Raw genomic sequence first — 115,343 nt, forward strand, 5'->3', positions numbered from 1 at the left:
GAAAAAGTTTAGATCAATATAGAAGAAAAGAAACTATTTACCAATTATTTTTTGAAGGAGATCAATTGTGGCTAGAACAAAAATACAATCTTTTATACCAATTTATTTTTCAAGATCATTTAGTTTCACAAGTACAAAAAACAAAGGATAAAGAAAATTATACTTTAACGATTACACGGAGAAAATCAGCTATTAGAGATTATTTGCAGTCAGGAGGAGTTGGAGCTACCTTAAACCTTGAAAAAAAACAAGATTTCATCACCCTTCTAAATAAAAATTATAAAGATTGTACAAATGTCATTACAGATTCGGTATTAATAATTCAGGCTGTGATCAATAGAATTGGAGGTATCCAAAACAGTGAGATAATTTTTGGTAAATCAGAGCCTCTGTATCAGTATTTGATGAAAACATATCACTATTTTGAGGCCAGTCAACCTGTTCAAGAAAAGATTCGCAAAAATTTTCCAAACAGAAATGTAAAATGGCTTTTTAAACCTAGAGTTAGTAATACGCAAAGGACAAGTTTGATTGATATTTATCTTCGCCTCAATCCAGATAAAACTTTCACACTTTCGGCAGAAGGTAATTACAGACGTTTAAAAATTAAAGATTATCAGGAGGCTCCTTATGATCCAATATTTTATTAAAATAGATGCTATTTCAGCAAAAAGATCTTAAATATTTTAGGCGATACAGCGTATGATGGCTATTTAACAGAATATGAAAGAATATTAAATGGCACCTATAACTATGTTGCTGTTGTACATGTAAAAATTATAGCACCCATATCCACATCACTTTTGCGGATGATAAAAATAACGATTTTAGAGATGCTGAAAAGGTCTACTTAAAGAAGAAAAGAAAGCCTTATATTATTTATATCTTCAACAAGAAGTTTATAACCAATTTAAAGAAATGGATGATTTGCAGGGCAAAGTTTGGTATGCATGCTATAGTTCTAATCTTTTGGATGAGCGTTTTCTTTGCTACATAAAAGGTGGACAACCGGCAGGTGCAAAAACGGTATATGGTGGTTGTCTTGATAAAACATTACCCTTTGATAGTGAAGATATGTATATAAACTCTGACCTTTATTTTGCTAGAGCTTCTAAAAATTGGGATAATGCCGCAGCTGAAAGCTTTTTTAAAACGCTGAAAACTGAAATGGTCTACCATAGAAAACTTCTAGATCAGCAGTCTGCAAAACTGCGTAGTTGAGCGTTATGTTTTTCGTGTGCTAGCGGGCGAATCCAATTCTAACAACTAATCTGCTAAGCTAATAGCTACTAGCAATTGCGGATATTCATCACTTTCTTCATGACCATGATCAATACTAGTGAGTGATATAGTGTTATTAAACACTTCAAATTTTAATATGAAATTGTCTTTTTTGTTGTAAAGTAATCCATGCTCTTTCCCTTCAGCATCTTCATAGTAACCGACTAATAGCGTCCTTTCTAAATTAATGTTGTTTGATATGATTAAATTTTTCAAATCATGCCATTCATTATTTAGTAATGCGGTTAGTTCTTCTATTTCTAATTTATAATTTTGGAATTCTTCTGTGGTCATTTCCATGGTTAATAAAGGTTTATAGGATCTTAATGTTCTGTTTAAAATGAAATTGCTGTTTATAAATTCCTATCAAAAGCCTTGTTTAATTTATGTTTTATTTTCCGTTATACTGCTTTTGAAAATCAAGTCTGGAAACGACTGTTTGAAATCAATCTTTTGTAAGGCTAACTTTTTCATAGTTCAAAATTATCTATTTTTTTATGTGAAAACTTCAGCGTATAATTTATCTCTCCTACTTTTTTTGTTGCAATTCGTGCCTGATTAAGGTCAAGTCGATAATCTTTGAGACAGGTTTTGATACTGCTAACCGCTTTTTCACTGTCTACAACCTTGCAAAAAATATTTAATTTCTTTTGACCCATATCAAAACCATCCACATCGCCTACTCCATTCCAGCCTAGATGGTCTTTTAGATATTCTTGCACCTTGTCTTTTAGCCATAAATCTCTTTTATTTCCTAATTCACTCTTTAAAGGAAACTGAACAACAACCCAATGATGATTGCCTTCATCGATTTGATAATAGCCATTACTTTCACAGTCTTTACAGAAATTCTGTACAAAATCGTCATTTGCATTTTTCGTTTCAATCGGTATCTCTTCTACTTTTCCTTTATAACCAACTTTTCCATAGTGAACAATGGCTACTTTTCTCTTTTCGTCAAACCAAGTTTCTTTGTAAAGTAGTTGTTCTTTATCGTCAGCTTTATAATATTTTATCATGGTAAGTTCACTTTGTTTATTGTGTACTGGCGTCATTGTTACCAGCATAACCAATTAATTTTCGGTAGTTTTCATTACCTTATTCATTTTTTATTGGTTATTATAATTAAGACAACAGCTTCATATGCTAAAATCCTTAATGAACGATAACCGTAGACAAACATTGCTCCAACTTACATGCCTAAATTATGCTGGCATCTGTCTTTATCACTAACACTATCGAAAATTCAATAAAGTTTCTTTTGTACTCTTAAGAAACTCATCCATGTTAAAGCAGTATCGTTTATATACTTTTTGTTCACGACAAAGATAAGATAGCTCACCTTCTCCATTATTTAACCCAATGTAATACGTAGGTGTGGGAGTTCCTCTTAAATGAAATTTGAAGTCAGAAAAATACTTATCCAAATCCTCATGATAGGACAACATTTCGTCTTGACTGAAGAAAAACGATCGCTCGTAACCTAGATCTCGCAATTCAGCAATAGATTTATCTTCATCATTCAAGACATTTAAACTTTTTACACCTAATAAATCCTTAGTCTCATCAAACCACTCTACAACTTCAGTAATATCCCACTGCCAGTCAAGAATATACTCTGATATATTATCCAATTCATAACAGAGTTGTATGATCCCCCAAACTTCATTGACCGCCAGCTCATCTTCATAAGGACTTTCTTTCCTTTCAAGATGAAAATACAATTTACCACATTTCATTTCTATACTTATTTTTCATCAATATTTTTGCATTCTAAATTAGTCAACTTTTCCAAAATTCCAGCTTCTGGACTGTCTTCATAATTTTACTATTTTGTCGATCAGAGACTGCTATGTGCGATCTTCAATTGCTCCACTTACACAGTTTGTTTTACACTCCCACTCTTCGAATTAATAATATACTTCCAATATCCAATTTCGCTTGTCCAGTAATCCCGGTTATTAATAAAATCTTCATACTTTATTTCGGATTTGATCATATCACAAAACAAAAAAGTAAAATCCGAATATATCTTTTTGTCTTTAAGGATTTCAATATTAAAAACGAAGGGATCTGTCCATTGTTCAGTTGAATCTATGATGCCCCAAATCATTACTCCTTCAAATGTTAATATATCATTTTTTGTTGTAACGCGAGTTATGAGACTGTCATCGATCCACTTCTTTTCATCCCAATCAATATGATATTGTTTTAAGAGTGACTCAAGTAATGCCGCTAATAGAAATGACGTGTCTCCTAATTTCTTATTTTGATACATTAACAATGTATCAAAATGTTCACTTTTTTCAAGGTACATAATTAGCTCTTCAAGTAACATTTCGAGAATTTCTTTTACTGATTTCATATAGTATTGCCCTAAGAATTTTTCTATTGATTTTATTAGATCCTGTTTCGCTCCTTGTCTTTGACCTTGCCGCATATCTGCTCCCATTTTAGAAGTTACTTCAATTCGCTTTTTAAGTCTTTGATTTAGCTCTTTTAATGTTAGTTCAGCGGAGATCTAAGCGATATTAAACGGATCATCATAACTAAGCAACAATTTAAATTTGGATTGACCATATATGCGATTTCTCTTTATCTCTTGTATCCCATATTTCAACTAAGTTATTATCAAGCCATTTCCATTCTAAACAATATGCAATCTCTCCGAGTGCAGGTTCTACAGACAAAAACAGTTCTTTTTTAATAAATTCACTTTTGCTATATAACATACTATAGATATTGCAAAAGTCAATATCCCATTCGCAGAAAAAACCTACCTTATACTGTTTATTTGGAGAGCTTTTTAATTTATTATTTTTGACATAAAATTCATACCTATATTTATCTTTCACACACTCATCATATGCGTCTTGAATTATTTTTAAATCAATATTTTCGTAATTAGCAATTTTAAACATGCCCATCTTTACAAGTTCTAAAATTTTGATTTTCTTTTCGATACGAGTACCAATCGTTGCATATTCATCTATATTAAAATCAACATTAACAAAAGCAAATCCTGCATAATTTTTATAGCCATCATCTGAGGAAGGGGTTGCTATAATATTACACTTAAGTACACCATTCATATTTGCAATGTCCAACTTTGAACAGAACAATTCATTAATGCACCAAGAATTTCCATTGAATTCTCGACCTTTCAAACTAAAGGGCTTATTTATGAGGCTTATTTCTTTAAATTTCATATCGATTATATTTGACCTCCCTCCAAAAAAAGTGGCCATTTTAAAAGTATAGAATTCGGGCCAGAATTACTAATTTTAAATAGGAGTACTCAAAATGAAAAAATCGAAGAAAGTTATGCTTCGATGAGCTCGCTTCGGTCGGTTACCGAAGCACAGATCCGCTTTGCTCTCAAGCAGTCCGTAACCGGGCACCGGATGGAGGAAGTCTGTCGCAAACCGGGTATCAACGGATCAACATACTATGTTCATAATCTGCACATTGTCAACCTAGACTATGGTCATTGGATACAGCAAGAAAAGCCAGATGAAACCTACCCAATCAATTTTAAAATGCCTTGAAAAACAAAATGCCTAATAAAGAGAGTGTCCTCAAAGCCGAACAGATTAGAGACAGTGGTTGGAAAAAAATTTTCAGTCCAAACAATCTATTTGGCTTGTTAATTACACGAAAAAGTCTAATCTTCATTCATTAAATTAAATTGGAGCTGTTGATGGACCACTGTGCTTAGGCTGGATTGACGGGACAACAAAGCGAAAATTATATAGATTTGCTATTAACAAACCTTTTATATGCTAAACAAAAACCCAAAATAGATACGCCGATCCTGAAAAAATTTGCTTAAAGAATAGAAATCCATATTTGTATTTAGTAGTAATTCAGACAACTTCACTAGAAAAATACTGAAATACTTTTGTTGAAAAATGACAAGTTTTCTTTATATTTAAAAAATACAAACTGATAAATTGACCAGATGAAATATTCATTTTTTAGCATTAACAAATGTATAGTATACTTCATATTACTTTTCTTTGCTATCCCTACAAAAGCACAGGAAACTATTGTTACCTACATAAAAAAAATGGTGGATACTCGGCAAATAAAGATTCTGCTGATTACACAAATATACTCCGCCTTATTCCTAATGAAGCTAAAGTACATGAATTGAATGAATACTATCCTAACGGAAATCTAAAGCGACATGGTTGGGTCAAAACAACTGATCCAAAACGGTTATACTTTGAGGGTCCCCTAGATACATACTATGATAATGGCTCAAGTTAGCTCTTTTTTAATGAGCTAAACACCGCCATTTTTTATCCTTATTCATAATCGTTCAGGACGCGACTGATTAACCATTATAAATTTTTTAAAGAAATGAAAATAGTTTCATTAAAAAACCTAAATCTAGAAAGTAAATATCAATTATCAAGGGAACAGTTGAAAAATGTTTTAGGACGGTATTCTAAGAATACTACTGCACCTTGCAATGATGGTTATAATCACTGGTCTATGCAGTGAAAATATATATGATGAAAACGGATTTTTTAGGGATTCAGCGTTAAGTTTTTTTGTTTTAAGATAATGTTTCACTGACGAGATATTAAATGAGATTTTTATATTTTTTTTTACTATTCTTTAATATAGATTGTTTCGCACAAGACAGCGTCCAAGTATATCTTCATTTGGATCGAGGAGCTTATTTTCCAGGAGATACAATTCGCTATAAGGCATATTTACTGAAAGACGGAGTATTGGATCAACGTATCAAAAATTTGTATATGGATTGGTTCGGTGCAGATGGTCAAGTCATTGAAAATAGCGTGCATCTGATGGAGTATGGGATGGTTTCAGGACAATATGCTATTCCTACTTCTTATAAACAGTTATGGATTAATACATCAATATTTACAAATGTAAATAACAAAGAAGATGAAAGTCATTATATAAAAAATATCCCTGTACTGTATGATAATACAAGGCCTGATTCAGTAGGTGCTCTCCAAGTTGAGCATACTAAGAATATAGCTAATGAGTTAACTATATCTGTCGTCAAACCTAAAATTATAACAGATAAAAGGAACATTGCAGAGAAACGTTTAAATCAATTTCGTATCGAGGGTTTGGATGAACCCGCTTTTTTAACAGTATCTGTTTCAGATGTGTATTTTCCTCCAACAGAGTTTGAACTTGGAAATAAGGGTAAATCTAAAGTCTATATTCCTACTGATTTTCAAGATAGTTTATTGACAATAAATGGGAAATTATCTAGTGTTAATATGGATTGGGGAAAATTTATGGAGAAGTACGAAAAAGCTATACAAAAATCCATTAAAAAGTCTAAAAGTCCTTTTATTACATATAATTTTTCATTTGGATATAAGCCTTTTGCTGACTCCAAATATATTTATTCAGCAATTCCTTTTGATCGCGATGGATTTTTTCATATCAAAGGTTTGAGTTTTACCGATACGTTGGAATTTCGAGCAACACACGTGTATGAAAAGATGAAGTATGATCGATTTGATATTGAATATAATTTTTTTCCATTTCAAAAGCGAAATTATATCAGAAAATCTATGCCATCATATCCTTATACCAACAAAGAATGGTTATACGATCCATTATATGTTTTGGATACAAATAGGAGAAGAGTCGGATTGCGCGAAATAGTTATATCAAGACAAAAAAAGGATGGTAGATTAAAAGAATTAGACGAAAAATATCCAAAAGATTGGTTTAAAAATAATAAAAGTATCTTGGATATTGATGCTTTTAAAGAACAAGAATATTTTTCAGATATTAATGATCTTGGAACTCTAATTCGAAAAGTAGCAACTAGGGAAGGTATTAAATTACGTTATCATGGATATTATGAATTATTAAATAATAAACACGCTGAAATTTCCCCATATGGATTTAGACCTATTGAAACACCTCCTATAAATGAGGTAATCTACATCAAGGTTTACGATAAATATCCTTATAACCCTATACGAAATGGGCAAGGTGCATTTATGTTTTATACGACAGGTATCGATCGTCGCAATGTAAATATTGGACGAAAAGTCAAGTACACAAAAGTAGGTGGATATAAAGTAGAAATACCCTACTGGAAAAAAGAATATAAATCTAATGATGATATATATCTGTCTAGTTATGATGATCGAATAAGTTTATTCTGGGATTCAAATGTGAATTTGAATGCGAATCAAAATTACTACTTTGAGTTTTACAATAATAGTCGACAGGGTGACTATATTATCACTGTGCAAGGATTTACATTAAGTGGTAAGCCTGTTTTTGCACAAGAAATGTTTTAATTGGTGATCTATGGGTAGACTTATCTGTTTCATTAGACAAATAAACATATAAAAGTTTTATACTTTTTCTTATTGATGATGCTTCAACGGATCACTATCATACTTAAGATAGATTAAACACTAAAATTCACTTAAAGAAAAATATAACTCGTCGATTTGCAATGAAGAACATTTTAGACAATTTAATTTCAAACCATTATGAAGACAAAGATATTATTTGCATGGTTGATGCCGATGATATTCTCATTAATCCTTATTCAAAAAACTAAATCAATTATCTCGTGAACAATCGAAAATGTATTAGGCGGTTATACTGGAGGGAGCGATGGTGAGCCTACGACTACTGCTTATATTGGAAAGGTAGGAATGCCCTGTAAAGTAGATTTAATTTGTAAGTCCACACTGTGTTTATTAGTTTAGAGCTGTACTATAATAAACAAAAATGAAAAAAACATTTTTATTCGCGCTTCTTTCATCCTTTGGGCTAAGTTTAACTTATGGCCAATATTCGACCAATCAATATAGTATTACAGACAAAGTGCCGAAAGTAATTTATAAAGATCTTAAAGATAGAAATTTCCCTAAAGTAGAGCTTTTAGGCAAGCAGTATTCCAGTGAAAGCGCCCTAACGTTAAAAGAAGATAGTATAAAGACAGTAGAAATAAGTAAGGAGAAACAAGCTATAATAATAGGATTAACTGCTGATTATAAACCAGAATTTATAACTTTATCTGATCTTAGGAAAAATTTTACGAATGTGCAATCTGATCGGGTTATTTTTCAGATCGAGGATAAGATAATTCAGGACGATCCCAACACAGTTTTTGTCGATATCATTAATATTATGACAATCACTGTGTCTCCTATTAAATTTGTCGGTAACTTGGACGATCTTTATATGGTAAGCCTAAAGGTGCGTAATGAGAAAAATATTAAAGATATGGATACGATACGTATTCGCTGATATGTATCCTAAACCCTATAATTTCTTCTAGTTCACTCTGTTTCTTTTTATGAGAACGGCGCTTTATAATCATAATCAATATATAATATTTTTAGTGACCATTTTTTTGAAAACTATAACTAAATCGTCAAATCAAACTTTCAATCTGTAATATTACCCGAACTTACTACACCCAAAACTAATGAATTCCAATCAGATTTGTCGAATAATATGCTAAAGCAAACTCTCAGCTAAAACACAATTAAAAAGGCAAGTAAACAGAAACTTAGAATGTTTTCCTTCGAACTACCTATCTCAACTAACTGTAGATGAACACAATATCTTAAAGAACCCAATTGACACCTTATGATTTCAATAACTCAATAAACTTTTATTAAAAAAAAAGCCACATCTCTCGACGTGGCTTTGACTAAACATATGAAATTTACTTAACTTACTTATACGTGTTGATGGATTGGGATACTTTCCAGTTGCCACCATCATTGACCAAGGTGATTAAATCGGTCTTGGTAAACCCTTCAAATTGTTGTGTTACTTTTGCTACCATATAGTCACCTGATTGTTCAACAATGGTAGTACTGGTTTTACAGTTCAACTGCTCGCCTTTTTGTTTTTTCAAGAAGGAAATTACTTCTGACCTGCTGTTGATCTTAGCTTCTGCTGCCTGTACTTTTTGATTAAAATCTGATGTAAACAATTGCTCTACTCCTGCCGATTGACCTGCTGTCATAACCGCAATGTAATGATCAATGGCGAGATCTGCTGTAGATAGATTGACCACTGCTTTTTTGGAGTTGTCTCCTACTGGTTTGCCTTCTGCCATCGTAAATGTTGATACTGCGATCAAGGCTGCTGCTGCGAATGTTTTTGCTAAAGTTTTCATAATGTCTTTATGTTATATTGTTAGCTTTTTGTTCTTAGTTATTGATTCAAAAGTAGGGTGTAATTCGTTCCTTCCCTATGGCAATTAGACTAAACCAACTAAAAACTCGGTGAATGGTGGAAATGGCTAGGTGAAGTGGTTGAATCCTTTTTTAATTTTAGTAAGTATTGAGATTAGAAAGAGAATCTATTGAAACCAAACTCTTTTGAAACATTCAGTCATATTGAAAAATGAAATTCAAATCGTAATTAGTAAATTCGTTTAAGGTTAGAGCATATTAATGCCTAGTCATTAAAGTTGAAAGACCTAAAGCAATATGATAAATGATCTCAAAATATTAGATGAATCTCCAGAATATACGTTAGGCCATGTTGATGAGGAAATAATTTTAGTCAATAAAGGGGAAAAAATAGCTAAATGCATTGGCGATATGTATGGAAATCCATATTGTGGATTGATCGTAAACAAAGTATGTATAATCGGAGGTCAATATCTTTTAATCTGGGATAATCAGAAAATAACTAAATTGGACACGGTAGGTTATATAGTCCAAATGCGCATTATGAATGATGATCTGATCGAATTTTTAATTGATCCATGGTCCAAGGAGGCATCAGTCTGGCAATTGAACTTAAAAGATAGGATACCCTGTAAAATAAGCGATTTTGAAAATCTTAAAAACATGCCATATACAGAAGAATATACTTGGTGAAAGCGTAGATTAAAAAAATAATAAACTTTATAAATGGAAAAGTTCTATTTTATAATCAAGCAATATTAAATTAAAGAATGCATTCAGCTACTAAAAACAATTATGTGTTAACAATATTAAAAGAATATAAGCAATTTTTAAGAACCAATTTCAAACAGCTTAGGCTTGGAACACCTTTGTTCTATAGGTGGGATTTCGGACTTCGCTTTGACTTACAAACTGAGGAAACCGGTACAAACGAATACTTTCAGGAGGTAACAAAACGTGCTTCAACAATTTTTCATTCTGTATTTGACAGTTCTGATAAAGTATTTTTAGTTTATATGGACTATAAATATAAACGACAGAAAATAAGATTATTAAACTTTACATTTAAGCAAATCGAGAATCTGCAGCAGACTGAGATTAGTTATACAAAAGAGAAACAGCTCTATGAACCAAGTGACAAATTTGACGTTAGAAACATAGCTATTGTTAAACTGACTGCCGACCGAATACATCATCAAAATATACTAACAGCAATTGGAAATACCGATTTTCCTCCAAGAAAACCTAGGCTAGACAACAGCTCAATTTTCGCAAACAAAGAAATTTATTTTATCAACATTGACAAAAAACTAATCTTTCATATGTATGACGACAGAGGCCTTGACCTGATATCAGCTGATAAAGAATCATTAAGGTCTATCTATGAAAAATATAATGACTGGATTCTTGATAATGACAGAGAAAAGATTCAAAAACTGTTTGAATAAATGGAATCTCCATAATTACTTTATCAATGCTGGAAAGGTCTGCTTGAAGAAGAAAAGAAAACCTTTTATTATTTATATATTTAACAAGAAGATTATAACCAATTTAAAGAAATGGATGATTTACAGGATAAAGTTTGGTATGCGTGCTATGGTTCTAACCTTTTGGAAGAGCGTTTTCTTTGCTACATAAAAGGTGGACAACCGGCAGGTGCAAAAACGGTATATGGCGGATGTCTGAATAAAACAATACCTTCTGAAAGTGAAGACATGTATATTAACTCTGAGCTTTATTTTGCTAGAGCTTCTAAGAATTGGGATAATGGTGGTGTTGCTTTTATCAGAACGACTTTTAGTCCTACTGTATCAACAATGGGAAGGATCTATCTGATAACAAAGGGTCAATTGATTGATATAGCTAAACAGGAAACGAACACGGTAGCTGGTCTTGAAATGGATTTTAATAAGGCTATACAGAATGGTTCTTATATATTTAAAGAAAGGTCTTGGTATGGTAATCTATTATATATAGGACAACAGAACAATTATCCAATATTCACCTTAACAGATGAAAGTGATAACCAAATGGAAACTAAACCTAGTGCTGACTATCTAAAGACTATATGCCTAGGTATAAAACAAACGCACGGATTTGATGATCTTACAATCTTAGATTACTTGAAAAATAAATGCGGTATAATAGGAAACTACACCGATGAGGAATTGATGCAAATCATAACTGCACAATAGAGCAAAACAAAAACTTACTTATCGACTATGAAATACACCATAACATGCATTCTTCTACTTATTACGACTCTCATATTTGGACAACAAATAACGTATTCAAATTGGACAAAAGAAGCAAAAACTGAAATTCGTCTTCTACCTAAATATGGAAATGCTGTAAAGACTAAAGAGCAAAAAACAATTGATCAGGAACTTATAAAGGCGTATTTAGAAGAAACTGGAACGAATCGTAAAGCTTCTGATCTTTTGGTTAAACTGGGCTTTGATTACTTATATAAGCAGGACTTAAAAACAGCCATGTATAGGTTTAATCAGGCCTGGCTTCTCGACCCGACAAATGCAGATGTATTTTGGGGATTCGGTGCTATTTATTTTTCATTCGAGGATTTTGAAAGTGCAATGCAGCAGTACGACGAAGGTTTGAAATTAAATGCTAACAGTTCTAACATTCTGACCGACAAGGCAACAGTTTATATGACAAGATTTATGGAAAATCATGGTGATAAAGATTTCAATCTGGCTATAAATAACTTTAAAAAATCTTATTCTATTGATCCCAAAAACCAAAATACCATTTTTAAAATGTCAGTATGCTACTTTGTAAAAAAGGACTGTGAGAATGCTTGGAAGTATTACAATGAATGTAAAAAACTTGGTGGTAAACCAATAACAAAGGAATATACAGAGGCTTTAACACAAGGCTGTAAAAAATAAACGCCTGCTGATCATATCATATAAGTATAGAACCTATAACAATTATTATTAAAACAAATATTTAAAGTTTTTTAATAAAAACACTTTGTTGCTTAACCTTATCCGTAACTCTTCTTCGTTAATATTAAAGCCATCATTAGGGGCATACAATTCTTCTGGATTATATTCGTCAATATCAAGAAAAATTGAATCCATAATACTGTTGACTTCATCATCGAAAGATGAGGTCAACCAATAGTTATCTTCTCTTCTAGTTTGAAGAAAATACTCCAAAAAACATGAAACTGTAATTTCATTAGATAAAAACACATCAATAAGATAAATATATTTTTGTAAATTTATTTTATCTAATAATTTTATATAATTTACCATAAAAATCCTTTTGTTAATATCCCTTGAATTTGCACAGAACTTAAGCGGCTTCGCTAATAAAATGCCCTGAAGGAGATGCCATAACATTCAATCCGGTTTTTAGATTTAAATAAAATGTTACAGGACTATTTGCATTCCATTTTCATAATGATAATGATCTTGACTTGCACATGTAAATTGTTGGATAAAATTTGGCTTCATTTGAGCTTCTTTTTTCACGTCGAAAAAACTATTAAATAATGCCCAGTCGTATACTCCTTCATCAACTGGATATTCTGTTAATACTCCTGATAATTTATGTCTATTTATCCATATTTCTGCCTTTTCAATTGAAGTAAAAACGCCACTTGAAAACCTTCCTCCTTCACCATGAAAAACCCAAATTGTATTTAACGTATTATTCATTTTTTTATTGATTATTATAATTAAACAACAGCTTCATATGCTAAAATCTTTACCAAACGATAGCCGTTGACAAACATTGCTCCAACTTGTATACCCAAATTATGCTGGCATCTGATTCAATGCCAAAAGTAAATAATGTTTTATTATTACTGTTTTCAAAATTATAACTGGAAAGCGAGAATTCTAGTGAATTTTCTTCAAAATGAAATCGTCGGTATCGTCTTTATTATAAATTACGATTACCTTTTCTCCTATTTCAAAATATGAAGGGTAAGTTTCAACAGAATATCTGCGTCTGACGTTCTCTTTATCCAAAGTTTGATATCTGACTACTGGATGGTAAACACTGATTCTACTCCAGCGATCAAAATCTAAATCGACAATAATTCCTTCTGTTCTTAGTCCAATCTTTTCTAACCTACGTTTCTGCTGTGTCCTCGAAACCAGTACATATACTATTACAGTACTGATAAACAGAACGAAGACTACAGTGGTAAAATCATTCATTTCCATTTAATTTTTGTTAATTACTTTATTAAACCTATTGTTGAAATAATTTGTATTAGCTTCTTTATACTGATTAGTTGCTTCTACGATTTTTTAAAGGTTCGCTTTTACATTTAAATAAAAGTTTCCCGATTTACTTCCAAATTTTATTTCATTTTAGGATTTTACTCTACCATTCACATCATGTAGTAATTGGAGGTGCGCGATGATAGTAACACCAACAGAAATAAGTACAAGGTTTTTTTTCATAATTTAGTCCAGATTTTCTTAAAACGATATAGATATTCTAGAAATCATCACAGCCTCGTATTTAATAGTGTAGAACTGTAAGTTCTCAATTTATTTTACTTGACAACCTTCTTTGTAAAATTCGTTTTAAATCATTTACATCATTTAAACCAGTATAAGAATTTGTCAAAACTAAACGATCCTTTAAATGTGCAGGTAAATCATTCAGTGACTTATCATCATCTATAATGACAATTTCTTTATAGTCTAAATTATTGTATTGAATCCATCCTAAAATCTCCTCTTTTCGAGTATATCGATGATTTGAAAAATATACTTTATCATTTAAAATGGAAAGATTTTTGATCTCCAATCCTCTCCTTTTAAAAATGACTTTCCATTCTTGAATACTATATTTAAAACGATGTGATGTGGAAAGAATGACTTTATCCTTTGTTTTATAGATAACAGACTTTAGAATCTGAATAGCTTGCGGATTAAACTTATAAAAACCATCATCTTCCAATTTCACTTTTTGATGTGGATTAGCATGAACCAATACTCCGTCAATATCTAAGAAAAAAATCATTGTATCGTCTTTTATATTTTTTTGAAAGGTTTGGGTCTGGAAAAGATAGATTCTCCCTCCTCTGTTACCAATATGGTTATTGATTCCTACTATCTATGGATATTCGAAACCGAATACTATTCTGAAAACTGTATCATTTTTCAAGAAAACTTGAATAAAATACAAAGGAAGTCCAGTTTCTTTTATTAAAAAATTATTTGGATCTTCAATAGTATAGGAAATAACTTTAATTTCTCCTTCTGTGCTCTCTTTGTACCCGTTTCCTTTCAAAGCAATCAATTGATTAAAACTTATTCCCAATTTCAAACCCGATTCGGTTACAAAATCTTTAATTTGCGTTTTGATTCCAATAGTATCAAATGATGTTTCATCTTGTAAGTACCCTAACTCAAAAAGACTAAAATAATTAGCTATATCACCCTCATATTGGCTTGCAATGAGATATTGTGTATTTTCTTCATTTAGAAATATTACTGACGGATGGGCTCTAATATATTCTTTTATATGAACCTCTTTTCTTGTTAAATTATGTAGTGAGGTTTCATCTAACAGTCTTAAGCCATTGACGATTAAGTCTGGTTTTACACTAACTGTATCTTTTTTCAAATCAATTTTTGTTCTGCTATTTATTTTTGATTCAATGCTCCCATTACAGTTAGATAAAATGAGAGAAATCCCAATTAAAAAACTATTTACTAATATCTGGTTCTTTCTTTCCATTTTTTCTATTATTATTTATATTGACTGTATCACAGGTAATCCAATCCATAGGAAGCAGGTCAGAGTTCTTTTTTATTCTTCTACCCTTTTAGTAAGGTATTCCAGATTTTCGGTTATCTTATCGATGTCCCAATCCCACCATTTCAAAGTTAAAAGTTCCTGTATCTTCTCCTTGGAGAATCTCATTTTAATGAGTTTTATAGGATTGCCCCCTACAATCGAATAGGGTTCTACATCGCGCGTAACGATAGAATTTGCGGCTATAATAGCACCGTCACCTATTTTTATACCCGGTAAAACTGTTACATTGGTTCCAATCCAAACATCATTTCCGATGACGGTATCACCCTTATAAGGTAGCTCTGTCAATTTTGGCTCCACTTTCTGCCATGCACCACCAAATATATTAAATGGATAAGCTGTAATACCATCCATCTTATGATTTGCTCCATTCATTATAAACTGAACACCGGAAGCTATCATACAGAACTTCCCAATTATCAATCGATCTCCCAAAAAATCAAAGTGATATTTGACATTCTTCTCAAAATTACCAACATCTTCAAAATCGTCATAATAGGTATAATCTCCCACAATGATGTTTGGATTGGTAATTATGTTTTTCAGAAAACAGAGTCTGTTATAATTTTTAATTGGATATATATTATTCTTATCTGGTATTTTCATGTATGTATGATTACTTCGCAAGACTGTAAGCCGTTTGTCGATTAATGGATATAACCTTTGTTATCCTAGCGCAAAGGCGGATTATGAATTGAAAAGAGATATCTTATAAAGATAACGATATTCTCCGGATGCCACTATCCTTTTATATGAAAATAAGCTTTTAGAAACTTAAGACGCATGGATGTTGACAAGAAACAGCAATCTTTCGACTTCGATTGTGTTTGATATTATCAAACTGCGGATAGTTTTCACTTCATAAATATATACTAGAAATGTCTAACAAAGGCACAAAAAAAACCGCTTGGTCACCCAAACGGTTCTATATATTTTAGAACGATGTTCTATTTCAGTTTTTCGATCTCTTCTTTGGAAAGACCTAAAACATCACATATATCTTCTTCGTCGATACCTTTACTTAGCATTTTGCGCGCTGAAGCGAGTTTCTCTGCATAAGCTTTGGCCTCAGCATGTTTCTGACCTTCCTTTTGGCCTTCTTTTTTTGCGTATGCCGACGTGTTGATATAATCTCGCTTACGATCTATGCTGGATATGTATGACATCTGTTCCTCAGGCGTTAGTTTTACCAATTCTCCTATTTCAAACTTAGCAAAAATTCAAATAATAATAGAATTTTTGAGTTATCTCATCCACCTTTAAAAACAAACTCTTGGATGAAACATACGAGAGAATATTCTTTTATCCAAATAGTTAGGGAGTTTTTCAATCTCATCTAAGTGCTTCATAAAATACATCCACTGATCCATAATTGTAGGTAACTCGGTCTTAGATTTATTAAAATTAGGCAATAAGAGTAGCCTGTAGCTCAACTTTGGATACAGTACTTCCTGATCTAACTCATCTATAATTTTACCATTGTAATAGTGTTTTTCTCAATTTGAAATATCTAGACGGAAACCTAATACTGCAACAAAATAAATGGGCGGTAACTCATAATCATTACCTTCCTTACCTTTTTTAGCTAAACGACTAATGGTACGAGAGGTGTAGCTAACTGCTCGATCAAAAAAGAAATCTTGATTCTGTAACTTCAACTCTACCAGAAAGACTTCTCCTCCAGAACCAACACAATGAAGTTTAATTTATTATAAGGTATTCCTGATCTCATCAAAGTGGAAATACAATAAACTAAAAACATCAGCTTTATTAAGGTTTAACAGTTGGACCGTCCACTATAAGCTGACCGTTAGGTAAAATTTTCAGTTCATCTAAGAATACTAAGCGCTGACTGCCTGTTTTGGTCGTGCGGGCATGATATACACACCATACTTTACCTTCTTTATCTTTCAAAAGACTGTTGTGCCCCGTTCCTGAAACAATACCTCCATTGGATATATTTTTTTGTAATATAGGGTTTGTTGCAGACTTTTCGAATGGGCCTAGTGGATTGGAGGCTGTTGCATAGCCAACAGCATAATTTTCTCCTCCGAAATGATTTGCGGAGTACATCATATAATAGAGATTGTTATGCTTAAAGAGATAGGATCCTTCTGTCCATCTTCTATTCACTTCACCTGAAGTCACAGACCTACTCTCCCACTCAGATTGTTTATCATCCCTTGATACAGGAGGCCGTAATAATAATGTTGGCTCTCCAATTACATGTGAAAAATCTGAAGCTAGCTCTACTCCATATATCCAGCTTTCTTCTATTTCATCAAACATCCCCTGTTGCTTTGCCCAAGCTGCAATCTCAGACTGAACTGGATTTTTATAACAGCATCGTGAATAGTAAAGATACAAACGCCCATCTTCAGCAAAGTACACGTTACCGTCAATAATGGGATATCCGGGGTCAAATAACGGACGACCTGTCAAATCTATAAATGGGCCTGTAGGCTTGGTTGAGGTTGCGATACCAATGCGATAATTTTCTAATTCATCATTCGGATTTTCTTTCCAATGTGCACTATAAAACATATAGTATTTTCCTCCACGCTTATATACTTCCGGGGCCCAAAAATCTTTCGTCCCCCAGCTTTTATCTTGCTGAGCGGTATACACTGTACCCCTATTCTCCCATTGTTTCAAATCCTTAGAAGAATACGCTACAAAACCATTCTCTACTCCACCAGTACCATACATATAATAGGCATCTGTTTCTTGATCGTAAAGTACAAATGGATCACCAAAAGCAACATCAAGTGGATTATTTGATTGGGCTTTTGAGGTGGAGAATAACAAAAGCCAGCAACCAATCAATAAGGATAAACATAAATTTTTAGTCATCATATTTCAATTAATTTTTAAATACATTGCCCCACCTCCGCCGAATGAACCAGATCGCCCGGTAGTATTATAAGCATCAATGGATTCCCATTATCATCTCCCCACTTGTCTTCAGTTCTATGGAAATAGCCAGTTTGTTTATTTCTTATAACTGTAGAATCTACCAAAATGAGTTCAAATACCAGGTTTATGTTTTTTCGTTTTTGATACACCTGCTCGTTTATAATACATCTAGACACAAATATTCCACAGGATTATGCCGTTGATAATAATCCAATAGAATAAATTAAAAACTTAAAGCGCTGTTTTCATTTCACATCCGTTTACAATTTGGCCTTTCACATCTACCTCAGGCTCTGTAATTTCTCTTTTTTATTTATAAATTTTATTTTTTTTGTTTATAATTGTATTGAAGCCCAATTACAAATCTATATCACGTAAAAATGTAAATTAAAGTTTACATAACATTGCCCATTTTATTCAAAATTATTCCAATTTGTATCATGCATGAGCAAAATGCTCAACAGATTCATCGGTATTTGAATTTATGGCTAATTCTTCATAAGATTTGAATTCAAAAAAATGAAAATTATGACAAGCATTCCTTATCGTTTAATAACGATTATCAGTTTATTTTTTATACTGTCTTTATATTGTAATGCAAATGATAATAAGTCTGTTAAAATTATCGAAAACGAGCTACCTATTGCAGACCCTTACGTATTATTCCATAATGGCAAATACTATGCATATGGCACCCGCATAAATGGATTTGAAGTTTATATTTCCGATGATCTAAAGCATTGGAGGCGTCATGAAAATTTAGCACTTTCCCCTCAAGACTCTTGGGGAACACGATGGTTCTGGGCACCAGAAGTATATTATGTAACCGCTCACAAAAAGTTTTACATGTTCTATTCTGTTGATGAACATATTTGTGTTGCTTCTTCCTCAAGTCCAGAAGGACCTTTTATTCAAGAAGAAAAAAAACCTATTATTCCAAATGAAAAAGGAATTGACACTTCTCTTTTTATCGACGAGGACGGGACTCCATATCTATTTTATGTCCGATTTACGGATGGAAATGTCATTTGGATGGCCGAGATGAATAATGATTTACAAAGTATAAAAGCAGAAACGCTCACAAAATGCATAAGTACAAGTGAACCATGGGAGAAGAAACAAGCTACAGTCGTAGAAGGGCCGTCAATCTTAAAACGAGGCAACACGTACTATCTCATTTACTCTGCCAATCATTTTGAAAGCCAGGATTACGCCGTAGGCTATGCAACAGCCAGTTCACCCAAAGGTCCTTGGAAGAAATATAGTGGCAACCCCATCCTAAGAAGAGATCATCCCTCAGCATCGGGATTGCTGGGTACAGGTCATGGAGCTCCATTTATAAGTGCAGATGGCGGATATAAATATATATACCATGCTCATGCCAGCTCCACAAGTGTCGCTCCAAGGACATCATACATTAATGATTTAGCAATTTCATCTGATGGCGTATTAAGCATTGTTGGACAACCTATTAGACCGCTAATTATTAAATAAATTACGTCAATATAATTGCCAGCGTTGCAAAGAAAAATGTTCAAAAGTCTGCTCTAAAATAGACTTCCATAGCAGATCATCAACATTGCTGGAAGATTTACTCTTAATAAACGACTTATAATAAAGCTACTATAGTAAAAATATAATTATATACAAATTTGGACTTTAAAAATGATCCTACAAGCGTATTTTGACACCTCTCATTTATTTTAGACTCCTGACATAAGGCTGTCACTTCTCCCTTATAGATTTGCGTCATTAATTAATATTTAAAAGATATAGGAATGACAAACGTAATCAATACTGGATCTAATGCAATCGAATTTCCAGAACCTAAAATGATCTCTGTTAATGGAGTAGTTCTGGAAGTATTTGAAGCAGGTCAGCAAAATTCTGAGAAACCTATCGTTCTCTGCCACGGATTTCCAGAGCATGCATTTTCATGGCGTTATCAGATACCGGCTCTTGTCGCAGCTGGCTGCCATGTAATTGTCCCAAATCAACGTGGCTATGGTAATTCTTCAAGTCCGACCGAAGTGACGGATTATGATATTGAACATTTGACTGGTGACCTTATTGCCCTGCTCGACCATTATGGATATAAGGATGCTACATTTGTGGGTCATGACTGGGGTTCAAATGTGGTTTGGAATCTAGCACTATTGCATCCTGATCGGGTAAATAAAATCATCAACTTGGCTTTGCCTTATCAAGATCGTGGTGAAAAACCATGGATTGAGTTGATGGAAGCAATATTTGGAGCAGACTTCTATTTTGTTCATTTCAACAGACAACCTGGAGTAGCAGATGCGATTATGAATGAAAACACTGCTCAGTTCCTTCGTAACATATTCCGCAAAAACTCAGCTCCCACACCTCTTGAACCAGGAATGCTGATGATTAATCTTGCAAGGGCGGAAAAACCGCTTGGCGAACCCTTGATGAGCGACAATGAAATCGCGGTGTTCGTTTCTGCCTTTGAATCTTCAGGATTTACAGGAGGTATAAATTGGTATAGAAACATGGATAGAAACTGGCACTTAATGGCGGACGTAACGCCAATCATTCATCAGCCGACTCTTATGATATATGGTGAGCAGGACACGATTCCAAAGTCTGAAAACCTAAAAAATATTGTTTCTAATCTGGATGTTGTTAGTCTGGATTGTGGTCATTGGATACAGCAAGAAAAGCCAGAGGAAACTACGCAATCAATTATAAAATGGTTAGAGCAACACAATGATTAACAAGAGTGTAGAAACATATTGTCCTCAACGTCGAACACACTGGAGACTATACACATAGCTGAGGATAATAACAAACAAAGCCACATCGCTCGATGTGGCTTTTACTAAACATATGTATGCTAACTTTAATTATACGAGTTGATGGATTGGGATACTTTCCAAGTTGCCACCATCATTGATCAATGTTATTAATAAACATTCTAATTTTTTCTCCTGTAAATCTATTCGTACTTATTTTATCAAAAACATAAACAGGTTTTTTCTTTACGAATAAATTTTTAATACCTTCTGGTGTGCAAACACAAGTGAATCCAATAATATAATGTTGTATACTATCCCCATAAATTCTATCTGCAAAAAATATTGCTAATTTATCAGAAAGGTCAATAATCAAACCCGATTTAGCCTGTGACCTATTATCTGTAGTTAAACTGATACTAAACTTCATATTTTAAAATTATCTAAAATCTTCGATTTATCAGCTCGTTTTTTAGTTGCATTTACGCGAGTGCTGGAGCATTTATAAATGAACTTATCCATAAGTGTATGTTTGAAATTCTGAGAATATCTCACTTTTTTCTATTTTACATCTACCTGCTCTAAATACACACAAATTATCACTATCTACTCATAATAAAATGGATTAAATCCATTCGCTATATGAAATCGTGGCGGATAGATAATTTCTTTGTTCATCTCACATGCAGGAAGAAATTCCATAAGAATAAACTGATTAGGGAATATTAATAAAGTCTCTTTACTGTATACATTAGCTTTTATTGATATAATCTCTACTTTTCGAAAACCAATACCCAATTTCCTTTTTATCATATTAAATTTATATGGATTATTGTTAATGCTATCCTTTTTAATCAATTCTCCATCTATTACAACCTCTACATCAATACTTTGCCCATCAGCAGTTGGAGAGGCCATTCCCAAATATATCGTTGTATCATACTTCATCTCAAAAACGAAAAAAGAGATCGAAACAAGAATAATTAGAGAAATTATAATTTTTTTTTTCATTGTCGAGATTTTAATGATTTCTAAAAACTTGATAAACTTATAGGTTTATTAAATACGTTCAAGATTTATTGAAGTAATGTCAGAATCACCCTAAACTTGAATTACTTGCTTTTGAATTACTATATTTTCATAACTGGCATAATCACTTTTATATGTTAATGATAAACGCTTTAAAGAAATGGGAAATTTAAAGGAGCTAAATCTGTAATATTACCCGAACGTACTATACCCAAAACTAATCAATTCCAATCAGATTTGTCGAATATATGCTAAAGCAATCTCTCAGTTCAAAGTACAATTAAAAAGGCAAGTAAGCAGAAACTTAAAACATTTTCCTTCGGACTTCATATTTGAACTAACTAGAGATGAACACAATATCTTAAGACCTACTTGCTTAAATGGGAATAATATGGGAATCATTCTATATTTAACTTATTTTGTTAATATCAGCATACTCCTTCCATTCACGGTGGGAATAAACAGTTTCTATAGTTCCGATTTTGGAAAATACCAATTCAAAATAACCATCGTTTAACACTGTTTCTATGATTTTATGAATACTTTGATAAGATAAATCTTCTACAATAAGCATATCTGCTGACCAAAAGTATACCTTACTAATGTTGATCATAAGCTTTCTAATATTTTTTAATGTAAACAACGTGCCAAAATAAACATCACCGTTACTTAAAACAATATTTATATCAAGATTATCATCATAAATATCTGTTACTTGATACGGAGCAGGAAAAATAATCTTAAATGGCATGTTTTTATTTTTTTATAAAACTGATCAATAACGTCAGATAGTGGGAAAATCCGTAGCTATTTTACCGGAAGATACTAATTAAATTTACTCTCATGTAAAAATTATTTTATTTTTCTTTTTAACAAGAAGGTTATAACCAATTAAAAAAATCAGGAATATGAACCATTCGGAGCTTTTTAATAATAGCAAATCTAAAGGACGGAAATGATGAAAATTAAATATTTAAAGTGGTAGTGGTTCGGTTTAACGAAATTCGAATATAGATAGGGATTAGCGAATCTTTTATTATATTAGTTTCGTTAAACATAATATGAGCTGTAATTTTAGATAATACCACAGCGAAACAAGAATGATAAATTTTGAAAACATCAAAACTAATTCAACTGAGTTCCCAGATGCTTGGAGTTTCTTGTGGTCGCCAGAAGAAGCCAGTAATATACCGCAGGAACACAAAGACCAAATCTTCTTTCTGAATAGCGGAGCAAGCGAGTTTGTAGAAAACTATATCAACAGCTCGAAAATGATTACAGGCCCATTATGGAAACCATTTAATGAAAAATACTTTAAAACAATTGAAGAATTTGAAGTAACAGAAAACTGTGAACACGAAATTAAAAAATGGCTTTATTCGAAACCTATTCCCTTCAACAAGTTTGTATTTATTCACAGCGATAGAAGTGGACAATCTGTAACACTGACTTGGAAGATGGTAATTAAATATTGGAAAGGACTTTTTTTTGCCGACGACTTAATAATATTTGACGAAACACTAAATTGGGGACTTTTTTATTTTCACGAAGACAGAATTTACTTTGGTTCAGACAAAATCTACGACAAAGAACTTGAATATGAAAAAACTAGAAAACGTAACGAATTGAAACATAAATTTCTCAATAAAGATAATCTTAAATTTAACAATGTGGATAAGAAGAAATGTATAAGAGATTTTAAACAGAAATACAACACAGATAGAATTGAATAAAACTACCGGCTAACATCAGTTTGGCAAAATGGTGGGTTTAGTGCGAAATTAAAGTTCAATTTTTATGCTTTGATTTCCGCCACTTCGGCAAGCTGAAAAACGTTATGTGCTATTTTAAAACGACACCCTAAAACAAATGAAACTATTTGAAAAAATATTCAAGTCCAGCAAGACAGTACCAGCCGATTTGACAATGATAACAAGAACAGAAGTTATTGAAGGATTTTCTATTCCAGGAATTATACACAATATGCAATATCATTTTACTGACTTGCAAGTGTATAGTGATGGACTAATTTCTTGTTGGGAAATGGTTGATTTATCTTTGTTCAAAGACAAGTTAAATGAAGGTTGGGTCGTCACTTCTATTCCTGACGGAGAAGCAATTTCTATTTTCAGTTTAGGTCATTGGAATATTGAACAAGGTGAGTGGAAACATACAAAAGAAACCCTGTATAATTATGTTTATTCACTAGTAAAACAACTTAATCCGAAACTTGAAAATTTACATAATTATCACGGCGATAGTTCCAAAATGGTAGGTAAAGTAAAGGTTGCAAAACATATTTTACCTACACCACAACCTTATTATTTTGACGAGCCAAAATCCTTCTTTTCTAAAAGGATTAATGGCGAAAAATTTCATTTCTTTTACAGAAATGAAGATAATAAAACTTATTTGGCAGAATTATCTATCTACAGGAGTGGCAACATCGAGATAACGAATTTACCAAAAAAGAAAATCTACAAATTTGAAGATTTAGATAAGCTGATTGAAAATGACACACTAACAACAGATTTGAACATTGGAGAAATCGTTACAGTTTTGAATTTAGGTTCTTTTAAGGTTGTTTCGGGAAGTGGGGTTGACATTAAATCAAAAATGAAAGAGTTGACTGACAAGTTCAATGAACTGAACGGCAGAGAAAATAGTATTAATAAATGTGCAAGAATATTTGACGAATACAAACAAAATCCAACAAAAAAATTACGAGATGAATTAAAATATGCCTATGAAGCAGTTCCAGAACATCAAAGAATTTTCGTTGGAACAATGGACAAGAAGGACTATGAAGTTCGCCAAGTAATTTATGGTGACATTGTTAAAAAGGAATGGGAAGACGATTACGGTTATGAATATCCGTATGACGATATGCCCAAACCAAGTGATGAATAACAATCAAAACAGCAGATAACAAGGTATTGTGAACTAGTAGTTTGTAGGCACATAGTATTTGATCTTTAGACTTCCCTTTTTTGCTAGATAAGCCTGAAACTGAACTGCAACTTTTGGATTGTACCAATCAACTTTCAGTTCCTTTTTAATATCTCCGCCAGCGATTGAGATTCCATGTACTTTTACTGAGTCGTCTGTATGCCCCTCAATTTCAAGAATCAAAGTGCTAGCATCACTTACATTGGTTTCTGCATTAAGCATGGTATCACGACTCGTGGCGGAAACTTCCCATTCGCCACGATTTTTAGTATTACATGAGATAAAACCTAATGCTACAAAACCTGTTAACGCGAGTAAAAAGATGAATTTCTTACAAAACATATAAGGAAAGATATAATGATTAATGAACTTAAAATTTCCTAACTCTTTCAAAAATCTTATTATAATACCTAAAATTAATAATTGATACCTATCCTGTTGTTAAATAATTATTTTTGATAATGGTATCTTTACTGGTAAAGATGCAATGTCTTTACGACCTTTAATCACAATATTACCGTTCTCAATCGCAATGGATTTATACATCTCAAGGAAAATTTCCACTCCTTTCTCCGTTTTATCTAACACCTGTTCAAAAATTAAGTTTTCAGAACTTTGTAACGTGAATTTTGAAGCCATTCCATCCTTTTGAAATAAAATCCAAATAGAAGCTCTCACTTCTTTTCCATCTATTGGGATGAAGACATCAATCACTCTAAAATCAGGATTCAATTCTAATTCTAATCCTTTTTTGTAAGCATAATTGACAGCTTCTATTAATTTTGGATTTTTATTATTCTTAGCTACTTCAATCAAATATTTATGCGCTTTTTCCCACACAAAATTATACCGTTCCTCATAACTAAAACTTTCAAATAAATGAAAATCAAATACCCCGTAGTATCTTAAATGTCCATTGTAACAATAGGGAGCTTCTTTAAGAAGAATTGGATAAAGTTTAAAAGTATTTTCTGTAAAAAAATCTATATTAATAAATTTAATTTTTTTTCCGTCATACTTTTCGTTTAGAAGTCTGTTTAATAAAAACCCTAAACCAAAAAAATCATCTGTAAGTTTGTTAAGTTGTTCATCTCCATCTTTAAACCAAAATAATGTTCTACCAATCTTCATATGTACTAAAATTTTATAGGCGATTTAACAGGTAAGCCTGTGTTAAAATAATATCATTTAAACCTGTATAAGAATTTGTCAAGATTAAACGATTTTTTAGATATGTAGGTAAATCATTCAGTGACTTATCATCATTTATAATGACAACATCTTTATAGTCTAAATTATTCGATTGTATCCATTCTAAAATTTCCTCTTTACGAGTATGTCGATGATTTGATAAATATTTTTTATCATCTAAAATGGATAGATTTCGAATCTCCAATCCTCTCCTTTCAAAAATGACTTTCCATTCTTGAATATTATATTTAAAACGATGTGATGTGGAAAGAATGACTTTGTCCTTTGTTTTGTAAATGATAGATTTTAGAATCTGAATAGCTTGTGGATTAAACTTATAAAAGCCATCATCTTCCAATTCCACTATTTGATGTGGATTAGCATGAACCAATACTCCTTCTATATCTAAGAAAAAAATCATTGCACCGTCTTTTATATTTTTTTTGAAAGGTTTGGGTTTGGAAAATATAAGCTATCATTTATTAAAAATAGCGATTTCTTTCTTTACATACTCCTAAAAAAATACATTATGAGTGGGTGAAATTAAAAGAAGAAACTTCCAATATCTTTAGTTTACCAAGTTTCTTATAAATTATCTAAAAAATTTTTGGATACCTTTTCTTCTTTTTATGACTAAAAGAAAAGTTTATCCTAAAAAACAGATATTATTAGAGTATCAAAATGCAGAAAACTACCTTTCATTCATTGAAGAAGGAATGATTTGGAATTGGAGAAATGTTTTATTGGAAGAGTTTATTGCTTTTGTCAGCAAGAGACTTTCGTTACGAAACAAGATGATGTAATAACTCTTCACAGTCTCCTAAAAATCAATATGACTATTCCTTACAAACATTGTCGAAAACCCATACATACCTTATTTACTAATGGTTACAGCAATGAAGATTATTTCTCGATATGTGAGATAAAGCTATAGATGTGAATTTTAAAATATTTTCAATAAAATATAAGTATACTTTTATACTTTGTTAAATAAATATTAGTACATTTATATACTTTAAATATAGATATGAAATACGATATGGTAAAAAATGTTTTAAAACTTCTAGAACAATTTGAGCTAGAGAACGCTTTACACATAAAGTACCAATCTAATATTGAAGACTTTAAGAATTGGATTGCTCTTAACTGTAGGCATGCCAATAAGCAAATTGACCCCTATTGGGAAGGAAAAGAAAATGGACGTAGTGCAGCTAGTGTAATTAATACGTTGATTGTACATTTAAGTAGGTACGCTAAGAGTTATTCGAAATCCGCCATATTTGGATCCTAATTTTCTACTCAAGAAGATTTTATCTATCTCATTATCTTGAAAGATTTTGGAGAAATGATCAAAATGGATTTAATAAAAAGAAATGTACATGATAAACCTGCAGGCATGCAAATAATAAACCGATTGATTACAAAAGGTTGGGTAGATCAAACAAATTCTGACGTTGATAAAAGAAGTAAATTTTTAAAAATAAATGATAAAGGCTTAACGGTTTTAGAACGGCAAATGGAAAAGATAAGACAAGCTAGCGAGATGGTGACAGGTAATTTAACGGATAACGAAAAAATGGAATTAATAAGGTTACTGAATAAGCTCAATGAATTTCATATGCCGATCTACGATAGAAATATTGAATCTGAATATTTATTGACTGAAGTTTTAAAAGAAAAAAAATAATGGGGAAAAAGATAGCTGTTATCGGTTCTGGCTTTTCGGGTCTGTCTGCTGCTGCCTATTTGGCAAAAGCAGGAAATGAAGTTCATGTTTTTGAAAAACATGACCAACCCGGAGGAAGGGCTAGGCAATTTAAAACGGAAGAAGGGTATGTTTTTGATATGGGACCGAGTTGGTATTGGATGCCTGATATTATCGATAATTTTTTTACTGATTTCGGATCTAAAACTTCTGATTTTTTTGAGTTAATTTCATTGAATCCACAGTTCGAAATGATCTTCGCCGATGATAAAATTGCTGTACCTGAAAATTTAGATGAATTAAAAATCTTGTTTGAAAAAATCGAAGAAGGTGCCGGATCGCAATTAGAAAAATTTATGAAATCTGCCAAATTTAAATATGAGGTGGGTATGCAGGATTTTGTTAATAAGCCTTGCCACAACTGGGCAGAATTCATCTCTCCTAAAATAGCCCGAAGCGCCTTAAAATTAGATCTGCTATCAAATTTCAGAAACTACGTCGCCAAATATTTTAAGAACGAAAAGCTAAGGACTTTGATGGAATTTCCGGTCATATTTCTGGGTGCTTCACCAAAAAATATTCCTGCTTTATATAGTTTGATGAATTATGGCGGGTATGCTCTTGGGACACATTATCCAGTAGGTGGTTTTTATCAATTGGTATTAGCGATGAAGCATGTTGCGGAAAAACAAGGTGCAATTTTTCATTTCAGTAAAATTGTTGAAAGTATAAATACTGAAAATGGAAGCGTTATTTCTCTAACTGTCAATGGAAATAAACTAGATTTTGATACGGTAGTTGCTTCTTCAGATTATCATCATACGGAGACGCTCCTCAATAAAGTGGATCGAAATTATTCTGAAGAGTACTGGAAAAATAGAGTATTTGCTCCTTCGAGCTTAATCTATTATTTGGGCATTAACCAAACTCTTCCTAATCTTAGGCATCATACGCTTTTCTTTGAGCATGACCTGGACGAACATATTGATTGTATATATGAAGATAAAAAATGGCCGGAGAAACCGCTATTCTATGTGTGCTGTCCATCCAAAACCGACCAAGGTGTAGCACCTGAAGGTAAAGAGAATGTATTTCTGCTGATGCCTTTAGCTACTGGAATTAATGATGAAGAAGCTGTAAGAGAAAAGTATTTGGTAGCCATGCTTAAAAGACTGGAAAATCATCTGGGCATTAGTGATCTCATGACAATGATTGAATATAAAAGAAGTTATTGTGTGCAAGATTTTATTTCAGACTATAATGCCTATGATGGCAATGCGTATGGACTGGCAAATACATTGGGTCAAACTGCTGTTTTAAAACCTAAAATAAGAAACAAAAAAATTAAAAATTTATTCTATACCGGTCAATTAACGGTTCCCGGTCCTGGAGTACCTCCATCTATCATTTCTGGTAAAATTGTATCTAATGAAATTATTAACGCTAAAAAATAATCTATATGAAACAACTATTCGACGAACTTTCTTTCGCAGTAAGTAAAATCACGACGCAAAAATATAGTACAAGTTTCTCGCTAGGCATTTTAGCGCTCAGTCCTTCCATTCGCAATGCGATTTATGCCATATATGGATATGTTCGGTTAGCAGATGAAATTGTAGATAGTTTTCATGGATACGATAAAGAGAAACTTTTGAATAGATTAAAAGAAGAAACAGAAAATGCACTGGAGGAAGGAATTTCACTCAACCCGATTTTACAATCTTTTCAACACGTCGTCCATCAATATTCAATTGATAGAAAACTAATTGGCCAATTTTTACATAGTATGGAAATGGATCTTCACAAAATAGATTATAACTCTGATCGCTATAAAGAATATATTTTTGGCTCAGCAGAAGTAGTCGGCTTAATGTGTCTGCAGGTTTTTACAAATGGTAATAGAGAGCACTATGAAAAATTGAAACCTTATGCGATGAAATTGGGCTCAGCCTTTCAGAAAATTAATTTTTTAAGGGATTTAAAAGATGATTATCATATTTTAGGTCGTACTTATTTTCCAAACATTGATATGGAGGTGTTTGATAATCATGTAAAAAGTAGGATTGAAAATGAAATTGAAGAAGAATTTAATGAAGCATTATTGGGAATAAAAAAACTTCCGAATTCCGCTATGTTTGGTGTTTATCTGGCTTATAAATATTATCTGTCTTTATTTAAAAAAATCAAAAGAAAATCATCCGAAGACATATTGAATAGCAGGGTGCGAATTGCTAATTCTGAAAAAGCATATGTAGCATTTAAAAGCTATGTGAGGTATAAAACTGCTTATTTGTGATTGAAACTATTTCCCTATTCCTGCTTTCACCTTGTTTTCTGAAATGCCTCAAGTCTCCCCTTTTGACAATATTATAATAGGAAACAGAAAAAAGATTAGTGGAGAGATTTTGAAAAAAACATAAATAAGCTTAAAACAACTAGAAGATGAGACATCAATTATATAGAGAACAACAATTAAATTGCGATATTAAAACTGCTTGGCACTTTTTTTCTTCTCCGGTTAACCTGTCGAAAATAACTCCAGAAGATATGCGATTTAAGATAATATCTAAAGATGATCATCAAGATATTTTTGAAGGGATGATAATTGATTATACTGTTTCGCCCATGTTCAAAATTCCGTTAAAATGGAGAACAAGAATCAGTCAAGTTGAGTTTAATAGGAGTTTTACTGATTATCAAGAAACAGGTCCGTATAAATATTGGAGCCATTTTCATGAATTTATCCCAAATAGCAACGGGGTACTGATAAAAGATACTGTAGATTATGAATTGCCGTTTGGTATATTGGGTAATATCGCTCATCGGATATTTGTAAAAAAGAAACTAGCTGATATTTTTGATTTCCGATATGCTGTACTCGAAAAAATGTTTAACACCCTAAAATAATAGCATGAACTTTTTAATAACAATGATCGTTTTTGTACTGATGGAGGGCGCCACCTGGATTATCCATAAATACATTATGCATGGCTTTTTATGGGGCTTACATAAGGACCATCACGATCACAGCAATGATGGTCCGCTCGAAAAAAATGATTACTTCTTTGTGATATTCGCGATACCCACGATAATTTTAATGTACTTTGGTTCCCTCAAAGAGTTTAATTATCTATTTTATATTGGATTGGGTATCATGCTGTACGGTATGGCCTATTTTTTTATTCATGATATATTTATCCATCAGCGGATTAAATTCATGACCAAAACTCATAATGCTTATTTTCTAGCGCTCCGTAGAGCGCACAAACAACATCATAAGCATACTACGAAACACGATGGTGAATGTTTTGGTTTTTTATATGTGCCCTTCAAATATTTTCAAATGTATTTTAATCCGGATAAAAAATGATAACATATACGTATTCTTTGATTTTATTTTTTACAGTCATCATTTGTCTGATCGCTTCTTTTGATAAACGAATTCTTTTCATCCGACATTTTGGAGCATTTTTTAAAGCTGCTATAGTGGTTGCTATTCCCTTCATTGCTTGGGATGTCTGGTTTACCTCAAAAGGTGTTTGGTGGTTCAATACCGATTACACGCTTGGAATTGTCGTTGCCGGTTTACCTATCGAAGAGTGGTTATTCTTTATTTGTATTCCGTTTTCTTGTGCCTTTACATATTTCTGTTTTGATAAATTTTTCAAATTAGACAGACTTTCAGGTTTTAATAATATAATTGTTTTTGTCAGCATTATTGTTTGTTCGGTGACCGCTTTGCGGCATCATGATAAGATCTATACTTTAGTGACCGCAATAGCGACAATCATAACCTTAATTTATCTCCATTTTATTGCCCGAGAAGATTGGATTAGCAAAGCATCCTTAGTATTCAGTGTTTTGATGCTTGGCTTTCTTCCGGTCAATGGTGTGCTGACTGGCTTTGGATTAGAATCTCCTATTGTAAATTACAACCCCGATGATTTTTTGGGTATACGCATACTAACAATACCGATCGAAGATGCTGTGTACGGATATACTCAGTTTCTATTGGTCATTTATTTTTTTACAAAATTTAAAAAAAATGAAAACGCATACTAAAACTTTAATCTTTATTTTTTCTCTATTAATTGTACTCTTTAATTCCTGTGCTTCAATTCCAAAAAACACAAAGGCAGTTGCAAATTTTGATGTCAATAAATATTTAGGAACTTGGTACGAAATAGCACGTTTTGATTTTCGTTTTGAAAAAGATCTAGACAACGTTTCGGCTCAGTACAGCTTAAACGAAAAAGGAGATGTAAAGGTATTAAACAGTGGATATAATTTTAGAAAGAATGAATGGAAAAAAGCCGAGGGGTTGGCAAAATTTAGAGGAGAAAAAGATATCGCAGCATTAAAAGTTAGTTTTTTTGGCCCTTTTTACTCGGGATATAATGTTGTTTCAATGGATGATGATTATAAATATGCATTGGTGGCAGGTAAAAACTTAAATTATCTATGGATTTTATCAAGAACAAAAGAGATTCCCGAAGCGGTTAAAACGAAGTTCCTAAATACTGCGACAGAAATTGGTTATGACACGTCTAAATTAGTGTGGGTAAAGCATGACAGAACGGATAGTCCATTTATCCCGAAAAACTAAATTTTCAGTTTTTTGGTTCCATAGGGATCTACCATTAGAGGATCATTTGGAGTGATAAAAATCACCTTCTTTCAGCACAAGCAATACAAAATCTCAATTTTAATAGAAATAACTAAATATCATTCAAAATGAAAAAAATAACTCTTATAGTTTTAGTCTTCATCGGTATAGTGCAAGTGAGTCTAGCTCAAGAAACTAAGTTTCAACTTTCAAGTCATATTTTAGACATCACGACCGGTAAACCTGCTACCAACGTTAAAATTACACTGTCGAAAATGAACAAGAATCAAAGTTGGACTATGGTAGAGGAAAAAAATACTGATAGTAATGGTAGAATAAAAGATTTTTTAAAACAGGACGGAAAAGATAATACAGGCATTTATAAGTTAACATTTCATACCAATTCCTACTTCAAATCTCTTGGAAATAAATCGTTCTACCCGTTTATAGAAGTTGTTTTTGAACTTGTTGACAATGAACATTACCATGTACCTATTACCCTATCTCCTTTTGGTTATTCGACATATAGGGGAAATTAACATCTTTTTCATACAATGTATACCTTACTATTACGCTATTGATATTTAGAGCCTATTAAATTTAAATAGGCTCTAAATATTTTAAAATAAATCAACATGTATTGATCTTTTTGTTTTATTGTTGGATAATAACAAACAAAGCCACATCTCTCGATGTGGCCTTTACTAAACATATGAATTAACCTTACTTATACGAGTTAATGGATTGAGATACTTTCCAGTTGCCACCATCATTGACCAAGGTGATTAAATCGATCTTGGTAAACCCTTCAAATTGTTGGGTCACTTTTGCAATCCTATAGTCACTGGATTGCTCAACAATGGTAGTACTTGTTTTACAGTTCAACAGCTCTCGTTTTTGCTTTTTCAAGAAGGAAATTACTTCTGAACGGCTGTTTGTCTTATCTTCTGATGCCTGTATCTTCTGTTTAAAATCGGATGTAAACAACTGCTCTACTCCTGCCGACTGTCCCTCTGTCATAACCGCAACGTAATGATCAATCGCTAGATCTGCTGTAGATAGATTCACTACCACTTTTTTAGAGTTGTCTCCTACTGGTTTTCCTGCTGCTATCGTAAATGTTGATACTGCAATCAAGGCTGCTGCTGCGAATGTTTTTGCTAAAGTTTTCATAATATCTTTATGTTATATTGTTAGTTTATTGTTCTTAATTGTTGATTCAAAAGTAGGGTGTAAATCGTTCCTACCCTATGGCAATTAGACTAAACCAACTAAAAACTCGGTGAATGGAGGAAATGCTTAGGTGAAGTGGTTGAGTCTGAAATGGGGTCATTCTACTGTCGCTCACTTGTCAGTGACAAAGCCACAGATGGCTCCTACTACTAGTAAAAATATCTCCCAAATATTATTATTCCTTTTCTATTTAAAATAAGTTGTATGACGATTCATATCTAAATCGACAACATAATCTGGACATAATTCATTAAAAAATAAGTGGTTGTTTTCTTAAAAATATTTATCTTTAATCGCCATACGAAGTTCAAAAAAGAAAACAGCAGAAGACTTCCTTATATTATTAAACAATTTAAGTATTCCTAAAAAGGAAACAAAATAATGACGCCAGAACTTAAAGAATTAGAAAGACAGATAATCAAAAAACATAAGTTTGGATTTACACCCAAATATGAATCAGGTTTTCAAACATGTCTTTCGGAAAAAGCATTTTTTGCTATTACGAATCAAGTCTTCGAAAAACTTGAATGGGATATCATTTACATTGATGAACATGCTGTCGAAGCCAAACGAAAAGTAAAAAGTTTAGGAATAACACAATACACAGAATCTATAATTATCTCCTATAACTACGGGAGTATAACGGTCAAAAGCGAATCTCTAGGAAGCGAAATGTGGGATAATGGCCGAAATTCAAAAAGGGTGCATTTATTTATGCTCGTATTTCAAGATATTGAAAAAAATTATAATCGAGAAGATTTAAAACAATTAGAAAAAGAACAAGAATCTATAGAAAACTGGGACAACTACATTATCCCAAAAGAACTACCTAAGCCTAAGAATGTAAAAAAGCCAACTATTATATTTGTATTTGTAATCGGTATTTTAATTTCTATCATTTTGGCCTTCCTATTGGCTAAGATTTCAATAACAGGTAGATACATAATTTTTTTATTTGAATTCTTAGTTGGTCTTGCTTTAGCATTTTCAATAAAACAAGGTATTAAACTTGGAAATTACACGAATTTAACTAAATTAAAATATATACTTATTTTGTGCACATTGATTATTTTTGTAGGTACTCAAATTTTTGAGTATTATATCATTCTAATCGAGAACAATTTTGAAAAAATAGGTTTTTTTGAATTTATGAAAATAAGACTTCAACAAGGACTAACCATAAAAGACTTAAATATTGGAAGCATCGGACTTATCATAAGTTGGATAATTCAACTATTTTTAACGTTCATATTTGGATTCTTATTTTTGACAAGATTCTTAATCAATTATCTCATTAAGCGAGTACCACAAGAAGTGACAGAATTTGCATATTATCTCATTATCAAAGGAAAAGATGAACATGAAGTGAGAAAAGAATTAACATATTTAGGATGGTCAGATGAAATAAGTCAAAATGAAGTTTTTGAGGCAATTGATGGAATCCAAGGTAACAACGAATTGAATAGAACAAGGTAAAAATAATAGCAATAATCTAATAATGAGTGTAAAAAGAAAAGTTTTAGAAGCTAAAACTGACAAAGAATTAGAGTATTATCTTCAAGAGGACAATAAATTTGTACCTCAAGCAAGTCAATTTGCATACGAAATTCTGAAATCACGTGGTCGGATTTTTACTCCTGAAGATACGGAAAGAATTACATTGATGATTGAAAAGAAGTCTGAAGAAGATAAAATTATCATTCATGAAAATCACAAAAAAGCGGCAAACTTAATTTACATATCAGCGACACTGGGGATTGTAAATATGATATTATTTCCTGACTTACCTTTTTCATTCTTCTCCATTTTTGTTGCAATTATTATTTTGGGGTTCATGTTTGGAATTGGTTATATGATTAGCAAAGGAAGTAATGGTGCAAAATATATTTTATTAGTATGTATGATTTTGGGAATTATATACATACCCTTCATGCTTTTAACTATAACCCGAACTCCAGTTGTAGGAATTATTAATATAGTACAGACAGTATTACAGGTTTGGGCAATAGTTCTATTATATCAAATACCAAAATATAAATTGGAATAAAGTGGCGATTTTGCCTTTATTGTCATCACTTCCAACCCTAATAAACCAATATCAATATATTCTTGAATAACATGAGTGTACAGTAAAAATAGAAAGGTCTCCTGCACCAATGTGGGACCTTATATAAATTATGTGGCGATATTGATTCCACCCCAGTTTTGTTGTTGACATTTGACTGATGATTTGCGCATAGAAATATCGAGAAACAAAAATTAAAAACTTCTGTCGCTATTGTAGTCAAAATCCACAAATATATGTGCTCAAGTGTCTTTAAAGGCAATCTGACAATCGAATCTGATGCCGTCGATAAACATCAGATTCCTTTTATCATACTTAGCTAGAAAGAATATCTACGCGATTAAATATTGAAGCTGTAATCCTGTAAAATCATAACGAAATTAAAAAAAATGGATAAAAACCGTCCTTCGCTCATCAAGAGAATATCAAAAATATTCTTGAAATCAATCATCGGAATTGTACTGATAATCGCTATTTTACTCTTTGCGACATTTGTGATTCATCAAATCAATTTAAACAGCGAAGCGGATAAAATTGAAGATTATGGTCAAAAAATAAAAATTTTTGACGGTACAATAAATACGACAATAGATGGACAAGGTGCAGACACGATTGTATTACTCACCGGATTTGGAACGGCAAGCCCAAGATTGGATTTTGAACCATTAATCAGAGAATTAGACAAAAAATATACAGTGATCACGATTGAACCTTTTGGTTATGGATTGAGCAGTGAAACAAATCGTGAACGCAATTTGAATAATATGGCGGAAGAAATCCACGAAGTGGTGAAGCAATTAAATCTAAATCGTTTTATACTAATGGGGCATTCAATTGCTGGGCTTTATAGCTTAGCATACATCAATAAATATCCAGGTAGAGCAACCGCTTTTGTAGGTATTGATACGAGCGTGCCAACACAACCTTGGCCGGGTTATAATTCGGCACCTTTGGATTTTTTAGCCAAAGCTGGTGTAATGCGTGCATTTTTTAAGTTTTTCGGTGACGAAAAACCTAAAGACGAATCAGAAGCACACCGTTTTGAACAAAAGCACATGATTACGATGAAAGTGACCGGAAACAGTACTTTGGGCAGAGAAGCTACATCATTGAATAATAGTTTTAATGATGCACAAAAACTAGCTTTCCCGAAAGATTTGCCGGTTTTATTATTTGCAGACGAAAACTCGGCTGTCAAAGGCTGGACAGAACTGCACCAAGAGCAAGCCAACAGCGTGGATAAGGGAAAACTAATCTTATTGCCCGGTTCTCATTATCTACATCATACTCAATCGAAACGAATTGTAGCAGAGCTTGAGTCGTTTTTAGGAAAACAAAATAATTGAGCAAAATATAACTGCAATTTGTTGAGGCCAACTGAAAGAAGCGTTCAAATACTGCGGAATTCATAATCCCTGGCAAAGTCTTTAACGTATACATATTTTTAAGCATAAAAAATACTTTATCCAGTTCGGCTTCAACCTCAGCTTCTCTTTGAAATTCGTAAATAGATCCCCTTCATCTTTGAGGATGCCCTCATGTTAACCTAAAACGCAAAGTTGGTCGATAAGCTCTTTCTCTAAAAGTTATTCTGATCGGCTGTTTAAGTTGATTCGTAATTAACATATTTCAACTAAATAACGATAAGTAGTTGTTTATAATTAGAAAGTCTTGCGCTAAACGCTCATCAATCAATGCTTATTGATGGAATTACTTCGATAATCTTTACAGTTATTATTAGAGAGATGAACAAGGACAGTTAGTCGACAATTATAAATATTCATCAACACTTCGTTCTGTTTCACTGGATACTAACATAAAAAGCCACATGTCATAACGTAGTCCTTAATAAACATATGCATTCAAACTTAACGCACTTATACGAAAATAGCCGGTGATTTCCATCATCGGCTATTTTATTTATTCTTATGTGTATCTATTTTTTGGCGTAATCTTTCTCAAATTTATCTGAAGCGACATTGACACCATTTGCCATATCTTCAAATGCCTTATTAATATTGTCCAATAATCCTTGTTCTACCACCGGATCTTGGGTAGTACTCTTTCTAATATTAATCAGTTTTGGGTAATCTTCTGAAACAATTTTACCATAGCCTTTCAACCCTTTTAGAATGGCTTGCTGCAAATGGTCATCACCGTTGAAATCGCCAATTTTTTCAACCTTTTTAATGTCTTCTTTTACAGCTTGGTCCCATTTTAGGGCTACTTTTTCTGCTTCATCATATTTTTTTGACTGCATTGCGCTGTTCATTTCGCTAATATGTACCTCTTCACTGTTGATAATCGTCATCAGTTCATTGTTATAGGCAACTGCATCTTTCTTTTGGCCACAACTTAAAAGTGTGCAGAACATAATTAAAGCAGCACTTCCTGAAATCACTTTTTTCATCTCTTTTTATTTTTTGTGTTGATAATTTGTTAAAACCTCTTCTGAAGGATAAACAAATTTAAAGGATGAAAAAATTTCAGCAAATCCCTGAATGTAGTGGTTTTTTGACCATTAGTCACGAAGAATACCATATTCAAGTGCAAGTTTGATGACAGATGCTATGCTTTTCACCTCAAATTTTTCGATGAGATTCTTTCTATGACTTTCAACTGTATGATGACTGATAAATAAAGTTTCGGCGATTTGAACGGTAGTTGATCCCTTGATTGCTTCCATTAATATTTCCTTCTCTCTGCGCGTGAGCTTAGGTACATTTTGAAGACCAATATTGTCTTTCTTACTCATTTTTAACTTAGTCTTCGCGCACAAAAAAAGTTCACCCTGACACACGCTCCGAATACCTGCTATAATCTCCGGTCCTAAAGCATTCTTTTGGATATATCCGTCCGCACCTTGTGTGATCATACTATTAATGACAGCGTATTCATTATGAACACTGATAGCAACAATCTTCATATGTGGACAGCGTTTCTTAAATAAGGCGACTAACTCTATACTATTCGTATCAGGAAGATTAATATCAAGCAATAATATATCAGGATTAATCCGTTTAATCCGTTCTAGTGTTGATTTACCATCTGTAAAGCAATCCAAAATTTTAAAATCGGGTTCTGCCTCTAGAATATTTTTTAAACCTTCCAGCATCATCGGATGATCATCAGTAATTACTATATTAACCATAATAAGGATTATTATTTATCGGAAACTCTATTTCTATACTTGTACCTTTTCCGGTACGGGAATAAATATGCATCTTCCCGCTTAAAAATTCGAGGCGAGACTGTACATTGTGTATTCCGGCTGATTTTTTTCCATCTGCAAGATGCGGATCAAAGCCCTTTCCATTATCTTCCACAGTGATCAGGATATGATCATTGTGTTGCGACAGTTGCACTATAATCTGTGAAGCCTGAGCATGTTTCACCGCATTATTTACCAGCTCCTGGATTATTCTGTAGACGACTATTTGTTTATCTTTTGAAAGGTCGGCTTCCAACTTCACAAATTGACTGGAAATCTCAAGCTCATCGTTACTCATGCGTTCAGCATATTCTTTAAGAGCTTCCTCCAAGCCATATTTATCCAATAGTTCAGGCATAAGGTTATGTGCAATGCGGCGCAACTCGACTACAGCAACATCGAGCTGATCTAAAGATTTATTCAGTGTATTTCTACTGGAATCATTCTCATTCAATAGCGTAAGACCGGATAAAGTGATTTTTGTCCCGGACAAAATACCGCCTAATCCATCATGAAGATCTCTGGCGATACGTGAACGTTCGGTTTCCTGCCCCTCTAACATGGAGACCAAAACCTGTAGGCTTTCTTTCTGTTTTAATGTTTTGAGATGCTGGCGATAAGCATAATAGATCAACATGGCAGCTATGATAAATGTCAGGATAAGGAAAAAATAGACTGAATTTATTTTTGATTTGTATGCAAGTTCTTTTTGAGAAGTTTTAAGTTGTGCTGCCCGTTGCTGTATCTCAACACGTGAAAGTTTAAGTTCTTTACCTCTGTTATCTGCCTCTAGCTGGATAACTTCTATCTGCTGACGCTGAATTTCTTCATTTAATTTTAAGTTTTCCAAATCCTGCAGCTGCGCCTTATTATGCGCATGCATCAACGAGATTTGTTGTTTTCTCTTTTCGGCTTCAAATCGCAGTCTTATCAACTGTTGTTGCTGTCTCTCTTTTTCAAACTGCGCTTCTAATCTGCGCCCCTGTTCCATTTTATTTGCATTGAAAACTTCTTCGTAGAGCTTGACATATTGTTTATAGTAATGATAGGCTTCATGATACTGACCTTCTGTCTCATATACCTCTGCGAGCTTTTGATATAAGCTAAGGGCAATCGTATTTTCTATTACAGTATCTTTCATGAGCGCGGCTAATGAAGCAAGGAGGTATTTTTTTGCGGTTTCTGTATCACCTTCTTTCATGCTATATTCTGCCATTATTCCATAAGCCGAAGCTACCTGGGCATATTGTTCTGTTTTTTGTCCAACTTCTAGTCCCTGTTGCGCATACTGGAGCGATTTTGTTTTATAGGACGCCGGATAATACTGTAAATACAGATTGGCCAGGTTAATTGCGGCAAAAGATAAGTCAGAGGGCACAGCCATTGTTGAGCTGTTCTTTTCATAGAATTTAATAGCTTGGAGGTAATAACTTTCAGACTGGTTACGAAGATGCTCATTTTCGGGCTGATTGATGTACTGCTCCTGATAATTATATCCCATAGACATGTAAGCGTCAAATATATCCATGGGTCTATTTCTTAATTTAGCGACTTCCAGAGTAAGTTTAGCGTATTTTTCCTGTAAGTCATATGTTTTCCAGTTTGAATAGATCGATGATAGCTCCTTATAAATTGCAGTTTTTCTAGATATAACGATATCTGTCTGAGGGGCTTGATCGTAAAACACTAAAGCGTTCTGGAAGCATCGGATCGCCTGTTGCTCCTGATTATTTCTCGCATGCATCCAACCCTCACAATACGACACATATCCTTTAATGCTCAGCTCTTTGGTTTTTTTTGCAAATATTTTAGCCTGCGCGAGATATCTGTTAGCGGATGTATTATCTTCTAGTATCTTGCTGTTCATTGCGGCAATACCACACAGCTGTGCAGCGTATTGTCCATCAAGCTTTTTAGATGCTCTAGCTATATTTTTTTGTAGCAACTCCATCGCTTCCTTTTGCTGACCATTAAAAAAAAGTGCATGCGCATATTTGCCCGCCAACAGTAGCTGTTGCTCACTGCCTTCAGCGACCTGATGATATTCACTTCCAGCGGTTTCAACAGCACTCTGAGCACTAAGCTTCCCGAAGAAAAACATCACTAAAATTAATACTAAATACTTCTTCACTGTACAGATTTTCATGTTTGCTTTTGAAAGCAAGATTTAGGACAGGAACAACATCTTTTTATAATCATATTTTCTTTAACAATTTATAATTAAACCAAAATATGAAAAGACCGTTGAAATGCTCGTAAAAAGACAAAATAGTTAAACAATAATAAGATATTCCATTCTATTTGCTATTATTTTTACAGCATCTTGTACTTATTGATGTTCGGAGCGGCGAGAAAAATGCTGATATAGCTTCTGGCCCTTAAAATAAAATTAACAAAGGAAGGTAATCACAGCTTGATTTTCTGCTACCGCTAATTGCAAAAATTCTTTCAATTTTCGGAATTCCTGAATCAGATAATTTAGCGCTTCAGGATCTTCCCAAAATTCAGGATAAACACCTTCCTCATTCATTTTTTCGGCATCAAATCGATCTGATAAAGAGGATTCAGAGATGTCATTCACAGCTTCTAATAATTCTTCAGTCTGGGATGACGTAAGGTATTTCGCAGGGCCATATCCCATATCCTGTTCCACGTCAAGTATATTGGGACCAAATATTAGCCATTGCAAAGGTGGGGGCACTATTTTGTAATTATTTAAGGGTTCACCTGTAACAACGTAAAACAAGCCATCCCAGCTTTTACCGATGTCTAATAGGTTTGTTTTTTCAGAATTAGAAGTAGAAAAAAGGTCATCTTCCAATAACTGACTGTTATCAAGATAACGCAGTAAAGTACTTTGGTCTATTCGTAGATATTGTTGTATTATTCCCATCCAATAAAATTAACTAATTTTAATTTTATTCTAAAGCAAAGAGTTTTGATATTTCAACTTTATTTTGACTTTTACTAAAACTTAGTTAATAAAAAGATTGACAACCTGATCTTATCAACCTGTTTTAAAAAAAAATGCATCGATGAAAAGTAGTGATATATTTTATCAATATGTTGTATCTTTCTAAAAAAAATATGAAGAAAACCAAACTCCTTATTCTAAGCCTTTTTATTGCCAATTTCAGTTATGCGCAAACCTCACTAATGGATAGCTTAATTCAAAAAAACTATTCCACTTTTAAAAAAAATAATAGCAACGCATTCGAAGGAAAAGGATGGGCTACCCTTCAGGGTGAAATCAGCAAAAACAATTCTGTGTTATTGGGCGAATACCATTTCACCAGTGAAATCCCTTACTTTACAAATGCGATTGTAAATAGTATTAAGTTCGATAACTATTTTATGGAAATTGATCCCTATACAATCAATACCATATCAACAAAAATTAAATCCTTATCCCCTGCTGAACTGGACAAATTCCGCAATGAAAACGGTTCTGCTTTATCTTTTTTACAAGGTGAGGCTGAGTTTGATTTGTATAAAAACATACTTCAACAGAACATCAAGATATATGGAGCTGAACAAATTAGTTTATTTTCAGACCAGTTACTCTTTTCTGAACTGAGTAAAAAATCCAAAAATAATAAAGCAATAGAAATTTATAAGCAGATGATCGCTAATTCGGCTGCCTATGACACAAAACACAACACCACATTCTATTTGTTCTCTGATGATTGTCAGGCTAAATTGGACGCACTGAGCGCTCTAAATTTATCCGCAAACGAAAAAGAGCAACTTGAAGCACTCCAATTAAGCAAAGAACTTTATTTAAATCGAATTCATCCTTTAAGAATTCAATACTTGAAACACTTGATTCTTGAAAAACTCCCTGAATGGAAAGACAAAAAGAATCTATTCAAATATGGTGCTAATCACATGCCTAAAGGAGAGAGTTTAATGGAAGTATTTGATATTGGAAACCTAGTGTCTAATATTGAAGAGGCAAATTACCGCAACTCATTGCATATTATGATTATCGGAAAGGGTGAAGGTGAAACATTGGCTGATTTAGACGAATATAAACCTTTCTTAACCGTTGTGAAAGATGACAATTGGTATACCTATGATTTAAGACCTCTGAAACAAGCTATTTCTAAAAAGAAGCTTAAAGTGGAGGATTTAACGCTAGAAAGAATTATAAAAGGTTATGACTATCTGGTTTTCATTCCAGAACTAACTAAGACCCCAAAAACAGGTAAACAAAATCATTAAATAAGCTCAAAAGAAAACATACGCCACTAGAGTAATTAAAAATTACTTGGTAAATAACTACTTCAATTAATTTTCTTACATTAGAGTAATTTAACCAATTAACCGATGAAGTACTTACTCTTAGTGGTCAGTTTGTGTGTACAAGTGGCTGTGGCACAAAAGAAGCCAACCGTTCATTATATCGTAAAAAAAAACAGCAATTACAACCGAAATGCTGATGAAAAAACCTATTATATAGCATTAATAAAACTAAAGAAGGTAGCCAGCCAAAGTGATCTTATGGAATTGCGCGTAACTGGTTTTGAAAGTAAAAATGGAGACCGTATATTTTCTACTGAAGACCTGAACAAAGGGGAAAATTTCTTGACTTCGACAGCCGCGATCTCCGACATCTATGGTTTGACAAAACCTTTGCAATTTACAGTCAATAAGGGAGTAGTAAGCATAGATACGCTGAAATGGAAGGATGAGATAAGACAGCAACTTACTGCATGGGAAATTAAAGATGATATTGCTGAAAATGCCTTAACCAATACATTTTCAGAATACGGTAACCTGCTGCAATCTCTCTATTTTGCGGCATTATCATCATCAGATGAAAATGCATTGAAGAAATCTGATATCACAAAAAATGGTCTACTATACCATATGGTAAAACAGAATAAGTCTGAAATTGCCGTCAACTATTCGCAAAGCGACAGCTCTTCAACAACGGAAGGAAGTACCAGCTTTGATCCTAAAACCCACCTTGTACGAGATGAAAATCGAATAGTTAACTATTCATTTTTAGATGCGAATGGCAAAAAGATAAACGGCCACTCTTCCAGTTCAATAGAACGGGCTAATAAATATACGGGACAGGTTAATGATAATGATTATTATGATATGCTGATAAAAGGTAGTTATTGGAGTAAGGCAATAAATACAAATGATAAAACAGATAGTATTAAATTACAACGGTATATAGAGCTCTACGAAGCGAAATATGCAGGCAACCGAGATTACGTTAAAAATAAATTGGGGCATTTACAAAATTTGCAGTATAAACAGTACGCGAATGCATTATCATCTATATCTCCACAGTTGCTAGCAGGTTCTTATCATCTCAGCAATAAGGTGACATCGGACAATATCTCGGACGATCATTTTAAAGAAATTATACCGCTACTGAATGATAAGCAACTCTTCGAATATTTACAACAATCGCTAAGTCAATACATCATCTCTCTTGACAGACCCGCTCTGCAAAAGCTAGAACTTATTGCCAATCATTTTGACGAAAGAGAACGAGTTGCGGCAAGACCAATGTATCTATGGGCAAAGGCAATGCAGACACAGGATTTAGATAGCCTTAAACAAATCCAAAATGAAGTGCTCGATATGGATAATGATTACTGGAATCAGGGAAATGCCAGTCGTTATGCACTTTTGATTCAGAAGATCCTTTCTGAACATGGTAGATATGATGCACAGACGATGCAAATAATAATCGATAAAATTACAGCTCTGTATGAAGACGAGGCAAATAAGAAACGTTTCCTACAAAAAGCTCATTTAGCTTATGCATATTATCTGGCGTATGAAAAGACACCAGTAGACCAAGAAGATCAGGCGCTCCTGTTTTTGGAAAAAGCGGCCTATTATTCTCCAAAAAATTCTGCTGAAAAGGAATATGGAACTTTTTATGACCGCGTCTTTTTAAAATCAAAAGAAAACTACAGTGACGATTATATGGTGTTATTAAGTAAGAGGGGGAAAAAGGATGCGGCTCTACAAAACTATATACAAGAGTTTTTGAATAATCCTGCGAGTAGTTTTAAAAGCTTATCATCTTTTTATCGAGAAAATTATGCTGAGAGCAGTTTCAATGATTTTTTCAAGAAAGAGATTATTTCAAAACTTGCAGATGCACCGTCCTTTTTGCTAAAAGATATGCAGGATAAAGAATTTTCATCCGCGCAATTGGCTGGAAAATGGACCGTCGTCGATTTTTGGGGCACCTGGTGTGGTCCTTGTGTTGCTGAAATGCCAAAACTAAACAAGTATTACCTGGAACTAAAGCAGGATAAAATGAGCAAAATTAATTTTATGAGCATTGCCTGTAGTGATACAAAAGAAAAAGTGCAACGCTTTTTAACGAACAATAATTATGAAATACCGGTACTGATGTCCGATTCTAAAGTAGAACAAAATTATAAAGTCCGTGGATATCCAAGCAAATACATCCTTACACCAGAAGGGAAACTGATTCCTACAGAATTTGGATTCGACTGGGAAAGTTTAGTCTTGGAATTAAGTAAGCTATAAACAGATGAAATAGGCTTATAGTTGTCATATTTAAAATGGCTATATACTTTAACACCCCTATTTCTTATTGTTGCTTTCAATTCTAACGGACAAGTTAAAACTAAGTGTAACTACGTGGTGTTTTTACCAATAGGTCTTGGTTTATAAACTAATTAATATTAGTAGTAATGGTATCAAAACACGCAATATAAAATGAGAATCCCAACAATTCACGGAATAATTGAAAGACGAATATTAGTAAACTATGTTGCTGAGCCGGAGTTTGTCGAGAAAATTTTACCAAAACCTTTTCGGCCAAAGCTTTATAAAGGAAAAGCAATAGTTGGCATTTGCCTGATAAGGCTTAAAAACATCAAACCAAAAGGACTTCCGAATTTCATCGGCGTAAATTCTGAAAACGGAGCTCATAGAATTGCTGTTGAATGGGATGAAAATGGTAAAACTAAAGAAGGTGTTTATATTCCAAGGCGTGATACATCTTTAAAACTAAACGCACTTGTTGGAGGAAAAATATTTCCAGGAAAGCATTATTTAGCAAACTTTAATGTGAAAGAGCAAAACAATCATTTTCACATTGACTTTGTGAGTTCTGATCATACAATAATTGAGATTGACGCAAAATTGAACCATAAGCTAAACGATAACTCCATATTTGAAACTATAGAAAATGTTTCAGCATTTTTTGAGAACGGATCTGTTGGCTACTCCCCTAATGGAAAAAATTTTGACGGTCTAAAACTTGAAACGTATAAATGGGAAGTTAAACCGCTTGAAGTAGCAAATGTAAAATCAAGTTTTTTCGAAAATAAAGACATCTTTCCAACGGGTTCAATACAATTTGACAACGCTTTATTGATGGAAAACATTGAACACGAATGGAAATCATTGAAAACTATCAACCAATGTTGCTAACACTTATTAAGAGATTAAAAATATTCTTGATTTACAAGCTTTTAAAAAGCGTGATACTTTGATCAAATTTTGTTTATATTAAATCAATCTCGAATAGATAATAATGAATACACCCATTCATAGCGATACTTAACACTTACGTGATCTTATCTTCTAAAATTACTTGATATATCAAGTAAATAATTATATTTGTTTGATATATCAAGTAAATATGAAATTCGAAACTCCAACTAGCACCGTATTATACTCCATTGAAGAAACTATAAAAGCTTATCGTAGATTATGTCAACAGAATATATCCAGTATAGTTCCAACAATTACTGTGGACCAAGCTTTGATTCTAATTATCATTGACAGAGAGGATAAAAGTCAATCTGAAATTGCCGATTTAGTTTTTAAGGATTATGCATCAATGACCCGAATAATTAAGTTGATGATAAACAAAAACTATCTAACAAAGACTATTGACGATGCTGACAAACGAAAATCGGAGTTAAAAATCACACCTAGTGGTAAAGAAATCATTGAAAAACTAAATCCTGTTATAAAGAAAAATAGAGAGATTGCATTAAACTCATTGTCAGAACAAGAATTAAAACAATTATTTGAAATATTAAACAAAATTACCCAAAACTGTAAAACATCTATGAAATGAAAAAATGTATCCAACTATTAGTTGTCACCATTATATTTTCTTGTACGAATAATAAAACCGCTTTTTCGCAAGACACTATAGCAAGGGAGATTGTTAGCTATCTGGATTCTTTAGACGGTTTTAGCGGTGCTGTTTTAATAGCGAAAGATGATCATGTTTTATTGCAGATATCTTATGGGTTTGCTCATTTGGGACACAAAGTCAAAAATCATACGGACACAAAGTTTTCTTATGCTTCCATAGGGAAATCATTCACAGCAGTTGCTATATTTCAATTAATCCAAGCTGGAAAATTATCCTTAGATGATCCTATTGGAAAATTTCTCCCAAACTATCCAAATAAGGTAGCACGAGATTCCATCACAATTAGATTATTACTCATGCACAGAAGTGGGCTGGCTGATTATTTTTATTCGGATAAGTTTTTGAATTCTTCTAAAGTAAAATTTAGAACAATAGAAAGCCTTAGCGATTTATATGAAAATGAACCGTTGGAATTTAAGCCGAATGAGCAATTCTCTTACAGGAATACAAACTATATTGTGCTCGGTAGAATTATAGAAACTGTGAGTAAAATGCCTTATGAAGATTATATTAAAAAGCATATTTTCGCTAAAGCAAACATGCAAAATACGGGCAATTTTGATATTGACCATATTATAGAAAATGAAGCAGAAAACTATACACTCTCGGATGTTTATCCAAACCAATTACAAAAAACATTTTTTATGAGTGCTGTCAAGGGTAGTTCTGCGGGAGGAGGCTATACCACCATAAATGATCTGTATAAATTTGCATTGGCATTTAAAAATAATAAGCTCTTAAATGCTAAGTATACAGATTTTATGAAAAAGGAATCTGAAAATGGTTGGTATGGATACGGAATGCAGTTTGCAGGAGCAAAAGGATCTGGAATATACGGCCACAGTGGCGGACATTTTGGTGTTGGTGCTGAATGGCGGATATTTGACAAACAAAATTATACTGTAATTCTACTTACGAATAAAGACCTGGATCAAGGATTTTTAGATGCTCGTTTTTTTATTGAAAAAACAATTGCTGGTTCAACACCAAAGCTAGATACTTATTTTTACACCAAAAAAGTGATCAACACTTGTTTGGATAAGGGTCTTGATGAAGCTAAAATTCTTATAAAAGAATCAAGATTAGAACTATCTGAAGCAGACCTGAATGCCAAAGGGTACGAGATGATTAAAAGAGGTTTATATAAAAAAGCAATAGACGTATTCACACTCGAAATTTTATCTTTTCCGAAATCGTATGAAGCTTACGATTCTTTAGGAGAAGCTTATATGATGGACGGTAATCTTAAAAAAGCTATTGAAAATTATAAAAAAAGTTTAGCATTAAACACGGAAAACACGAATGCAAAGGAAAAGTTAAAAGAATTGATAAAGTAAAATACAACGTAATACTCCAACTTCTGCAAGCTGTAAAATTAACAGCAGTTAATTACTTTATCATAAATAATTCTTCTTGATGAAATGATAGAGCCCTTCGGGGCTCTATATAAATAAAGCCGAAACATTTACGCAACCAATTGATTTCTTTCTGTAAGTATCTCTAAAAAATATTTTACTTAATGAGCTAAAATTAGAGGAAGAACTTTGCGCTAAGTTAAGCCTCCTACATTTCTTTGCAATATCCCTGATTCGAGGGGTAATCTAGGTGAGCCATTCTCTGTAATTTTGTAGAAAACATCTCTGATTTTCCTATCCAAACTTAAGTAGATGATAAAAAATACTTTCATTACGATTGTGTTAACAGCGAGACCTGCAGCTGCACAAAGTAACGCAAAAAGAAAGTGAAAATCAGAAAGAATACTATTTTTAGACAAATAGCACTATGATATGAATAGATTTAATGACATTGATCCCACGATCATCCAAAAGGGAATCGCTTTCGCTAAACAAAAAATAGAAGCTGATTACAGCGACAAATTTGTTTATGCACTTCCAGATTGGGCGATGCTAACTGGCAATCCAGAACCGATTGCTGTAGTTCCGGTTCACGGAAATGAAGGCATTTTGGTTACTAAGCAACGTGTGGATTTTGAAGTAGATTTTAGTGACGAACGCTCAATCGTTTTCTACACTAACTATCTGAACAGTCAAATGAACACGCACTTACCCCTTTTGGGTTATGTATTGTTTTACAAGAATGTATTAATGGTACAAAAAGATCCAAGTTATGCGTTAGCATTAAGTGACTTCGAGTCGGCCGAAATCATCCGTTATAACAGTAATAATATAAGCACAGATTTTTCTTTTATTACCTTTAACAAAGATTTGGAATTAGTGGTTTATACTTCAGATTTGCAAAATTAATCCTGCCATGAAAGGCATACTTTTCAGGAAAGTTATCAGGCAACACAAAAACTTTCAAAATTAAATGCTAACATGAAACTGGAAATGGTGCTTTGAAAGTGCATACATGTGGCTTCAATCGGCTATATTTTAAAACGGATTATCATTTTTTAATCTATCACCTTTCGGGTAATATTTTCTTTCTTACGAAAGTTATTAAGACAGGTAAATCAATTTGTTTTTGCACAAAATAAAGCGTCCGTTATATAACGGACGCTTTATTTAAATTTATTGACGGATAAAACGGGCGACTAAACCACCCCCCGATATAAAATCGTGTTTAATGTTACTTTTAGATGTCACCACTGATGTTTTGATTATGATTTTCTTGGCATCATCTGTATTATCCTGAATGAGTTCCATTTTGTATTTGCCTTTGGGCAAAAAGTCAAGTGAAAAAGTTTCTGATCTGACTCCCTCACCATGCAGCACGCTGAGGTACCAGAGATCATCTTTTCTTCTTGCAAATGCCGCTAATTCTCCAATAGTACTCTGCGGCAAAACAATTGTTTTGTCCCACTCCACAGGAACACTTTCAATAAAACTCCGCGCTGGAGAAGATTGCAGATCTTCAATATCTGCTGCAAACATCAAAAATGGTGAAGTCATGATATACATGGAAGCCAGCTGATGCGCATAGCTCGTTCCTCCTGGCCAAAAGGCTCTAAAATTGAGCAGGGTATAATCTGCAGGCCCTGCTAACCAACGTGTAAAAGGAATAACGGTATTGTGATATGGCCACGGTGGTCCTGGAGCCCATGAATTTTCTCCGCCAACGGTTTCTAAACCCCTTACTGCTTCTTTTGCTAGAAGATTGGGATAGGTTCTCGAATCTCCAGTCGGTTTATTCACGCCGTGGAAAATGACCATCAGTTTTTCTTTTGCTGCATCTATCAAGATGTCTTCCATTAGATTAACGGTGTATTCATTTTCCGTGTGGAAAAAATCGATCTTTAGGCCTTTGACCCCTATTTCTGCACATTTCCTCATAAATGCACGACGTTCTGAGGGTAAATTTAGGCCGATGTCACTACCATTGCCATAACGCGGTGCTACGGGTCTCCACACCCAGATATCTATTCCTTTTGCTGTAGCATAGTCTGTGACTTCCTGCAACAGCTGCCATTTGTTTTTAGTGCTTCCTTTCTCTGATCCCCATTTTTCCCATCCATCGTCTATAACCAGCGATTTAATATTCAAAGCAGGGGAATCGTCAATATATTTTTTATGAGTCTCCACACTTAGCCGTTCCTCTCCCCCTTCCCGTAACCAGGTGAAAATGGAACGGCTTGGATGGATCCACTCGGTCTCCATGCCTTTAGGAAAAAGCTTTGGATCTGGTTTATCGGCAACATTGCTGACCATATCATTATTAACTAGGCCGTTCAGATCCGAACTGATGGTCAGCACACGCCATGGAGATACGATTTCATTCGAATCGGTATTTGGTTTTGCGATCCAGGGAAGTCCGGTCACTTTCTCATGCCAGTATTGACTGGACGGTAGTCCGATCTTAGCTCCAGTAACCACATGTCCTTTGTTTTCCACAAAACCAAACTTGACCTGATTGGCTTTTGTTCCGAACAGGACAGCTCCATGAAAATTGAACAGATTGCTCTCTGTAATGGAGGCATAAACGCCATTGGGCAATAAGAAAGTAGGTGGCGGTGCCAATAGCTCACCTTCGATCTTTGCTAGATCACGGTGCTGATACTGTTGCAACCAATCATACTGAAAGGGTCCGCTGGAATACCATACTTTTGTACCCTGTGGAAATTGGAAGGTTGTTTTGTCATCATAGATAGCACGGGATTCTTTTGCTTCAAGGCGGTATCTGATCGCTATACCGTTTGGGTAAACGCGGGTATCTAAATAGAAAACCTGACCGGTTGGATTATGCTTCAGCTCGAAAGTCTTACCGATATAATGATCGCGATTGAATTCGTGATTGCCACGACTCTTATAAGTTTCGTCATGTTGCGTATCTTTAACATTTAATATGGTAACATCGCTCGCTAAGTTTTGGTTATCTACCACCATACCTAAGGGAGAAGCCAAAATAGCTGGCTGACCTTTGTATTCAACAGCATAACGAATATCATCTTTTAAGATATCTACATTTAGTCTGAGTACTCCTGCTGCAATTTCTTTTTCATCTAAAATCGATTGTGGTGAGCTTAATGTGTAATTTTGTGCATGTAAACAGCCGTATAGAAATGTACTGCTGAAAAGCAGGCCTACGGCCTTAATGGTTGTATTGGTCATATGTACGATTTTGTTTTTTTTCGGAGTTACATAAATTTTGGACTTCATCCATATACCTTCAGATTCCTGTTATAGCTGACCTTATATCGCGTATCCACCAGAAAATAAGCACTCGAGTTCTCCACTTTCATTTTAACACTCCGAATCCAGAGCTGAAAGAAAAAACCCTTTCAGAATTTTTCATAAATTGAGAGTAATCGTTGACTCCCCCACTTACTTTCAACAATGAAACCAACTCCTGATCTTTGTATTTTTTTATCAAACTTAATTTCAGATTCCACATCGAAAACAGTTAACTGCGTAATACATTCTTCCTTAATAAAGGATAAAGATTTATAAATCAGATTATATACCCATAAGATGTACATACGAATATCTAATTGGTAACTATACAGTATTTAAGCAATATTGTAGTACAATAATATTGTAAATCTATATAATATTATAAGTCAATATTGCTACATGTACATGCTATATTACCATAAAAAACCTTTAAATTATGAACCATCAAATAGGTATCATTATTATGATAGAGTTGAGATAGAAAAAATCTTTATTACTGCTTTTATATTCAATGACCACTATGGCACATACCCAAGATATATGTTCATTTAGCTTCCGTTTTTTACTGAAATGAGTTTGTTTGCCTAATACAATATCTGTGATACATATATTGTATTCTTTTAAAAATCTGGCATTAGGATGTGAATGAAGTCTATAGAAAAATTGGAATATTCACTTTTGATAGTCCAAATTCCTTCGTTTAAGAATGGACTTCAGGAGAAGAAAAAGAGTCGGGTCAACTTTTAATTATAATTGCTTAAATATAAGCACTAGGGCTATCTGAACTAAAAATAGAGACTGAAATTTGGAGAGTGAAAAACGAAAGTCCAACCGAGACAAGGCCCCTTTTTACTCTTCTAACCTTTTAGTAAGATACTCCAGGTTTTCGGTTATCCTTTCAATATCCCAATCCCGCCATTGCAAGTCTAAAAGCTCTTGTACTTTCTTCTGTGAGAATCTCATTTTAATGAGTTTTGCAGGATTCCCCCCCCTACAATCGAATAGGGCTCCACATCACGTGTGACGGTAGAATTTGCAGCTATAATAGCACCATCACCTATTTTTATACCGGGTAAAACTGTTATATAATTAATAAAGATCTTTATCAGAAAATTTAATATCTTGTATTTTGGGTAAAGGTCTTATTAAAACTCTTTTTTTTCGAACCGCCAGCGGTTTAGTAGATCCTAACTTTTCATCAGATTCGGTTCTAATACCTGTAATCAAATCAAATTTAGTTTCTGTGAATATCGTATTTTCATCAATATAACCTTTGGTAGCACTGTATATAAGCTTATCGACATAAATCAATTCAAAATTCCCTTTCTTATATTTGAAGTGGTAGGTAATATTTCCACCTTTAATTTCGCTCCACATTTTTAATATTCCATTTTCTATAAAGAAACTAGGAATTTGATAGCCATTAAACTTGCCTTGGTTTTCGGTGGGATACTGCGGTTCGATAATTTTATCTGAGGATGCCGTCAAAGCTAGCTTTCCGCTAGGTTGAGATAAGAAAATTTGCAATCTTAACGGCCTGGTTTCATCTATAGTATCCATTTTTACAGTTACTCTATCGATTTTACCATCGTGATTTAAGTCCCCCTTTTCTTCTCTTACCTCGTAAGTATACTTGTTTTTATTTTTAATACTTTGGGAGAATACATGCGTCGGGACTAAAATTAAAATGAAAATAAAAGAGCGGTAAAAATATTTATTGATGTTATTCATTTTATTTGGTTGATGAAGTGATAAGTATCGCAACTTGTATGATTACCTATTTTATTTATTTTTTTATATGCCTGACGTCGTTTGTGCGTATTAATCAAAACTGAAATTTCCCTGATTATGCTAAAAGGGCATTGTTACAACTCTAGCTTTATAGATCCCCTTTTCTATCTTAAACAATACAACATACCCTCCCGCTCCATCACCATTGAGAGTAGTGATGTATAAAGTATCATTTAGATTGTCATAGTAACATCCTGCAAACTCATTATTTACATTAAATAAGTTCTCAATTTCCTTTTTTGGGATCTGGATAATTCTTCCTTTTATCGTAGCTGTTATGGATGTATAATGGCTTGCAGGAACTGTACCATCTGTGCCCCAGACCTGTTGCCCTATGAATTTGTCTTCAACGATATAATCCTCATATTTTGTCGATGAAAAGTATCTTTTATTTTTTTTGTAATCAAATTTTTCTGACTTAATTTCCACAGAAACATCTTTCGATATAAATTTTGCAATGCTATCATTAAAGGATTTAATTGGGATCTTTTCATAGGATTCGATTAGTTTAATCCTAGATTGGTGTACATATCCAGTAATATTCTCATTTTGACGATCGGTATAGTCAACAATAACCCAATCTCGCAGTTTTTCATCGGGAAATGCATACACAATCTCCTCTGTATTGATTTTTGAAACGATGTCGCTCGTAATTGTCGCTTGCTTCCTCACATTTACATAGCCATCTTTATCAATAATTTTTGCAAATTGTGCGTAGGTAAAATGGCTTAATGTAAGCAAAAGTAATGTAAGTAGATATTTTTGATTCATTTGAAATAAAGTTATTAATTATAACATCTTAACCTGGCTTCGAAAAAGAATTTGATTTTTTGCAAAATCGTATATTTTCCCAAACCAGATCAACGGTCTCGTGTGTATACAAGATCTTTAAAATGCCAAGTTGCTCAATTGATTATTTCAGAGGCATAACTTTGTCCTATAAAATTAATATAATTAAACTAGTTTTTGACAAGAGGATTATATGTTATCACTTATTAAATAACCTTATGCTTACTTGCTCAATTTAGAAAATAGCATTTCGAATATCTCATTTTGATTATTATCAAAAACCTTAACCCTTACGTCAGAACCTAGTTTGAAAATATTCCAATTTCAAAAGTATTGCTCGAGAGAAATATTTAAAATCAATATAAGTCGTAATTATAAAAAGTTCCATGATCAATATTAGTTAAACAATATGAATTAAAAAATTGGAAAAACTATTATCTTAGACAGATAATCCAATATGTGTTTAAATGAAAACTCTGCTTTTATCTGCTTTTTTATTTTAAGTAGCCATTGCTCAAAAAAACAAAATTGTGAATATTGAATTTACAGTTTTTGAGATCAACAATAAGCAGGGCAATGATAAACCGTATTGGATCGATGTTATGGACGCTATTTTAAATTGGTCATTAAAAATTTAGAAAACATCCATGCAGAATCTTTATAAAAGATGAAAAATACATTTCAATACAAATCATGTTAATGTTGGCTTTGCACAGTTCTTTTACTGACCAATTGGATGAAATCTCTACTAAAGCATTTAATTTTGCTACAGGTAAATTAAAACAGTGCTACTTGCCCCTTCTTCAAATCAGTAAGAACAATAATATATTACCAAACAAAATACCCTTATGTCCCAAACAAACCCAGTGATCTACTTTGAAATTCCAGTCCATGATCTAAATCGTGCGGAGAAATTTTACACTGCAGTATTCAATTTTAAATTCGAAAAAGAAATCATCGATGGTTATGAAATGTCCCTTTTCCCTTTTGAGGAAGCTAGTGGTGGTATTTCTGGAGCGCTGGCTAAAGGTGATGCCTATACACCTACCAAACAGGGTGTTATTATTTATTTTAAGACGCAAGATATGGATGCAACACTTGAAAAAGTTATTTCGGAAGGTGGAAAAATATTATATCCAAAAACTATAAATGATTTACTTGGTTTTATTGTTGCTGAGTTTGAAGATAGCGAGGGGAATAGAATTGCTTTACACCAAACGAACAAGTAAAAAAAGGAGCCATATTACAGTTTGGCTCCCTTTCTATTTATTGTTTAGCTCTTACAGCTGTTCTATCTGTTGATCAACTAAATACAGCAAAGAGGCAATAGCCGCTACTCCTGATTGCAGTTCTCGTTTATCGACGGCTTCAAAGACATCTTTTGCCGTATGGTGCAGATCAAAATAACGATGCGGATCTGGTCTAAAGTTGAACATTACGGTATTTGGAAAATGCTGTCCCCAGACTCCTGAATCTACTCCCGGACTTCCCTGTAAAAAACGTGATACCCAGAATTTCTGTTCAAATAAAGGCTTCCAATGTTGTTGCATCCACACAACCCTTTCGGCAGATGCTTTAATGTCAAAACCCCTAGGTGCAAATCCACCAGCATCACTTTCTATTGCGGCAACAATCTGTTCCCGCTTATCTTTAGCGACCTGTCCATAGGTTGATGCACCATGCACTCCATTTTCCTCGTTCATATAAAATACTAAACGGATGGTGTGCTTAGGCTTATATCCTAATGCCATCAAAGTACGTATTGCATCTAAAGTCCCCATAGTACCGGTTCCATTATCGTGTGCCCCTTCTCCTACATCCCAAGAATCAATATGTCCACCGATCGTGATAATCTTATCAGGAAATTCTGCACCTTTCCATTCTGCAATAACGTTGTGTGTCTGCACCATTCCTTTCCAAGCGGAATGCTGTTCCAGATAAACTTTTGTGTGAGGATTGGTTTTTAATGCTTCGCTCAACTTAATGGCTGAAGTCGCAGATATTGCCATAGCAGGAATACTATCGATTCCTTTGACATAACCTGTTCCTCCTGTATGGGGATAGTCATCAGTTGTGGATGATGATAAAGATCGAAACAAGTAAGCTACTGCTCCTAATTTAGCAGCCTCAGCTGGACCGCGGCTTCGTTGACTTGAGTTGAGTCCATATGCAACACCAGTTTCTACGATAGACTCGTCCCATGGTTTATTGACGAAAACAATTTTTCCACGTACCTGGTCACCAAATTTCTTCAGATCACTTAACAATTGGACTTCAATAACCTCGGCTGTTATCCCTTTGGATGGAGTGGCTACGGAACCTCCTAACGCGAGGATATTTAGAGACTCCTTTGAACCTACTATGTAGGCTTTTTCTTTTGGACCGCGATCCCAATAAGGGAGTTTTACATCCTGTAGGTATACCTTGTCGAAATCAAGTTTTTCCATCAGGCTTTTGGACCAGACTACAGCTTTATCAGCCGCAGGTGATCCGGCAATACGATGGCCGATCTGTTTTGTGAGGTAGTGCAAATTGTCGTAAGCCTGTCCTTGATAGAAAGATTCATGATAGATTTTATCTAACATCATGGAATCCTGCTGTGCAAAAACTGCAGTGGTAAAGGTGGAAATAGAAAGTAAGGTTAGTAATGCTGTTCGTTTCATTCGTTTATTTTGTATTCAATGGAATAAACATAGTTATTTTTTTTAGGATACGGGTATTTCTTTTCCTTTGGTGTTCAATTTTATAGATTAACATTTCCTTAATGACAACTTTACATCTTGATAGCATTGATTGGATAGCTTTGTCTACCATAAAATGGATTGCGATTGCAAATCCTGAAACGATCTGCCAAATACATGTACTGCTATGGATAACTTTCTAATTACAGATACCTCAAAACAACCTATTGCTATCGACATGCATAAGTTTGCACAGTTGTATGAAACATATGCAAATGCGGTATACGCTAATATTCTGCGTTTGGTTAAGCGACCTGAATGTGCTGAAGATTTATTGCAAGAGGTATTTACTGCACTTTGGCAAAATAGACTAAAGCTGGTGGATGATAAATCAATTCCTGGGTGGCTATTTGTGGTGAGCTATAATAAATCCATTACTTTCCTTAAGAAAAAGGTGAAAGAAGCTATTGAAAGTGTGGATACTTACGATCAATACCTACAACTTGAAAATGAAGATGTGATTGATGAAGATCTGTATGAACAGCAAATCAGGATGATCCATCAGGCGGTTGAAAAATTACCGAAAAAGAAACGGGAGGTTTTTAAACTTTGTCGATTTGAAGGGAGATCTGCGGATGAGGTCGCAAAAATAATGGGGATAAGCAGTCATTCTGTTAAAGATTATCTGAAACAGTCTAACCGTGCAATCAAAGATTATATCCAAAATGAGGCTCCATATACTGCACTGGGACTATTGGTGATCTTTTATACCGAGCATCTTTAGAATTTACATAATCTTAATCATTTGTTAATCCAAAATTTCATCCCCTAAACCATCATTGCTAGTATTTATACCAACGATATGAATACGAAGCAACTTATACAGAAATTTTGGTCCGGTTATGCTTCTCCAAAGGAGAAACAGCAATTACTCAACCAACTCGAAATAACAGATCATGAACTCAAAGCAGAACTGCAAGAGGAATTTGATCAGCCAACTCTTTTATCGGAGAGACTAAGCCCAGAACAAAAAAAGAAAGTTTATGACCGTCTCATCACGACTATCGGAGACCAGTCTGCTCGTAAAAAACAATCGTTATCCCGTATTATTGTCAAAATAGCGGCAAGTTTATTTCTCGTTGCAGGTGGAGTCTCGATTATTTGGAAAAATCAACAGGATTTTGTTCATACTTCGGTCACAGTACTACCCCTTCAAAAGCGGATTGTGAGCAGCACCAGTGTATTTGTGAGACATATATTGCCAGATGGTACAAGCGTCACTTTATCTCCTCATAGTTCCCTGACTTATAACCCTCAGTTTACGGATACCTCCCGTATGCTTTCTCTAACCGGAAAAGGAAAGTTTGATGTTACAAAAGATAAACACCGACCTTTTACGGTTATCTCAAATGGAATAGCAACTACTGCTCTGGGTACAGTCTTTATCATTGATGGGCAAAATAATAAAGAGACCAATATTCATCTGGTAGAAGGATCTATCCGAGTAGCCCCTACAGCCCAAAGTTTGCACAGATTTCATGAAACGGTATTGCGTGCCGGCGAACAGATCGTCATCAATAATATGACCCAGCTATTGGAATGGAAAATCTCAAAAAAAGCGAAAAGTCCTATCAAGAATACGGATCCTATTCCGCAGCGTAGCGTTGCTGTATCGTTAGCAGCAACTTCTTCAAGCCTGAATTTTGAAAAAGAAAATCTAAAAACGGTATTTGCTTCAATCGCAAAAGCAAAGCAGGTTGCAATTATATATGACGGTGTGAACGTCAATCAACTGACCTTTACCGGTGCTTTTGAGGTATCTGAAAGCATCGAAAATATCCTACATATTTTATGTGGTCTAAACGAGCTTGAATATAGAAAAGAGCAATCTACTTACTATGTGAGCAGAAAGGCTGAATCTTCCAATTAATGAGCTGATCCACTGAAATTTCCTTGGATAGACAAAGTATAATTAATGTATTACGTGAAATCATATTGACTAATTTTTTAAAATAAACATGAAAATTAACGAACACCTAAAAAAACGAGCATTGATTTTCGCACTGGGGAGCATTGTGCTTACATCTCCGCTGTACGGGCAACAAAAAGGTCGTGTAAAAGGAACTGTCGTCAGCCAAACAGGTTCGCTCCTGTCTGGCGTAACTGTTACGGTCACCGATTCTCTGAACAAAGTGATCACCAATACCGCCACAGATGCTAAGGGACTATTTCTATTTGAATCCCTTGAAGCTGGTAAATCGTATAACATTCGATTTTCAATCGTCGGTTATGGAAACAAAGAGGAAAATAATTTTATTGTTAAACCTGCGGACAATAACTCCATTTTGATCCGAATGGAAGAAGGTTCTTCTCAACTGGACGAGGTTGTTGTTGTGGGTTACGGTACACAAAAAAAAGCTAATCTTACTGGAGCTGTCGATATGGTCGGCAAAGAAGTGTTTGAAGGACGCATGGCTGCTAATGCAACGCAAATGCTACAAGGTGCTGTTCCAAATTTAAATATCAATCTGGCCGATGGCAAACCGAGTCGTTCAGCGAGTTTTAACATACGCGGCACGACTTCCATTGGTCAGGGTGGAGCTGCTCTTGTTCTGATTGATGGTGTGGAAGGTGATCCTGCAAATTTAAACCCGGATGACATTGAGTCTGTATCTGTTTTAAAAGATGCTTCATCGGCTGCGATATATGGATCGAGGGGTACTTTTGGCGTAGTACTTATCAGTACAAAAAAAGCAAAACAGGGTCGCACTTCTGTCAATTATTCGGGTTCCCTGGCAAGCCAGAAGCCGACCGCAACGCCTCAATTTGTAACGGACGGCTATAGCTATGCATCCCATTTTTCGGAGGCTTACAATTCCTGGAATAATTATTCATCAATTCCGAGTAAGATGAACAAGACACAACCTTTTTCACTGGCCTGGCTGGAAGAATTTAAAAGACGCAATGATGCCGGTATTCAGGAACAGGTGACTGTCGATGGTAATGGAAATTACGTGTATTATGGCAATGAAGATTATTATAAAGCTTTGATCAAGGATAATACGATGGCTCAGAACCATAATATCGCGATCAATGGATCTTCTGGAAAAACAGATTTTTACCTTTCGGGAAGATACTATGGCTACGATGGTCTATATCGCTATAATACCGATAAATTTAGAAGTCTTAATTTAAGAGCAAAGGGAGGCATACAGGTGACCAACTGGTTACGTATCGCTAATAATTTAGACTATTCGGCCAAAAAGTACCATATCCCGATGACTGTTGGTGAAGGAGGAAATATTCTGCGTAACATCGCCGATGAAGGGCATCCCACCTCTCCTATCTTCAATCCTGATGGAACGCTTTCATATTCTGCGGCATATTCTGTGGGAGATTTTATCATGAGTAAAAATGGTAAAGATACCGATGATGGTCTATTGCGTAATACTACAAGTTTTGAAACTAAATTTTTCAACAACACGTTCAGAGTAAAGGGAGATTTCACTTTTATGAATAAGGATGATGTGGCAACAAGAATACGTATTCCTATTCCTTATAGTATAAAGGAAGGTGAAATCCTTCAGCTGGCAACCCAGTATAATGATATATCAAAGTATGTGCTTCAAGAACGTAACTTATTTACAAATATCTATGCGGAGTATGAGAATACGTTTAAACAGAATCACTACTTTAAAGGGTTAATTGGGTATAACTATGAGCAAAAGGTAAGAGAAAGTGTTGATGTTTCTAAAAATGGACTATTAACCAATGATGTCAGCAATATTAATCTTGCTCTTGGCGATGCCATTACTGCTTCTGGTAATTATGAAAAATACCGGATCGCAGGATTATTTTTTAGAGCTAACTATGCTTACAAAGACCGCTATCTGTTTGAAGTGAACGGTCGTTATGATGGCTCTTCCAAATTCCCAATAGGTTCGCAATGGGCGTTCTTTCCATCTGCTTCTTTGGGCTGGAGAGCATCGCAGGAAGATTTTTGGTCTGTAAATCCTGAAATTATCTCAGATTTGAAATTTCGAGGCTCCTATGGCTCTTTAGGGAATGGTAATATTAAATCCTATTCCTTTTTACAGATTTATAACATCAGTACTTCTGACCGTATCATAAACGGTGAACGGCCACGCTATACGCAACAACCGGTAGTACTGCCCGATCAGCTGACCTGGGAAAACGCGACCACTGCCAATTTCGGTGTGGATATGAGTTTCTTAAATGGTAAACTGCAATTGGTAGCCGATATGTATACACGTAAAACAACTGATATGTTTACTGTAGGCATGACATTGCCGGATATATTTGGTGCTACATCTCCTAAAGGAAACTATGCTGATATGACCACAAATGGTTATGAACTTACACTTTCTTACAACAATCGATTTGATGTGGCGGGTAAATCATTGCGCTATAGTATTAGAGGAACCTTAGCTGACTATAAATCTAAAATCGATAAATACAATAATCTAACGGGTACGTTAGGCGATTACTATGCCGGTCAAACAGTCGGTGAAATCTGGGGATACGAAACTCAAGGTCTGTTCCAATCGCAAGCGGAGATTGACAATGCCGCAAAGCAGATTTTAATCAAATCGTCTAGTGCTGGTATTGTGTATCCAGGCGATGTCCGTTTTGCAGATCTAAACGGTGACGGGAAGATCGATTACGGCACCAATACATTAGACAATCATGGTGATAAAAAAATCATCGGCAATAAGGATCCCCGGTATATCTATGGATTTAACTTTAATGCGGACTGGAACGGCATATCATTGTCCACATTTTTTCAGGGAGTAGGCCGTCAAAACTGGTATCCAAGCAATGAATCAATTTTCTGGGGACAATATAATAGACCGTACAATAATCTGCCGGAATGGCACTTAAATAACTACTGGACTGAGGATAACAAAGGTGCTTACCTACCGCGCTACGCTGGCTATAACCAGTCTATCAAAGAAACGCCTCAAACACGTTACTTACAAAATGTGGGTTACATTAGACTGAAAAATATTCAAGTTGGATATAGTCTTCCTAAATCTATCGTATCACGATGGGGCTTTCAGGATATAAAAGCTTCGCTATCGGGTGAAAACCTATGGAGCTGGTCACCGTTCTATAAGCATACACGCGATCTGGATGTAAGCAATATCGGTTCATCCGACCCGGATATCAGCGACAGCAATGCTGGTGATGGCTTCAACTATCCGACCATGAAATCAATCAGCTTAGGTATATCAGTCACTTTTTAACATTTATGATTAGAAAGATGCTTCTGGATAATCAGAAGCATTATGCAACGATTAAGAAAAAACACACATGAAAAAGATATTCTATTTATTAAGTATACTGGCTTTATGCAGCAGCTGTGAGCTAAATGAATTTCCGGAATCGTCAGCCTTAGAAGAAGACGTATTTGGAACCGAGGGAGGACTCCGTCGCTATTCGATCTCATTTTACAATGATCTGCCTTCTTCTTCTGATGCCTACAGATTGGACCAGATGTCTGATTATGGCGCTGTCAATAACCTCGACAATTTTTTAAAATTGAATGCCTATACGGCACAGACAAGTTCTGGATGGGATTGGAAGAACCTTAGAAATATCAATCATTTTTTAGCAAGCAATAACCGGTCAAACGTATCGGAAACAAGTCGTAACCATTACAATGCTGTTGCTCGCTTTTTTAGAGCATACTTTTACTATAAAATGGTCACTCGTTTTGGCGATGTGCCCTGGGTGGATAAGGCTCTTTCAATTACTGACAACGATATCTTATATGGTGACCGCGGAGACCGTACTGTAGTGATGGATCATATTTTGGCAGATCTGGATTATGCCTACGCGAATATACAGACCAGCTCCTCTACAGACGGTTCCGAGATCACGAAATGGACTGCTCTGGGACTGAAAACAAGAATTGCACTTTTTGAAGCTTCATTTCGTAAATACCATACTGAGCTGGGCTTAGCATCAACTGCAAACAAATATTATAAACAGGTGGTGGATGCCGCTCAGGAACTGATGACAAAGGGACCGCACAGTATCTATACCGCTAAAGGCCCCGAACTATCGCAACGTCAGCTTTTTGTCAGTGATGCTGCAGTTACTCAAGAGGTCATGCTAGCTATTGCTTTTAATAAGAACCTGGCCATCCTAAGTTCTGCGAACTGGTATTGGACTTCTCCGACCTATGGCCCACGTTATAGTTTTGTAAGACCGTTTATCAATACGATATTAAACCGAGATGGTACACCATATACGAATAGAACGGGGTACAATACACAAGAGTTTTATGATGAGTGTCAAAATAGAGATTACCGCTTATCTCAGCTGATCCGTACCCCAGGCTATAAAATAGATGGAAAACCAGCAGCACCAAATTTTAATGGTTATTCGTACACAGGTTATCAGCCAATAAAATATACACTTGATGAAAGTAAATATGATAATGGCCAGCTAAATACGAATGCTATTCCATTGATGCGCTATGCAGAAGTACTGCTTAATTATGCTGAGGCACGTGCTGAATTGGGTGAAATTACAGATGGCGACTGGCAAAAAACTATTGGTGCACTACGTTCGCGTGCAGGTATTACAGGAGGTACCTCGCAATTACCGACAGTGATTGATACTTACATCAAAGAAAAATTCTTTAAAGATATCGACAACCCTGTACTGCTAGAAATAAGACGTGAAAGACAAGTTGAACTGGCGCTTGAAGGTTTTAGATTTAATGATCTAAAAAGATGGAATGCGGGTCATATCATGGCTTCTTTAGAATGGTCCGGTATCTATATTCCGGAATTGGACAAACCGATGGATCTGGATCGCGACGGCAATGTAGATGTTATCTTCTATGATGGCAATAATAAAGGTCCTTCGGTAACGGTTGGAACCAAAGTTGCAAAAATAGCTATTGGTGGACCAGCGACTAACTACCAGACGTTAACTGCAGATAAACATCTGGAGTGGTTTAAAGCGCAGACACGTACCTGGTATGATGACGGCAGACAGTACTACTATCCAATACCAAGCAATGCGATTGTTTTAAACAAAAATTTGAAAAATTATCCTTTCTGGCAATAGTAGGTCTGCTGCTTAACCTAGTAAAATGAATATTTAGAAAAAATATGAAAACACGCTATATCAAAACCATGCTCTGCCTCATGATTTCGGCAGTTACATTAACTGCTCAGGCTCAAAAAATGCGTGTGGCGACGTATAATCTTCGCTATGATACGCCTAATGATAGTCTGGACCGCTGGCAAAACAGAGTGACTCCGATCGCACAATTAATCCAATTTCATGAATTTGATATCTTTGGGACACAAGAAGCATTAAAGAATCAATTGGATGACCTTAGTAAGCAACTCCCTCAATTTGAACGTTATGGACTAGGACGAGATGACGGTAAAGCTGCGGGCGAGCATGCGGCAATTTATTATAAAAAGGACCGTTTTGAGCTGGTCAGTAAAGGCGACTTTTGGTTATCTGAAACTCCAGATAGACCGAGTCTAGGATGGGACGCACCATCCAACATCAGAATATGTACTTGGATACAGCTAAAAGATAAGGATTCTAAAAAGTCGTTCTTCCTCTTCAATGCTCATTACGACCATCGCGGAATATTAGCCCGCAAAGAATCGAGCTTGTTAATATTAAAAAAGATTACTGAAATCGCAAAAGAACAGCCAGTTATACTTATGGGTGATTTTAATGGCGATAGCAATTCTGAATGGTATAAGAGTTTAGCGACATCTGATTTATTGAAAGATACTTATCATATGGTAAGCATGCCCTATGCTTTAAATGGAAGCTCCAATGGTTTTCGGACAGGTGAAAAATTCCCTGTTCATAATACGATCATTGATCATATTTTTGTATCCAAACACTTCAAAGGTCATAAATGGGGTATTTTGACAGATACTTATTCCGGTAAATTTCCTTCAGACCATTTCCCTGTACTTACTGTACTGGAACTCTAATGATACATTTTAAGCTAAAAAGCTGTACTACCTAAAAAATAGTACGGCTTTTTTGCGATATAAATTATTCTAACTATTTTCAATTAGCTCTGTTTTTTGATCCAAATTCTTCAAATCTACCGTAATCAGTGTATCCATACTGATCTGATGATATTGACATAATTTCAATAAGACTTCTATCGGAGGCTCTGAGAGGGCTTCCTCGTACTTCGCGTACCTAGCGCGTGTAATGGTTAAGTCTGCTGCTATCTCGCGCTGTGATATCCTTTTTTGTGCTCTTAAATACTTCAAGTTTTTTGACAACATCATACTGCTAATATTTATAGCTTCAAATTTAACAAAAATACTAATATAATTAGTATTTTTGTTGTATCATAATTTAATAAGCATAATAGGAACGTTACTCTATATAAACCCGAAGAGCCAGCTGCTGTTTTTGATAACCAAAAAACGTACAATTGGAGACTCTAAAGTTTATAGTAAATGAAGAAAACACCTATTGACTGTTACCACTTTACTAAAACATATATGATGAATTTATTTAATGACACTGAAATATTCGCACCTGGCCATGGAGGTAAGGTTGTATTCGATCTACCTGATACGGAACTCATGCTAATTGATTCTTTTTTTTCAAAGAAAGAATCGGACCATTACTACAATACTTTGCTCCATACTACGAAATGGCGCGAATATGAAATGGAGATCTTTGATAAAACTGTTAAAGCGCCACGCATGATCGCTTGGTATGAGGATAAAAGCAATTTGGGTGCTGATCCCGCAGGTCCTGACTGGACCACAGCACTATTAGCCATCCGAAAACGAGTGGAAGAAGAAACTGGTTTAAGCTTTAATGCTGTTTTGCTCAACCTCTACCGTAACGGGAAAGATGGTGTTGCGTGGCATAGTGATCATACTGATAAGTCTGGACCTAATCCTGTGATTGCATCGGTCAGTTTTGGGGAAACCCGTTTATTCCGATTGCGTCATAAATTTCTAAAGGATATAAAGCAGATCGAAATTCCTCTGCATCATGGATCTTTCCTGCTGATGGCTGGTACGACAAACAGTTGCTGGCAGCACCAGGTACCTAAAACAGCTCGACAAATCCTGCCCAGAATAAATCTGACCTTTAGAAGGGTCTGCCGTGCTAAAACTCGTGACGATGTGGCTTTATAGGAGTGTCCGGCTGTTAAAATTTAATTTACATTAAAATCCATCAACCGGACACTGTTTATGAAAACGATCGTCTTAAAAGACGGGTTTTATTTTCTTTTATTGTTCCCAAACGAGTGCACTTGCACCTAAAATTGCGGCATCTGCTTCAGGAAGTTCACTAAATACCAATCTCACTTTATCTCTAAAGATGGGAAGTAGGTTTCTTTCCATATGTAATTTTGCAGGCTTGAGAATAAAGTCTCCGGCTTGAATAACTCCGCCAAACAATAAGATCGCCTCAGGAGATGAAAACATCACAAAATTAGCTAATGCTTCACCCAGCTTCTGTCCTGTATAGCGGAATACTTCAATAGCAATTGGATCTTCTTTTATGGCACACTCGTAAACTGTTTTAGAATTGATTGATTCTTCTGGATATTGATTGAGCATAGAACTTGGAAATTCTGCTCTCATTTTCTTTGCTGTGATGGCTATGCCGGTAGCAGATGCATATGCTTCCAGACTTCCTTCCGAACCTGTACTCCAGTGTTTTCTACCTCCTGGTTTTACAATGGTATGTCCTAACTCTCCCGCAAAACCATCATGTCCATAGATTACATTTCCATTGGCAACGATTCCGCTTCCTACACCTGTTCCTAAAGTAATCATGATAAAATCTTTCATACCACGTGCTGCTCCGAAAAGCATCTCTCCCAAAGCTGCCGCATTCGCATCGTTGGTAATGGTACACTCCATACCAAATTTATTTTCCATAAGTTCGGCAAAAGGAATTACACCTTTCCAAGGTAAATTAGGAGCTAATTCTACCGTACCTGTATAGTAATTACCGTTAGGTACACCGAGACCAATTCCATCAAAGTTTTTCACTGTACCGTATTTCTCGATAAGTGGAGAAACCTGAAGATATAATGCATCAATAAAATCTTCTATTTTCTTATATTCATCTGTTCTTAGGGATCCTTTTTCTAGAACTTCCCCGCGATGATTTACCACTCCGAATTTCGTATTGGTTCCACCAATATCGATTCCGAGAGCGACTCGTCTTGACAAGTTTGTTAACGCCATTTCTCTGTTTAATATGCTAAATCGCTAAAACTATAAAAAAAAATGTATAAATGCGCTATTTAAAAATACTTAATCGATCTTAATGTGTGCTTTATGGAGAGAAAAATGCACTAAAAAGGCATCGCTACTCGATAATAAACGGATATATATTTTTACAAAAAAGTTTCTGGTTAAGGTAACGGAGTACATAATTCAATTAGAAAACCATCTAAATCTCTCACATATGAAACGGTCTGTCCCCAAGGCTTGACTGTAGGCTGTTCAACAATAATTCCATTATACTCCCATACTTTGTCTACTAGATCTTCAACATTATCCGTGATAACGCCCAATTCTATTCCAAAAGGTTTCGCTAAACGAGAACTTTCCTGATATCCTGCACTCAAATTAGTCTGTGCTAAACTGTGTTTGGCAAATGAAATGGTGGTTTCTCCTGTTATTAATTCGCCGTAGTCTTTTTCAGGTGTTATAAATTTTCGTACAAAGCCAAATACTTGTTCATAAAACTGAATGGCCCGTGTCACATCGGACACATATAAGATAGTATATTTAAATTTGATCATTTTTAACTGTTTTGTTTCTTCAAAATTTTACCTTTTCTATTTTCGCTATATCAATTTGACATTGTATCAGATTACTGGAAATAGACAAGTTCGTCGTCCTACTATGTTTTAGCTAACACAAAAATAAGTCTGCTAATGACAACAGTATGTCAGTAAACCTTATTAAAAAACGATAAAAAATAAAAAAGCCTTGTCGAAGTGATCAAGGCTTTTTATAGTTCAATTACAGCTTAATCGGTTCTACTATTGTCAAGTGCTCCTGCTGCTGCACCTAAAGCCACCACCCCTCCTAACAGCAAAGCATTTTCACCTTTTACTTTCTTATAAGCCATTAGATCACCTTGTTTTGTATAATACTCAAGTACATTATTTAATGATGTACCAGTCTGAAATAATGTTTCAGCATAAAATTTTTGTTCTGTAGTTCTGAAAGTAACCTCGCCATTATTTAACACAGAATAGCTCAAAAAACTGCTCAGGATATAAGGCGAATCCTGTATATTAAACTTGGCTTGTTGAACATTATATGTTCCACCGTTCATGCCATACCGCACAACTTTTTCTTTTTTTGCTTGGGATACCGATTTCTTTACATCATCGCGAAGATCAAAAAACCTTCCATCGACAAACGCATGAGGTGGTATTAATAACATATCTTTAGGTAATGTTGCTGTGCCGTTAAAATATCCATGAATAATATCCTCACTAAAAGCGGAAACATTCTGATTCACTTTACCTTTTAAATCTATCTGGTTGTTAGCGTAACTAAGGGCCTTTCCGTTGATTACTAGTGCTGAATTTTTCAAGTTCCACATGATTGGATAATCTAATTTATTTTCAACCTTAACATATACTTTACCATCCTTCCCCGCAAAAGAGTATTGAACAGCCAAAGTGTCATTTGTGTATAAGAAAGTTCCTTGGTCTTTTTCTTTAATCGTATTGGTGGTATTAACAGTCATCAGGTAATTTGAAGAACAAGCTGACAAGAATAAAGCAGTGCAGAGCGGAATAAATGATTTGTACATCTTCATTTTCAATATTGGTTAATTTAGTAATGAGTTCTTAGCGCGATAAACTTTGAAAGTTTCGTCTGTGATACCCTAAGATATTACAAATATTTAAAAATAAAGTAGCCCTATAACCTATATTGCACTTTATTAATTACCTAATGACCCTAACAAGCTGTAAACGTTGTATTTAAATTAACACAGGAACATGTAAATTATTCTAAAAATCGTGCGATCTGTGATACCGTAAATGTGATTAATTCTTCATCTACTATCCCTGATTCATCGGCCATCATATACCCGCCGTGGGTGGCAGGAAGTATGCATAATCTTGCATCAGGGAGCAACTGACTGATGGTTGCGGCATGTGTGACTGTAACAACATCTCGATCTCCATAAATGAGCAGAACAGGATTTTTAATATGCTGCATATCACGATCTTTCCAGTCTTCAAAATGGATCATCCGCTGACTGTCTTTTTGAAACATATTATGCAACTCATCTATATTCGAATTTAGTTTCAGAAAGTTCTCTTTCAGATAGGTCGGCATATTATCAATTGTGGCCTGTTCCATTGCTTGAAAGAAACCTGGTATCAGGCCATTTCTTTTATAAACTCCAGAGGCTGCTACGATCTTCACGACGCGATCTGGGTAAATCTTTGCTATCTCTAAGGCAGTCGTAGCACCATTGCTAAATCCAAAAAAAGAGGCTTTAGGTACTCCCAACAGATCCAATAATGCGACAATATCCTTTGCATCCTGTTCAAAAGTTTCTGGTTCTTCCCTATGATCTGAGCGTCCGTGATTTTGCAGATCAATGCCGATCAGCAAAAAGCGTTCTTGTAACCGGATAATCGTTTCTCTAAAATCAAACTGTATAGAACCCGCCCCTCCATGAATCAAAACCAAAGGTTCACCTGCTCCATAAATTTCATGATACAGACGAATTCCGTTTACCTCTAAGTATCCTGTTACATGTGGTTCCATGCTAATATGTGATCTTGTCATCTACACCGTAACTCATACTCGAATAATTAAGGATACGTCTCATCAATGCCATCTGCCCGCCAAGATAATCCTGCCGACCTATACACATTCCGATAAAATTGAGTTTATCTTCTGTAACAAAAGGGATATTCATTCCAATCGGAAATAATTCAGACAACTGTTCATCATTGACGGCTAATAAACTCCGGTAAACTTTAGGAGAGATTTTATGAAAACTAGCAATGAGATCGGCTAGAGTCGGGTATTGAAATTGTTCATCTAATGTCTTTCCCATATAAAACAAATCGTTATAGGGATCTGTTTCTTCCAAACCTAAAATGTTTGCTATTCCGTAACGTACATTGACAAAGTTGCCGGCCATCCAAATAATGTGATTCGTTCGTCCATCGATCCGCTTCTTTGCATCCACTTCAGATATCCCAGATAACACACTTAAAAAAGTCTGTGTATGCATTCTATAAGCGGGAATAATCACTTCTAGTTTTGTTGATTTTGGCTTATCCATTGTTTATTGATTTAGCGATGGTTGACTACCATCTGTTTAATCAAAAATAAACAATAGATCATAAAGTCTCCTTGCCCTATGGCAAGAAAACAAACTATCGTCTGCCATTTAAGTCTTGGACTGGTTTACAGTGTCGCAAGTTCTAATTCAAGAAACGCTTGAGGTAAATACTGAATAATATCTGAAGGAAGAAGACTATAAGTACCGATGGTTTTAACTGCCAAATCTGCTGCCTTTCCATGTAAATATACACCCATGATTAACGCTTCGTTTGCAAGATATCCCTGTCCAAGCAATGCGGTTATAATCCCTGTTAATACATCGCCGCTGCCCCCAGTTGCCATCCCTACATTGCCTGTACTATTAAAGTAGCTCTTACCGTCGCTCATCACCATTGCACTATTTGCTCCTTTTATCAATATATTGACCTGATATTTACTTGCAAATTCTTTTACTTTTTCTAATTTATCCCAATCGTCTATCCACGATCCTATAATCCGATTCAGTTCTTTTGGATGTGGAGTCAGAATGGTGTTTTTCGGTATAAAGTTCCATAACTCGGGATTTTTTGACATCATATTTAAGCCGTCGGCATCTATAATCAATGGCGTTTGGATTCCTCTACTTAAGTAATCTATCCAGGCTACACTTGTTTCTGCTGCGGTTCCCATTCCTACTCCAATGCCAACAGCCTGATAATTTGCTAAGTCGGGTATGGTGGTTATCACGTCATTATGGTCATCCAATAAGACCATAGCTTCGGGCACAGCAGTCTGGATAATGATATGCCCGCAAGCAGGTACAAAGGCGGTAGCTAAACCACAGCCACTTCGCAAAGCTGCTTTCAGTGCCAGCTGGACGGACCCCATTTTTCCCTTGCTTCCCCCTATGATAATGCTATGCCCAAAAATGCCTTTATGTTCAAACTTTTTCCTTTTTCTATAGTATTTGAGTATTAACCCTTTTTCCACATAAATCAAATCGGAATTTTCTTTTTCAATAGCATTTTTACTCAATTTAATGTCCAGTACTTGAAAATCATCATAAAATACTTGGTTCTGAGGCATTAATAATGCGAGCTTAGGCATTTGGAAAGTATATACCAAATCTGCGTGAATCACAGGAGCAGTAATCGATGTTGGTCTATCTGCCAATAAGCCTGAAGGCATATCAATGGCATATACAGGAACATCAGCTTCATTGATCTGCTTGCAGATATAAGCCCATTTTCCGTCTAATTCTTCTCGAAGTCCATATCCGAAAAGACAATCTATAACAATGGTATTATCCGGGATTTGCAACTGATCTGTTTCGTTAAAAAAATGAATTTGCGCCGCGGATAATCTTGCCTGATTGCGGCTATTATCAGGCGCGTAAATTTCGGATTTTAGGACATATACCATCACATTGGCTAAATGTGCATCTAATAAACGTGCTAATACCAATCCATCTCCGCCATTATTTCCTTTTCCGCAGATGATGGTGAAATGTTGTTTTGGGAGATCTGGGTACTTGATCTTTAATGCAGCAAAGACCGTTTGGGAAGCTCTTTCCATTAAATCTAAGCTTGTTATTTGTTGTTCGTTGCAGGTCAGTACATCTGCGTTCATCATTTGTTTTGCGGTAAGAATTTTCATTTGATCCAGGTATAAGCTAAATATACTTGTATTTATTTAATGTTTAATTTTAAAAATTCCTGATCGAGATTAATCAATTCTGGCAGTGCATAAAATGAAAAATAAGTAACACTTGCCCATTCTCTATCTTGCAAAAGTAGGCTATATGAGCGTATACAGTTTTGAATGTGATTTTGATAGAGTTTAATCCAATGACCTTCATTTTTGATGTCGTAATTTTGGAATTTTTTCTCAGCTTCTTGAGAAATGTAATCGAACTGTTTTTGATCTAGGGCAAGTGCTTTTCCTTTTATAACTTCTAGTAGCATAGGCTGGGTCTCTGTGTAGTAACGTTTGGCTCGCTTAATTGCGGAAAGCACTTTTTTATTCTTTGACTTTTGCTCTATCAGTTGGGTCATAAGTAATCCTTCGGTACGCATAAAAACAATGTTCGTCAGGATCGCTTCTTCCTGCGATACCTGCTTTAACTGCTGGGGGTTGGCATTTACAAAAGTTGTAATGAAAAAAAGTAGTAAAGGTATGCGCATATGTCTCACATCTGGTCGCTTGAAATAATCTGTACAACTTTTAAACAAATTACATCCTCTTATTGTTTAGATTTTCTCTATTTCAAGTTAAAAAACAACCATTTATATCTAGAAATCGAAAAAATTAAAGCGCTCTAAAATATACAAATAGACTTCATGCTTAGGTGATCAATACGTGAGGAGATGGTCAAGAGCTGTTTATGATAACTAAAAAATCCCTATTCATGTTTTGCAAATGGCTGTTATCAGGGATAAAAATGGTAAAAAACAATCATGACTTTTGTGTTAGAATTACATTAATATCATGAAGAGAATAACACTAACACTAGCAACAGTGTGCTTAATGAGCTTAAGTGCCCTAGCTCAATCCAACAAGTTTTTTCGTATCGATTACGGAATAAAATCGGGAGAAAACAATGGACAGCTGGATGATACGCAATTAAGAGCTTGGGTGAATCAGGATTATATGCGCATCGCTTATACGCAGGATGAAAGTCACATCGAGATAAAAGATAAGAAAAAATTAAAATCATTTATTTTAGTTCCTAACTCTCAAGAGTACTTGATGCTACAAGACGGTACCAAAAATGATTACAGTGATATCCAGATCGAATACATAAAAGGCCAAGAGAAAAAAATAGCGGGATATACATGTAAACTAGCAATAATTAATATAGGAACTGATGAGGAGTCTGGCGAGGATGTAAAACTTGCGGTTTATTATACTGAGCAGATCCCTAATTTATCTTGGGCGGAATTCAATTTCTTAGAAACTTTACCTGGGGCACCATTGTCAATTACGGTATCGGGAGATGGCTACATTGCAAAAAAGATCGACTCTGAGGAATTGACTCAAGAGCTATTCGAAATTCCAGAAAGTTATACTGAAATGCAAGCTGATAGTGCAATAGGATATGGTGATCTTCAAGTTGCTGATAATCGCTATATTTTCACTAATGAAACCGGAGATTTATATGGACTAAAAGATGAGAATGATAAAGTTCTTTTACAACCTAAGTATACTTTTATAGCACCTTTTGATGGAGACATATCTATAGTAAACAATGCCGAGGATAAATTTGGAGCGATCAACTTAGCCGGTAAAGAAATTATTACGCTACAACACGATTTTCTAAACTATTCTGACGACTCCAAAACATTCATGTACGGTGCACAAGATAAATACGGTTTATTACGTGCTGATGGAAGCGTTTTGATTAACGCAACATATGAGATGGTGAGTTTTCCGGAAAATGGGCTGATCCAATTCATGAAAAATGATAAAAGCGGTTTTATGAATGAGAAGGAACAGGTGATCATACCAGCAGTACATGAACACATTTTCATGAGAAATAAAGACTATTTTATTACGTTCGAGGATACTTCTTATTCTTTACTCTCTATTAAAGATAATAAAAAAATAGCCGAAGGATATGAATATATGGCTTTACCTGATGAAGGAAATATTTTCTTAGCGATGAAAAATGGTAAGTATGGTTACATTGATGAAAAAGGTAAAACAATTATTCCTTTTAAATTTTCAACAGCACTTGCGTTTGATAATGGTGTAGCCATTGTCTCGGAAGATGAAGCTGGTGAAAACATATATTATATTGATACTAAAGGTCAAGAGGTTGCTGCTGTAGAGGCTGAATAATATGAGAAAACTCCCATATTTAGTAAAATAAATATGGGAGTTTTCTTGCATTTATGGGGTTTAAACAACTATTTTAATATTTCGATCTATACATTGTTTATAAAAAATGATATCTTAGTCTCCTATATAATAGGTCCAGAATGAATGCAAATGAAGAAGAGTGCACTATATTTTACCAATAAATTGAGAGAAACTCTGCTTCTATTAATCTTGTGTTTTTTATTTAACTTTTCTTCTGCTCAGGAAGTGCTAGATAAACTAAAGGAACAATATGATAAAGTATCTGTTACGAATCCAGAAAGATTAATTGTTGCCGGCAAATATGCAACTGCCTTATTTTTCAATCAACAAGAAGTTAAGGCCGGTCAAATCCTTAAAGATAATATCCAGATAGCAAGTCGCTTACCAGATGGAAAATATGCGGCTAATCTTTATGCGATTGAGGCTATGAATTATAGAATCAGCGAGCGTATAAAAGAATCTAAAAGTAGTTTTGATAAGGCAAAAGAGTTTGCTAGCAAATCTAAAGATGTAGAGATCAAGGGTTATATAAGTTATTGTGAAGGATGGCTATATACCAGAAATAATAAAGAAGGTGAAGCTGTTAGAAGTTTTCTACGTGCGATCCGCTATTTTGATCAGGCTCCCCCATCCCGTACACTTAATAGCCGTAAATCTACAACTTACAAGGAGCTAACTTCAATTTATGCGAATTGGAATGAGCATCAGCTACAGGAGAAATACAGTCTACTTGCTTTAGATCTTGCTATTCAACAAAATGATCCCATTGCTATATTTGACGCTTATATGCTCATGGGGTATATGTATGAACAACAGTACATAAAGAACGATACTAACCACAAATTACGAGATCAGGCAGAAAAGTATTACCTCTTAGCTATTAATACGTATAACAAAAATAAGGCTACAATCCCCTTCCCATCTAATCTATCTTTTGTTGCTAATAATCTAGCTTACCTCTACTTTAGTTTTTTTCCTGATTCTTATCAAGATCAGGCAATTCAATATGCTGAGCTCGCCCTAAAGCAGGGAGCAGCGACTCAACAATACACGCATGTTGCATCTGCTTACGGTATAATGGCGGAGATCGCACTGAAAAACAAAAAACCTGAGCGTGCTAAAGCCTATTTGTTGTCGGCACTTATGGAGATTACTAAAAGCAGTGTTCCGGATCAGAACATCATCCTCAGTATTTACGAGAATCTCTCTGAAATTGCGGAACAGGAGAATAATCTTGCTGAAGCCATACGTTACCATAAAGTGTATATGGAAACATTTAAATCCATATACAATCAAGAACAATTGGAATTGGGCAAACGACTAGAAGCACAGTTTGATAAAGAAAGACAGCAACAGCAACTTATCAGAATGCAACTGGAAACGGATAAAAAAGAACAGCAGCTCCGTTTGCTGCATACCGTCAGTCTGCAGCAAAAACAGCAATATGAGAATTTGAAGTTGCATGAAGAAAATCAGCGAAAAGAACTTGAGCTCACACAACTTGAATCTGAAAAAAGAACCCAGGAACTCAAGCTATCTCGTTTAGAGACACAAAATCGTGCTCAGGACATCCTCAGTTTCAAAAATGAGATTTCTTATAAAGAGAAAATAAATAAATATTATGTGGCTTTGATCTTGTTTTTTTTACTGGTTCTACTATTAATGCTATACGCATATAAACAGCGATCCAAAAGTATGCGTCAAAATAAGGAACTGTACAATTTCTCTTTAGATAAGGAACGTCAGAATTCAAAAATATCAATATTAACTGCTATGCTTGATGGTCAGGAACAGGAACGAGGACGATTGGCCAGGGACCTTCATGATGGACTAGGAGGCCTCTTATCCACCACAAAAATCAGTTTATCTCAATTGACAAATAAAGTGGATAGCCCAATGAAAAATGATATGCAAAAATCTCTTCTGCAATTGGATACTGCTGTAGAAGAGCTAAGACGTGTAGCTCATAATCTGATGCCCGATTTGCTAAATAGATATGGTCTGGAAGAAGCATTACAAGATTACGCTGTTCGTATGTCCAATGTACAATTGGATATTGATGTACAATTTTTACATTATTCGAATCAACTTACAAAAGATGAACAATTACTTGTTTATCGGGTCATCCAGGAGTTGGTTAATAACGCAATAAAACATGCTGACCCCAAACAAATTATCATTCAAATTGTAGAAGAAGCTGATTATTACACCATCACTGTTGAAGATGATGGAAAAGGATTTGATATTGATCAGGTTAAGGGTAATCACTCAGCAGGCCTTCATAATATACAATCGCGGATCGATTTCCTTAAAGGGAAATTTACTATACAGTCGGAAAAAGATGTGGGGACAAGTGTTGAAATTATATTTCCAAAAAAATAAAATAAATGATTAAAATAGCAATTACAGATGATCATCCTTTGCTTTCGGAAGGATTGAAAAATATCCTTTCTAAGGAAGATATGTTAGAAGTAGTGGGTTGTTATCCTGATGCATCAACCATGCATAAAGCGCTTTCGGATGGGCCTGTTGATGTACTTTTACTGGATATTAATCTTCCTGATGCCAATAGTATTGAGCTGATCAAACCGTTGCGGTCCAAGTATCCTCAAATGCGTATTATAGTAATCAGTGTACATAACGAATATGCTGTTATCAATAGTGTACTGCAAGAGGGGGCCCAAGGTTATATTCAAAAAAATGCTTCTGTGGAAGAGATTGTTGCCGGAGTTGAACAGGTTATAAAAGGAAACAAATTTCTATGTTCTCAAACCAAAAATATTGTTGAAAGAAAATCAAAAGATGAACTCAAAAGTGTTCCAAAATTGACCCGTAGGGAAAAGGAAGTGCTAACTGAGGCATCTTTGGGATTAACAACGGGGCAAATCGCAGAAAAACTATTTATTAGTCCGCATACTGTGGAAAGTCACCGTAAAAATTTGATTGAGAAATTTGACGCAAAAAATCTTAGTTCTGCAATTAAATTAGCGTTAGAATATGGATTGATTCGTCAATAGTAGAACTTTGATTGATAAAACCACTAGTTTCGGGGATTGTAGAAATTGCTTCTAATCTCTAGCTTTGAGTAGACGTAAAATTGCTAAGAACCTAGAAAGAAAATCTGATGCCGTACGATGATGGCACGGTAATTAGCAGGAATAATAGCAAATCCTTTAAAACAATAAAAAATGATAAAACTTAAGTCGTTTTCGCGATTAATAATCTTAATCTGCTGTTGCAGTTTATTGACAAGTTGCTTTGACTTTATCGAAGATATCAATCTAAATGCCAATGGTTCTGGCAGTATTAAAGCTACGCTCAACCTTAGTAAAAGTAGTACTAAAGTGGCCTCTCTGATGAAATTAAAAAGTGTAAATGGCATTCAAATTCCGACAAAAGAGAAGATAAAGAGTGAAACCGAGGACATGATCCGTATTTTAAAAAATACCCCAGGTATAAGTCAAGTGCAATATAATTTAGATTTTAACAATTATATTGCAACTGTCTCCTGCAATTTCGCTTCCGTAAATGCTCTGAATAATTTTAGTAAAGCGCTTGGAACTCATTTTAAAAGTGCCCTCGGTAATAATAATAATTATTCCTACGATGCTAAAACTAGAACCTTTACCAGAACATATACACACTCTCCTACTTTAAGTAAAGAGTATGCCCGTATATCTGAAACTGACCGCAAATATTTTAATGATGCCTTTTACACACAGATTATACGTTTTGATAAAACGGTCAAATCACAAAAACATGCTTCAGCAAAAATATCCAGTTCTGCAAAAGCTGTTCTACTTAAGTTAAAGGCTACAGATCTTGCTAGTGGCAAAGTTTCATTAGCCAATACCATCACTTTAAATAACAAATAACTACATGAATATTAAATTCTTACCCTTGTTAGCATTATCTGCTTTTGCAGGAATGGAGGCTACAGCTCAAGAACTGACCAGCAAAATACCGGCTCATGCCGACTTTGTTGTTTCTATTAATAATAAAGCTATAGTAGAACAAAGTTCTATGGAACTGCTAAACGAAACACTAACTAAACTAGGTGCATTTGAACAGGCCAAAAACATGGATTTTCCAATCAAAAACCTAAAAGAGCTGGATTTTAATCTAGATAAACAGGCTTATGTTTACCGTGCAAATACCGATAGTTTACACTACATTGGAATTTTACTTCCCCTGAAAGCAAACCATCAGGTCAAACAACATATGTTTTCACAATATGAAGTTCTTCCAATATATAATGGATATGAAAGAAGAGTTTCCAAAGATGGTAAAACACAGGTTGCATGGAATTCGGAAACAATGTTTATTCTCACAGGTGATGTACACAGTCAATACTTTCAAATGAAAGATGTAGCAGACCGTTACGGCTTAGATCTTGGCTCTTATGCGACGGATACCTGGACCTATAATGAAGCATTAGGTGATGCGGCAACCGCAGCTACAGCTGCTGCTGAAGAAGCTGTGGAGGCTATGGAAGAAGAAACTTTTGAGAGTGAAGAGGAAATTTTACCTGATACCGTGAACGTATTAGAAGAAATAAGCGAAGCTGAAATGGAGGCCGTTGAAGCTGTTGTTGATTCGACTATAGCCATATCCGCAGATCAATGGGATGATTCAGTAGACACAGTAGAAGCTTACGATTTGGAGTCGGACTCACTTTATCTTCTAAATCAAGCTCGAGAAGCTAAAAATGATTCTATTAAAAATAAATTATTTGGAACATGGCTTGCAAATGACTTTAATGGCTACTTAGATCCTAAGAGCAACATGGCAAACAATAAAGCGATCAAATTAACAGATAACAAACATCTGATTCGTCTGTGGGTGCCCAATGTAGATAAATTATATCAAGGTGCATTGCCTTATGATGTGTTAAAATTGGCCTATGGTATTGATATGGATAAATTTAAATATGGATATGAGGAAGGTACATTTGATTTAATCCAGGATCAGCATACGATTAAGTTTACTGGAACTTTGGGAGTCGATGCTGAAATGGCAAAGATTTTCAAACCGTTGTACAATGGTAAAATCAATAAGAAATTTGCAAAATATATCCCTGAAAACCATTTGGCATATGCTGCCGTAAATATTAATACGGAAGCTTATCTAAAACAACTGCCAGCCCTTGTGAATCGTTGGTATGCTCCCATTGCAGGCGAATATAGTGACGTTGTCACCATTGGCGCTACAGCTTTAGAAATTGCACTAGATGAGAAAGCAATCGGTAAAGTGATGAAAGGTGACCATGCTTTTTTCTTAAATGATCTTCAAAAGGTTAATAAAGAGTATGTAACCTATGAGTATGATGATGATTACAATTACAAAGAAATTACGAAAATGAAAGATGAGTATGTACCTAATTTCTTATGGATGTTTACTTCTCAAGATCAAAGATTGTATAAACGTACACTTGACTTCGCTGTAAAAAAACAAGAAGTAACTTTGGAAAATGGTATTTACAAAATTGCTGAGCAGAAAAATATAAAACCAATCTATATCCTTTTCAAGGAAGATCTTGTATTTGTGGGTAGTGATGTAGAACAATTAACTTCTATTGAACAAAACCGTTTTAAAGGCACTAAAAATGCAAAAGTGAAAAAGGATTTACTTGCTAATCCATTCAATTTGGTTGTTCACGCGAATGCTATTCCTGAAGTAGTCCATAAACTAGAAGTACCAGTAACTGCTTCATTGCAACAAACAATGAAAGACCTATCGACTTACGGCGATATTCAATTAAAAGGAAGTACGTTAAAAAATCGTCAATTCTCTGGTGAACTTTCTATAGAATTGCCAAAAGAGGATAAAAATGCATTACAGTATATTTTAAAACATATCATGCAGAACATGGATAGTAAAATCGCTAATTAATTATACATGAAAAGGATTACAATTATCATCTGCTCGCTATTACTTATACTTATATCGCTCCTATGGGTGACTTATACTGTCCGTAAAAATAGGATTGAAAAACAATATGTCAGTCAATCAAGTACCGGTATTCTCTCCATTGCTGTTGATGACTTACTGTTAGATAATGTATCTCAGCTCTTGAGCTTTGATACCCGTTCTACAGGAATAGAAGGTGGTGAAGACTTGATAAAAAAAATCGTATGGAATTCAGGAATATCTATTCCAGCCCGTCTGTTTTTATTTAGTACTGATACACAGAAAAATCAATTCTGCGGAATATTAGCTGTATCGAACTATGATGATTGTTTTTCTTTTTTTGCAAACCAATATCCGAAGGCAATTAATTTTGTAGATAAAAAACAAGGTATTGTCAGTGTTGATATAGCAAAACATATTAAAGTACTGTTTGATCATAATCATCTTGTTTATTCGATTGGACTTGATCCTAATTCGAATTTTAATGAGCTCCATGCACTGTTAAAAAATCAGGATGCATGGGTACAGATCGGTTCTTTTAAAGGCTTTGAACATGCTTTGACCAAAAAACATATTGGTTATGCCCTAAAAGACAAAAGTTTAATGGCTGAAGCTACTGTTACGAAACATAAGACAGACATTACTGGCCAGTGGTTGTTATCTGAAAGTATAGAACAGAACCTTCAGGTAAGAAAGATAGATACAGCTAATCAAATTGTTACCTTATGGAGTTTATTGTCGCTAAATGATCTTCCTTTGTTATCCCAGATTATGAGCAAGTATACAGGATTCAATCAGGAACAGTTAAAGAAGAATTATGCTAATTATTTGGATTTAGAGATTAAAACCGATAGTGTCATCCAAAAAGATACCTCGATTGCATATGCATATGATGATGATTTTAATACTATAGAAGAAATAAAAGTAACAGAGATTGCTGTTCCTTATATTGTACATACCTGGAAATATAACGAGCCATTAGCTGCGTCCCTTCCTGGTAAAATGTTTTATCAATTTCATAAAGCACATATCGATTCATACTTGTTAAATACAACTTCTGAACGATCTCCTGATCGGATTCAAAATGAAAGAACTCAACACCCTTTTTACTTCTTTATTGATTTTAATGCATGGCCAGAAAAGTGGACAATATATCCATTTAGTAAATTAAAACAGAGCAAAGTCAGCGCTACAATGACAACTACTCTTATGGATAAAAACAAACTTGCTATAAAGGGAGAAATCACCTACTAATACTAGTAGTCATATTTGGTTTCATGAGAACAGACAGTACTTAAAAAATACTGTCTGTTTTTTTGTTATATCTAAAGTTATATACTATGCTAATATCACTCGCTTTAAAAAGATCTGCACAAGTCTCTTTATATTTGCAACAATATATGTTTTAACAAAGTTTGAAACTGCTTACCATGTTCAAGCAATTCTTCAAATGCACAATCCATTTCATATAAATAAGCTTTTTAAATTATTATATTCATCACATTGCAAGATATTACCCTTACCCCTACGGAGATTCAGCTCATCAATACATTTATTTTTCAGCCCTGTGGATTAACAATGGCACATAGAAAATATGAACAGGAAAGTCAAGAATATGATGCTCAAAACTTTGATCTAGACCATTTGAAAATTAAGTACAGGAAAGCCAAGATAACACCTAAAAAGATTGGTCAATTCGTTACCTTATGGTATAGGGATGCAGCTGGAATTACGACTCCGTATGCAGGCAGTAACCCTATTGATTTTTATATAATAGCTACCCGAAAAGATAATGATGTTGGATTGTTTATATTCCCTAGAAGCATTCTGTCAAAGCATGGTATCTTGAGAGGTGAATGTAAAGCTGGTAAACGAGGTTTTAGAGTCTATCCAAATTGGGATATCGCCGAGAATAAACAGGCTAAACAAACACAACTTTGGCAAAAATTATACTTTATAGAGATTCTTGCAGGTGAAGAGGTTGACTTAAAAAAAGCTAAACAACTATTAACCTTATAATGGGGTAATTTTAAAAAATTATTTTCAAGATTCTAATCTATTGTACTTTTCATTTATTTTACGTAAATTGTAAATACCAATTACAGACATAATCGAATCATTATGCATCCATTTCGAAAAAAAAATAGAAATCATTCCATTATGAATGAAAATAAGGATTCTAAAAAACCAAATGCTCATCCTTTTGTGAGGTCTAATTTTCATTTACTCGACAAGGATACAAAATTGCATAACATGCTAAAAATCCAACAAGTACCTATTGTTAATGAAGAGACCTTAGAACAGGTTATACTCGAAATGAATTTAATGAAGAACAAAAATTAGTATTCCATAATACTTTATAATTTTTATAAATAAAAAGGCTCCATTCATGATGAATGGAGCCTTTTTATTTATAAAATCACGACTATAAAGAAGCGATTGCATTATTTAATGTTTGCGAAGGACGCATAGCGGCTGTAGCCAAATCATCATTAGGGAAATAATAACCACCAATGTTTTGTGCTTTACCTTGAGCACCTATCAACTCTTCGTTGATCTTAGCCTCATTTTCAGCTAATGATTTAGCTAAAGGTGCAAACTTCGCTGCTAGTACGCTATCCTTTGTTTGTGCAGCTAAAGCTTCAGCCCAATAAGCTGTCAAATAGTAGTGAGAACCACGGTTATCGATTTGACCTACTTTACGTGCTGGAGATTTATCATTCGCTAAGAATTTTTCTGTTGCCACATCCAATGCTTCTGCCAAAACTAATGCCTGCGCATTATTCTGTGTTTGTGACAAATGCTCCAAAGATGCTCCTAAAGCTAAAAACTCACCTAGAGAATCCCAACGTAAATAACCTTCTTGTAAGAATTGTTCAACATGTTTTGGAGCAGAACCACCAGCACCTGTTTCAAATAAACCTCCACCATTCATTAAAGGAACGATAGAAAGCATTTTTGCAGATGTACCAACTTCTAAAATAGGAAATAAATCTGTTAAATAATCACGTAATACGTTACCCGTTACAGAAATTGTATCTAATCCTTCGCGGATACGGTCTAAAGAAAATTTAGTTGCCTCAACAGGATTCATAACAAAAATATCTAATCCATTTGTATCAAAATCACCTAAATATTTCTCAACTTTTTTGATGATTTCTCTATCATGGGCACGATTTTCATCTAACCAGAATACTGCAGGTGTAGCCGATAAGCGAGCGCGGTTAACCGCCAATTTTACCCAGTCTTGAATAGGTGCATCTTTAGTTTGACACATGCGGAAGATATCACCAGTTTCAACTCTTTGTTCCATCAAAACATTTCCATTTGCATCTACCACACGGATCGAACCGTTTTCTGATGCCTGGAAAGTTTTATCATGTGAACCATATTCTTCAGCTTTTTGAGCCATTAAACCCACGTTGGGAACAGAACCCATAGTTGTAGGGTCTAATGCGCCATTTTCTTTACAATCTTCAATAGTTGCTTCATACACTCCTGCATAAGAACGATCTGGAATAATAGCGATGGTATCTTGAGATTTTCCTTCTTTATTCCACATCTGTCCCGAAGTACGGATCATCGCTGGCATAGATGCATCAACGATCACATCTGAAGGCACATGTAAGTTCGTAATACCTTTATCAGAGTTTACCATTGCTAAATCTGGACCATTCGCGATAGCGGCTTCAATAGCTGCTTTAACTTCTGCCTCTTGCGGATTACCCGATATTTTTGCAAATACTTCTCCTAAACCATTATTTTTATTGATACCCAAAGAGTTGAATAATTCACCATATTTAGCAAATACATCTTTAAAATAAACCTCTACGATAGCACCAAAAATAATAGGATCTGATACTTTCATCATCGTTGCTTTTAAATGAGCAGATAATAAAACACCTTCCGCTTTAGCCGCAGCAATTGTATCTGCAACAAAACCTTTTAATGCATTTAAGCTCATTACTGATGAATCAATTACTTCACCTGCCTTTAATGGAGATAAACCTTTTAATTCTGTAGCGGTACCCGCTGCATTAACAAATTCAATTTTGAACTGTCCTGCGTTTTCTACTGTTACTGATTGCTCAGTCTCATAAAAATCACCGTGAGACATAGACGCTACGCGTGTCTTAGAATCTGCTGACCAAGCACCCATTGAATGCGGGTTTGCTTTAGCATAATTCTTAACAGCTTTTGGCGCACGGCGGTCAGAGTTTCCTTCACGTAAAACTGGATTTACAGCTGAACCTAATACTTTTGCATACTTTGCCTTAATCTCAGTTTCTGCTGCAGTTTCTGGATTGTCAGGGAAATTTGGTATCGCATAACCTGCTGCCTGCAATTCAGCAATTGCTCCTTTTAATTGCGGAATGGAAGCTGAAATATTTGGTAATTTGATGATATTAGCTTCTGGAGTTGTTGCCAACTGCCCTAATTCAGCTAAAGCATCAGCTACTTTCTGATCTGCGCTTAATACATCTGAAAAGTTTGCTAAAATACGACCTGCAAGAGAAATATCTCTTAATTCAACATCGATATCAGCTGTTTTGGCGAATGCTTGTACAATAGGTAAGAATGAGTAAGTCGCCAACAATGGCGCTTCATCTGTCTTGGTGTAAATGATTTTAGATGACATAATTTTTTTATTGAAATCTTTTAATTTGCTTAAACAAAATTGAAATTCAAAACGAACGCTGAGGCTGATTCAAAATTCGCCTAAAGATAGGAAATTGAAATTTAAATCGCTACAAAAGGTTGAATTATGACGGTTAAAAGTAAAATGTTGGCATGACTGGATTAAACACAATTATATTTGTCTATTACCTTTCTTTTCAGATGCATGTGCACTTATATTCTATATGCGCTACAGCCTACATCTAATTACTTAGTTAGTGCCCTCATTTCTTTTAATGAAATTACTTGAACGTTTGATCCATATGAAAAAACACTTTCTATCATTGCTTGAGCGAGCTGATGCGTTTTAATAGGCGCATAATGCCGAAAAAAACCTAATGAATTAAAAAAAGTAATTGCTTTCAGTCCGACCTTTTCTCCAAATCGATTTGAATTAGGTCTTTCTATAAAACCTGGTTGCAATATCATAAGGTGTTTAAATCCAATTTTTTTGATTGCTTCTTCTAAACTTCCTTTCATACGATTATAGAAAATACTGGATTTTGCATCTGCTCCTATTGCTGATAATAGAACAAAATGGGATACTCCATTGTTGAAAGCTAGCTGTGCAAAATCCAGTGGATAATCGTAATCTATATGCCATTGTGCATCTTTACTTCCTGCATCTTTTAAAGTTGTGCCGAGACATGAAAATGCAACTTCTCCTTTTATAACTTGGTGATAAGATGATAATTTGTCAAAATCGACAATAATTTCTTCTAACTTATCATGTTGTTCAAAATAAGCTTTACGTACTAATACACGGACTTTAGTGAAGCGTACATCTTCTAATAATAGCCTAACCAGTTCTCTTCCTGTAGCTCCACTTCCTCCAATAACAATTGCTTCCATGTATTAAATATAATGATTCGTTTCCATATTTCATTATGTTGTCAAATTCTAACTAAAATAAACGGAGGGACTGAGATTGACTGTTAGAATCGTTAATTTTAGTTTTATTATTTACAAATAACTTTAATACATGACTACATATACATTAAACAACGGGATTAAGATTCCTGCTATCGGTTTCGGAACCTGGCAAATCGAAGATGGTGCGCCTGCCTATAACGCGGTAGCTGAAGCATTAAATGCGGGTTATATTCATATCGATACTGCTGCCGTATATGGTAACGAAAAAAGTGTTGGAAAGGCCATTCAAGATAGTGGAATTGATCGTGATGATCTTTTTATTACGACAAAATTATGGAACGCGGACCGTGGATATGAAAACACATTAACTGCATTTGAAAAATCACTAGCTTTACTCAATTTAACTTATGTTGATTTATACCTTATTCATTGGCCGGCTAATGAAGCACAATTTGAAAATTGGGCAGAAATTAATGCTGATACCTGGAGAGCTTTTGAAAAATTATATGTTGATGGAAGAGTCAAAGCTATTGGTCTAAGTAATTTTCCTAAGAAATATGTTGAAACCCTTTTGAAAACAGTACAAATTAAACCAGCTGTCAATCAACTGGAATTTCACCCTGGGTATTTACAGGAAGAAACAGTTTCGTACTGTAAAGAAAACAACATTTTGGTACAAGCTTGGTCACCTCTTGGATCAGGTCGAATTCTTGACAATGAAGTATTGCTTTCGTTAGCGCAAAAGTATAACGTTAGTGTCGGCCAGATCTGCATTAAATTTGCACTACAGGAGGGTATTAATCCGTTACCAAAATCTACTAATCCGATCAATATCAAGGCAAATCTTGACCTATCAAATTTTGAATTGACTGCTGAAGATATAGCATTAATTAAAAATATGGGGGATTTAGGTTTTTCAGGACTCAACCCAGCAGAGGTGCCATTCTAAAAAAGAATTGTACTTAAAGTGCTGCACAGGTCTTGTTTTTGTATAATTTACATCTGTACCAAGGTGACCAGGACTCTTACTTAAGAATAAATTTTGTTGTAGAGATGTGATTGACTATGTTTGCATACATGTCTAATTCAGAAAAAAATCCATATCAACTGTTCAATAAAACCATCTGGTCAAATTGGAAAAATCAAGATGTTGTCTGCATAAAAGTGGAGGAATTATCACAGAGCAATGGAATTACATTCTTTGAGCTCATACCTGATTCTGAAATGCTTGATGCAGATAGTGAAACTTTGTATCCAATAGATTCGGAAGATGTCATGGATATGCTATTACCTAATGCACAAGTTAAATTTGTCGTACATGACATCTACATGGCGGATTTGGATGATTAATTATCGTGCATCAAAATTGATTGATAATCACAGACAACACGGGCTCAGATTATTTATTGATCACATATAAAACCAGGTATTTATATCAAAAAAGCTGTAAGGATATCAAAGTTTCCTTACAGCTTTTTAATTTATTACATCAGTTTAAATGAATTATAACGTTTTTGTAATAACAGCTTTCTGCTTATCTGCCTGAACTATTTTTTTATAAAAATCAACATACTCACTGTATTTTTCTGGTGGATATATTTTATCATTCATTTTCTGAGTTCGGCTGTAGATAAGAAGACCATCTTTTTTTTCAAATGTGGCCGTGTAAATACCGAAATCTGATTCGATCAGAATATCTTTTGGAATAAAGTCTATCTGATAGCCTTGTGGCAATTCGAAAACGATCTCATCTTTATCTTCATACGCATAAGGAACGGAAAAAAATGTTTTTCGATCTGCAATCTTAATAGGTACAGCTTCCCTTCTATTCATTTGATTCAGTAACAGAAAATATTTATCACCACCCTTACTTAATAATGGTTTTGATTTAAATGATAACTCCTCTACTAACTCGGGTTTAGTTTTATCTTTTTGATCACATTTATAATAACCAAATGTTTCAATAGGAATATTGCTATTTTCTAATGCTCTTTTTTTCTGTTCACTTGGTTCTAAAACTGTTTTTCGTAAATTATCTTCAAATTGAGAATTACCATATGATGTGTTGATCAATACATCAATATCATTTTCATTGTTAAATTTAATTTTTGTTTTACTCACCTGATAGTTTTGTGAGGCACTATAAGCCGGCGTCTTTACAAGTTTTCCACCAGCTTCGGTCACTAACAGTACGTTTCTATTTGAGTTTCCGTAACCAATAAATCCCATGGGATAATAAGGGCTCGTGCACTCCAGAAAGGTGGTGTCCTTCCCTATCGGTACAGCTAATATCATATGATTAGCCTGCCCGATACTTGAGTATTGAGCGTTTAAACTAGGTTTGCCATTTCCAATCATCACTAAATGTGAATTAATTCCCACTTCATTCAGCATCGCTTTCATAAAATTGGACAGCCCCTTACAATCACCATAATTAACTGTAGCTACTTTCTCGGCCAATACAGGTCTAAATCCGCCAATACCCAATTGCACACTGACATAACGTGTATTCTGTTGCAGATATTGATACAGGATGCGCATCTTTTCTTCTGGAGTCCGTGCTGCTTGTGTTAAATCGCGAATCTTAATTTTAAATGCTTCAGGTAATTGATTTCCACCTTCATTAAGCTTATAAATCCATTGTCCAAAATTATTCCAGTTATCAAAATTACCGGTGGAGCCATCATATTCAAATAAGTTCGGAGAGGCTTTAATCCAAGAACTTAGATTATCAATCCCTACAGCCATCGGTTCTTTAGCTAGAGCAAGTACTTGACTACTCTCCCATTTATAACGTATTTTACCTCCAATACTGGTCGAATCAACTTTCAACCCTGTACTCGAGAGGTATTTCATTTGATAATTTTTATCTTTTTGAATACAATAACTTGATTTTTCTACGGAAACACCAAAATCTTTTAGATCGCGCCACTGGGGAAAATAAAGTAATCCTTTAAAATCTTGGCTAAAACTATATTCAATGGTATACGGATAACTATTACTTACAAATTTCAGACTCTTTAGCCTATTGTCCTCAAATATTGAAAAACCAGATATCAAGCTTTGATCTTTTATATCAGAGGATTTATATTCCTTAATCTTCTTACCGGTGGCATCATACAAAACCGCTTTTATATTATAAATAGTAGAAAACTTATCGTAAACTTCTTCCATTGCAGCAAAGTCATCACCTGCTTTGCTAAAAATGGTTGCAGTTATTTTATAATCATATTTTGCAGCATTGATGCCTTTAATATCGAGGAACTGTTCTTCATTTCTAATAACAATAGTGGCATCTTTTTTAAGCGCTTCGTGGATATTTGCCACATCCCAATTTGTCTGTGCATTACCGTGAGAAAAAAACAGCAATGCCATTAAACCCAATGTATACTTCATTATACCTTCTTTTTAAATACAATTTTTTCTGCTTGCTTCTCTACAATAGCGGCGAAAAGTTCTTTAAGATAGAAATACTCTTCTGAACTGTACATCGACTTATTGATATGAATAGCACTTTTTATTAGAAGTGTCTGGCCATCGATTAAATACGATATCGAAAAGGAGCCGACATCTTCAGGAAGTTTAAAAATGCCGCCCTTAGGAAGTTTATCAATCTGATAATCTTCAGGAAAATTAATGACTACCCGGCAATTTTCAAGTATCGGATGAGCGAAATCTACAGGAAAAAGTCTTTCCTCATGTTTCAATGGATTTTCCTTTGTTCGTTCGAAAAGTAAAGGTGTGAAATAAACCAGATCTCCAGCTTCTTCCACATTATCTTCTATCTCAACATCCATCGTTTCAATCAATCGATCATCTAGACTATCCAGATTTAAGATCTTGAAGTTATTAAGCTCTAATCCCGTTTTATTTTTTTTCAGGTTCTTGATATAATCTTCTTCATTGATGGCAGTCCTGTAGCTGTTGCGAGCACTTAAACCGGCATATCCATTGAAATAATTGGTTACACTACCTTTTAATCGGTTTTCTTTATCTAACACGAGATTATACACATGCATGCTCTCATCTCCGAAAAGCGTTTCAGTGCTGATCCACCCACCACTTTTTTCGCCAACATTGATCAAAAAACCCTCATGATTTAAATTTTGATAATTCATCATTCCAAATGGCATGTCCTTAACCGTTGCATCGAGAAAGTATGATTTGCCTCCAATTTCTACCGCAGCCACAACATTATCAAATTTACTTATGATTGGGTATCCTGGATGTTTCCCATTGGAACGTGTACTAATTAACACTGGATAAACACTGTAATTCGCTTCTTTCAGAAAGTTGATCAGCACCAAATTTAAATCGGCTGAATTTCCTGTTTTTTTCTCAAAAATTGTTTTGGGATTTGTTTCCGTACTATAAAAATTGTACTTCTCATTCCACTTAAGATTATCCTTAACATATTTAAAAATTGATTTCGCATTTGCCAAAGAATCGTTTTCAGCTTTAATGATAGATTTCAAATTATTTTTAGCGAAGCTTGTTTTCTCTATATAGCGTCCAAAATTTTCATCTTCTAGCAAAGAACTGATAATCTTTGGCCATGATCCTGTATAATCAACAAAAAACTGTCCAGGGAAATTGGTGGATCGAAGTTCAAAATCTATAGAAGGTCGATAATCATCTAGGCTTGAAATAAAAGGTTCATCCTTCAGAGCGGGCATATTTTCTGCCACAAAGCGATCACGAATCGCAGCAGATTGAACACCGGAAACGTAACTTGCATTAACGGTTTCGTGCATAGGATGTGCAATATCATAATATCCATTTCTACTGAATTTATAATCAAAATACTCTGGAATAGTTACTGTATATTCGGACCAACGGGTCGGAATTTCACTTTGAAAACTCCATCCGCGAAGATTAAAAATGAAATCCGATTTAATCTTATACTTATATTCAATTATAGATCCTTCTTTTACATTAGGTAATGTAAATTTTTTCTGGATAACATTCTTATTTACTTCTTCCGTAAATTTTGAATCTTTATCAATTTTGTCTGTTTTCATGACACCATCCACCATATTATAGGTAGCTGCGCTCATATTATCTAACGTTTCCTTGGACTGTGAATTACTTTTATACAATCCAATAGTATGATTTGCGTAATCATACCCATTTTTATTAATGATTTTATAACGCACGTGTCTTTCATATACATAAACAAATGATTTTGAAGCAGGACTTAATTCAAAATAACAGTTACCGATGTCAAACAATTTAATGGCTGAAGCGGCAGAGTCTGCACCTGATGGCATAATTGAAAATTCTTCAGGTTGAATTTTACCAAACTTATATTCGATTTTTTCTTTTTTTTGTGCAGACACCTGATAGTGACTGATGGTAAATAACATCAGAAAAACTAATAATACTTTTTTATATGGCATTTTATTTATAATTGGTCATGCAAATATAAATAATAAAACGATATTTAATAGCTATTAAATATCGTTTTAAACTTAAATTGTTTCCTGAAAATATGAATAATATAACTACATAAAATATTTATCAACCATCTATTGTTCTATTTTGAAAGATTTATTTTTTGTTTTTATATTATCGTCTAATTCGACAGTTTTGAAATTAATTTATGGGCACATTTTATAAAGCCATTGAGCTCGTCACGTTGCTGCAAAATAAAACTATTCTCAGATAATTTGCCAACAACCAAATCACGTTCTTCTTCACTGTTGTATACCATATTTCGAAAAGGATTCTCGTAATCTTTCGCCCTACTTGCGTAAATTTCATCAACCATCCATGTTCGATGCGAGATCGCTTCTTTCAGCCAAGCTTGCACAATTTCAATCGATATAGATTCAGATGTTACGTCTGTAATTTCGAGTAACGATGCAAATGCATGCGCTCTTTTTGTTTCTAAGTAAGATCGACTCAATTCATGATAATATTTATGGATATCTTCCCAATCATCAATCTTGCCTGATTTAATTTCACGAAGCAATTGATCAATAGCATTTTTTTCTATCAATTGCCCACCGATATTTTCCCACTCTAGGCGTTGACTATTTGTCATCTCATTTTTCAACTCTTCAAAGCTATGAGTTTCTAAAAAGTCAATCATATGAATGGTTCCGTAGTATTGGATAAAACGCTTAAAAAGTGGATAAGCAGTGCCAATTTTGACCAATTCCACTTTCCTTTTCGAATGTTCAAATCCTTTTACAAGAACTGATGTAGGTATCTGATCTAGCGGTCCAGTCAATTTTGCTCTACCAGCTCGAATAATTTCTTCTTTGGTGAGTGAATTGCTCTCTTCATTCATCTGTGAACCAACTGCCAATTCAATGATGCGCAAGGAATTGAAAAGCTCATTGATCGTATCCGGAGCAAGCATATCATACTCTAAATATTGATTTTTCAATAAACGTTTATCTCTACTTGCATACTTATTTGCATTACGAACAAGCGCATACATATTATACATAAACCAATAACCAGGTATGATCATTAATTTATCGTTTTTAACATCATTGTTGACCAAAGAAAATGGAATCGGAATATCCATTTCATATGGAAAATCACCCTTTACTAGAAGTGTATAAGATGCAAATCTTGAATTATGCTTTAAACTAACACATAGGCCTGGCCAGAAACCCCGCCCTGCAATAATTTCACCATCTGCAGCTCTAGAATTATGATTGGAACCAACTGTCGCACCTGCAGCCATATTGCTCTGCCCCATGATCGTTGCCGCGCATAAGAAAGAATTGTTATGATGCTGCTCATGTGCAGGAAAGATTAAAGAATTTAGAACTTCGCAACACGAAATAGTTGAGTTATCTCCTAAAAAAGAATTTATAAGACGAGCGCCATATTTCAATTGTGAAAAAGACGACAAAATAAACCTTACGGCTTTAACTCCGTAGAATATACGGCATCCATATCCGACAATTCCATTGACCAATTCACAACCTTCACCGATTTGTGTAAATGCTTCGGGCGAAGAATTAATGGTAAGATTTTTCAGTTTATTGATTCCTTTAATATATGCATCTGAACCAATTTGCACATTTTTTATATTCTGCGAATTTTTAATGATACAGCGATCGCCAATCATACTATAGGTGCCTCGTACTGTGGAAAATCTCTTTTCAGTCAGCTCCTTAAATCTATGCTGCAAAACAGTATCTTGCCTATTTCGTGTCCACAAATAAGCATCCGCTGCTTGCATCCCATCAAAAGGAAGAATAGAGCGTACCCCATTTTCGTTACATAGCTCCAATGCTATCCGTAGATCTTCAGCCTCCCCTTCTCGTAAAACTCCATTTCCAAATTTAGCAGTACTACTCGTCTCCATTTCGCTGATGTTACTTAATATAACATCGTTACCAATAATGAAATGAGACATATAACGGACATGGTGTATAGCCACGTAATCACCCAAATCAGAACTTACAATAGTGCTATTATAAATACCTGATTCCAGTTTAAGATTACGATATTCTAAATAGGTTGGGGCCATATGACCAATTCGAACCAACCCAAAGAAATTACTCTGTCTAATTTGATAAGGGATAAATGATTCACTCACCAAGATATTCTCCCAATTATCTGCCCTATTACCATTTTCGATAAGAATGACGATTTCTTCTACTGTCAAATTCCTATAATCTGAACGTGGATTTTGTTCAAAACGATGATGATTTTCATCTTTCCCTTTTGGTATAAATACCTGTGGAATAAAATCAAAACCTAATCGAGTGATGCTACCTTTTTTTATTTGACTCATATTTTTATTCAACAGTCACAGATTTGGCTAGATTACGAGGTTTGTCAACATCTTGATTACGTTCAACGCCCATATAATATGATAATAATTGCAATGGAATTACGGATAAAATAGGTGCTACAATTTCATCAGCATCCGGAATTTCGATATAATCTTCCGCCAACCCTTTTGATACTTCATCTCCCTCAGTAATAACCGCTATAATACGACCTTTTCTGGCCTTCACTTCCTGAATATTACTCACAATTTTCTCATGATAGCGGTCCTTGGTAGCCACAAATACTACTGGAAGATTTTCATCTACTAATGCAATAGGTCCGTGCTTCATCTCTGCTGCCGGATACCCTTCTGCATGGATATACGTGATTTCCTTTAATTTTAAGGCTCCTTCTAATGCAATAGGGAAATTATATCCTCTACCTAAATATAGAAAATCTCTTGCGTCCTTATATTTACGAGCTATTTCTCTGATTTTTGGAAGCTGCGTATCTAAAATCGTTTGTACTTTATCTGGAACTGCACTCAGTTCTTTTAAAAGATGTGCATATTGCTGCTCGTCAATTGTTTTTTTGATATGCGCTATTTTAATTGCTATTAATTCAAGAACTGTTAACTGCGCAGTGAATGCCTTTGTACTTGCCACTCCAATCTCTGGACCAGCGTGCGTATACGCACCAGCATGTGATAATCTTGCAATAGATGATCCTACAACATTCACAACTCCCAATATAATTGCGCCTTTGCTTTTCGCATTTTCTAAGGCAACCAATGTATCAGCTGTTTCACCGCTCTGTGATATCGCCAAAATAACATCTCCTTCATTGACAATAGGGTTTCGATAACGAAATTCTGAAGCATACTCCACTTCAACATTGATACGGCAAAGCTCTTCAATTAAATACTCAGCTACTAGTCCGGCATGCCAACTTGTACCGCATGAGACGATAACTATTCGATTTGCTTTACAAATCTGCTCTGCGTATTGTTCAATGCCGCTCAATGTAATGGTCAGTTTATCTAAATCCAAACGTCCACGCATTGAATCAAAAATAGCTTGCGGCTGTTCTATAATTTCTTTGAGCATAAAGTGATCATAGCCTCCTTTTTCAATCGCAGCCAATTCCAGATCTAACTTTTGAACATAAGGTGTAACACGCTCATTTCCTATATTTTTTAATATTAATTCATCAGGTTTAACAATGGCCAATTCGTAATCATTGATATACACAACCTCATTGGTATATGCTAACATTGGAGATGCATCGGAACCAAGAAAATGCTCTCCTTTACCAATACCGATCACCAATGGACTTCCTTTACGTGCCGCAATGATGGTTTCAGGATGTTCCGGTTCTATCAATAAAATAACATAAGCACCAACAACCCGTTTTAAAGCAATACGTACTGCTTCCTCTAAACTACAGGCATTATTTTTCTTAATTTCAGAAATAAAATAGAGTAAAACTTCGGTATCTGTATCGCTTTTAAACTCATACCCTTTACTGATTAATTCATTTTTTATAGTTTGATAGTTTTCAATAATACCATTATGAATCATGGCAATTTGACCATCAGGTGTATAATGTGGATGAGCATTTCTGTCGGAAGGCTCACCGTGTGTAGCCCATCTGGTATGTCCAATAGCGGTATGTGAACTAACATCATGGCCAGAAACGGCAGTTTCCAAATTTGCTACTTTACCTGCTTTTTTAAAAACATTGAGCTTGTTTTCTTGAACTAATGCTATACCAGCACTATCATATCCACGATATTCTAATCTCTTAAGTCCATCAAGCACGATAGAAAATGCCTGACGCGGACCCGTGTAACCAACTATTCCACACATAATTTATTATTAACGTTATTAATTTAAACAATTGAATCAAAATTAGCATTTTTTTTAATGCAATCGATTGTTTGAAATAATTTTATCAAAATTTAACATAAATTAAATACAAACAGTAACAAAAGAAGAAAGCCTTGCAGTTTTGCAAGGCTTTCTTCTTTTAAATAAACGTATGAAAAATGTTTAGTGCTTGCTGGACATTTCATCCACATAATCATCACTTGGAACATAGTCTGCAACCATTTCTGCTTCGTAATCTACCTTTTCATGATTACCCAATCTTCTTTGAATGCCATCGAAAAGAGAGTAAACAACTGGTACGATTATCAGCGTAAGAAACAACGATGACAATAAACCTCCAATAATCACAATTGCAATACCACGGTTCATGTCAGCACCGTCACCTTGCGCCATTGCAATCGGAACCATACCAATAACCATTGCGATAGTTGTCATTAAAATAGGACGTAAACGTGCATGGTTTGCCGCAATTAATGATTCATATGTAGTAAAACCGGCGTCTTTCTTATGATTTGCAAAGTCAACCAACATAATGGCATTTTTCGCAACTAAACCAATCAACATAATAATACCTAAAATAGTAAAGATATTTAAAGTCTGGTTCGTCAATGCTAATAACAAAAATGCACCAATGAAAGATAATGGGATTGAGAACAATACAATAAATGGCGTTGCAAAACTATCGTACAAGGCTACCATCACAAAATATACTAAAATAATAGAAGCTAATAATGCAATACCTAATGTACCGAAACCTTCTTGCTGATTCTCCATATTACCACCCCACTTGAACGATACTCCTGGTTTAAGTTCAAGTTTCTTAAATTCAGTTTCCCATTCAGTTGCTATCGTACCAGCAGGTTTACCGACAACTTGCGCTTGTACTGAAACAGATGGTGACTTATCACGTCTCTCCAATAAAGTTGGCCCAGATCCATATTCGATATCTGCAAATTGTTCTAAGGAAATCGACTCGCCCTTCGCATTAATGAATTTTAAGTTTTTCACATTATCCATACTCGTTCTCCCAGATTGATCATAACGAATGTTGATATCATATTCTGTATCACCAGCACGGTATTTTGTATCAGTATTACCAGAAAAAGCCGTCTGCATCGTCATACCTACAGAAGCGACATTTAATCCCAGAGCATTCATCTTGTCACGATCTAATTGCACATTGATCTCCGGATTACCATCTTCTGATGTCAATTTTACTTCCGTTGCCCCTGAAATATTACGCAATAATGCGGCAGCCTTATCGGCAAATTCTAAGGCATCTTTTTGCGATGATGCAATTACAGTTAAATTTAATGGAGCCTGCTCTGCACCCATAATACCAATTGAAACCGTTTTCACTTTAGCTCCAACTAAATGCTCTTCCATCTCTCGTTTCAACTTCGCTGCATACACCTTTGTTGGAACTAATTTGTTTTGACCATCTTTCAAATAAATCTGCATTTCAGATTTATACTTCGTTCCTGAAGTACCAGCCATCATACCATCAGACGCCTGTCCCACAGTTGTGATCACTCTTTCGATCTCTGGTTTAGCCGCTAAAAATGATTCAGCTTTTTGTGTCATAAAGTTGGTTTGTTCAATCGAAGCATCTTTATTAAGTTCTAGCTGTAAATAGAATTCTCCTTTATCATTACCAGGAAAGAAATCTGTACCAATGTAACCCATCACCAATAAACTAATGGATGCGGCAAACATCACGATCGTAACGACCAGTGTAATTACCTTATTCCAGCGATTACGTAATGCCCATTCTAAAATGCCAGAAATCCAATGTGTCAATTTCTGTAATCCTGCTTCAAATTTTTCTAAAATTCTACCAAAAAAAGTCGCATTGCTAATGTGTGACAATTTTCCAAAACGTGAATACAACCAAGGTACTACGGTAAATGAAACAAGTAAAGAAATTAATGTTGCAAAAATAACCGTTACACAAAATTGACGCAAGATGTCAGATACTAAACCTGATGATAAAGCAATCGGTAAGAATACAACGACAATTACTAACGTAATGGCAGTTACGGTAAAACCAATTTCTGCAGCACCATCATACGCTGCACGAATCTTGCTTTTACCCATTTGCATGTGCCTGTGAATATTCTCAATAACAACGATCGCATCATCCACCAAAATACCAACCACTAGGGAAAGACCTAATAAAGACATTAAGTTAAGCGTATACCCCATTACATAAAGCCCAATAAAAGTTGCAATCAATGACAAAGGAATAGCTACAACAGCGATAAAGGCATCACGTAAACTATGCAAGAAAAACAACATGATAAAACCTACCAAAGCAACAGCGATCATTAAATCGTGCATTACGTTACTTGCGGCATTAATGGTGTATTCAGTCGAATCACTCGCGACATCAATTTTGATTTTTTGTTCCTTGTAATCTTTTTCTACAACCTCGATTGTCTTTTTAACAAGTTTCGATACAGCAACCGCATTGGCATCTGACTGCTTGAAAACCTGCATTAAAATGGTGTTTTTTTGGTCAATACGAGATATCTTTTCAATATCCTTGATACCATCCTGAACATCTGCAACATCACTTAAACGAATTGATACACCAGAAGGCGTAGTGATCGGAAGATTACGCATTTGGTCCAATGAAGTAAATTTACCCGATAGGCGGATTGTTGTCTGATTGTCTCTCGACTTAATGCTACCTGTAGGAAAATCTAAGTTAGAAGATGCAATTATTTTTTGCACATCACTGATCGTAAGGCCATATCCTTCTAATTTTTCAGGATTAGCACTTACTTGGATTTCGCGTTCTTCACCACCGGTCAAATCTACTTTTGCAACACCTAATATACGGGCAAAAACAGGTTGAATTTTTTGATCTAATAAGTCGTATAATTCTTTTTCAGATAAGCTTGAGGTTACCGAAAGGTTCATTATCGCCACATCATCGAGTGAAAATTTACTTAAAGAAGGGGTTTCGGCATCTTCCGGTAAATCATTGATCACAGCATTGATCTTACGTTGTGCATCTGTCAATAGAAAATTGACATCAGCACCTGTATTTAGCGTAATCATGACGACCGAAACACTTTCCATAGATTTTGTTTCAATCTTTTTTACGTTCTCTAAAGATGAAACGGCATCCTCAATTACTTTAGAAACAGATGTTTCTACTTCCGAAGGAGCTGCTCCGGGATAGACGGTCTGTACAGTTATAACATTCACATCAAATTTAGGAACTAATTCGTAGCCTAAATTCAAATAAGATCCGATACCACCTAATGTCAATAATAAAAATATGACAATGATGATACTCGGTCGTTTTATAGATATTTCAGAAATTTTCATTTAAAACTTACATTAATTATTTAATGATTTCTACAGCAGTACCATCCAATAAATTGATCTGTCCTGTCGTAATGACTTGTGCACCACTTTCGATACCTGAAATGATTTCAACCTGATCTCCAAACACACGACCAGCAGTTACTTTAGTTAATACCGCTTTTCCGTCTTTAACAACAAATACCTGATTCGAGCTTACACTACCGACAAAAGCATCTCTAGGAACAACTAATGCTTGAGCAGTCTGATCATCACCAAAATAAGCTGTTCCGTACATTCCTGCCTTTAAATCATTAGCAGCATTATTACTTATTTCCAATTCAACAGGGAAATTTAAACTTCCATCTGCTTTGGGCGCAATAAATGTGACTTTACCTTGGAAGGTTTTATTAGCTAACACTGCTGACTGAACCTTGATGTTTTGACCTAATTTGACAAATCCTATATTTTTCTCGTCCACGTTTACCTTCAATTTTAATGAAGAAACATTGACGATTTCAAACATTTCATTTCCTGGGCTTACATATGAACCTGGCTCAATACTTCTCTTATTTACAATACCGGCAAATGAAGCTTTTACGTTAACATCTGAGGCCGTAATCTGTGATGAGCGTAAATTGTTTTTTGCATTTTCCAATTGCAATTTCATCTGATCCAATTGTTGTTTCGTAACACCACCTGTTGCAAATGCACTTTCAAATCGAGCTACCTCATTTTTCGCATTATCGTAAACCGCCTGTGCATTGTTTACACTTACGTTTTGTTTATCTCCAACAATAATGGCTAATGTCTGTCCTACCTTAACATAATCACCTTCATCTACAAGTACACGAGCTACACGTCCAGCAACTTCTGAAGAAAGTTTAACTTCTTGTTTAGGAACGAAAGTTCCATTTGTTACGTATACTGTATTGACATCCTTAATGCCTGCCTCAGCAATACGAACAGCAACTGCTGCATTTTTTTGCGCTACTACAGCTGTTTGAGCCTCATTCTCCTTTTTATTTTTTTTCAACACATACATAATACCTGCTAATGCAGCAATAACTATGATTCCTGTTATAAATATCTTTTTCATATATATCGGTTACTATTTGCTATTTAATAATGTATTTAATTCCCCTTTAGCCTTAATCAACTGAACTTCAGCAACTTTATAATTTAATAATGATGTACTTAAATTGTTTTGGGCATCTGCATAAGCATTCTCAGCATCTAATAAATCTGTGAGCGTTGCTAATCCATTTTTATAATTATTCTGCGTATTATCCAAAACTTCTTTTGCTAATTGCACATTTTCGCGATTACTGTTAATTGTCAATAAGCTATTTGTAATCTGTGATTTAGCATTTTCATTGGATAAACTCAACGCCAATTTGGTATCTTCCAAATCAACCTGTGCTTGTTTCAACTGAATAGTCGCTTGGTTAATTTTAGCTTTTGTTGTTCCTCCTGTAAAAATAGGAATTGAAAGGTTTAAGCCTAAACCTGAAAAACCCGACCATTTAACTCCTTCATTTTTTGTGAAAATCGGGAAAGTAGGTCCCATTCCCAAATATCCTAAATTACCAGAAAATGAAAGTTTAGGGTAAAGTTCAGCTTTCATAGCATTTCGGTTCAATTCCAATAGTTGATTTTGCTTTTCCAACAACCTCACTTCGGTTCTTGATGCTAATTCTGCCGCGGCTAAATCAGCTGTTGATAGGTTTATTTCAAAAGTCTCATTGGGAAGTTTAACTTCCTGTTGCATCGGCATACCAATAGCAAATTTTAACGCATTTTCTTTCAATTCCAATGCATTAATCAAAATTTGACGGTTTGCTTTTAAGTTATTGACAGCTACACTTGTACGATCCAAATCAATTTTCTTTCCCAAACCCGCTTGTACCAAACCCGCGATTACATCTCTTGTTTTAGTTGTGCTATTTAAATTATTATCAACGGTCTCTAGTTGTAGCTGTGTCTGAAAAACATCATAATACGCATTTGCGACCTTTTCAATTAATTGCTCATCAGACAAGCTTTTATTAATGATATAAAACTCCTTCGTAGTTTTTGCGGCTTTTAAACCCGTAAATAAAGATTGATTAAATAGTTGCTGATTAACCTGCAGGGAAGCATTTGATTGCCACTTTTGCCCCATTGCGACCATTACTGTTTCACCGGGTTTTCCAATAATTTCTCCAGGTAGTGCCACCTTCTGTAACATTGGGTTATATGTCAATGTACCTGCACCACTAATCTGCGGAAGAGCTCCCCCTCGGACTTCGTCAATTTTATACTGGGCGTTCTCTAAATCAAGTGTTGATTTTTTTGCCTCTGCTTTGTTTTCCAGCGCATACTTAAGAGCTTGATTCAATGTTAATATTTCCTGCGCATGCACGAAATTCACTGAAAACAAAGCGGCTAATAGCACTCCTACTATTTTTATCTTTTTCATTTTTATAATTAATTCGAAACCGTATTAAACTTTAAACCATTGTATATTAACATTGTTGCATCTTTTTGTTTCTGTAAAACATCACCCACGTTACATTGGGTTGGAATTCCTGTAAACACATCACATAATATTCCAACTAATCCGATACTTTTCATTAGGTAAACGTACATTTCACTAGTTTTATGTACATCTTCTATAGCAAGTTCTTTACTGTCCACTCCTTTTTGAAATAATTTGGCGACTTCGACAACTTCCTTTTCATGAATTTCCCGCATCAATGTTTGTAAGGGAGCACCCTTTATCCATTCCATGTTCTCATTCATATGCAACATATAATGACGTTCAATAAATGCAGATTTTAAATCTAATAAATCCAAAAGAAGATTTATTACAGATGATTTAGACTTCTTAATTAGGTCTTGTTCCTGCTTCCTGAAATCATCAGTTACGGATAAGATTACATCATGCACTAATGTGGTTTTATCGGGATAGTAATAGTAAAGGTTTGCCTTGGTAATTTTTACATCTTCTGCAATCTCATTCATGGTTGTTTTAGAAAAGCCATAGTGCGCAAATCTTCTAATAGCTGCGGCAATAATGAACTCTTTCTTATTATCATTGTTTGTTGACATACTTGATTCTAAACTTTTGACTTTATGTAAACTTTGGTCAAATATACAAAAAGTGAAAAACACTCACAATTTAATTGTCAACAGATCGTCAATTTTTGAAATAAAAAAAGTGCATACTATACGATATGCACTTTAATTACTTTAAACTTATAACTTTTAAAAAGTTATACTGTTTTGAAATTGCTTTAAAAACTTGCGTTTATCCAACTTGTAAAGCCTTGCCGCACGATAAGCCACTCCTTTTTGGACTTCGTCCAATTCTTTAAGAAAACCGTAGTTAATCATTTTTTTTCTAAAATTTCTTTTATCCAATTCTCTTCCCAAAATACTTTCATAGACCATTTGTAACTGTGTCAACGTAAATTTGTCTGGCAACAGTTCAAAAGCGATGGGTGTATTAGCAATACGACGTCTCAATTTTTCAACACTTTGTTTTAAAATTGTACTATGATCAAAAGCCAAATCTGGTACTTTATTTAAAGGGAACCATTTGGCCTGTCGCATATAAGAAGTAACTGGCTTTAACTTAATTTTTGTCTTATCCAATTGTAGTAAAGCATAGTAAGCAACTGTCAAGATCCTTCCCTGAGGATGTCTTTTTAAACCTGCAAAGGCATACAATTGATCCAAAAATACATCCTTAAGACCTGTATTTTCATATAATATCCGTTTAACAGCATCCTCCATTTCTTCATCATTATTAACAAAAAAACCAGGCAACGCCCACCAATCCTTAAAAGGATATTCATTTCTCTCCGTTAGTAGAACATGTAGTTCCCCCTCATAAAAACCGAAAATGACACAATCGACTGTAAATGTAGTATACAAAACTTTTCTAATTTATTATCTTTACTTAAACCAATGAGTTGAATATGTAGCTTATGCTATAAAGTTAATAACTTTACCTTAATTTTTATCGAAACAAAAAAATAAAAAATAATTTCAATAGTGTAAAAAATACACTATATTCGTACAACCTAAAATTTTTGACAGTGGTGAATATTAAAAGAATCGGAGTTTTTACATCAGGCGGAGACGCTCCAGGCATGAATGCTTGCATTCGAGCGGTTGTCCGTACAGCATTATACGAAAAATTAAGTGTTACCGGTATATACCAAGGATATCAAGGTATGTTGGACGGTAACTTTACAGAAATGACATCACGTTCGGTTAGTAATATTATCCAATTAGGCGGAACTATTCTTAAAACAGCGAGATGTCTCGAATTTAAAACAAAAGAAGGAAGAGCAAAAGCTTACGAAAATGTAAAAGCGGCCGGTATTGATGCTTTGGTTGCTATAGGTGGAGATGGAACTTTTACAGGTGCAGACTTTTTCTCAAAAGAATATGATATTCCAGTTATTTGTATCCCTGGTACAATCGATAACGATTTATACGGATCTGATTTCACATTAGGTTATGATACGGCAACTAATACAGTTATCGAAGCAATAGATAAAATTAGAGATACAGCTGCATCCCATGAGCGTTTATTTTTCATTGAAGTTATGGGAAGAGACTCTGGCTGTATTGCCTTGAATGCTGGCATAGCTGGTGGTGCAGAAGCAATTTTGTTGCCAGAAAAGGAAACAGCGATAGATGAATTAATTGCTCACTTATCAGCTGCAGATGGCCGTGGAAAAAAATCATCTTCAATTGTTATTGTCGCAGAAGGTGATCAAAACGGAGGTGCCTATAATGTAGCTAAAAAAGTGAAAGAAAAATTTGATTATTATGACACAAAAGTTAGTATCTTAGGGCACTTACAGCGCGGTGGTTCTCCATCAAGCTTTGATCGGGTACTTGCGAGCCGTTTAGGTTTTGCTGCCGTAAAAGAATTATTAAAAGGAAACAATCGTATGACTGTTGGTGTTAGAGGGAATGAAGTTGTTACGACTCCACTAGAGGAGGCTATTAATAATAAAGAATACAAATTAAGTTCTGATATGTTAGAACTTGTTCAAGTATTGGCTATTTAAAATAAAAAAATAGAGAATTCAGATGATTGCAGTGGTCTACAGTGGTTCAAAATTTGCAGATTGGAGATTAGCCGATAAAGGTCGTGTGATCACGGGCTTTCGTACAAGTGGAATTAACCCTTATCTGCAAGACGAGCGATATATTGCACAACTTTTAAATAAAAATACCAATTTGATCAATAATGCTGAAAAGATCAAACGGATTTATTTTTTTGGTGCTGGTTCATCTTCTCCGGAACGCAAGAACAAAATCAAAACTGTATTTGAAAAATTCTTTATTAACGCGAAAGTAAAGGTGGAACATGATGTTATCGCCTCTGCAATTTCTTCTTTTGGCGATGAAAAAGGCATTATCGGCATTATCGGAAGTGGCTCAAATGCGGCATTTTATACGGGAAAAAAAGTTATTCCAAATAACTATGGCCTCGGTTATATTTTAGCCGATGAAGGATCGACGAATTGGACATCAAGAATGTTGTTAAAGCATTATTTAACAGATACACTCCCGCAAGATCTGCAGGATAAACTATTAAATAAATATGCTATTGATCGAAAAATAATCTTGGAAAAGGTTTATAATTCCCCTCAACCAACTATTTTTCTCAATTCATTCTCCGAATTTGTATTGGAAAACAAAAATCATCCATTCATTATTCAGATTGTAAAAAATGGATTTCGTTTGTTTCTTAAAACTTTCATTAAACCATTGTACAAGGAACATCCTGATAATGACATTCATTTTACAGGCTCTGTAGCCGCTAATTTTGAAAATTTGCTTAAAGAGGTGGCAACGGAAGAATTTAATATATCAATAGGGACAATTATAAAGGAACCTATTCATAATCTTATAAAATATTATATCAATAAAAATTAATAATATGAAAATTGGAATTAACGGATTTGGCCGTATTGGTCGTTTAGCATTCAGAGCTGCGGTAAATCGTCCAGATGTTGAAGTTGTTGGTATCAATGACTTGGTGGAGCCAGATTATATGGCGTATATGTTGAAATATGATTCAACACATGGTAAATTCGATGGAACAGTAGAGGTTGTTAACGGAAACTTAGTGGTTAACGGAAAAACAATTCGTGTTACAGCAGAAAAAGATCCTGCAAACTTAAAATGGAATGAAGTTGGTGCAGAAGTTATTATTGAATCTACAGGTTTCTTCTTGACACAAGAATTAGCACAGAAACACATTGATGCTGGTGCAAAAAAAGTAGTAATGTCAGCACCTGCTAAAGATGATACTCCTACTTTCGTTATGGGTGTTAATCATAAAGACTTAAAAGCTGATCAACATATCGTTTCTAACGCTTCATGTACAACAAACTGTTTAGCACCTGTTGCTAAAGTATTAAACGACAAATTTGGTATCGTCGAAGGTTTAATGACAACTGTACACGCTGTTACTGCAACTCAAAAAACAGTTGATGGACCTTCAGTGAAAGACTGGAGAGGTGGACGTGGTGCTTATCAAAACATCATCCCTTCTTCTACTGGTGCAGCTAAAGCTGTTGGTTTAGTTTTACCTGAATTAAAAGGTAAATTAACAGGTATGTCTTTACGCGTTCCTACAGCAGACGTTTCTGTTGTTGATTTAACAGTACGTTTAGCAAAATCTGCTACTTACGAAGAAATCAAAGCGGCTATGAAAGAAGCTTCTGAAGGTGACTTAAAAGGTATTTTAGGTTACACAGAAGACGAAGTTGTTTCAACTGATTTCGTAGGTGATGCGCGCACATCTATCTTTGATGCTAAAGCGGGTATTTCATTAAATGAAAACTTCGTTAAAGTTATCTCTTGGTATGACAACGAGTGGGGTTACTCTAACAAGATCGTTGATTTAGTTCAAGAAATTGGTAAATTAGGTTAATCCTTATCGATTGAATAGTAAAAGGGCTTTTAATAAATATTAAAAGCCCTTTTTATTTCCTCAATAACTTCCTATGGTTATTGCTCGGCAATGATCGAGCGATCAAGATGAACATAACCACCATCAACATGAATCAACTGCCCTGTTGTATGACTAGATTTGTCGGACAAAAGAAATAATGCTGTATTAGCAATTTCCTCTGAAGTAGTCATTCTATGTTCTAGTGGAATACGATCTGTGATTTTCTTTAAAGTTTCTACAGGATTATCTAGAGTTTGTATCCAGGTATCATATTGTGGCGTAGCACATTCTGCGACGACAATTGCATTCACGCGGATTCGGTGTGGAAGCAGTTCCACAGCCCACTCTCTTGTTAGCGCATTTCTACCGCCATTAGAGGCTGCATAAGCTGATGTATTGCCTTGCCCTGTCTCTGCCGTCTTTGAAGTAATATTTACAATACTACCTTGTGATGCGATCAAAGCATCTAATGCATGATGCGCCATTAAATAATAATGAATTAGATTTTTATGTAAAGAAGCTAAAAACTTTTCATAATTACCAGAGGCTAAACCTACTCCGTCATTCACTCCTGCGTTATTCACTAAGCCATCTATACGCCCAAAATGAGTAATTGTTGTCGCAACTGCAGTCTCACAATCTTTCGGATCAGACAATTCTGCCTGCACAGCAAAAGCCTGCCCGCCAAGAGCTTCTACTTCTTGCTTAACAAGATCATTATCAACCTGTCTACGCCCAACAATTACCGGAATAGCACCCTCTCGTGCCAAACCTAAAACAATTGCCTTACCAATGCCTTTTGCACCTCCTGTGACAATTATAACTTTATCTTTCAAATTCAAATTCATATTCTACCTTATAAATTATAGGTTTTTAATGCATTCAATCCCCAGAACGCCTCTTTCTCAGCAGTAGTAAATGCGTCCAATTTCGATTCCACAATAGTAACACTTTCTTCATAAGATGCTGCTAATAAACATACCGGCCAATCGGATCCAAACATAATTCGATCTTTACCAAATGAATCAAATACATGTCCTAAATACTGTGTAAAATCATCCAGTCGCCAACTTTTCCAATCTGCCTCAGTAGCTAGACCAGAAACTTTGCAACTAACATTTGAAAAAGCTGCTAATTCTTCAATAAATAATGCCCATTCTTCAAACTCGCGTGATTTAATTGGGGGTTTAGCAATATGATCCAAAATAAATGTTTGGTTTGGATTTGATTGCACGCATGTTATAGCACCAGCATAATGACGAGGACGAATCAGAAGATCGTATGTATAACGATGTTTCGTTAGAGATTCTATCCCTTTTAAAAATGAATCTCGCTGTAAGAAATCGGGATCTTCCTCCCCTTCTACAATATGTCTAAATCCTTTAATAATAGCTTCATCTCTATACTGATGCAACTGTTCATCAATATTTGAAGCTCGTAAATCGACCCAACCAACGACTCCTTTTACAAAAGAATATTCTTTTGCCAATTGCACCAAATACTTTGTTTCTACATCAGACTGATCTGCTTGAACAGCAATACAGCCATCAAAATCATTCTTTTCCAGTATAAACTGCAGATCTAGCGGAATAAAGTCTTGTTGTAAAACCTTCATTTCACTAGTAATCCAATTATGTCGTCTGGGATCGTACTGCCAGAAATGTTGATGAGCATCTATACGCATAAGAATTAATTATTTTGAATAAGCAATTACCTCTTGACGGGACTCACCTAGACCATCGGCACCCAATTCAATCACATCGCCAGGTTTTAAATAAATTGGAGGATTAAATCCTAATCCAACACCTGCTGGTGTACCAGTAGAAATTACGTCGCCCGGCAGCAATGTCATAAATTGAGACACATAACTCACAATAAAAGGTACTGAAAAGATTAAATTTTTAGTACTTCCATTTTGATACATTTTACCATTTACCTTCAACCAGATATTGACGTCATTAATATCTTTGATTTCATCTTTAGTTGACAAAAAGGGTCCCATAGGAGCGAACGTATTACAACCTTTACCTTTATCCCATGTTCCACCACGTTCTAATTGATATTCACGTTCAGAAACATCATTATGCAACACATATCCCGCTACATAATCCAATGCAGTAGCTTCTTCCACATAAGATGCGGTTTTACCAATAACAATTCCGAACTCCACCTCCCAGTCAGTTTTAACAGAATCGCGAGGTATCATTACCTGATCGTATGGACCTACTAAAGAAGTAGTAGATTTCATAAAAATAATAGGTTCTGCAGGAATTGTAGCTCCTGTTTCTTCTGCATGATCTTTGTAATTAAGACCAATACAAACTATTTTAGAAGGTCTTGCAAATGGTGCACCAATTCTTTCAGTATCTGGTACAGGAATTAATTTACCATTATTTGCTTTAACAAACTCTTCTAAAGCCTCTAAACCGTCATTCTCAAAAAAAGACTCATTATAATCACCTCCAAATGCAGATACATCATAATTTACACCATCTATCTGAACACCAATTTGTTCTTTTCCCGCTGCTCCAAAACGTATTAATTTCATATTTTCAATATTAATATTATATAAAGTGATCTCAAAAGATCCTTAATTTAATTATTTAGTTTTATAAAACCTCCATCAATGGGATAATCATTTCCAGTGATAAAACCGGCATCATCACTACATAAAAACAAAGCCAATTTAGCAATTTCTTCAGGTTGTGCCATACGTCCAATTGGTTGACTCTTTGACAATTTCTCAAAGACTTCTGCTTCTTGTCCTGGGTAGTTTTTGGCAATGAAACCATCCACAAATGGTGTGTGTACTCTTGCAGGTGAAATACTATTACATCTAATTCCATCAGCCATGTAATCACGAGCAACCGATAGTGACATTGCAAAAATGGCACCTTTACTCATTGAATATGCGAATCGATCTGTAATTCCGACCCAAGCTGCAATGGACGCTAGATTAAGAATTGCCCCGCCACCATTTTCCTTCATTTTTGAAACAACTGCATAAAGCGCATTATAAGCACCTTTAACATTTACATTAAATACTCTTTCAAAATCTTCAGTTTTACAATTTTCTAGATTTCCAACATGAGCGATACCTGCATTGTTAACTAAAATATCAATTTTACCGATAGTATTTACAATTGATAACACCTCATCCTGAAGACTTACATTACATGCATGGACAAATCCCCGTCCTCCTTGATTAGTTATTTCAGAAACGACACTTTGCCCCCCTTCAATATTTAGATCCAGAATATGAACAGTTGCTCCTTCTGCGGCAAAAAGCAAACTTATTGCACGACCTATTCCACTTCCACCACCTGTGATAACAGCTACTTTATTTTGCAATTTTGACATGTTATTATATTATTTATTATTAATATCTGATCCATGGTACTTCATGAACAGCTACCCAATGATTATTAAAATTTATTAACAAAAAGAACGTGTCTACCAAGCTTTACTGATAATCTTGACACAAAATTATGATTATAAAGATACGCCTCTTCTCCAAGGAATAAAGTCATCCTGTCCCAGAAGTACCGCTTTCGGCACCACTGCTCCGCTAGCCACTTCAATCACATAATCTAATATACGATGTGCCGCTTCTTGAATTGATTCCTCACCCTCGATAATAGTACCACAGTTAATATCGATGATATCTGGCATTTTCTCAAATGTCTTTGTATTTGTAGACAGTTTAATCACTGGAGTTATTGGATTACCCGTTGGTGTTCCTAGACCAGTGGTAAACAAAACAATGTTTGCTCCTGCAGCAACTTCTGCGGTAGTACTTTCAACATCATTTCCTGGTGTACATAGCAGATTAAGACCTGGCTTATTGGCTAACTCTGGATAATCAATTACTGCAGTTACAGGCGATGTACCGCCTTTCTTGGCAGCTCCAGCAGACTTTATTGCATCGGTGATCAGACCATCACGAATATTGCCAGGAGAAGGATTCATATAAAAACCAGAACCATCAGCCTCAGCTTTCGCATTATAAACACGCATTAACTCCATAAATTTATCCGCAGTCTCTTCATCTACACATCGGTCACTTAACTCTTGTTCTACCCCACATAACTCTGGAAATTCAGCTAAAATAACAGATCCACCTAACGTTACTAAAATATCAGAAAGATATCCGAGAGCAGGATTTGCAGAGATACCAGAAAACCCATCCGATCCGCCACATTCGAGACCTATACATAATTTATCTAAGGTAGCGGGTTGACGTATACATTTATTTGCTTCCATCATTCCTGCAAATGTTGCCTTCACAGCCTTTTGCATTAATTCCTTCTCCGTACCTTCTTTTTGTTGTTCAAAAATATACAAAGGTTTATCAAACTTCGAATCCCTTTTCGCGATCTCCGCTTGTAATATTGAGGCTTGAGCATGTTGACAACCTAAACTTAAGATGGTTGCACCTGCTACATTTGGATGTGTAATGTAACCTGCAAGCAAACCACAAAGTGCATCCGAATCCATACGTGTACCGCCACAGCCCATTTCATGATTTAAAAACTTGATTCCATCGACATTTTCAAATAAGCGATGATCGCTTGCTCGCGTTGCCGAAGAACTTAAATCCTGAGCAATGATCTGATTAATATCTGCACCTGATTGATATAAACGGATCAATTCATCCACTTCAGTGGTATAATCATTCGCCCTTACTTTATACCCCAACTTCTCTTCAAAAGCTGTCTTTAAAGTCAGGACATTTCTATTTTCACAAAAAACCAATGGGATTACTAACCAGTAATTAGCAGTACCGACCGATCCGTTAGATCGATGAAAGCCATTGAAGGTTTTTGCTAAAAAAGATGAAACATCAGGTTTTATCCAGTCCGTTCTTCTTTTACTTAGCTTAAAATCATCGGCGGCATGACGTAGATTTTCTGTAGAAATCAAGGCGCCAGTTTCTAATGCACAGTTAACCTTTCCAACCAACACACCATACATATAAACCTCAGCGTCCTGACTTAAAGGAGAGATGGTAAACTTATGTTTGGCAGCTACATCTTGCAATAAATGGAAACTGCTATTTTTCCATTCAATTAACGTTCCTTTAGGCAAATCTTGCAAAGCCACTAATACATTATCCTCTGGATGAATCTGCAAATATGTTTTTTTATCCTTTATCATTTTATTTCTTCAAATCAAATATCTGTTTCATTAAAACCCACTTCTCATTTTCTTTAGCTCCCGGAATAGCACTCTGGTACTTCCACATCAGCTGTTCCCATTCCTGAACTTTAGGATTGGTAGCATCCATATTTGCTTTTCTTTCAAATGTAAAAGTGTCATCCACTTCCATGATCATAAACAAGCGATTTTCAAATCTAAAAATTTGCATTTTAGTTACACCGGCATCTAAAATTGATTGTTGAATTTCCGAACTGACGCTCCTATGATATTTTTCATATTCAGCAATTAATTTGGGATCATTAACCAGATCTAAGGCAAAAGTATATTGAGTCATTTTACAATTATTATTCGTGAGAAGATTGTGTCTTTAAATTATTTTTATTAGCTAAAGAAAATAAAAGCACTACTACAAAACAGATCATCGGTACCCAGTAGCCCAATTGAAGATTACCAGTTTTATCTGAAATCAATCCCAATAAAGGTGGCAAAATCGCTCCACCTACAATCGACATAATGATTAAACTTGAAGCTGATTTCGTATCTGCCCCAATTCCCTCAACTCCGACCGCAAATATTGTGGGAAACATAATAGACATAAAAAATGCTACTGCAATTAATGCATAAACTGTTATTGTACCACTTCCGTATATCACAATAAATGACAATGCAATACAAATGATTGAATAAATCATCAGCAAAGTTAGCGGCTGTATAAATTTCATAAAAAATGTTCCAACAAAACGACCTAACATAAAAGCTAAACCTGCAAAACTAGCATATTTGGAAGCATTTAAGGGAGTGATTCCAGCAACCTCAGTGGCATAAAGTACCATAAAACTCAACACACACACCTGTGCTCCCACATAAAAAAACTGTCCGATTACTCCCCACTTTACATTTTTATGCTTAAATGCATGAAAGAAACCAGCCTTTTGTTCGCCTTCATCATCTTTAATATCAGGAAGTTTAGTAAAAAAAAGAATTGCGGCAACAATCAATATAATTAAGCCTAAAATCATATAAGGCGCTTTTACAGTTGCAGTCTCTGCCTGCATATAGGCTAATTTAACCTGCTCGCTCATGGCGGCAATCTCAGTATCAGATTTTGGTTGTTCTGCTAAAATAAATTTTCCGCCTAAGATTGGAGCTATAAATGCTGCCAGTCCATTAAAGGATTGGGCAAAATTCAATCGATGCGTTGCTTTACTGGGGTCACCTAATACCGTCACATAGGGATTTGCCGCAGTTTCCAAAATAGTTAAACCACAAGCCACAACAAATAAAGCCGTTAAAAAGAATACATAACTAATCTGATTAGCTGCTGGTATAAATAAAAAACAACCAATAGCAAAAATTGTCAGACCTATTAAAATACCCGATTTATAACCATATTTTTTCATGATCATGCCGGCCGGAATAGCTAGTAAAAAATAAGCAATAAAAACAGCTGAATCCACTAAAGAAGCCTGTAAATGCGTTAGACTAAATGCATTACGAAGATGCGGAATTAAAATAGGGTCCAAATTATGAACAAAGCCCCAAAAGAAAAAGAGGGATGTTACGAGTACAATCGCTAATTTATTATTTTTACTAACTGACATATAAAATATAATTTATCATTGGTTTATGTAAAATAAGGAATAATTAATGAAAGAAAATTTAAGTATTTTACCCAATTATTACGCTATATTACCATTCAAAATAGTAGAACTGTAAAATATAGTGCATATATTTATTAATAAATGAAACCACAACTACTAAAAGTCAATAATAGTAACGTACAGTCATTCAGCGTGAGGAACGATATTATTCCACAAAATCATAATATTTGGCACTACCATGAAGAGCTTGAATTAATTCATTTCGGAAAGGGATCGGGAACCCAGTTTATTGGTGACAGTATTAAAAATTTTACAAATGGTGATATTGTATTGGTTGGATCTAACTTACCTCATTATTGGCTATTTGACTCCTGCTATTTAGATGATAACTGTCCCGAACCTGCGGACATTAGAGTTTCCCATTTTAAAGAAAATTTTCTTGGCGACGCTTTCTTTAATCTGCCGGAAAATTACAAATTAAAGAATTTATTAAAAAAATCTAAAAGGGGAATTCAGTTAAATAAATCAATTTTGCAATTAGCTAAATCTCTAATAGAAAAGGTTTTAAACAATAACAACTCAACTAAAATAATAGCACTAATAGAAGTCTTAACTTTAATAGCAGAATCTGAAGCCTATACTTTGTTGTCCAGTGAAAATTATCCGATTGACAGTCAAGATCTAGATTTCAGAAGAATGACTGTTATCATGGATTATATTACACAAAATTACAAATCACAAATCAAGTTAGAAGATATTGCGACATTAACTGGAATGACTACAAACTCGTTTTGTCGCTACTTTAAAGCTAAATCTGGAAAAACTCTATTTCAATATCTTATCGAAATACGTATTGGGCATGCCTGTAAATTGTTAGCAGAACGTAAATATAATGTGAAACAAATTTGCTTCGAATGTGGTTTTCAAAACTTTGTCAGTTTTCACAAATATTTCAAAGAAGCGACAGGATTTACTCCATTACAATATCAAAAAGAAATTGCACATCTATTTTAAAGAACAAAGACAAGCTTTCCTGTAAAGTCACCAGAATCTAACAATGCATGGGCAGCAGAAGCCTCTTCCAATTGAAAGGTCTTGTAGATATTTGCTTTAAAAACACCTGGTTTGATTAGAGGTAAGATCTGTTTATTTATGTCATCGCGCACATTTTTTTTAAATAGAATAGATCTACTTCTTAAAAGACTACCTGATAGGTAGATTCGTTTTTGCATCAATTTAAAAAGATTTAATTCTACTTTAGCACCTTTCATTGCGTTAATGTAGATCAGATGACCATCCGGTTTCAATACTTCAAGGTTCTTTGCAAAATAATCGCCTCCTATACTGTCAAGTATAACATCAATTTTATTGTCTCCAATAATCTCCCTAAAGTCCTGCTCCTTATAATTAATGATTACTGACGCTCCCAATTCTTTACAGTAAGTAGCTTTGTCACCCGATCCCACTGTTGTATACACTTTTGCTCCTGCAAGCTTTGCTAACTGAATTGCCATTGATCCAATACCTCCACTTCCACCATGAACTAAAAAGCTATTGCCATATTTTAGTTCCCCTCTTTGAAAGACATTATGGTACACGGTAAACAATGTTTCTGGTAAAGCGGCAGCTTCTTCGTAAGTCAATCCTTTAGGTATAAGCAGGCACTGTCCCTGATCAACAGCGACATATTCTGCGTATCCTCCACCAGATAAAAGAGTACAGACCTGATCACCAATTTTCCATTCATCTACTAACTCACCAATGGATACAATTTCTCCCGAAATCTCAAGACCAGGAATATCAGCGGGGGCACCTTCAGGGGCCGCATAATTTCCCTTCCGCTGAAACACATCAGGCCTATTCATACCTGCTGCTTTTACAGCAATCAACACTTGATGCCCAGTACAAGTTGGTGTATCCACCTCCTTTATCTTCAAAACTTCAGGTCCACCAAATTTTGTTATAACAACTGCTTTCATTATGATTTTTTAGGATATTTTTGTAAACGGAAATTTAAAGAGACCATAAAATAACGAGATAACCTTTCATTTTGAACGTCAAATATATCATTTCCTATTACATCTCTGGTAATACCTGAATTTTGATTTAGTAAATCAAAGCCCTGAATCCGTAACATTGCTAAATTATTACGCATAAAAGTATATTCAAAATATGCATTAATAATTGTGGGATTTATATTTGTCCATGATGATGATGAATATCCCGAATTTAACCTTTGCGATACCTCTACACCAAAAGATCCATGTGCGCTCACATAATATTTGGATCCCAAACCAAGCACACCGGTATGCGCCACAATTTGATCATTATAAGGTCGTTTATAGGTAGCTTTGTTTAATGCGTAATTTCCATTAAGTTCAGCTTCAAATACATCATTAAACATGTACCTGAATTGCAGAGACTGCGAATATAAAAAATGTCCACCGTCATTACGAATGTCATTTATGTAAGTGACATTATTATAAAAATCAGCATTGCCATTCAAACTCATCTGTATATTATCGTTAAACAAAGCTGCAGTAAATAAGTAGTATGCCTTGATATCATAATAACCCGATGTATTTAAGAAGGTAGTTTTTTGTATTGTTGAATTAGGAATAGTAGTCCGATTAGAGACAATTTTATTTGAAATAAAATTATAAGCAATGCTACTTTCAAAATATTGTCCCCTTTTTACAATTGATTTTCGATATTTAGCCAAGATACGGTTAGCGAATTCTGCTTGTAATTCTGGATTTCCTTGTATAATATTTTGTGAATTTGTATTATCCAATATCGGCTGAATCTGATAGAAATTAGGTTGATTATTTTTACCTAAGTAATCAATTGACAAATCAGAATTCTCATTAAATTTCCATTTGACCCCCGCTGCTGGTATAAGATTTACATTACTATAAGATGTTTGAATTGATTTATCTTTAGAAAAACCTTTAAGTTCTGTTGGTTGAACCGCAAATCCGATATTATATTTAAATTTATTGAATATATCCTGTTGATATTTCA

The 115,343-nt window shown here is 34.7% G+C and carries 109 protein-coding genes and 3 pseudogenes (1 of these 112 running past the window's edge); 53 read left to right on the top strand and 59 right to left on the bottom strand.

Translation table 11 applies throughout. The annotated features are described in order from the left end of the window. Positions 1–65 precede the first annotated feature (65 nt). Positions 66–650 carry a hypothetical protein gene (locus JAZ75_RS00010; protein WP_208699497.1) on the top strand — a complete coding sequence of 195 codons (585 nt, stop codon included), beginning with the start codon at positions 66–68 and terminating at the stop codon, positions 648–650. A gap of 268 nt (positions 651–918) precedes the next feature. Beyond that, positions 919–1,221: a hypothetical protein gene (locus tag JAZ75_RS00015; RefSeq protein ID WP_208699499.1), complete on the top strand. Its 303-nt coding sequence runs from the start codon at positions 919–921 to the stop codon at positions 1,219–1,221. Between the two features lie 45 nt (positions 1,222–1,266). On the opposite strand, the gene JAZ75_RS00020 is transcribed toward JAZ75_RS00015, so the two are convergent. The 5 genes from JAZ75_RS00020 to JAZ75_RS00040 form a co-directional block, all read right to left on the bottom strand. Further along, positions 1,267–1,581: a hypothetical protein gene (locus tag JAZ75_RS00020; protein ID WP_208699501.1), complete on the bottom strand. Its 315-nt coding sequence runs from the start codon at positions 1,579–1,581 to the stop codon at positions 1,267–1,269. Positions 1,582–1,751: 170 nt separating this feature from the next. Further along, positions 1,752–2,348 carry a hypothetical protein gene (locus JAZ75_RS00025; protein ID WP_208699503.1) on the bottom strand — a complete coding sequence of 199 codons (597 nt, stop codon included), beginning with the start codon at positions 2,346–2,348 and terminating at the stop codon, positions 1,752–1,754. Positions 2,349–2,516: 168 nt separating this feature from the next. Next, positions 2,517–3,020: a hypothetical protein gene (locus JAZ75_RS00030; RefSeq protein ID WP_208699505.1), complete on the bottom strand. Its 504-nt coding sequence runs from the start codon at positions 3,018–3,020 to the stop codon at positions 2,517–2,519. A 137-nt stretch (positions 3,021–3,157) separates the two neighbouring features. Beyond that, entirely contained in the window at positions 3,158–3,733 is a 576-nt protein-coding gene (locus JAZ75_RS00035) for a hypothetical protein (protein ID WP_208699507.1), read from the bottom strand. Between the two features lie 109 nt (positions 3,734–3,842). Then, entirely contained in the window at positions 3,843–4,490 is a 648-nt protein-coding gene (locus tag JAZ75_RS00040; RefSeq protein ID WP_208699509.1) for a hypothetical protein, read from the bottom strand. A 123-nt stretch (positions 4,491–4,613) separates the two neighbouring features. Here JAZ75_RS00040 and JAZ75_RS00045 point away from each other — a divergent pair, with 123 nt between their 5' ends. From JAZ75_RS00045 to JAZ75_RS00060, 4 genes are all read left to right on the top strand, one after another. Beyond that, a complete protein-coding gene (locus tag JAZ75_RS00045) occupies positions 4,614–4,829 on the top strand; it encodes a hypothetical protein (protein ID WP_208699511.1) in 216 nt (71 codons plus the stop codon). Positions 4,830–5,271: 442 nt separating this feature from the next. After that, positions 5,272–5,553: a hypothetical protein gene (locus tag JAZ75_RS00050; RefSeq protein ID WP_208699513.1), complete on the top strand. Its 282-nt coding sequence runs from the start codon at positions 5,272–5,274 to the stop codon at positions 5,551–5,553. A gap of 323 nt (positions 5,554–5,876) precedes the next feature. Next, positions 5,877–7,592 carry a hypothetical protein gene (locus JAZ75_RS00055; RefSeq protein ID WP_208699515.1) on the top strand — a complete coding sequence of 572 codons (1,716 nt, stop codon included), beginning with the start codon at positions 5,877–5,879 and terminating at the stop codon, positions 7,590–7,592. Positions 7,593–8,034: 442 nt separating this feature from the next. Further along, positions 8,035–8,556 carry a hypothetical protein gene (locus JAZ75_RS00060; RefSeq protein WP_208699517.1) on the top strand — a complete coding sequence of 174 codons (522 nt, stop codon included), beginning with the start codon at positions 8,035–8,037 and terminating at the stop codon, positions 8,554–8,556. A gap of 433 nt (positions 8,557–8,989) precedes the next feature. Here the strand turns inward: JAZ75_RS00060 and JAZ75_RS00065 are convergent, their stop codons facing one another. Further along, positions 8,990–9,439: a nuclear transport factor 2 family protein gene (locus tag JAZ75_RS00065; protein ID WP_208699519.1), complete on the bottom strand. Its 450-nt coding sequence runs from the start codon at positions 9,437–9,439 to the stop codon at positions 8,990–8,992. Between the two features lie 316 nt (positions 9,440–9,755). On the opposite strand from JAZ75_RS00065, the gene JAZ75_RS00070 reads away from it, so the two are divergent. The 4 genes from JAZ75_RS00070 to JAZ75_RS00085 all read left to right on the top strand — a co-directional run bounded on the left by JAZ75_RS00070 (position 9,756) and on the right by JAZ75_RS00085 (position 12,367). Then, positions 9,756–10,151: a hypothetical protein gene (locus JAZ75_RS00070; protein ID WP_208699521.1), complete on the top strand. Its 396-nt coding sequence runs from the start codon at positions 9,756–9,758 to the stop codon at positions 10,149–10,151. A gap of 104 nt (positions 10,152–10,255) precedes the next feature. Continuing rightward, positions 10,256–10,906, top strand: coding sequence for a DUF3885 domain-containing protein (locus JAZ75_RS00075; RefSeq protein WP_208699523.1), 651 nt, complete (start codon positions 10,256–10,258; stop codon positions 10,904–10,906). 111 nt (positions 10,907–11,017) lie between these two features. Continuing rightward, the gene (locus JAZ75_RS00080; RefSeq protein WP_208699525.1) at positions 11,018–11,653 is read left to right on the top strand and encodes a hypothetical protein; all 636 of its coding nucleotides are present in this window, start codon (positions 11,018–11,020) and stop codon (positions 11,651–11,653) included. Positions 11,654–11,680: 27 nt separating this feature from the next. After that, positions 11,681–12,367 (top strand): tetratricopeptide repeat protein, encoded by a 687-nt coding sequence (locus JAZ75_RS00085; RefSeq protein WP_208699527.1) that lies wholly within the window; start codon positions 11,681–11,683, stop codon positions 12,365–12,367. A gap of 48 nt (positions 12,368–12,415) precedes the next feature. Here JAZ75_RS00085 and JAZ75_RS00090 read toward each other — a convergent pair whose 3' ends face one another. The 9 genes and pseudogenes from JAZ75_RS00090 to JAZ75_RS00135 all read right to left on the bottom strand — a co-directional run bounded on the left by JAZ75_RS00090 (position 12,416) and on the right by JAZ75_RS00135 (position 18,125). Then, a complete protein-coding gene (locus JAZ75_RS00090) occupies positions 12,416–12,739 on the bottom strand; it encodes a colicin immunity domain-containing protein (RefSeq protein WP_208699529.1) in 324 nt (107 codons plus the stop codon). Positions 12,740–12,856: 117 nt separating this feature from the next. Next, entirely contained in the window at positions 12,857–13,144 is a 288-nt protein-coding gene (locus JAZ75_RS00095; protein WP_208699531.1) for a hypothetical protein, read from the bottom strand. A gap of 183 nt (positions 13,145–13,327) precedes the next feature. Then, positions 13,328–13,651, bottom strand: a complete 324-nt coding sequence (locus JAZ75_RS00100; RefSeq protein WP_208699533.1) for a DUF3592 domain-containing protein — start codon at positions 13,649–13,651, stop codon at positions 13,328–13,330. A 334-nt stretch (positions 13,652–13,985) separates the two neighbouring features. Further along, positions 13,986–14,468, bottom strand: a complete 483-nt coding sequence (locus JAZ75_RS00105) for an HAD domain-containing protein (RefSeq protein WP_208699536.1) — start codon at positions 14,466–14,468, stop codon at positions 13,986–13,988. Positions 14,469–14,561: 93 nt separating this feature from the next. Continuing rightward, the gene (locus JAZ75_RS00110; protein ID WP_208699538.1) at positions 14,562–15,188 is read right to left on the bottom strand and encodes a hypothetical protein; all 627 of its coding nucleotides are present in this window, start codon (positions 15,186–15,188) and stop codon (positions 14,562–14,564) included. A gap of 72 nt (positions 15,189–15,260) precedes the next feature. Continuing rightward, positions 15,261–15,875 carry a Vat family streptogramin A O-acetyltransferase gene (locus JAZ75_RS00115; RefSeq protein WP_208699540.1) on the bottom strand — a complete coding sequence of 205 codons (615 nt, stop codon included), beginning with the start codon at positions 15,873–15,875 and terminating at the stop codon, positions 15,261–15,263. Between the two features lie 341 nt (positions 15,876–16,216). Further along, the gene (locus JAZ75_RS00120; RefSeq protein ID WP_208699542.1) at positions 16,217–16,462 is read right to left on the bottom strand and encodes a hypothetical protein; all 246 of its coding nucleotides are present in this window, start codon (positions 16,460–16,462) and stop codon (positions 16,217–16,219) included. Between the two features lie 66 nt (positions 16,463–16,528). After that, positions 16,529–16,975, bottom strand: a pseudogene (locus JAZ75_RS26150) (PD-(D/E)XK nuclease family transposase). Positions 16,976–17,039: 64 nt separating this feature from the next. Beyond that, positions 17,040–18,125 (bottom strand): glycoside hydrolase family 43 protein, encoded by a 1,086-nt coding sequence (locus tag JAZ75_RS00135; protein ID WP_208699546.1) that lies wholly within the window; start codon positions 18,123–18,125, stop codon positions 17,040–17,042. A gap of 579 nt (positions 18,126–18,704) precedes the next feature. Here JAZ75_RS00135 and JAZ75_RS00140 point away from each other — a divergent pair. After that, positions 18,705–19,679 carry a glycoside hydrolase family 43 protein gene (locus tag JAZ75_RS00140; protein ID WP_208699549.1) on the top strand — a complete coding sequence of 325 codons (975 nt, stop codon included), beginning with the start codon at positions 18,705–18,707 and terminating at the stop codon, positions 19,677–19,679. A 284-nt stretch (positions 19,680–19,963) separates the two neighbouring features. Then, entirely contained in the window at positions 19,964–20,926 is a 963-nt protein-coding gene (locus JAZ75_RS00145) for an alpha/beta fold hydrolase (protein ID WP_208699551.1), read from the top strand. 172 nt (positions 20,927–21,098) lie between these two features. Here JAZ75_RS00145 and JAZ75_RS00150 read toward each other — a convergent pair whose 3' ends face one another. Both JAZ75_RS00150 and JAZ75_RS00155 read right to left on the bottom strand, forming a co-directional pair. Beyond that, the gene (locus JAZ75_RS00150; protein ID WP_208699553.1) at positions 21,099–21,374 is read right to left on the bottom strand and encodes a hypothetical protein; all 276 of its coding nucleotides are present in this window, start codon (positions 21,372–21,374) and stop codon (positions 21,099–21,101) included. Between the two features lie 176 nt (positions 21,375–21,550). After that, positions 21,551–21,892, bottom strand: a complete 342-nt coding sequence (locus JAZ75_RS00155; protein ID WP_208699555.1) for a hypothetical protein — start codon at positions 21,890–21,892, stop codon at positions 21,551–21,553. Positions 21,893–22,232: 340 nt separating this feature from the next. Here JAZ75_RS00155 and JAZ75_RS26155 point away from each other — a divergent pair, with 340 nt between their 5' ends. Next, the gene (locus JAZ75_RS26155; protein WP_410528632.1) at positions 22,233–22,490 is read left to right on the top strand and encodes an ORF6N domain-containing protein; all 258 of its coding nucleotides are present in this window, start codon (positions 22,233–22,235) and stop codon (positions 22,488–22,490) included. Here the strand turns inward: JAZ75_RS26155 and JAZ75_RS00165 are convergent. Continuing rightward, entirely contained in the window at positions 22,383–22,724 is a 342-nt protein-coding gene (locus JAZ75_RS00165; RefSeq protein WP_208699557.1) for a hypothetical protein, read from the bottom strand. The genes JAZ75_RS26155 and JAZ75_RS00165 overlap by 108 nt on opposite strands. A gap of 349 nt (positions 22,725–23,073) precedes the next feature. Between JAZ75_RS00165 and JAZ75_RS00170 the strand changes: the two genes are divergently transcribed. Further along, positions 23,074–23,706, top strand: a complete 633-nt coding sequence (locus tag JAZ75_RS00170) for a hypothetical protein (RefSeq protein WP_208699559.1) — start codon at positions 23,074–23,076, stop codon at positions 23,704–23,706. 136 nt (positions 23,707–23,842) lie between these two features. Further along, entirely contained in the window at positions 23,843–24,883 is a 1,041-nt protein-coding gene (locus tag JAZ75_RS00175; RefSeq protein ID WP_208699561.1) for a hypothetical protein, read from the top strand. Positions 24,884–24,916: 33 nt separating this feature from the next. Here the strand turns inward: JAZ75_RS00175 and JAZ75_RS00180 are convergent, their stop codons facing one another. The 3 genes from JAZ75_RS00180 to JAZ75_RS00190 form a co-directional block, all read right to left on the bottom strand. After that, on the bottom strand, positions 24,917–25,264 hold the full coding sequence (locus tag JAZ75_RS00180; RefSeq protein ID WP_208699563.1) for a hypothetical protein: 348 nt from the start codon (positions 25,262–25,264) through the stop codon (positions 24,917–24,919). Between the two features lie 99 nt (positions 25,265–25,363). Continuing rightward, on the bottom strand, positions 25,364–26,053 hold the full coding sequence (locus JAZ75_RS00185) for a hypothetical protein (RefSeq protein ID WP_208699565.1): 690 nt from the start codon (positions 26,051–26,053) through the stop codon (positions 25,364–25,366). A 13-nt stretch (positions 26,054–26,066) separates the two neighbouring features. Further along, on the bottom strand, positions 26,067–26,534 hold the full coding sequence (locus tag JAZ75_RS00190; protein ID WP_208699567.1) for an HAD domain-containing protein: 468 nt from the start codon (positions 26,532–26,534) through the stop codon (positions 26,067–26,069). An 888-nt stretch (positions 26,535–27,422) separates the two neighbouring features. Between JAZ75_RS00190 and JAZ75_RS25915 the strand changes: the two are divergent. The 8 genes and pseudogenes from JAZ75_RS25915 to uraH form a co-directional block, all read left to right on the top strand. Next, positions 27,423–27,800, top strand: a pseudogene (locus tag JAZ75_RS25915) (MarR family winged helix-turn-helix transcriptional regulator); the annotation flags it as partial. Next, positions 27,800–29,272 carry a phytoene desaturase family protein gene (locus JAZ75_RS00200; protein WP_208699569.1) on the top strand — a complete coding sequence of 491 codons (1,473 nt, stop codon included), beginning with the start codon at positions 27,800–27,802 and terminating at the stop codon, positions 29,270–29,272. The pseudogene JAZ75_RS25915 and the gene JAZ75_RS00200, both read left to right, overlap by 1 nt. A 5-nt stretch (positions 29,273–29,277) precedes the next feature. Further along, entirely contained in the window at positions 29,278–30,114 is an 837-nt protein-coding gene (locus tag JAZ75_RS00205; RefSeq protein WP_132842618.1) for a phytoene/squalene synthase family protein, read from the top strand. Positions 30,115–30,260: 146 nt separating this feature from the next. Further along, positions 30,261–30,725 carry an SRPBCC family protein gene (locus JAZ75_RS00210; RefSeq protein WP_208699571.1) on the top strand — a complete coding sequence of 155 codons (465 nt, stop codon included), beginning with the start codon at positions 30,261–30,263 and terminating at the stop codon, positions 30,723–30,725. Positions 30,726–30,729: 4 nt separating this feature from the next. Continuing rightward, on the top strand, positions 30,730–31,188 hold the full coding sequence (locus tag JAZ75_RS00215) for a sterol desaturase family protein (RefSeq protein WP_208699574.1): 459 nt from the start codon (positions 30,730–30,732) through the stop codon (positions 31,186–31,188). After that, positions 31,185–31,880, top strand: a complete 696-nt coding sequence (locus JAZ75_RS00220; RefSeq protein WP_208699576.1) for a lycopene cyclase domain-containing protein — start codon at positions 31,185–31,187, stop codon at positions 31,878–31,880. Before JAZ75_RS00215 ends, JAZ75_RS00220 begins: the two co-directional genes overlap by 4 nt. Next, the gene (locus JAZ75_RS00225) at positions 31,864–32,424 is read left to right on the top strand and encodes a lipocalin family protein (protein ID WP_208699578.1); all 561 of its coding nucleotides are present in this window, start codon (positions 31,864–31,866) and stop codon (positions 32,422–32,424) included. Before JAZ75_RS00220 ends, JAZ75_RS00225 begins: the two co-directional genes overlap by 17 nt. 128 nt (positions 32,425–32,552) lie before the next feature. Further along, entirely contained in the window at positions 32,553–32,963 is a 411-nt protein-coding gene (uraH, locus tag JAZ75_RS00230) for a hydroxyisourate hydrolase (RefSeq protein ID WP_208699580.1), read from the top strand. 184 nt (positions 32,964–33,147) lie between these two features. Here the strand turns inward: uraH and JAZ75_RS00235 are convergent, their stop codons facing one another. Continuing rightward, on the bottom strand, positions 33,148–33,597 hold the full coding sequence (locus JAZ75_RS00235) for a nuclear transport factor 2 family protein (RefSeq protein ID WP_208699582.1): 450 nt from the start codon (positions 33,595–33,597) through the stop codon (positions 33,148–33,150). A gap of 441 nt (positions 33,598–34,038) precedes the next feature. Between JAZ75_RS00235 and JAZ75_RS00240 the strand changes: the two genes are divergently transcribed. The 3 genes from JAZ75_RS00240 to JAZ75_RS00250 all read left to right on the top strand — a co-directional run bounded on the left by JAZ75_RS00240 (position 34,039) and on the right by JAZ75_RS00250 (position 37,068). Next, on the top strand, positions 34,039–35,133 hold the full coding sequence (locus tag JAZ75_RS00240) for a hypothetical protein (protein WP_208699584.1): 1,095 nt from the start codon (positions 34,039–34,041) through the stop codon (positions 35,131–35,133). A gap of 22 nt (positions 35,134–35,155) precedes the next feature. After that, the gene (locus tag JAZ75_RS00245; RefSeq protein ID WP_208699586.1) at positions 35,156–35,704 is read left to right on the top strand and encodes a hypothetical protein; all 549 of its coding nucleotides are present in this window, start codon (positions 35,156–35,158) and stop codon (positions 35,702–35,704) included. A gap of 407 nt (positions 35,705–36,111) precedes the next feature. Further along, a complete protein-coding gene (locus JAZ75_RS00250; protein ID WP_208699588.1) occupies positions 36,112–37,068 on the top strand; it encodes an alpha/beta fold hydrolase in 957 nt (318 codons plus the stop codon). Positions 37,069–37,658: 590 nt separating this feature from the next. Here JAZ75_RS00250 and JAZ75_RS00255 read toward each other — a convergent pair. The 4 genes from JAZ75_RS00255 to JAZ75_RS00270 form a co-directional block, all read right to left on the bottom strand. Beyond that, the gene (locus tag JAZ75_RS00255; RefSeq protein WP_208699590.1) at positions 37,659–38,132 is read right to left on the bottom strand and encodes a hypothetical protein; all 474 of its coding nucleotides are present in this window, start codon (positions 38,130–38,132) and stop codon (positions 37,659–37,661) included. 111 nt (positions 38,133–38,243) lie between these two features. Then, positions 38,244–38,873 (bottom strand): response regulator, encoded by a 630-nt coding sequence (locus JAZ75_RS00260; protein WP_132773625.1) that lies wholly within the window; start codon positions 38,871–38,873, stop codon positions 38,244–38,246. After that, positions 38,866–41,079 (bottom strand): sensor histidine kinase, encoded by a 2,214-nt coding sequence (locus JAZ75_RS00265; RefSeq protein ID WP_208699592.1) that lies wholly within the window; start codon positions 41,077–41,079, stop codon positions 38,866–38,868. The genes JAZ75_RS00260 and JAZ75_RS00265 overlap by 8 nt, the downstream gene beginning before the upstream one ends. Positions 41,080–41,322: 243 nt before the next feature. Next, positions 41,323–41,826, bottom strand: coding sequence for a YfbM family protein (locus tag JAZ75_RS00270; RefSeq protein WP_208699594.1), 504 nt, complete (start codon positions 41,824–41,826; stop codon positions 41,323–41,325). Positions 41,827–42,020: 194 nt separating this feature from the next. On the opposite strand from JAZ75_RS00270, the gene JAZ75_RS00275 reads away from it, so the two are divergent. From JAZ75_RS00275 to JAZ75_RS00300, 6 genes are all read left to right on the top strand, one after another. Beyond that, the gene (locus JAZ75_RS00275) at positions 42,021–43,157 is read left to right on the top strand and encodes a hypothetical protein (protein WP_208699596.1); all 1,137 of its coding nucleotides are present in this window, start codon (positions 42,021–42,023) and stop codon (positions 43,155–43,157) included. 105 nt (positions 43,158–43,262) lie between these two features. Then, complete coding sequence (locus JAZ75_RS00280) at positions 43,263–45,464, top strand: TlpA family protein disulfide reductase (RefSeq protein ID WP_208699598.1); 2,202 nt, start codon at positions 43,263–43,265, stop codon at positions 45,462–45,464. 192 nt (positions 45,465–45,656) lie between these two features. Beyond that, positions 45,657–46,376, top strand: coding sequence for a DUF2071 domain-containing protein (locus JAZ75_RS00285; protein ID WP_208699600.1), 720 nt, complete (start codon positions 45,657–45,659; stop codon positions 46,374–46,376). Positions 46,377–46,587: 211 nt separating this feature from the next. Then, on the top strand, positions 46,588–47,031 hold the full coding sequence (locus JAZ75_RS00290; RefSeq protein ID WP_183912440.1) for a MarR family winged helix-turn-helix transcriptional regulator: 444 nt from the start codon (positions 46,588–46,590) through the stop codon (positions 47,029–47,031). Further along, positions 47,028–48,452, top strand: a complete 1,425-nt coding sequence (locus JAZ75_RS00295) for a serine hydrolase (RefSeq protein WP_208699602.1) — start codon at positions 47,028–47,030, stop codon at positions 48,450–48,452. The genes JAZ75_RS00290 and JAZ75_RS00295 overlap by 4 nt, the downstream gene beginning before the upstream one ends. A gap of 450 nt (positions 48,453–48,902) precedes the next feature. Next, positions 48,903–49,379 carry a hypothetical protein gene (locus JAZ75_RS00300; RefSeq protein ID WP_208699604.1) on the top strand — a complete coding sequence of 159 codons (477 nt, stop codon included), beginning with the start codon at positions 48,903–48,905 and terminating at the stop codon, positions 49,377–49,379. A gap of 267 nt (positions 49,380–49,646) precedes the next feature. On the opposite strand, the gene JAZ75_RS00305 is transcribed toward JAZ75_RS00300, so the two are convergent. The 4 genes and pseudogenes from JAZ75_RS00305 to JAZ75_RS00320 all read right to left on the bottom strand — a co-directional run bounded on the left by JAZ75_RS00305 (position 49,647) and on the right by JAZ75_RS00320 (position 54,308). Continuing rightward, on the bottom strand, positions 49,647–51,683 hold the full coding sequence (locus JAZ75_RS00305; protein WP_208699606.1) for a glycoside hydrolase family 97 protein: 2,037 nt from the start codon (positions 51,681–51,683) through the stop codon (positions 49,647–49,649). 912 nt (positions 51,684–52,595) lie between these two features. Further along, a pseudogene (locus tag JAZ75_RS26160) lies at positions 52,596–52,825 on the bottom strand (acetyltransferase); the annotation flags it as partial. Between the two features lie 10 nt (positions 52,826–52,835). Continuing rightward, entirely contained in the window at positions 52,836–53,477 is a 642-nt protein-coding gene (locus tag JAZ75_RS00315) for a hypothetical protein (protein WP_208699608.1), read from the bottom strand. Between the two features lie 120 nt (positions 53,478–53,597). Continuing rightward, positions 53,598–54,308, bottom strand: a complete 711-nt coding sequence (locus tag JAZ75_RS00320) for a hypothetical protein (protein WP_208699610.1) — start codon at positions 54,306–54,308, stop codon at positions 53,598–53,600. Between the two features lie 866 nt (positions 54,309–55,174). Between JAZ75_RS00320 and JAZ75_RS00325 the strand changes: the two genes are divergently transcribed. Next, entirely contained in the window at positions 55,175–55,555 is a 381-nt protein-coding gene (locus tag JAZ75_RS00325) for a VOC family protein (protein WP_208699611.1), read from the top strand. A 51-nt stretch (positions 55,556–55,606) separates the two neighbouring features. Here JAZ75_RS00325 and JAZ75_RS00330 read toward each other — a convergent pair whose 3' ends face one another. Beyond that, positions 55,607–56,989, bottom strand: a complete 1,383-nt coding sequence (locus JAZ75_RS00330; RefSeq protein ID WP_132773598.1) for a M20/M25/M40 family metallo-hydrolase — start codon at positions 56,987–56,989, stop codon at positions 55,607–55,609. Positions 56,990–57,194: 205 nt separating this feature from the next. On the opposite strand from JAZ75_RS00330, the gene JAZ75_RS00335 reads away from it, so the two are divergent. From JAZ75_RS00335 to JAZ75_RS00355, 5 genes are all read left to right on the top strand, one after another. After that, the gene (locus JAZ75_RS00335; RefSeq protein ID WP_208699613.1) at positions 57,195–57,791 is read left to right on the top strand and encodes an RNA polymerase sigma factor; all 597 of its coding nucleotides are present in this window, start codon (positions 57,195–57,197) and stop codon (positions 57,789–57,791) included. A gap of 78 nt (positions 57,792–57,869) precedes the next feature. Next, complete coding sequence (locus tag JAZ75_RS00340; protein WP_208699614.1) at positions 57,870–58,937, top strand: FecR family protein; 1,068 nt, start codon at positions 57,870–57,872, stop codon at positions 58,935–58,937. 88 nt (positions 58,938–59,025) lie between these two features. Continuing rightward, complete coding sequence (locus JAZ75_RS00345; RefSeq protein WP_208699616.1) at positions 59,026–62,274, top strand: SusC/RagA family TonB-linked outer membrane protein; 3,249 nt, start codon at positions 59,026–59,028, stop codon at positions 62,272–62,274. Positions 62,275–62,341: 67 nt separating this feature from the next. Beyond that, complete coding sequence (locus JAZ75_RS00350; protein WP_208699618.1) at positions 62,342–64,111, top strand: RagB/SusD family nutrient uptake outer membrane protein; 1,770 nt, start codon at positions 62,342–62,344, stop codon at positions 64,109–64,111. A gap of 44 nt (positions 64,112–64,155) precedes the next feature. Beyond that, complete coding sequence (locus JAZ75_RS00355; protein ID WP_132842566.1) at positions 64,156–65,010, top strand: endonuclease/exonuclease/phosphatase family protein; 855 nt, start codon at positions 64,156–64,158, stop codon at positions 65,008–65,010. A 69-nt stretch (positions 65,011–65,079) separates the two neighbouring features. Here JAZ75_RS00355 and JAZ75_RS00360 read toward each other — a convergent pair whose 3' ends face one another. Continuing rightward, positions 65,080–65,319: a helix-turn-helix domain-containing protein gene (locus tag JAZ75_RS00360; protein ID WP_208699620.1), complete on the bottom strand. Its 240-nt coding sequence runs from the start codon at positions 65,317–65,319 to the stop codon at positions 65,080–65,082. Positions 65,320–65,538: 219 nt separating this feature from the next. Between JAZ75_RS00360 and JAZ75_RS00365 the strand changes: the two genes are divergently transcribed. After that, on the top strand, positions 65,539–66,189 hold the full coding sequence (locus JAZ75_RS00365) for an alpha-ketoglutarate-dependent dioxygenase AlkB family protein (protein ID WP_208699622.1): 651 nt from the start codon (positions 65,539–65,541) through the stop codon (positions 66,187–66,189). A 96-nt stretch (positions 66,190–66,285) separates the two neighbouring features. On the opposite strand, the gene JAZ75_RS00370 is transcribed toward JAZ75_RS00365, so the two are convergent. The 7 genes from JAZ75_RS00370 to JAZ75_RS00400 all read right to left on the bottom strand — a co-directional run bounded on the left by JAZ75_RS00370 (position 66,286) and on the right by JAZ75_RS00400 (position 72,398). Further along, positions 66,286–67,254: an ROK family protein gene (locus JAZ75_RS00370; protein ID WP_132773587.1), complete on the bottom strand. Its 969-nt coding sequence runs from the start codon at positions 67,252–67,254 to the stop codon at positions 66,286–66,288. A 170-nt stretch (positions 67,255–67,424) separates the two neighbouring features. After that, positions 67,425–67,817 carry a VOC family protein gene (locus JAZ75_RS00375; protein ID WP_132842562.1) on the bottom strand — a complete coding sequence of 131 codons (393 nt, stop codon included), beginning with the start codon at positions 67,815–67,817 and terminating at the stop codon, positions 67,425–67,427. A gap of 230 nt (positions 67,818–68,047) precedes the next feature. Further along, positions 68,048–68,851 (bottom strand): hypothetical protein, encoded by an 804-nt coding sequence (locus JAZ75_RS00380; RefSeq protein WP_165905984.1) that lies wholly within the window; start codon positions 68,849–68,851, stop codon positions 68,048–68,050. Positions 68,852–69,042: 191 nt separating this feature from the next. Then, positions 69,043–69,816: an alpha/beta fold hydrolase gene (locus tag JAZ75_RS00385; RefSeq protein WP_208699624.1), complete on the bottom strand. Its 774-nt coding sequence runs from the start codon at positions 69,814–69,816 to the stop codon at positions 69,043–69,045. Position 69,817: 1 nt separating this feature from the next. Next, entirely contained in the window at positions 69,818–70,342 is a 525-nt protein-coding gene (locus JAZ75_RS00390) for a DinB family protein (RefSeq protein WP_132842558.1), read from the bottom strand. 125 nt (positions 70,343–70,467) lie between these two features. Then, a complete protein-coding gene (locus JAZ75_RS00395) occupies positions 70,468–71,979 on the bottom strand; it encodes an NAD(P)H-hydrate dehydratase (protein WP_208699626.1) in 1,512 nt (503 codons plus the stop codon). A gap of 32 nt (positions 71,980–72,011) precedes the next feature. Continuing rightward, positions 72,012–72,398 (bottom strand): hypothetical protein, encoded by a 387-nt coding sequence (locus JAZ75_RS00400; RefSeq protein WP_208699628.1) that lies wholly within the window; start codon positions 72,396–72,398, stop codon positions 72,012–72,014. A gap of 412 nt (positions 72,399–72,810) precedes the next feature. On the opposite strand from JAZ75_RS00400, the gene JAZ75_RS00405 reads away from it, so the two are divergent. The 8 genes from JAZ75_RS00405 (at position 72,811) to JAZ75_RS00440 (ending at position 82,437) form a co-directional block, all read left to right on the top strand. Further along, positions 72,811–74,163: a WG repeat-containing protein gene (locus JAZ75_RS00405; RefSeq protein WP_208699630.1), complete on the top strand. Its 1,353-nt coding sequence runs from the start codon at positions 72,811–72,813 to the stop codon at positions 74,161–74,163. A 150-nt stretch (positions 74,164–74,313) separates the two neighbouring features. Beyond that, the gene (locus JAZ75_RS00410; RefSeq protein WP_208699632.1) at positions 74,314–76,566 is read left to right on the top strand and encodes a sensor histidine kinase; all 2,253 of its coding nucleotides are present in this window, start codon (positions 74,314–74,316) and stop codon (positions 76,564–76,566) included. 5 nt (positions 76,567–76,571) lie between these two features. Next, entirely contained in the window at positions 76,572–77,201 is a 630-nt protein-coding gene (locus JAZ75_RS00415) for a response regulator (protein WP_132773576.1), read from the top strand. Between the two features lie 171 nt (positions 77,202–77,372). Beyond that, positions 77,373–78,059, top strand: a complete 687-nt coding sequence (locus JAZ75_RS00420; RefSeq protein ID WP_208699634.1) for a hypothetical protein — start codon at positions 77,373–77,375, stop codon at positions 78,057–78,059. Between the two features lie 4 nt (positions 78,060–78,063). Next, positions 78,064–80,076, top strand: a complete 2,013-nt coding sequence (locus JAZ75_RS00425) for a hypothetical protein (RefSeq protein ID WP_183912406.1) — start codon at positions 78,064–78,066, stop codon at positions 80,074–80,076. Positions 80,077–80,082: 6 nt separating this feature from the next. Further along, positions 80,083–81,348, top strand: a complete 1,266-nt coding sequence (locus JAZ75_RS00430; protein WP_208699636.1) for a hypothetical protein — start codon at positions 80,083–80,085, stop codon at positions 81,346–81,348. 324 nt (positions 81,349–81,672) lie between these two features. Beyond that, positions 81,673–82,113 (top strand): MepB family protein, encoded by a 441-nt coding sequence (locus tag JAZ75_RS00435; protein WP_208699638.1) that lies wholly within the window; start codon positions 81,673–81,675, stop codon positions 82,111–82,113. 102 nt (positions 82,114–82,215) lie between these two features. Further along, complete coding sequence (locus tag JAZ75_RS00440) at positions 82,216–82,437, top strand: hypothetical protein (RefSeq protein ID WP_208699640.1); 222 nt, start codon at positions 82,216–82,218, stop codon at positions 82,435–82,437. Positions 82,438–82,519: 82 nt separating this feature from the next. Here JAZ75_RS00440 and JAZ75_RS00445 read toward each other — a convergent pair whose 3' ends face one another. Together JAZ75_RS00445 and JAZ75_RS00450 are read right to left on the bottom strand one after the other, a co-directional pair. Continuing rightward, entirely contained in the window at positions 82,520–84,733 is a 2,214-nt protein-coding gene (locus JAZ75_RS00445) for an NADP-dependent isocitrate dehydrogenase (protein WP_132842541.1), read from the bottom strand. A 245-nt stretch (positions 84,734–84,978) separates the two neighbouring features. Beyond that, the gene (locus tag JAZ75_RS00450; protein ID WP_208699642.1) at positions 84,979–85,623 is read right to left on the bottom strand and encodes an NAD(P)H-binding protein; all 645 of its coding nucleotides are present in this window, start codon (positions 85,621–85,623) and stop codon (positions 84,979–84,981) included. Positions 85,624–85,753: 130 nt separating this feature from the next. Here JAZ75_RS00450 and JAZ75_RS00455 point away from each other — a divergent pair, with 130 nt between their 5' ends. Together JAZ75_RS00455 and JAZ75_RS00460 are read left to right on the top strand one after the other, a co-directional pair. Then, positions 85,754–86,593 (top strand): aldo/keto reductase, encoded by an 840-nt coding sequence (locus JAZ75_RS00455; protein ID WP_208699644.1) that lies wholly within the window; start codon positions 85,754–85,756, stop codon positions 86,591–86,593. A 128-nt stretch (positions 86,594–86,721) separates the two neighbouring features. After that, positions 86,722–86,994: a hypothetical protein gene (locus tag JAZ75_RS00460; RefSeq protein WP_132773561.1), complete on the top strand. Its 273-nt coding sequence runs from the start codon at positions 86,722–86,724 to the stop codon at positions 86,992–86,994. 153 nt (positions 86,995–87,147) lie between these two features. On the opposite strand, the gene JAZ75_RS00465 is transcribed toward JAZ75_RS00460, so the two are convergent. The 9 genes from JAZ75_RS00465 to JAZ75_RS00505 form a co-directional block, all read right to left on the bottom strand. Then, positions 87,148–89,040, bottom strand: a complete 1,893-nt coding sequence (locus JAZ75_RS00465) for a DUF3857 domain-containing protein (protein ID WP_208699646.1) — start codon at positions 89,038–89,040, stop codon at positions 87,148–87,150. After that, a complete protein-coding gene (locus JAZ75_RS00470; RefSeq protein WP_208699649.1) occupies positions 89,040–91,043 on the bottom strand; it encodes a DUF3857 domain-containing protein in 2,004 nt (667 codons plus the stop codon). The genes JAZ75_RS00465 and JAZ75_RS00470 overlap by 1 nt, the downstream gene beginning before the upstream one ends. A 176-nt stretch (positions 91,044–91,219) precedes the next feature. Continuing rightward, entirely contained in the window at positions 91,220–93,406 is a 2,187-nt protein-coding gene (locus tag JAZ75_RS00475) for a DUF4954 family protein (protein ID WP_183912397.1), read from the bottom strand. A 4-nt stretch (positions 93,407–93,410) separates the two neighbouring features. After that, on the bottom strand, positions 93,411–95,252 hold the full coding sequence (gene glmS, locus JAZ75_RS00480; protein WP_132842530.1) for a glutamine--fructose-6-phosphate transaminase (isomerizing): 1,842 nt from the start codon (positions 95,250–95,252) through the stop codon (positions 93,411–93,413). Positions 95,253–95,435: 183 nt separating this feature from the next. Further along, positions 95,436–98,612: an efflux RND transporter permease subunit gene (locus JAZ75_RS00485; RefSeq protein ID WP_132842528.1), complete on the bottom strand. Its 3,177-nt coding sequence runs from the start codon at positions 98,610–98,612 to the stop codon at positions 95,436–95,438. Positions 98,613–98,628: 16 nt separating this feature from the next. Further along, positions 98,629–99,687, bottom strand: a complete 1,059-nt coding sequence (locus JAZ75_RS00490; protein ID WP_132842526.1) for an efflux RND transporter periplasmic adaptor subunit — start codon at positions 99,685–99,687, stop codon at positions 98,629–98,631. Positions 99,688–99,699: 12 nt separating this feature from the next. After that, complete coding sequence (locus JAZ75_RS00495; protein ID WP_183912395.1) at positions 99,700–101,049, bottom strand: TolC family protein; 1,350 nt, start codon at positions 101,047–101,049, stop codon at positions 99,700–99,702. Positions 101,050–101,057: 8 nt separating this feature from the next. After that, positions 101,058–101,681 (bottom strand): TetR/AcrR family transcriptional regulator, encoded by a 624-nt coding sequence (locus tag JAZ75_RS00500; RefSeq protein ID WP_183912393.1) that lies wholly within the window; start codon positions 101,679–101,681, stop codon positions 101,058–101,060. 156 nt (positions 101,682–101,837) lie between these two features. After that, positions 101,838–102,509: an NUDIX hydrolase gene (locus JAZ75_RS00505; RefSeq protein WP_021190385.1), complete on the bottom strand. Its 672-nt coding sequence runs from the start codon at positions 102,507–102,509 to the stop codon at positions 101,838–101,840. A 164-nt stretch (positions 102,510–102,673) separates the two neighbouring features. Between JAZ75_RS00505 and pfkA the strand changes: the two genes are divergently transcribed. From pfkA to gap, 3 genes are read left to right on the top strand one after another with little or no spacing between them, the layout of a single operon-like run. Beyond that, a complete protein-coding gene (gene pfkA, locus JAZ75_RS00510) occupies positions 102,674–103,660 on the top strand; it encodes a 6-phosphofructokinase (RefSeq protein WP_021190386.1) in 987 nt (328 codons plus the stop codon). Positions 103,661–103,682: 22 nt separating this feature from the next. After that, positions 103,683–104,534 (top strand): hypothetical protein, encoded by an 852-nt coding sequence (locus tag JAZ75_RS00515; RefSeq protein WP_021190387.1) that lies wholly within the window; start codon positions 103,683–103,685, stop codon positions 104,532–104,534. A 4-nt stretch (positions 104,535–104,538) separates the two neighbouring features. Further along, a complete protein-coding gene (gene gap / locus JAZ75_RS00520) occupies positions 104,539–105,537 on the top strand; it encodes a type I glyceraldehyde-3-phosphate dehydrogenase (RefSeq protein ID WP_132773545.1) in 999 nt (332 codons plus the stop codon). Positions 105,538–105,614: 77 nt separating this feature from the next. Here gap and JAZ75_RS00525 read toward each other — a convergent pair whose 3' ends face one another. The 7 genes from JAZ75_RS00525 to fucP form a co-directional block, all read right to left on the bottom strand. Then, positions 105,615–106,406 carry an SDR family oxidoreductase gene (locus JAZ75_RS00525; RefSeq protein ID WP_208699651.1) on the bottom strand — a complete coding sequence of 264 codons (792 nt, stop codon included), beginning with the start codon at positions 106,404–106,406 and terminating at the stop codon, positions 105,615–105,617. Positions 106,407–106,414: 8 nt separating this feature from the next. Further along, positions 106,415–107,242 carry an amidohydrolase family protein gene (locus JAZ75_RS00530; protein WP_208699653.1) on the bottom strand — a complete coding sequence of 276 codons (828 nt, stop codon included), beginning with the start codon at positions 107,240–107,242 and terminating at the stop codon, positions 106,415–106,417. Between the two features lie 9 nt (positions 107,243–107,251). Then, positions 107,252–108,106, bottom strand: a complete 855-nt coding sequence (locus JAZ75_RS00535) for a fumarylacetoacetate hydrolase family protein (protein ID WP_021190390.1) — start codon at positions 108,104–108,106, stop codon at positions 107,252–107,254. Positions 108,107–108,153: 47 nt separating this feature from the next. Beyond that, positions 108,154–108,918, bottom strand: coding sequence for an SDR family NAD(P)-dependent oxidoreductase (locus JAZ75_RS00540; RefSeq protein WP_208699655.1), 765 nt, complete (start codon positions 108,916–108,918; stop codon positions 108,154–108,156). Between the two features lie 132 nt (positions 108,919–109,050). Next, complete coding sequence (locus JAZ75_RS00545) at positions 109,051–110,715, bottom strand: UxaA family hydrolase (protein ID WP_021190392.1); 1,665 nt, start codon at positions 110,713–110,715, stop codon at positions 109,051–109,053. Position 110,716: 1 nt separating this feature from the next. Then, entirely contained in the window at positions 110,717–111,052 is a 336-nt protein-coding gene (locus JAZ75_RS00550) for an L-rhamnose mutarotase (protein ID WP_132773537.1), read from the bottom strand. Positions 111,053–111,062: 10 nt separating this feature from the next. After that, positions 111,063–112,319: an L-fucose:H+ symporter permease gene (gene fucP / locus JAZ75_RS00555; RefSeq protein ID WP_183912388.1), complete on the bottom strand. Its 1,257-nt coding sequence runs from the start codon at positions 112,317–112,319 to the stop codon at positions 111,063–111,065. Between the two features lie 141 nt (positions 112,320–112,460). Here fucP and JAZ75_RS00560 point away from each other — a divergent pair, with 141 nt between their 5' ends. Then, the gene (locus JAZ75_RS00560) at positions 112,461–113,333 is read left to right on the top strand and encodes an AraC family transcriptional regulator (protein ID WP_208699657.1); all 873 of its coding nucleotides are present in this window, start codon (positions 112,461–112,463) and stop codon (positions 113,331–113,333) included. Here the strand turns inward: JAZ75_RS00560 and JAZ75_RS00565 are convergent. After that, positions 113,330–114,298: an NAD(P)H-quinone oxidoreductase gene (locus tag JAZ75_RS00565; protein WP_208699659.1), complete on the bottom strand. Its 969-nt coding sequence runs from the start codon at positions 114,296–114,298 to the stop codon at positions 113,330–113,332. The genes JAZ75_RS00560 and JAZ75_RS00565 overlap by 4 nt on opposite strands. Further along, positions 114,298–115,343 carry the 3' portion of an outer membrane beta-barrel protein gene (locus JAZ75_RS00570; RefSeq protein WP_132773530.1) on the bottom strand. 1,708 nt of this gene lie beyond the right edge of the window, so the window shows 1,046 of its 2,754 coding nt (coding positions 1,709–2,754); its start codon lies off the right edge, out of view; the stop codon is at positions 114,298–114,300. Before JAZ75_RS00570 ends, JAZ75_RS00565 begins: the two co-directional genes overlap by 1 nt.

This window comes from Sphingobacterium sp. UDSM-2020, assembly GCF_016132525.1.
Classification (GTDB): domain Bacteria; phylum Bacteroidota; class Bacteroidia; order Sphingobacteriales; family Sphingobacteriaceae; genus Sphingobacterium; species Sphingobacterium anhuiense.

Coding starts and splice junctions, on each gene's coding strand:
- JAZ75_RS00370 (WP_132773587.1), bottom strand. CDS start 67,254: ATGGCGTTAACAAACTTGTCAAGACGAGTCGCTCTCGGAATCGATATT.
- JAZ75_RS00270 (WP_208699594.1), bottom strand. CDS start 41,826: ATGGGAATAATACAACAATATCTACGAATAGACCAAAGTACTTTACTG.
- glmS (WP_132842530.1), bottom strand. CDS start 95,252: ATGTGTGGAATAGTTGGTTACACGGGTCCGCGTCAGGCATTTTCTATC.
- JAZ75_RS00135 (WP_208699546.1), bottom strand. CDS start 18,125: ATGATGACTAAAAATTTATGTTTATCCTTATTGATTGGTTGCTGGCTT.
- JAZ75_RS00495 (WP_183912395.1), bottom strand. CDS start 101,049: ATGAAAAAGATAAAAATAGTAGGAGTGCTATTAGCCGCTTTGTTTTCA.
- JAZ75_RS00425 (WP_183912406.1), top strand. CDS start 78,064: ATGAATATTAAATTCTTACCCTTGTTAGCATTATCTGCTTTTGCAGGA.
- JAZ75_RS00185 (WP_208699565.1), bottom strand. CDS start 26,053: ATGAAGATTGGTAGAACATTATTTTGGTTTAAAGATGGAGATGAACAA.
- JAZ75_RS00375 (WP_132842562.1), bottom strand. CDS start 67,817: ATGATCAAATTTAAATATACTATCTTATATGTGTCCGATGTGACACGG.
- JAZ75_RS00465 (WP_208699646.1), bottom strand. CDS start 89,040: ATGAAGTATACATTGGGTTTAATGGCATTGCTGTTTTTTTCTCACGGT.
- JAZ75_RS00220 (WP_208699576.1), top strand. CDS start 31,185: ATGATAACATATACGTATTCTTTGATTTTATTTTTTACAGTCATCATT.
- JAZ75_RS00530 (WP_208699653.1), bottom strand. CDS start 107,242: ATGCGTATAGATGCTCATCAACATTTCTGGCAGTACGATCCCAGACGA.
- JAZ75_RS00445 (WP_132842541.1), bottom strand. CDS start 84,733: ATGTCATCTAAAATCATTTACACCAAGACAGATGAAGCGCCATTGTTG.
- JAZ75_RS00350 (WP_208699618.1), top strand. CDS start 62,342: ATGAAAAAGATATTCTATTTATTAAGTATACTGGCTTTATGCAGCAGC.
- JAZ75_RS00040 (WP_208699509.1), bottom strand. CDS start 4,490: ATGAAATTTAAAGAAATAAGCCTCATAAATAAGCCCTTTAGTTTGAAA.
- JAZ75_RS00410 (WP_208699632.1), top strand. CDS start 74,314: ATGAAGAAGAGTGCACTATATTTTACCAATAAATTGAGAGAAACTCTG.
- JAZ75_RS00100 (WP_208699533.1), bottom strand. CDS start 13,651: ATGAATGATTTTACCACTGTAGTCTTCGTTCTGTTTATCAGTACTGTA.
- JAZ75_RS00355 (WP_132842566.1), top strand. CDS start 64,156: ATGAAAACACGCTATATCAAAACCATGCTCTGCCTCATGATTTCGGCA.
- JAZ75_RS00390 (WP_132842558.1), bottom strand. CDS start 70,342: ATGGATAAGCCAAAATCAACAAAACTAGAAGTGATTATTCCCGCTTAT.
- JAZ75_RS00175 (WP_208699561.1), top strand. CDS start 23,843: ATGAAACTATTTGAAAAAATATTCAAGTCCAGCAAGACAGTACCAGCC.
- JAZ75_RS00295 (WP_208699602.1), top strand. CDS start 47,028: ATGAAAAAATGTATCCAACTATTAGTTGTCACCATTATATTTTCTTGT.
- JAZ75_RS00320 (WP_208699610.1), bottom strand. CDS start 54,308: ATGAATCAAAAATATCTACTTACATTACTTTTGCTTACATTAAGCCAT.
- JAZ75_RS00360 (WP_208699620.1), bottom strand. CDS start 65,319: ATGATGTTGTCAAAAAACTTGAAGTATTTAAGAGCACAAAAAAGGATA.
- JAZ75_RS00560 (WP_208699657.1), top strand. CDS start 112,461: ATGAAACCACAACTACTAAAAGTCAATAATAGTAACGTACAGTCATTC.
- JAZ75_RS00145 (WP_208699551.1), top strand. CDS start 19,964: ATGACAAACGTAATCAATACTGGATCTAATGCAATCGAATTTCCAGAA.
- JAZ75_RS00315 (WP_208699608.1), bottom strand. CDS start 53,477: ATGAATAACATCAATAAATATTTTTACCGCTCTTTTATTTTCATTTTA.
- JAZ75_RS00395 (WP_208699626.1), bottom strand. CDS start 71,979: ATGAAAATTCTTACCGCAAAACAAATGATGAACGCAGATGTACTGACC.
- JAZ75_RS00345 (WP_208699616.1), top strand. CDS start 59,026: ATGAAAATTAACGAACACCTAAAAAAACGAGCATTGATTTTCGCACTG.
- JAZ75_RS00415 (WP_132773576.1), top strand. CDS start 76,572: ATGATTAAAATAGCAATTACAGATGATCATCCTTTGCTTTCGGAAGGA.
- JAZ75_RS00325 (WP_208699611.1), top strand. CDS start 55,175: ATGTCCCAAACAAACCCAGTGATCTACTTTGAAATTCCAGTCCATGAT.
- JAZ75_RS00090 (WP_208699529.1), bottom strand. CDS start 12,739: ATGGTAAATTATATAAAATTATTAGATAAAATAAATTTACAAAAATAT.
- JAZ75_RS00290 (WP_183912440.1), top strand. CDS start 46,588: ATGAAATTCGAAACTCCAACTAGCACCGTATTATACTCCATTGAAGAA.
- JAZ75_RS00255 (WP_208699590.1), bottom strand. CDS start 38,132: ATGAAAAAAGTGATTTCAGGAAGTGCTGCTTTAATTATGTTCTGCACA.
- JAZ75_RS00070 (WP_208699521.1), top strand. CDS start 9,756: ATGATAAATGATCTCAAAATATTAGATGAATCTCCAGAATATACGTTA.
- JAZ75_RS00215 (WP_208699574.1), top strand. CDS start 30,730: ATGAACTTTTTAATAACAATGATCGTTTTTGTACTGATGGAGGGCGCC.
- JAZ75_RS00110 (WP_208699538.1), bottom strand. CDS start 15,188: ATGGAAAGAAAGAACCAGATATTAGTAAATAGTTTTTTAATTGGGATT.
- JAZ75_RS00080 (WP_208699525.1), top strand. CDS start 11,018: ATGGATGATTTACAGGATAAAGTTTGGTATGCGTGCTATGGTTCTAAC.
- JAZ75_RS00155 (WP_208699555.1), bottom strand. CDS start 21,892: ATGAAGTATGATACAACGATATATTTGGGAATGGCCTCTCCAACTGCT.
- JAZ75_RS00235 (WP_208699582.1), bottom strand. CDS start 33,597: ATGAAAACTTTAGCAAAAACATTCGCAGCAGCAGCCTTGATTGCAGTA.
- JAZ75_RS00490 (WP_132842526.1), bottom strand. CDS start 99,687: ATGAAAAAGATATTTATAACAGGAATCATAGTTATTGCTGCATTAGCA.
- JAZ75_RS00475 (WP_183912397.1), bottom strand. CDS start 93,406: ATGAGTCAAATAAAAAAAGGTAGCATCACTCGATTAGGTTTTGATTTT.
- JAZ75_RS00285 (WP_208699600.1), top strand. CDS start 45,657: ATGAGAATCCCAACAATTCACGGAATAATTGAAAGACGAATATTAGTA.
- JAZ75_RS00260 (WP_132773625.1), bottom strand. CDS start 38,873: ATGGTTAATATAGTAATTACTGATGATCATCCGATGATGCTGGAAGGT.
- JAZ75_RS00210 (WP_208699571.1), top strand. CDS start 30,261: ATGAGACATCAATTATATAGAGAACAACAATTAAATTGCGATATTAAA.
- JAZ75_RS00025 (WP_208699503.1), bottom strand. CDS start 2,348: ATGCTGGTAACAATGACGCCAGTACACAATAAACAAAGTGAACTTACC.
- JAZ75_RS00470 (WP_208699649.1), bottom strand. CDS start 91,043: ATGCCATATAAAAAAGTATTATTAGTTTTTCTGATGTTATTTACCATC.
- JAZ75_RS00205 (WP_132842618.1), top strand. CDS start 29,278: ATGAAACAACTATTCGACGAACTTTCTTTCGCAGTAAGTAAAATCACG.
- JAZ75_RS00055 (WP_208699515.1), top strand. CDS start 5,877: ATGAGATTTTTATATTTTTTTTTACTATTCTTTAATATAGATTGTTTC.
- JAZ75_RS00460 (WP_132773561.1), top strand. CDS start 86,722: ATGTCTAATTCAGAAAAAAATCCATATCAACTGTTCAATAAAACCATC.
- JAZ75_RS00280 (WP_208699598.1), top strand. CDS start 43,263: ATGAAGTACTTACTCTTAGTGGTCAGTTTGTGTGTACAAGTGGCTGTG.
- JAZ75_RS00540 (WP_208699655.1), bottom strand. CDS start 108,918: ATGTCAAAATTGCAAAATAAAGTAGCTGTTATCACAGGTGGTGGAAGT.
- JAZ75_RS00265 (WP_208699592.1), bottom strand. CDS start 41,079: ATGAAAATCTGTACAGTGAAGAAGTATTTAGTATTAATTTTAGTGATG.
- JAZ75_RS00435 (WP_208699638.1), top strand. CDS start 81,673: ATGGCACATAGAAAATATGAACAGGAAAGTCAAGAATATGATGCTCAA.
- JAZ75_RS00190 (WP_208699567.1), bottom strand. CDS start 26,534: ATGATTTTTTTCTTAGATATAGAAGGAGTATTGGTTCATGCTAATCCA.
- JAZ75_RS00535 (WP_021190390.1), bottom strand. CDS start 108,106: ATGAAATTAATACGTTTTGGAGCAGCGGGAAAAGAACAAATTGGTGTT.
- JAZ75_RS00180 (WP_208699563.1), bottom strand. CDS start 25,264: ATGTTTTGTAAGAAATTCATCTTTTTACTCGCGTTAACAGGTTTTGTA.
- JAZ75_RS00430 (WP_208699636.1), top strand. CDS start 80,083: ATGAAAAGGATTACAATTATCATCTGCTCGCTATTACTTATACTTATA.
- uraH (WP_208699580.1), top strand. CDS start 32,553: ATGAAAAAAATAACTCTTATAGTTTTAGTCTTCATCGGTATAGTGCAA.
- JAZ75_RS00450 (WP_208699642.1), bottom strand. CDS start 85,623: ATGGAAGCAATTGTTATTGGAGGAAGTGGAGCTACAGGAAGAGAACTG.
- JAZ75_RS00305 (WP_208699606.1), bottom strand. CDS start 51,683: ATGACCAATACAACCATTAAGGCCGTAGGCCTGCTTTTCAGCAGTACA.
- JAZ75_RS00170 (WP_208699559.1), top strand. CDS start 23,074: ATGATAAATTTTGAAAACATCAAAACTAATTCAACTGAGTTCCCAGAT.
- JAZ75_RS00485 (WP_132842528.1), bottom strand. CDS start 98,612: ATGAAAATTTCTGAAATATCTATAAAACGACCGAGTATCATCATTGTC.
- JAZ75_RS00065 (WP_208699519.1), bottom strand. CDS start 9,439: ATGAAAACTTTAGCAAAAACATTCGCAGCAGCAGCCTTGATCGCAGTA.
- JAZ75_RS00030 (WP_208699505.1), bottom strand. CDS start 3,020: ATGAAATGTGGTAAATTGTATTTTCATCTTGAAAGGAAAGAAAGTCCT.
- JAZ75_RS00085 (WP_208699527.1), top strand. CDS start 11,681: ATGAAATACACCATAACATGCATTCTTCTACTTATTACGACTCTCATA.
- JAZ75_RS00565 (WP_208699659.1), bottom strand. CDS start 114,298: ATGAAAGCAGTTGTTATAACAAAATTTGGTGGACCTGAAGTTTTGAAG.
- JAZ75_RS00440 (WP_208699640.1), top strand. CDS start 82,216: ATGCATCCATTTCGAAAAAAAAATAGAAATCATTCCATTATGAATGAA.
- JAZ75_RS00300 (WP_208699604.1), top strand. CDS start 48,903: ATGAATAGATTTAATGACATTGATCCCACGATCATCCAAAAGGGAATC.
- JAZ75_RS00545 (WP_021190392.1), bottom strand. CDS start 110,715: ATGATAAAGGATAAAAAAACATATTTGCAGATTCATCCAGAGGATAAT.
- JAZ75_RS00250 (WP_208699588.1), top strand. CDS start 36,112: ATGGATAAAAACCGTCCTTCGCTCATCAAGAGAATATCAAAAATATTC.
- JAZ75_RS00330 (WP_132773598.1), bottom strand. CDS start 56,989: ATGAAACGAACAGCATTACTAACCTTACTTTCTATTTCCACCTTTACC.
- JAZ75_RS00455 (WP_208699644.1), top strand. CDS start 85,754: ATGACTACATATACATTAAACAACGGGATTAAGATTCCTGCTATCGGT.
- JAZ75_RS00275 (WP_208699596.1), top strand. CDS start 42,021: ATGAAGAAAACCAAACTCCTTATTCTAAGCCTTTTTATTGCCAATTTC.
- JAZ75_RS00045 (WP_208699511.1), top strand. CDS start 4,614: ATGAGCTCGCTTCGGTCGGTTACCGAAGCACAGATCCGCTTTGCTCTC.
- JAZ75_RS00150 (WP_208699553.1), bottom strand. CDS start 21,374: ATGAAGTTTAGTATCAGTTTAACTACAGATAATAGGTCACAGGCTAAA.
- JAZ75_RS00515 (WP_021190387.1), top strand. CDS start 103,683: ATGATTGCAGTGGTCTACAGTGGTTCAAAATTTGCAGATTGGAGATTA.
- JAZ75_RS00240 (WP_208699584.1), top strand. CDS start 34,039: ATGACGCCAGAACTTAAAGAATTAGAAAGACAGATAATCAAAAAACAT.
- JAZ75_RS00385 (WP_208699624.1), bottom strand. CDS start 69,816: ATGGAACCACATGTAACAGGATACTTAGAGGTAAACGGAATTCGTCTG.
- JAZ75_RS00050 (WP_208699513.1), top strand. CDS start 5,272: ATGTATAGTATACTTCATATTACTTTTCTTTGCTATCCCTACAAAAGC.
- JAZ75_RS00200 (WP_208699569.1), top strand. CDS start 27,800: ATGGGGAAAAAGATAGCTGTTATCGGTTCTGGCTTTTCGGGTCTGTCT.
- JAZ75_RS00245 (WP_208699586.1), top strand. CDS start 35,156: ATGAGTGTAAAAAGAAAAGTTTTAGAAGCTAAAACTGACAAAGAATTA.
- JAZ75_RS00015 (WP_208699499.1), top strand. CDS start 919: ATGGATGATTTGCAGGGCAAAGTTTGGTATGCATGCTATAGTTCTAAT.
- JAZ75_RS00115 (WP_208699540.1), bottom strand. CDS start 15,875: ATGAAAATACCAGATAAGAATAATATATATCCAATTAAAAATTATAAC.
- JAZ75_RS00335 (WP_208699613.1), top strand. CDS start 57,195: ATGGATAACTTTCTAATTACAGATACCTCAAAACAACCTATTGCTATC.
- JAZ75_RS00420 (WP_208699634.1), top strand. CDS start 77,373: ATGATAAAACTTAAGTCGTTTTCGCGATTAATAATCTTAATCTGCTGT.
- JAZ75_RS00095 (WP_208699531.1), bottom strand. CDS start 13,144: ATGAATAATACGTTAAATACAATTTGGGTTTTTCATGGTGAAGGAGGA.
- JAZ75_RS00405 (WP_208699630.1), top strand. CDS start 72,811: ATGAAGAGAATAACACTAACACTAGCAACAGTGTGCTTAATGAGCTTA.
- JAZ75_RS00380 (WP_165905984.1), bottom strand. CDS start 68,851: ATGAAGATGTACAAATCATTTATTCCGCTCTGCACTGCTTTATTCTTG.
- JAZ75_RS00500 (WP_183912393.1), bottom strand. CDS start 101,681: ATGTCAACAAACAATGATAATAAGAAAGAGTTCATTATTGCCGCAGCT.
- gap (WP_132773545.1), top strand. CDS start 104,539: ATGAAAATTGGAATTAACGGATTTGGCCGTATTGGTCGTTTAGCATTC.
- JAZ75_RS00020 (WP_208699501.1), bottom strand. CDS start 1,581: ATGGAAATGACCACAGAAGAATTCCAAAATTATAAATTAGAAATAGAA.
- JAZ75_RS00105 (WP_208699536.1), bottom strand. CDS start 14,468: ATGATTTTTTTCTTAGATATTGACGGAGTATTGGTTCATGCTAATCCA.
- JAZ75_RS00165 (WP_208699557.1), bottom strand. CDS start 22,724: ATGCCATTTAAGATTATTTTTCCTGCTCCGTATCAAGTAACAGATATT.
- fucP (WP_183912388.1), bottom strand. CDS start 112,319: ATGTCAGTTAGTAAAAATAATAAATTAGCGATTGTACTCGTAACATCC.
- JAZ75_RS00550 (WP_132773537.1), bottom strand. CDS start 111,052: ATGACTCAATATACTTTTGCCTTAGATCTGGTTAATGATCCCAAATTA.
- JAZ75_RS00225 (WP_208699578.1), top strand. CDS start 31,864: ATGAAAACGCATACTAAAACTTTAATCTTTATTTTTTCTCTATTAATT.
- JAZ75_RS00525 (WP_208699651.1), bottom strand. CDS start 106,406: ATGAATTTGAATTTGAAAGATAAAGTTATAATTGTCACAGGAGGTGCA.
- JAZ75_RS00035 (WP_208699507.1), bottom strand. CDS start 3,733: ATGGGAGCAGATATGCGGCAAGGTCAAAGACAAGGAGCGAAACAGGAT.
- JAZ75_RS00340 (WP_208699614.1), top strand. CDS start 57,870: ATGAATACGAAGCAACTTATACAGAAATTTTGGTCCGGTTATGCTTCT.
- JAZ75_RS00060 (WP_208699517.1), top strand. CDS start 8,035: ATGAAAAAAACATTTTTATTCGCGCTTCTTTCATCCTTTGGGCTAAGT.
- JAZ75_RS00400 (WP_208699628.1), bottom strand. CDS start 72,398: ATGCGTACCGAAGGATTACTTATGACCCAACTGATAGAGCAAAAGTCA.
- JAZ75_RS00140 (WP_208699549.1), top strand. CDS start 18,705: ATGAAAATTATGACAAGCATTCCTTATCGTTTAATAACGATTATCAGT.
- JAZ75_RS00365 (WP_208699622.1), top strand. CDS start 65,539: ATGATGAATTTATTTAATGACACTGAAATATTCGCACCTGGCCATGGA.